The 115343-nt window shown below is 62.4% G+C and carries 103 protein-coding genes, 2 tRNA genes, 6 pseudogenes and 1 other annotated feature (2 of these 112 running past the window's edge); of the genes and pseudogenes, 33 read left to right on the top strand and 78 right to left on the bottom strand.

The window, feature by feature from the left end:
• Together tkt and ACLGGT_RS19785 are read left to right on the top strand one after the other, a co-directional pair.
• On the top strand, positions 1-1903 hold the 3' portion of the coding sequence (gene tkt / locus ACLGGT_RS19780; protein WP_422000690.1) for a transketolase. Its footprint begins 113 nt before the window's first position; 1903 of the gene's 2016 nt are visible here — the last part of the coding sequence; its start codon lies off the left edge, out of view; the stop codon is at positions 1901-1903.
• 317 nt (positions 1904-2220) lie between these two features.
• Positions 2221-3474 (top strand): DNA polymerase IV, encoded by a 1254-nt coding sequence (locus ACLGGT_RS19785; protein WP_437197331.1) that lies wholly within the window; start codon positions 2221-2223, stop codon positions 3472-3474.
• A 219-nt stretch (positions 3475-3693) separates the two neighbouring features.
• Here the strand turns inward: ACLGGT_RS19785 and ACLGGT_RS19790 are convergent, their stop codons facing one another.
• Entirely contained in the window at positions 3694-4557 is an 864-nt protein-coding gene (locus ACLGGT_RS19790) for an N-formylglutamate amidohydrolase (RefSeq protein ID WP_437197332.1), read from the bottom strand.
• A gap of 144 nt (positions 4558-4701) precedes the next feature.
• On the opposite strand from ACLGGT_RS19790, the gene ACLGGT_RS19795 reads away from it, so the two are divergent.
• Together ACLGGT_RS19795 and ykgO are read left to right on the top strand one after the other, a co-directional pair.
• Positions 4702-4776: transfer RNA gene (locus ACLGGT_RS19795), tRNA-Val, on the top strand.
• 77 nt (positions 4777-4853) lie between these two features.
• Complete coding sequence (gene ykgO, locus ACLGGT_RS19800; RefSeq protein WP_008282420.1) at positions 4854-4979, top strand: type B 50S ribosomal protein L36; 126 nt, start codon at positions 4854-4856, stop codon at positions 4977-4979.
• A 334-nt stretch (positions 4980-5313) separates the two neighbouring features.
• Here the strand turns inward: ykgO and dapD are convergent, their stop codons facing one another.
• The 9 genes from dapD to ACLGGT_RS19845 form a co-directional block, all read right to left on the bottom strand.
• Positions 5314-6141, bottom strand: coding sequence for a 2,3,4,5-tetrahydropyridine-2,6-dicarboxylate N-succinyltransferase (gene dapD / locus ACLGGT_RS19805; RefSeq protein WP_008282421.1), 828 nt, complete (start codon positions 6139-6141; stop codon positions 5314-5316).
• Positions 6142-6262: 121 nt separating this feature from the next.
• Positions 6263-7246, bottom strand: coding sequence for a DUF6976 family protein (locus tag ACLGGT_RS19810; protein WP_219434643.1), 984 nt, complete (start codon positions 7244-7246; stop codon positions 6263-6265).
• 20 nt (positions 7247-7266) lie between these two features.
• Positions 7267-7470 (bottom strand): hypothetical protein, encoded by a 204-nt coding sequence (locus ACLGGT_RS19815; protein ID WP_008282423.1) that lies wholly within the window; start codon positions 7468-7470, stop codon positions 7267-7269.
• A 151-nt stretch (positions 7471-7621) separates the two neighbouring features.
• Complete coding sequence (locus ACLGGT_RS19820) at positions 7622-7948, bottom strand: DUF3775 domain-containing protein (protein ID WP_008282424.1); 327 nt, start codon at positions 7946-7948, stop codon at positions 7622-7624.
• Positions 7949-8016: 68 nt separating this feature from the next.
• Entirely contained in the window at positions 8017-8751 is a 735-nt protein-coding gene (locus ACLGGT_RS19825; protein WP_008282425.1) for an SDR family NAD(P)-dependent oxidoreductase, read from the bottom strand.
• Positions 8748-9308: a DUF3833 family protein gene (locus ACLGGT_RS19830; RefSeq protein ID WP_081506486.1), complete on the bottom strand. Its 561-nt coding sequence runs from the start codon at positions 9306-9308 to the stop codon at positions 8748-8750. The genes ACLGGT_RS19825 and ACLGGT_RS19830 overlap by 4 nt, the downstream gene beginning before the upstream one ends.
• 4 nt (positions 9309-9312) lie before the next feature.
• On the bottom strand, positions 9313-10554 hold the full coding sequence (locus ACLGGT_RS19835; RefSeq protein ID WP_437197333.1) for an MFS transporter: 1242 nt from the start codon (positions 10552-10554) through the stop codon (positions 9313-9315).
• Positions 10551-11306, bottom strand: a complete 756-nt coding sequence (locus tag ACLGGT_RS19840; protein WP_437197334.1) for a DUF1365 domain-containing protein — start codon at positions 11304-11306, stop codon at positions 10551-10553. The genes ACLGGT_RS19835 and ACLGGT_RS19840 overlap by 4 nt, the downstream gene beginning before the upstream one ends.
• Complete coding sequence (locus ACLGGT_RS19845) at positions 11303-12601, bottom strand: NAD(P)/FAD-dependent oxidoreductase (RefSeq protein ID WP_437197335.1); 1299 nt, start codon at positions 12599-12601, stop codon at positions 11303-11305. The genes ACLGGT_RS19840 and ACLGGT_RS19845 overlap by 4 nt, the downstream gene beginning before the upstream one ends.
• Positions 12602-12805: 204 nt before the next feature.
• Here ACLGGT_RS19845 and ACLGGT_RS19850 point away from each other — a divergent pair, with 204 nt between their 5' ends.
• Positions 12806-13399 carry a sigma-70 family RNA polymerase sigma factor gene (locus tag ACLGGT_RS19850; RefSeq protein WP_198133606.1) on the top strand — a complete coding sequence of 198 codons (594 nt, stop codon included), beginning with the start codon at positions 12806-12808 and terminating at the stop codon, positions 13397-13399.
• Positions 13400-13409: 10 nt separating this feature from the next.
• Positions 13410-14060 (top strand): ChrR family anti-sigma-E factor, encoded by a 651-nt coding sequence (locus tag ACLGGT_RS19855; protein WP_151979001.1) that lies wholly within the window; start codon positions 13410-13412, stop codon positions 14058-14060.
• A 91-nt stretch (positions 14061-14151) separates the two neighbouring features.
• On the opposite strand, the pseudogene ACLGGT_RS19860 reads toward ACLGGT_RS19855, so the two are convergent.
• Positions 14152-15361: pseudogene (locus ACLGGT_RS19860) on the bottom strand (bifunctional alpha/beta hydrolase/OsmC family protein).
• A gap of 191 nt (positions 15362-15552) precedes the next feature.
• Between ACLGGT_RS19860 and ACLGGT_RS19865 the strand changes: the two are divergent.
• Positions 15553-16287 (top strand): GGDEF domain-containing protein, encoded by a 735-nt coding sequence (locus ACLGGT_RS19865; protein WP_437197336.1) that lies wholly within the window; start codon positions 15553-15555, stop codon positions 16285-16287.
• Positions 16288-16367: 80 nt separating this feature from the next.
• Positions 16368-16586 carry a hypothetical protein gene (locus ACLGGT_RS19870; protein WP_081506491.1) on the top strand — a complete coding sequence of 73 codons (219 nt, stop codon included), beginning with the start codon at positions 16368-16370 and terminating at the stop codon, positions 16584-16586.
• On the opposite strand, the gene dddP is transcribed toward ACLGGT_RS19870, so the two are convergent.
• Both dddP and hemE read right to left on the bottom strand, forming a co-directional pair.
• Complete coding sequence (gene dddP / locus ACLGGT_RS19875; RefSeq protein ID WP_437197337.1) at positions 16583-17926, bottom strand: dimethylsulfonioproprionate lyase DddP; 1344 nt, start codon at positions 17924-17926, stop codon at positions 16583-16585. The genes ACLGGT_RS19870 and dddP overlap by 4 nt on opposite strands.
• A gap of 249 nt (positions 17927-18175) precedes the next feature.
• On the bottom strand, positions 18176-19210 hold the full coding sequence (gene hemE / locus ACLGGT_RS19880; protein ID WP_437197338.1) for a uroporphyrinogen decarboxylase: 1035 nt from the start codon (positions 19208-19210) through the stop codon (positions 18176-18178).
• A 94-nt stretch (positions 19211-19304) separates the two neighbouring features.
• Between hemE and hemC the strand changes: the two genes are divergently transcribed.
• The gene (hemC, locus tag ACLGGT_RS19885; protein WP_437197339.1) at positions 19305-20252 is read left to right on the top strand and encodes a hydroxymethylbilane synthase; all 948 of its coding nucleotides are present in this window, start codon (positions 19305-19307) and stop codon (positions 20250-20252) included.
• Position 20253: 1 nt separating this feature from the next.
• Here the strand turns inward: hemC and ACLGGT_RS19890 are convergent, their stop codons facing one another.
• The gene (locus tag ACLGGT_RS19890) at positions 20254-21681 is read right to left on the bottom strand and encodes an FAD-binding oxidoreductase (protein WP_081508544.1); all 1428 of its coding nucleotides are present in this window, start codon (positions 21679-21681) and stop codon (positions 20254-20256) included.
• 103 nt (positions 21682-21784) lie between these two features.
• Between ACLGGT_RS19890 and ACLGGT_RS19895 the strand changes: the two genes are divergently transcribed.
• Together ACLGGT_RS19895 and ACLGGT_RS19900 are read left to right on the top strand one after the other, a co-directional pair.
• A tRNA-Met gene (locus ACLGGT_RS19895) sits at positions 21785-21861 on the top strand.
• A 108-nt stretch (positions 21862-21969) separates the two neighbouring features.
• Positions 21970-22575, top strand: a complete 606-nt coding sequence (locus ACLGGT_RS19900) for a DUF1989 domain-containing protein (RefSeq protein ID WP_008282486.1) — start codon at positions 21970-21972, stop codon at positions 22573-22575.
• 52 nt (positions 22576-22627) lie between these two features.
• Here ACLGGT_RS19900 and ACLGGT_RS19905 read toward each other — a convergent pair whose 3' ends face one another.
• From ACLGGT_RS19905 to ACLGGT_RS19920, 4 genes and pseudogenes are all read right to left on the bottom strand, one after another.
• On the bottom strand, positions 22628-23482 hold the full coding sequence (locus tag ACLGGT_RS19905; RefSeq protein WP_081506495.1) for a universal stress protein: 855 nt from the start codon (positions 23480-23482) through the stop codon (positions 22628-22630).
• A 14-nt stretch (positions 23483-23496) separates the two neighbouring features.
• Complete coding sequence (locus ACLGGT_RS19910) at positions 23497-24987, bottom strand: SulP family inorganic anion transporter (RefSeq protein ID WP_437197340.1); 1491 nt, start codon at positions 24985-24987, stop codon at positions 23497-23499.
• Positions 24988-25048: 61 nt separating this feature from the next.
• Positions 25049-25107, bottom strand: a sequence feature (sul1 is cis-regulatory element that is thought to sense ions involved in sulfur or methionine metabolism; They are found in Alphaproteobacteria).
• 90 nt (positions 25108-25197) lie between these two features.
• Positions 25198-27710: pseudogene (locus ACLGGT_RS19915) on the bottom strand (cation:proton antiporter).
• A gap of 92 nt (positions 27711-27802) precedes the next feature.
• Positions 27803-28768 carry a calcium/sodium antiporter gene (locus tag ACLGGT_RS19920; RefSeq protein ID WP_081506497.1) on the bottom strand — a complete coding sequence of 322 codons (966 nt, stop codon included), beginning with the start codon at positions 28766-28768 and terminating at the stop codon, positions 27803-27805.
• Positions 28769-28969: 201 nt separating this feature from the next.
• On the opposite strand from ACLGGT_RS19920, the pseudogene ACLGGT_RS19925 reads away from it, so the two are divergent.
• Positions 28970-29589 (top strand): annotated as a pseudogene (locus tag ACLGGT_RS19925) (exopolysaccharide biosynthesis protein).
• Between the two features lie 20 nt (positions 29590-29609).
• Here the strand turns inward: ACLGGT_RS19925 and hypE are convergent.
• The 24 genes and pseudogenes from hypE to hemA form a co-directional block, all read right to left on the bottom strand.
• A pseudogene (hypE, locus tag ACLGGT_RS19930) lies at positions 29610-30631 on the bottom strand (hydrogenase expression/formation protein HypE).
• A gap of 57 nt (positions 30632-30688) precedes the next feature.
• Positions 30689-31831 (bottom strand): hydrogenase formation protein HypD, encoded by a 1143-nt coding sequence (gene hypD, locus ACLGGT_RS19935; protein ID WP_008282494.1) that lies wholly within the window; start codon positions 31829-31831, stop codon positions 30689-30691.
• Entirely contained in the window at positions 31828-32118 is a 291-nt protein-coding gene (gene hypC, locus ACLGGT_RS19940; protein WP_008282495.1) for a HypC/HybG/HupF family hydrogenase formation chaperone, read from the bottom strand. Before hypC ends, hypD begins: the two co-directional genes overlap by 4 nt.
• Before the next feature lie 3 nt (positions 32119-32121).
• Entirely contained in the window at positions 32122-33594 is a 1473-nt protein-coding gene (locus tag ACLGGT_RS19945; protein ID WP_151978987.1) for a sigma-54-dependent transcriptional regulator, read from the bottom strand.
• Positions 33595-33597: 3 nt separating this feature from the next.
• Positions 33598-34413 (bottom strand): hydrogenase nickel incorporation protein HypB, encoded by an 816-nt coding sequence (hypB, locus tag ACLGGT_RS19950; RefSeq protein WP_437197341.1) that lies wholly within the window; start codon positions 34411-34413, stop codon positions 33598-33600.
• Positions 34413-34754: a hydrogenase maturation nickel metallochaperone HypA gene (hypA, locus tag ACLGGT_RS19955; protein WP_437197342.1), complete on the bottom strand. Its 342-nt coding sequence runs from the start codon at positions 34752-34754 to the stop codon at positions 34413-34415. Before hypA ends, hypB begins: the two co-directional genes overlap by 1 nt.
• Positions 34747-35598 carry a hypothetical protein gene (locus ACLGGT_RS19960; RefSeq protein ID WP_437197343.1) on the bottom strand — a complete coding sequence of 284 codons (852 nt, stop codon included), beginning with the start codon at positions 35596-35598 and terminating at the stop codon, positions 34747-34749. The genes hypA and ACLGGT_RS19960 overlap by 8 nt, the downstream gene beginning before the upstream one ends.
• A gap of 4 nt (positions 35599-35602) precedes the next feature.
• Positions 35603-36388: a [NiFe]-hydrogenase assembly chaperone HybE gene (gene hybE, locus ACLGGT_RS19965; RefSeq protein ID WP_437197344.1), complete on the bottom strand. Its 786-nt coding sequence runs from the start codon at positions 36386-36388 to the stop codon at positions 35603-35605.
• On the bottom strand, positions 36385-37218 hold the full coding sequence (locus ACLGGT_RS19970) for a hydrogenase expression/formation protein (protein WP_437197345.1): 834 nt from the start codon (positions 37216-37218) through the stop codon (positions 36385-36387). Before ACLGGT_RS19970 ends, hybE begins: the two co-directional genes overlap by 4 nt.
• Positions 37219-37230: 12 nt before the next feature.
• On the bottom strand, positions 37231-37611 hold the full coding sequence (locus tag ACLGGT_RS19975) for a hydrogenase accessory protein (protein ID WP_081506506.1): 381 nt from the start codon (positions 37609-37611) through the stop codon (positions 37231-37233).
• Positions 37612-37624: 13 nt separating this feature from the next.
• Complete coding sequence (locus ACLGGT_RS19980; RefSeq protein WP_437197346.1) at positions 37625-37945, bottom strand: HypC/HybG/HupF family hydrogenase formation chaperone; 321 nt, start codon at positions 37943-37945, stop codon at positions 37625-37627.
• Between the two features lie 3 nt (positions 37946-37948).
• Positions 37949-38557 (bottom strand): HyaD/HybD family hydrogenase maturation endopeptidase, encoded by a 609-nt coding sequence (locus ACLGGT_RS19985; protein ID WP_081506508.1) that lies wholly within the window; start codon positions 38555-38557, stop codon positions 37949-37951.
• 245 nt (positions 38558-38802) lie between these two features.
• Positions 38803-39540, bottom strand: coding sequence for a Ni/Fe-hydrogenase, b-type cytochrome subunit (gene cybH / locus ACLGGT_RS19990; protein ID WP_008282506.1), 738 nt, complete (start codon positions 39538-39540; stop codon positions 38803-38805).
• Positions 39541-39552: 12 nt separating this feature from the next.
• Positions 39553-39744, bottom strand: coding sequence for a hypothetical protein (locus tag ACLGGT_RS19995; RefSeq protein WP_437197347.1), 192 nt, complete (start codon positions 39742-39744; stop codon positions 39553-39555).
• A 19-nt stretch (positions 39745-39763) separates the two neighbouring features.
• The gene (locus ACLGGT_RS20000; protein WP_437197348.1) at positions 39764-41554 is read right to left on the bottom strand and encodes a nickel-dependent hydrogenase large subunit; all 1791 of its coding nucleotides are present in this window, start codon (positions 41552-41554) and stop codon (positions 39764-39766) included.
• Positions 41555-41557: 3 nt separating this feature from the next.
• A complete protein-coding gene (locus tag ACLGGT_RS20005; RefSeq protein ID WP_008282510.1) occupies positions 41558-42664 on the bottom strand; it encodes a hydrogenase small subunit in 1107 nt (368 codons plus the stop codon).
• Positions 42665-42874: 210 nt separating this feature from the next.
• Entirely contained in the window at positions 42875-45088 is a 2214-nt protein-coding gene (gene hypF, locus ACLGGT_RS20010) for a carbamoyltransferase HypF (RefSeq protein WP_437197349.1), read from the bottom strand.
• An 81-nt stretch (positions 45089-45169) separates the two neighbouring features.
• A complete protein-coding gene (locus tag ACLGGT_RS20015; protein ID WP_437197350.1) occupies positions 45170-46600 on the bottom strand; it encodes a nickel-dependent hydrogenase large subunit in 1431 nt (476 codons plus the stop codon).
• Entirely contained in the window at positions 46597-47589 is a 993-nt protein-coding gene (locus ACLGGT_RS20020; protein WP_437197351.1) for a HupU protein, read from the bottom strand. Before ACLGGT_RS20020 ends, ACLGGT_RS20015 begins: the two co-directional genes overlap by 4 nt.
• On the bottom strand, positions 47586-48899 hold the full coding sequence (locus ACLGGT_RS20025; protein WP_008282515.1) for a sensor histidine kinase: 1314 nt from the start codon (positions 48897-48899) through the stop codon (positions 47586-47588). The genes ACLGGT_RS20020 and ACLGGT_RS20025 overlap by 4 nt, the downstream gene beginning before the upstream one ends.
• Before the next feature lie 124 nt (positions 48900-49023).
• Positions 49024-50298 carry a phosphopyruvate hydratase gene (gene eno / locus ACLGGT_RS20030; RefSeq protein WP_081506514.1) on the bottom strand — a complete coding sequence of 425 codons (1275 nt, stop codon included), beginning with the start codon at positions 50296-50298 and terminating at the stop codon, positions 49024-49026.
• Positions 50299-50388: 90 nt separating this feature from the next.
• On the bottom strand, positions 50389-51516 hold the full coding sequence (gene ispG, locus ACLGGT_RS20035) for a flavodoxin-dependent (E)-4-hydroxy-3-methylbut-2-enyl-diphosphate synthase (protein WP_437197352.1): 1128 nt from the start codon (positions 51514-51516) through the stop codon (positions 50389-50391).
• Between the two features lie 78 nt (positions 51517-51594).
• On the bottom strand, positions 51595-52833 hold the full coding sequence (locus ACLGGT_RS20040; RefSeq protein ID WP_437197353.1) for a helix-turn-helix domain-containing protein: 1239 nt from the start codon (positions 52831-52833) through the stop codon (positions 51595-51597).
• A gap of 114 nt (positions 52834-52947) precedes the next feature.
• Positions 52948-54177 (bottom strand): 5-aminolevulinate synthase, encoded by a 1230-nt coding sequence (hemA, locus tag ACLGGT_RS20045; RefSeq protein ID WP_437197354.1) that lies wholly within the window; start codon positions 54175-54177, stop codon positions 52948-52950.
• A gap of 231 nt (positions 54178-54408) precedes the next feature.
• On the opposite strand from hemA, the gene ACLGGT_RS20050 reads away from it, so the two are divergent.
• On the top strand, positions 54409-55797 hold the full coding sequence (locus ACLGGT_RS20050; RefSeq protein ID WP_437197355.1) for a M20/M25/M40 family metallo-hydrolase: 1389 nt from the start codon (positions 54409-54411) through the stop codon (positions 55795-55797).
• Positions 55798-56036: 239 nt separating this feature from the next.
• Here ACLGGT_RS20050 and ACLGGT_RS20055 read toward each other — a convergent pair whose 3' ends face one another.
• The 3 genes from ACLGGT_RS20055 to ACLGGT_RS20065 all read right to left on the bottom strand — a co-directional run bounded on the left by ACLGGT_RS20055 (position 56037) and on the right by ACLGGT_RS20065 (position 58507).
• On the bottom strand, positions 56037-57236 hold the full coding sequence (locus ACLGGT_RS20055; protein ID WP_437197356.1) for a DegT/DnrJ/EryC1/StrS family aminotransferase: 1200 nt from the start codon (positions 57234-57236) through the stop codon (positions 56037-56039).
• Between the two features lie 89 nt (positions 57237-57325).
• Positions 57326-57991 (bottom strand): HAD-IA family hydrolase, encoded by a 666-nt coding sequence (locus ACLGGT_RS20060; RefSeq protein ID WP_081506518.1) that lies wholly within the window; start codon positions 57989-57991, stop codon positions 57326-57328.
• 75 nt (positions 57992-58066) lie between these two features.
• Positions 58067-58507, bottom strand: a complete 441-nt coding sequence (locus tag ACLGGT_RS20065) for a hypothetical protein (protein ID WP_437197357.1) — start codon at positions 58505-58507, stop codon at positions 58067-58069.
• A gap of 85 nt (positions 58508-58592) precedes the next feature.
• Here ACLGGT_RS20065 and moaA point away from each other — a divergent pair, with 85 nt between their 5' ends.
• A complete protein-coding gene (moaA, locus tag ACLGGT_RS20070) occupies positions 58593-59600 on the top strand; it encodes a GTP 3',8-cyclase MoaA (protein WP_037298531.1) in 1008 nt (335 codons plus the stop codon).
• Between the two features lie 82 nt (positions 59601-59682).
• On the opposite strand, the gene ACLGGT_RS20075 is transcribed toward moaA, so the two are convergent.
• The gene (locus tag ACLGGT_RS20075; RefSeq protein ID WP_437197358.1) at positions 59683-60306 is read right to left on the bottom strand and encodes a DUF1223 domain-containing protein; all 624 of its coding nucleotides are present in this window, start codon (positions 60304-60306) and stop codon (positions 59683-59685) included.
• 325 nt (positions 60307-60631) lie between these two features.
• Here ACLGGT_RS20075 and acnA point away from each other — a divergent pair, with 325 nt between their 5' ends.
• Together acnA and ACLGGT_RS20085 are read left to right on the top strand one after the other, a co-directional pair.
• Positions 60632-63382 carry an aconitate hydratase AcnA gene (acnA, locus tag ACLGGT_RS20080; protein ID WP_037298535.1) on the top strand — a complete coding sequence of 917 codons (2751 nt, stop codon included), beginning with the start codon at positions 60632-60634 and terminating at the stop codon, positions 63380-63382.
• A 202-nt stretch (positions 63383-63584) separates the two neighbouring features.
• Complete coding sequence (locus ACLGGT_RS20085; protein ID WP_008282531.1) at positions 63585-63722, top strand: hypothetical protein; 138 nt, start codon at positions 63585-63587, stop codon at positions 63720-63722.
• A 78-nt stretch (positions 63723-63800) separates the two neighbouring features.
• Here ACLGGT_RS20085 and ACLGGT_RS20090 read toward each other — a convergent pair whose 3' ends face one another.
• From ACLGGT_RS20090 to yajC, 9 genes are read right to left on the bottom strand one after another with little or no spacing between them, the layout of a single operon-like run.
• Positions 63801-64334, bottom strand: a complete 534-nt coding sequence (locus ACLGGT_RS20090; protein ID WP_437197359.1) for a DsbE family thiol:disulfide interchange protein — start codon at positions 64332-64334, stop codon at positions 63801-63803.
• On the bottom strand, positions 64327-64485 hold the full coding sequence (gene ccmD / locus ACLGGT_RS20095; RefSeq protein WP_008282533.1) for a heme exporter protein CcmD: 159 nt from the start codon (positions 64483-64485) through the stop codon (positions 64327-64329). The genes ACLGGT_RS20090 and ccmD overlap by 8 nt, the downstream gene beginning before the upstream one ends.
• Positions 64482-65222, bottom strand: a complete 741-nt coding sequence (locus ACLGGT_RS20100) for a heme ABC transporter permease (protein WP_219434671.1) — start codon at positions 65220-65222, stop codon at positions 64482-64484. Before ACLGGT_RS20100 ends, ccmD begins: the two co-directional genes overlap by 4 nt.
• A 16-nt stretch (positions 65223-65238) precedes the next feature.
• Positions 65239-65895 carry a heme exporter protein CcmB gene (ccmB, locus tag ACLGGT_RS20105; RefSeq protein WP_422000619.1) on the bottom strand — a complete coding sequence of 219 codons (657 nt, stop codon included), beginning with the start codon at positions 65893-65895 and terminating at the stop codon, positions 65239-65241.
• Entirely contained in the window at positions 65892-66509 is a 618-nt protein-coding gene (gene ccmA, locus ACLGGT_RS20110) for a heme ABC exporter ATP-binding protein CcmA (protein WP_081506525.1), read from the bottom strand. The genes ccmB and ccmA overlap by 4 nt, the downstream gene beginning before the upstream one ends.
• Before the next feature lie 56 nt (positions 66510-66565).
• Positions 66566-66919 (bottom strand): Mth938-like domain-containing protein, encoded by a 354-nt coding sequence (locus ACLGGT_RS20115; protein ID WP_008282537.1) that lies wholly within the window; start codon positions 66917-66919, stop codon positions 66566-66568.
• 3 nt (positions 66920-66922) lie between these two features.
• Positions 66923-67684 (bottom strand): TSUP family transporter, encoded by a 762-nt coding sequence (locus ACLGGT_RS20120; RefSeq protein ID WP_437197360.1) that lies wholly within the window; start codon positions 67682-67684, stop codon positions 66923-66925.
• Entirely contained in the window at positions 67677-70313 is a 2637-nt protein-coding gene (secD, locus tag ACLGGT_RS20125; protein WP_437197361.1) for a protein translocase subunit SecD, read from the bottom strand. Before secD ends, ACLGGT_RS20120 begins: the two co-directional genes overlap by 8 nt.
• A gap of 41 nt (positions 70314-70354) precedes the next feature.
• A complete protein-coding gene (yajC, locus tag ACLGGT_RS20130; protein WP_008282540.1) occupies positions 70355-70636 on the bottom strand; it encodes a preprotein translocase subunit YajC in 282 nt (93 codons plus the stop codon).
• A 160-nt stretch (positions 70637-70796) separates the two neighbouring features.
• On the opposite strand from yajC, the gene serS reads away from it, so the two are divergent.
• Positions 70797-72089, top strand: a complete 1293-nt coding sequence (serS, locus tag ACLGGT_RS20135) for a serine--tRNA ligase (protein WP_008282541.1) — start codon at positions 70797-70799, stop codon at positions 72087-72089.
• A 417-nt stretch (positions 72090-72506) separates the two neighbouring features.
• Here serS and ACLGGT_RS20140 read toward each other — a convergent pair whose 3' ends face one another.
• The 7 genes from ACLGGT_RS20140 to ACLGGT_RS20170 all read right to left on the bottom strand — a co-directional run bounded on the left by ACLGGT_RS20140 (position 72507) and on the right by ACLGGT_RS20170 (position 79608).
• Positions 72507-73223: a glutathione S-transferase family protein gene (locus ACLGGT_RS20140; protein WP_437197362.1), complete on the bottom strand. Its 717-nt coding sequence runs from the start codon at positions 73221-73223 to the stop codon at positions 72507-72509.
• A 25-nt stretch (positions 73224-73248) separates the two neighbouring features.
• Positions 73249-74136 (bottom strand): NAD(P)/FAD-dependent oxidoreductase, encoded by an 888-nt coding sequence (locus ACLGGT_RS20145; RefSeq protein ID WP_437197363.1) that lies wholly within the window; start codon positions 74134-74136, stop codon positions 73249-73251.
• A gap of 2 nt (positions 74137-74138) precedes the next feature.
• On the bottom strand, positions 74139-74582 hold the full coding sequence (locus ACLGGT_RS20150; RefSeq protein WP_081506530.1) for an RrF2 family transcriptional regulator: 444 nt from the start codon (positions 74580-74582) through the stop codon (positions 74139-74141).
• A 295-nt stretch (positions 74583-74877) separates the two neighbouring features.
• Positions 74878-75891 (bottom strand): fatty acid desaturase, encoded by a 1014-nt coding sequence (locus tag ACLGGT_RS20155; protein ID WP_437197364.1) that lies wholly within the window; start codon positions 75889-75891, stop codon positions 74878-74880.
• 109 nt (positions 75892-76000) lie between these two features.
• Positions 76001-77467, bottom strand: a complete 1467-nt coding sequence (der, locus tag ACLGGT_RS20160; protein WP_437197365.1) for a ribosome biogenesis GTPase Der — start codon at positions 77465-77467, stop codon at positions 76001-76003.
• A 49-nt stretch (positions 77468-77516) separates the two neighbouring features.
• Positions 77517-78845, bottom strand: a complete 1329-nt coding sequence (locus tag ACLGGT_RS20165; protein WP_008282547.1) for a PQQ-like beta-propeller repeat protein — start codon at positions 78843-78845, stop codon at positions 77517-77519.
• Positions 78846-78918: 73 nt separating this feature from the next.
• Positions 78919-79608 (bottom strand): hypothetical protein, encoded by a 690-nt coding sequence (locus ACLGGT_RS20170; protein WP_008282548.1) that lies wholly within the window; start codon positions 79606-79608, stop codon positions 78919-78921.
• 221 nt (positions 79609-79829) lie between these two features.
• On the opposite strand from ACLGGT_RS20170, the gene ACLGGT_RS20175 reads away from it, so the two are divergent.
• From ACLGGT_RS20175 to ACLGGT_RS20185, 3 genes are all read left to right on the top strand, one after another.
• Complete coding sequence (locus ACLGGT_RS20175) at positions 79830-81047, top strand: efflux RND transporter periplasmic adaptor subunit (RefSeq protein WP_008282549.1); 1218 nt, start codon at positions 79830-79832, stop codon at positions 81045-81047.
• Positions 81044-84817, top strand: coding sequence for an efflux RND transporter permease subunit (locus ACLGGT_RS20180; RefSeq protein ID WP_437197366.1), 3774 nt, complete (start codon positions 81044-81046; stop codon positions 84815-84817). Before ACLGGT_RS20175 ends, ACLGGT_RS20180 begins: the two co-directional genes overlap by 4 nt.
• Before the next feature lie 208 nt (positions 84818-85025).
• Positions 85026-85199, top strand: a complete 174-nt coding sequence (locus ACLGGT_RS20185) for a VPEID-CTERM sorting domain-containing protein (RefSeq protein WP_232279244.1) — start codon at positions 85026-85028, stop codon at positions 85197-85199.
• A gap of 9 nt (positions 85200-85208) precedes the next feature.
• Here ACLGGT_RS20185 and xrtE read toward each other — a convergent pair.
• The 6 genes and pseudogenes from xrtE to fdhF form a co-directional block, all read right to left on the bottom strand.
• Positions 85209-86812, bottom strand: a pseudogene (gene xrtE, locus ACLGGT_RS20190) (exosortase E/protease, VPEID-CTERM system).
• Between the two features lie 66 nt (positions 86813-86878).
• Positions 86879-87544: an alpha/beta hydrolase gene (locus ACLGGT_RS20195; protein ID WP_008282552.1), complete on the bottom strand. Its 666-nt coding sequence runs from the start codon at positions 87542-87544 to the stop codon at positions 86879-86881.
• Complete coding sequence (locus ACLGGT_RS20200; protein ID WP_008282553.1) at positions 87541-88170, bottom strand: DNA-3-methyladenine glycosylase family protein; 630 nt, start codon at positions 88168-88170, stop codon at positions 87541-87543. The genes ACLGGT_RS20195 and ACLGGT_RS20200 overlap by 4 nt, the downstream gene beginning before the upstream one ends.
• Positions 88167-88895, bottom strand: coding sequence for a cobalt-precorrin-6A reductase (locus ACLGGT_RS20205; RefSeq protein WP_437197367.1), 729 nt, complete (start codon positions 88893-88895; stop codon positions 88167-88169). The genes ACLGGT_RS20200 and ACLGGT_RS20205 overlap by 4 nt, the downstream gene beginning before the upstream one ends.
• A complete protein-coding gene (locus ACLGGT_RS20210; protein WP_437197368.1) occupies positions 88892-89941 on the bottom strand; it encodes a cobalt-precorrin-5B (C(1))-methyltransferase in 1050 nt (349 codons plus the stop codon). The genes ACLGGT_RS20205 and ACLGGT_RS20210 overlap by 4 nt, the downstream gene beginning before the upstream one ends.
• Positions 89942-90052: 111 nt before the next feature.
• Positions 90053-92827 carry a formate dehydrogenase subunit alpha gene (gene fdhF / locus ACLGGT_RS20215; protein WP_437197369.1) on the bottom strand — a complete coding sequence of 925 codons (2775 nt, stop codon included), beginning with the start codon at positions 92825-92827 and terminating at the stop codon, positions 90053-90055.
• 232 nt (positions 92828-93059) lie between these two features.
• On the opposite strand from fdhF, the gene ACLGGT_RS20220 reads away from it, so the two are divergent.
• Genes ACLGGT_RS20220 through ACLGGT_RS20240 form a run of 5 tightly spaced genes read left to right on the top strand, consistent with a single transcriptional unit; the run spans position 93060 to position 96814 of the window.
• A complete protein-coding gene (locus ACLGGT_RS20220) occupies positions 93060-93710 on the top strand; it encodes a histidine phosphatase family protein (protein ID WP_437197370.1) in 651 nt (216 codons plus the stop codon).
• Positions 93711-93729: 19 nt separating this feature from the next.
• Positions 93730-94344 carry a glutathione S-transferase family protein gene (locus ACLGGT_RS20225; RefSeq protein WP_008282558.1) on the top strand — a complete coding sequence of 205 codons (615 nt, stop codon included), beginning with the start codon at positions 93730-93732 and terminating at the stop codon, positions 94342-94344.
• Between the two features lie 9 nt (positions 94345-94353).
• The gene (locus ACLGGT_RS20230; RefSeq protein ID WP_437197371.1) at positions 94354-95409 is read left to right on the top strand and encodes a saccharopine dehydrogenase; all 1056 of its coding nucleotides are present in this window, start codon (positions 94354-94356) and stop codon (positions 95407-95409) included.
• Complete coding sequence (locus ACLGGT_RS20235) at positions 95410-95658, top strand: SemiSWEET family sugar transporter (protein WP_081506541.1); 249 nt, start codon at positions 95410-95412, stop codon at positions 95656-95658. It begins immediately after the preceding gene.
• Between the two features lie 13 nt (positions 95659-95671).
• Positions 95672-96814, top strand: a complete 1143-nt coding sequence (locus tag ACLGGT_RS20240; RefSeq protein ID WP_437197372.1) for a saccharopine dehydrogenase family protein — start codon at positions 95672-95674, stop codon at positions 96812-96814.
• A gap of 99 nt (positions 96815-96913) precedes the next feature.
• Here the strand turns inward: ACLGGT_RS20240 and ACLGGT_RS20245 are convergent, their stop codons facing one another.
• Positions 96914-99253 (bottom strand): ATP-dependent helicase, encoded by a 2340-nt coding sequence (locus tag ACLGGT_RS20245; RefSeq protein WP_437197373.1) that lies wholly within the window; start codon positions 99251-99253, stop codon positions 96914-96916.
• A 100-nt stretch (positions 99254-99353) separates the two neighbouring features.
• Here ACLGGT_RS20245 and ACLGGT_RS20250 point away from each other — a divergent pair, with 100 nt between their 5' ends.
• The 8 genes and pseudogenes from ACLGGT_RS20250 to ACLGGT_RS20285 all read left to right on the top strand — a co-directional run.
• Complete coding sequence (locus tag ACLGGT_RS20250; RefSeq protein WP_437197374.1) at positions 99354-100502, top strand: alpha-hydroxy acid oxidase; 1149 nt, start codon at positions 99354-99356, stop codon at positions 100500-100502.
• A gap of 152 nt (positions 100503-100654) precedes the next feature.
• Positions 100655-104095 (top strand): pyruvate carboxylase, encoded by a 3441-nt coding sequence (gene pyc / locus ACLGGT_RS20255; protein ID WP_437197375.1) that lies wholly within the window; start codon positions 100655-100657, stop codon positions 104093-104095.
• A 120-nt stretch (positions 104096-104215) separates the two neighbouring features.
• Positions 104216-105016 carry a phosphodiesterase gene (locus ACLGGT_RS20260; protein ID WP_437197376.1) on the top strand — a complete coding sequence of 267 codons (801 nt, stop codon included), beginning with the start codon at positions 104216-104218 and terminating at the stop codon, positions 105014-105016.
• Between the two features lie 15 nt (positions 105017-105031).
• Positions 105032-105421, top strand: a complete 390-nt coding sequence (locus ACLGGT_RS20265; protein WP_219434686.1) for an MAPEG family protein — start codon at positions 105032-105034, stop codon at positions 105419-105421.
• A 142-nt stretch (positions 105422-105563) separates the two neighbouring features.
• Positions 105564-105857: a ribbon-helix-helix domain-containing protein gene (locus ACLGGT_RS20270; RefSeq protein WP_198133611.1), complete on the top strand. Its 294-nt coding sequence runs from the start codon at positions 105564-105566 to the stop codon at positions 105855-105857.
• A gap of 89 nt (positions 105858-105946) precedes the next feature.
• A complete protein-coding gene (locus tag ACLGGT_RS20275; protein ID WP_422000581.1) occupies positions 105947-106342 on the top strand; it encodes a VOC family protein in 396 nt (131 codons plus the stop codon).
• 56 nt (positions 106343-106398) lie between these two features.
• A complete protein-coding gene (locus tag ACLGGT_RS20280; protein ID WP_081506547.1) occupies positions 106399-106923 on the top strand; it encodes a Twin-arginine translocation pathway signal in 525 nt (174 codons plus the stop codon).
• Positions 106924-106950: 27 nt separating this feature from the next.
• A pseudogene (locus ACLGGT_RS20285) lies at positions 106951-107178 on the top strand (GMC family oxidoreductase); the annotation flags it as partial.
• Between the two features lie 118 nt (positions 107179-107296).
• Here the strand turns inward: ACLGGT_RS20285 and ACLGGT_RS20290 are convergent.
• From ACLGGT_RS20290 to ACLGGT_RS20330, 9 genes are all read right to left on the bottom strand, one after another.
• Entirely contained in the window at positions 107297-108406 is a 1110-nt protein-coding gene (locus ACLGGT_RS20290; RefSeq protein WP_437196638.1) for an ABC transporter ATP-binding protein, read from the bottom strand.
• A complete protein-coding gene (locus tag ACLGGT_RS20295; protein ID WP_437196637.1) occupies positions 108403-108585 on the bottom strand; it encodes a hypothetical protein in 183 nt (60 codons plus the stop codon). The genes ACLGGT_RS20290 and ACLGGT_RS20295 overlap by 4 nt, the downstream gene beginning before the upstream one ends.
• The gene (locus tag ACLGGT_RS20300; protein ID WP_437196636.1) at positions 108554-108772 is read right to left on the bottom strand and encodes a Com family DNA-binding transcriptional regulator; all 219 of its coding nucleotides are present in this window, start codon (positions 108770-108772) and stop codon (positions 108554-108556) included. The genes ACLGGT_RS20295 and ACLGGT_RS20300 overlap by 32 nt, the downstream gene beginning before the upstream one ends.
• Positions 108773-108902: 130 nt before the next feature.
• The gene (locus ACLGGT_RS20305; RefSeq protein WP_437196635.1) at positions 108903-109265 is read right to left on the bottom strand and encodes a hypothetical protein; all 363 of its coding nucleotides are present in this window, start codon (positions 109263-109265) and stop codon (positions 108903-108905) included.
• Entirely contained in the window at positions 109255-109572 is a 318-nt protein-coding gene (locus ACLGGT_RS20310; protein ID WP_081507111.1) for a hypothetical protein, read from the bottom strand. The genes ACLGGT_RS20305 and ACLGGT_RS20310 overlap by 11 nt, the downstream gene beginning before the upstream one ends.
• A 12-nt stretch (positions 109573-109584) precedes the next feature.
• Positions 109585-110703: a pyocin knob domain-containing protein gene (locus ACLGGT_RS20315; RefSeq protein ID WP_437196634.1), complete on the bottom strand. Its 1119-nt coding sequence runs from the start codon at positions 110701-110703 to the stop codon at positions 109585-109587.
• A 3-nt stretch (positions 110704-110706) separates the two neighbouring features.
• Positions 110707-110898: a tail fiber assembly protein gene (locus ACLGGT_RS20320; RefSeq protein WP_437196632.1), complete on the bottom strand. Its 192-nt coding sequence runs from the start codon at positions 110896-110898 to the stop codon at positions 110707-110709.
• On the bottom strand, positions 110898-115184 hold the full coding sequence (locus tag ACLGGT_RS20325) for a hypothetical protein (protein WP_437196630.1): 4287 nt from the start codon (positions 115182-115184) through the stop codon (positions 110898-110900). The genes ACLGGT_RS20320 and ACLGGT_RS20325 overlap by 1 nt, the downstream gene beginning before the upstream one ends.
• A protein-coding gene (locus ACLGGT_RS20330; RefSeq protein WP_437196628.1) for a DUF6950 family protein crosses the window boundary here: on the bottom strand, positions 115181-115343 show its end. 239 nt of this gene lie beyond the right edge of the window; only the last 163 of its 402 coding nucleotides appear in the window; the start codon falls outside the window, past its right edge — the gene reads right to left on this strand; the stop codon is at positions 115181-115183. The genes ACLGGT_RS20325 and ACLGGT_RS20330 overlap by 4 nt, the downstream gene beginning before the upstream one ends.

Genomic DNA, 115343 nt, shown 5'->3' on the forward strand with positions numbered 1-115343 from the left:
GCCGATGGGCATGGCCGATGTCGCAACCGTGCTCTATGAAAAGCACCTGAAATTCGACCCCACCAATCCCAATTGGCCCGACCGTGACCGCTTTATCCTCTCGGCGGGGCATGGCTCGATGTTGCTCTATTCCTTGCTGCATCTGACCGGCTATGCCGATATGACGCTCGATGAAATCCGCAATTTCCGCCAATGGGGGGCCAAAACCGCAGGCCATCCCGAATATGGCCACGCCACCGGCATCGAGACCACGACCGGCCCGCTCGGTCAGGGCATTTCCAACGCCGTGGGCTTTGCCATGGCCGAAGAAATGCTGCGCGCCCGCTTTGGCGCGAAGCTGATGGATCATTATACCTATGTCATCGCCGGTGACGGCTGCCTCATGGAGGGTGTCAGCCAAGAGGCCATCGGCCTTGCCGGTCGGCACCAGCTGTCGCGCCTCATCGTGCTGTGGGACAACAACAACATCACCATCGACGGCACCGTCGATCTTGCCGACCGCACCGATCAGGTCGCGCGCTTCCGCGCCTCCGGCTGGCATGTGCTGGAAATCGACGGGCATGACCCGGCGGCGATTGACGCAGCCTTGACCGAGGCCAAGACCACCGCAGAGCCTACGATGATCGCCTGCAAAACCCATATCGCCCTTGGTCACGCCGCGCAAGACACCTCCAAGGGGCATGGCGCGCTGACCAACCCAGACCAGCTTGCCGCCGCCAAAGAGGCCTATGGCTGGCCCTATGGCCCGTTTGAGATCCCCGCTGATGTCAAATCCGCATGGGAGGCCATCGGCCACCGTGGGGCCACCACCTATGCCGCATGGGCCAAGCGTCTGGCAGACACCTCGCCCGCGCGTCAGGCCGAGATTGCGCGCATTTTCAACCGCGACATGCCGGTGAAACTGGGCGCGCGCATCCGCGCCCTGAAAAAGCAGATCAGCGCCGAGGCCCCCAAGGTGGCCACCCGTCAATCCTCCGAAATGGTGCTTGAGGTCGTGAACCCGATCCTTCAGGAAACCGTCGGCGGCTCTGCCGATCTCTCTGGCTCCAACAACACCCGCTCGGGCGATATGTCCGTGTTCGACGTGGACAACCGCAAGGGCCGCTACATCCACTGGGGCATCCGCGAACATGGCATGGCCGCCGCGATGAACGGCATGGCGCTGCATGGCGGCATCCGCCCCTATGGCGGCACCTTCATGTGCTTTACCGATTACGCCCGCCCCGCCATGCGTCTGGCCGCGCTGATGAAAATCCCGACCGTGTTCGTCATGACCCATGACAGCATCGGTCTGGGCGAGGATGGCCCGACCCACCAGCCCGTTGAGCATCTGGCGATCAGCCGCGCCACCCCCAACACCTGGGTCTTCCGCCCCTGCGATACGGTCGAGACCGCCGAAGCGTGGGAATTGGCGCTCACCTCCAAGGAAACGCCCTCGGTTCTCTCGCTCACCCGCCAAGGCCTGCCGACCCTGCGCCGCGAGCATAAGGCCAAGAACCTGACCGCCCAAGGCGCCTATGTGCTGGCCGATGCAACGGGCAAGCGTCAGGCGATCCTGATGGCCACCGGCTCCGAGGTCGAGATTGCCATGAAGGCGCGCGACCTCTTGGAAGCCGAGGGTATCGGCACGCGCGTGGTCTCCATGCCCTGCTGGGAACTCTTCGAGGAACAAGACGACAGCTATCGCCGCCGCGTCCTGCCCGCAGGCCCGGTGCGCGTCGCCATCGAGGCCGCGATCCGCTTTGGCTGGGACCGCTGGCTCTACGGCGAGCGCGGCCGCCGCGAAAAGGGCGGCTTTGTCGGCATGCATGATTTCGGGGCATCCGCCCCTGCCCCCACACTCTACAAGGAATTCGGCATCACGCCCGAGGCCGTGGCGGACAAGGTCAAATCCCTGCTCTGAGCCGAGGGGATCGAACCCAACGACGAAGCCCGGATGCCCAGCATCCGGGCTTTCTCTTTTGGCAACGAGATACAGCGCTGTCCCTGAGCCCCGCGCGGAACAAGGCGCGGCACGCGCCGCCGCGCGGATCGCTGGGCCGTCCCGCGGCCTAGCGATTTTGAGCGGGGGCGCTATGCTGTGGGGGCACACGGACTTGGCGAGATAAAGTGGCGACCATGCCGTTGCTTCGCTAGTCCCCGGCCCAGCGCCCCGCGCACCTCTTCCACCACATCCCCCAACTTGCGCGCCCCCGCGCACAGCCCCTACACTCGCGCATCATGCCCAGCCTCTGCCGCGATTGCCTGACCCGATTCGACACCGCCCGCCGCTGCCCCGCTTGCGGCAGCCCCCGCATCGTGGCCCATCCCGAGCTTTTCGACCTCTCCATCGCCCATATGGATTGCGATGCCTTCTACGCCTCCGTCGAAAAACGCGACAACCCGGATCTTGTCGACAAGCCGCTCATCATCGGCGGCGGACGGCGCGGCGTGGTCTCGACCGCGTGCTATATCGCCCGCATCAAGGGCGTGCGCTCTGCCATGCCGATGTTTCAGGCGCTCAAACTCTGCCCCGAGGCGGTGGTGATCAAACCCCGCATGCAGGTCTATGCCGAGGTCTCGCGCGCCATCCGCGCCATGATGCTCGATCTCACCCCCGCCGTGGAACCGCTCTCGCTTGACGAGGCGTTTCTCGATCTCACCGGCACCGCGCAATTGCATGGCGCACCGCCCGCCGTCGTGCTGGCCCAGCTTATCAAACGGATGCGCGACGAGTTGGGCCTGACCGGTTCCATCGGCCTCAGCCATAACAAGTTTCTGGCCAAAATCGCCTCGGACCTCGACAAACCGCATGGCTTTGCCGTGATCGGCGCAGGCGAGACCGCCGATTTCCTGCGTGACCGCCCCGTCAGCCTGATCTGGGGCGTGGGCCAATCAACCCTCAAGGCGCTGAATGACGCAGGCATCCGCAGCTTTGCCGATCTCCTGCGATGGGACCGCCGCGATCTGCACGCACGCTTTGGCTCGATGGGCGACCGGCTCTGGCATCTGGCGCGCGGGCAAGACCGCCGCCGCGTCTCGGCCAATGCGCCGGTCAAATCCATCTCGAACGAGACAACCTTTTATGAGGACACGCGCGACCGCGACCTGCTTGATGGCCATATCTGGCGGCTGGCGGAAAAGGTGGCCGACCGCGCCAAGGCCCGCGCCCTCGCGGGCCGCGTCGTCACGCTGAAACTCAAGCGGGCCGATCACACGCTCCTCACCCGCCGCCATGCCCTGCGTGACGCCACCCAGCTTGCCGATACACTCTACCGCACCGCACGCGCGCTGATGGATCAGGTGCCCGACGGGGCCGCCTATCGGCTCATCGGCGTCGGGCTGTCAGACCTCGTGGAAGAGACCGCCGCCGACCGCTCCGGCGACTTACTCGATCCCCAAGCCACCCGCCGCGCCGGGGCCGAACGCGCCACCGATGCCATCCGCGCCAAATTCGGCCCAGATGCAATCGTCAAAGGGCGGGCGTTGCGATAGGCGGCAGGTGCCGATGCTTGCGATACGCGCATTAGCCGCGCTGTCGCTGGGCCGGGGACTAGCGAAACACCATCCGTGGCTGCCACTTAATGCCAGCCAAGTCCGTAAGACTTAACAGTGTTTCGCTTGCTCTCAAAATCGCTAGGCCGCCGGACGGCCCAGCGATCCGCGCGGCGGGCTTCGCCCTTGATTCCGCGCGGGACCAAAGGTGCCTGCCCCCTACTCCGCCGCCAAGGGCCGCGCCTCTGCGCGCCCGATCTCGGCGATCTCGCGGATCACGCCCGACAGCAGCGTCCGGAACGCTTCGAAATTGCCATTGGGCCGAATAAGCCGCTCATTCATATAAAGCGCGCGGTCAATCTCTACCTGCACCGCATGCCGCCCGCGCGCAGGGCGACCATAGGCCTGCGTGATATAGGCCCCGGCAAAAGGCGTGTTGCGCGTCACCACCAGACCCGCGCGGGCAAAGGCCGCTTCGATCCGCTCGACCACCGCGCCATCCGCCGCCGCCCCGAACCGATCCCCCAAAACGATCTCGGGCCGCCGCACGCCCCGCCGCGCCACCGCGTCCATCGCCTCATGCGGCATCGAATGACAATCAATCAGGATCGACTGCCCGAACATCAGATGCGCTTGATCCAACTGCCCTTGCAGCGCCGTGTGATAGGGCCGCCAATAGCTCTCGATCCGGTGCTCGGCCTCGGCAATGCTCAGCTTGCCCGCATAGATCGCCTGCCCATTCGCCACCACACGTGGAATGACCCCAAGACCAGAGGCCACACGCGGATTATGCCCCTGCCGCGCCACGCCCTCGATCAACGCCGGGTCCAATTCATCAGCGCTGCGGTTCAGATCGACATAGGCACGCGGTGCCCCCGCCTTGATCAAAGGTGCCCCATAGAGCGGGGCGCTGTCGAACAACTGATCGACAAAAGCATCCTCGGACGAGCGCACCGAATGCTCATTCAGCGTGGTGCGCCGCAGGAAGGTCCAGGGGTAATCCCGCCCACTATGGGGCGAGGCGAACACCACCGCCGTGGTGCGCCGTTCGGGATGCGTGAGGTGATAAGCGACCTTGGGCATTGATGTTCCTCTCTCAGGCGATAATAGACTGAAATTGAGCTTCTAAAAGCCCTTGATCCCCTCTCCGACTCCTTTTATAGACCACCGAACCGGCGCGGATTTCCGCGCCCCTCTTTTTGGGGCAGGCGATCGGCTGGCATTCATGGGCGATTAGCTCAGTGGTAGAGCACTTCGTTGACATCGAAGGGGTCACAAGTTCGAACCTTGTATCGCCCACCATGAATTCACTGTCCCGCCCACCGGGACGCCCGCAACCCCAGGCGCTGGCCCGCGCCGCGACAACCGAGGAGACGACCATGAAGGTTCGTAATTCGCTCCGCTCGCTCAAGAACCGGCATCGGGATTGCCGCGTCGTGCGCCGCAAAGGCCGCGTCTACGTGATCAACAAGACCCAGCCGCGTTTCAAAGCCCGTCAGGGCTGAGCCGCGATCAGCCCTAAGGCTGAAGGATCAAAACCCCGCCCAACCGGCGGGGTTTTTCTTTGGGGGATGGCTCTTTGCCTAGCTTGCCTCGCGAAACAAGCCGCGCGGTGCCCGTCCGCCGGGTGGGCGCAGCAACAGACGTGATTGGCACTTTATGCCTGAGAAGTCTTTCGCGTTTTCAATGAGATGGGCCGTTGCAAAAGCGCCCGCCCGAGGGGGCGGGTCATGCCAGAGGCATGCCTTCGGCATGACCGCTGCGCGGCGGTGCCTGCGGCACCTTGATTCCGCGCAAGGAATATTTGGCGCAGAGGACACGCCCCTTGCGCCTGCCCTCTCAATCCCTGAGCAACTCGTTGATTCCCGTCTTGGAGCGCGTCTGCGCGTCCACCCGCTTGACGATCACGGCACAGTATAGGTTGATGCCGTTCTTCGACGGCATGCTTCCTGCGACCACCACCGAATAGGGCGGCACTTCGCCATACATGACCTCGCCGGTCTCGCGGTCGACGATCTTGGTGGATTTCCCGATGAAAACCCCCATCCCCAGAACCGAACCCTCGCGCACGATACAGCCCTCGACCACCTCGGACCGCGCACCGATAAAGCAATTGTCCTCGATGATCGTCGGCCCCGCCTGCATCGGCTCCAATACGCCGCCAATGCCAACACCGCCGGAAAGATGGACGTTCTTACCAATCTGCGCGCAAGATCCCACCGTGGCCCAGGTATCCACCATCGTGCCACTGTCCACATAGGCCCCAAGATTGACAAAGGACGGCATCAAAACGACGCCCGGCGCGATATAGGCCGATTTGCGCACAACACAGTTGGGCACGGCCCGAAACCCGGCCTCACGCCACTCGGCATCGCCCCAGCCCTTGAACTTGCTGTCCACCTTGTCCCACCAGCCCGCGCCCTGCGGCCCGCCAGCGTGGATTTCCATATCCTTGATGCGGAACCCCAATAGCACCGCCTTCTTGGCCCATTGGTTCACATGCCATTGGCCATCCGCCTGCCGCTCCGCCACCCGCAAGCTGCCGCTATCAAGCGCTGCCAGCGTGGCCTCGATCGCCTCGCGGGTCTCTCCGCCTGTTGCAGAGGTGATCGTGTCGCGCGCCTCCCAGGCGGCTTCGATTGCGGATTCTAGGGCTGCGTTTGACATGGGGCCTCCGGTTGCAATTGTCCCTCGCGGCTATAGCCAAATGCGCGCGCGCATACAATGCAAGAGACCCGCCCCGTCGTGCCATGGTCGGGGCGGCCCCAAGGCCACCCCTAGCGCCGCCTCAGGCGGCAAGATCCAGCTTGACCAGCGTCTGGTTCAACAGAACATAAGCAATCTCGCCAAAGGTCACCGGCCCGGTAAAGCCCGCCGTCAGCTTGCCCTCCATATCACCGTAAACGTAGTTGAGAATGCAGTTGCACGAATAGCTGCCCTCACCTGCGGACCCGACCTGCGTGGCAAAGGTCTTGGCATAATCCTCTTGCGCGGCCGCCAGACGATATTCCACACCCGGAAAGACCGGCGCGTAAAAGGCCACTTCGCCCGCATCCGGATCAACCGACTGGAACGACACATTGATCAGCGCGCCCGCATAATTGGCCACCAGCGGCAATTTGGTGTCGATACCCTTGTCCGTGACATAGCGGGCAAACCCAATCTCTTGGCCGTTCACGATGGCTTTATGCGCCGAAAATCCCGCCTCAGGAAACGAGAACACAAGCTCGGCATCGTCGCCTTGCTTAAAGATATTCACGATATCAAGGCTCGGTCGCATCCCCTCAGGCACGGAAACATGCAAAAGAACGGCCCCGTCCTCGTGCTTGGCACCCTGCGCGCCGTCAAAAACAGAGGGCGTCACTTTACCAATTTCGTCCAGATGCACTCCACTGATCCAGCCCAACAGCGGCTGATCAAACAGATCGGCATAGCCTGCACCATCCTCGGCGAACCGGGCATGCGCCTCGGAAAACGCCGGAATGATCACCAGAGTAACGCCACCGGCCTCATAGCCTTGCGCCAAGTTGGCAAGATCCGCCGTGGCCAGATACCGTGCAGTGGCGTGGCTTCCCTCTGGAAAGGTGGTGCAGAACAGGTGCTCACGATCCACCTTGCCCCCGGTTTCCGTCATGAAATAGACGGTGCTGCCGCCGATCCAATTGCCCTTGGGCAAAGTGCTCAACAACTCTGGCGCACCGGCAATCGACATGACCGCTCCGGCCTCGATCCGTTCTGCCGCCTCTTGGGGGGTTAGAAATTCGTTCTTCATGGGGTTTCCTTCGCAATAGGTCAGAGTTTTGCCAGCTCAGCGGCGGCATCAGAATTTTTGGCGACAAACGCACGCAATTCTGCAACGAGACCGCTTAGCTTTGCGGGCTCTGTGCGCGCCTGCACACGAAGACGATTCAAAACAATGCGGGTGGCCAGCGATGCGGCAGCCAGGTCCGTGGTCCCTTTTATGGCCCGGGTCAGGTCAGTTTCCGAAAGTATCACTGAGTGCCCTCCTTATCCGATGATCGACACAGGAGAGCGCTGCAAAAACTGCGCCAAATTGCACGGCGCACAGGTCGTCAGGGCCGCAATTCACCCCCAACAAAGGACAGCGTGGCAGATCTTAGACCACCACGCGCAAGGGCAGGATCACTCAACCGCCCCGGATCAATTCATCCTCATCATCCGATGCCGACAGGCCCAGCGCATCCAGCCCGTTTTCCAGATGATCCGACAAATGCGGCGTCCCAAGCAGGTAATCAGCACAGGGCGTGGTTGCCTCTTCATAGGCGGTGCGCTTGGCCTCAGCCAATTCCTCGGCCTCGAAACTGCCGCGCCCGATCCACATGACCGCCACCAGACTTGCCTGTTCTTCTTCGCTCAGCCGGTCGATAAACGCACGCAACTCGCCCTCGGCGCGCTCCAATTCGCGCGCCATCAGCACCACCTGCGCAATCTTGTGTACCGTGATGTCCAGCATTTTCCCGCCCTCCTGTCGCACCTATCCTACCACAGGAATGACGGTCACACAGCCACCCGTCCTTGATCTTACGCAAACAGACGGTAATAGGCCCAATCCGGCAAAAACCGTGACAAACGAAAGAGATAGCTGAACAACCGTGGAAAATGCCGCTGAAATGCCGCCTCATCACACATCAATTCGAACATCTCTTGCGCCGCCGCCTCGGGCGTCATGATAAAGGGCATGCGAAAGGCGTTCTTATCCGTCAACCGCGTCTTGATGAAACCGGGATTGGCCAGTTGCACCCGCACCCCCGTCCGCCACAGATCAGCGCGCATCGATTCCGCCAAGGACATGACCCCCGCCTTGGACGCGGCATAGCCAATCGCCCCCGGCAAGCCACGAAACCCGGAAAGCGAGCCGGTCAGCACCACATGGCCCGCGTCCCGCGCCACCATATCGGGCAAGACCGCGCCAATCACCCGCACCGCACCGGTGAAATTCACATCCGCCATGGCAACCGCTTCCTCGGGCTTCCACTCGGTCGCGGGCATCGGCCAATAGACCCCGGCCAGCCACACCAACCCGTCAACCGGCCCCACCGCGCGCGCCGCCTCTGCCACGCTGGCACTGTCGCTCACATCGACCGGCACCGCACTGGCCCGCCCCGGCAGGCTGGCAACAACCTCCTGCAACCGCTCGGCACTCCGGGCTGACACGATCACCTCTGCCCCGGCAGCGCTGATCTTCTGCGCCAGTGCCGCACCCAGACCCTCGCTCGCGCCCACCAGCCAATAGCGTTTGCCGCGCCAATCCATCATGCCTCGACCCGCCGCATCACCGCCACCAATTCCGCCACCTTGATCCCGAACTTACGGAATTGGCTGCGATTGACCACCACGCCGTTAGGGGCAAGATACATCCAGTCGGTGACGCTCAGCACATGGCCGCCCGCTTCTTTAGGCAGGCGGATGCGATAGCAAAGCCGCGCCGCAGCCCCCATCTGTTGCCCCGTTCCGGTGCCCACCAAATCGTCGGCCTCGGCCCGGATTGATCCGTCATTGCCCAACTCAAGCTGCCATTCGCGGTCCTGTGCATTGCCGCTGTCATACTCGAAATGCTCCCGCATCACGCCGCGATTGCCCTGCCAACTGGCCTCGAAATCGCCAGTAAACCGCGACGCAACCCGCCCCAGAGGTCCGTAAATCACCCCCTCGCATTTGATCGCACCGTTCAGATGCTCGCGCAGATCGAATTGCGGCCCTTGGCCTGCGTAATCCTGCGGCACCTGCGCGCCAAAGCCCGCAAACCGCTCCTTGAGCAGCACAAGCACCAGCATCGCGACCGCCCCCAACAGGGTCCATCCCAAAGCGTCCATCAGATCAGCTCCTTTCCTCAATCGGTGTTCGGGCCAAGAGCGCAATGGCCAAAAGTTTCAAGACACAGGGCACAGCCCCGTAAAGTAAGCTCAGCAAAGTCAGCGCCGCCGCATCATTATTCTGCCCGGCAGCAAAGCCGCCCGCCTCGAGCAGCGGCAACAGCGCCACTGCCGCCAGCGCCAGCGTGAATTTCGACACGAACGACCAGAGGCCAAACCCCTCCGCCGCCCCCGGCGACACCTGCGCCATCCGCCGTGCGAACAGCGCCGGCAAAAGCGTCATATCCGCCCCCATCGCCGCGCCAGAGGCAACGCAGATCAGTCCAAAGGCCCAAAGATCGCCCGCCCCCAGCAGAATCGCCCCGGCAAAGGCAGCAATCGACAGCATCATTCCCGCCAAGAGCATTCGCTTGGCCCCAAACCGCTCGGCCAAGGCGCCCCAAACCGGGGCCGCCGCCGCCGCCGACAGGAAAAAGAGCAACAGAAATGCCCCCTCCCATCCTGGTGCCTGCAACCGGCTCTCCACGAAAAACAAAAACAGCGTCGAACTCACAGCCACAGGGGCTGCGTTGACCATCGCCACCATCAGCAACCGCCGCGCCACGGCATCCCGCAGCACCGGGCCAAAGCCGGTTCCCGGCACCCCTCCGCGATCCTGCCATTGCCCGACCATCGCCAACGCCGCCAGCCCCGACAAAATCGCAAAGCTAAGGGCAAAGCCGCCAAACCCGCCCAACACCACCGGTGCCACCGCCGCCGCGCATATCCCCAACAAAGCGCCGGTTTCCCGCCACCGCGCCAGCCGCAAATGCCCCTGCCCCGGCAAGGCCGCTGCCGTCGCCACACCCTGCGCGTAAAAGCAAATGGTCAGATAGCTAAAGGCCGAAAACACCAGCACCAGCATCGCCGCAAACCACCAAAGCGGCGCGATGGGCGGCACCACGGCAAATAGCCCCAGCATCGCCGCCGCCATCACCGCCACCGCAATCCAAATGCTCACCGCACGATGCGCGCGCAACCGCTCGGCCAAACGCCCCAGCGCCGGATCCTGCACCACATCAATCAGCCGCAGCGCAAACAGCACCGCCCCCAAAGCCCCGAGCGATACGCCATATTCATCCACATAGAATTTCGGCGCATGGATATAGAGCGGCAATCCCGCCGCCGCCAAAAGCGCCCCAAAGAGAGCATAACCCGGAAGGCGCGGCGCTGCCTGCGCCACGCTCCCCGCCAGAACCGCGTTCATCGGCTCACCTCATCGGCGGGCGGCACCGGACGGCTCTGAAACCGCGCCCCTTTCCACCAAAGCTTGAGCGCTTGCCAATGGATCAGGCCCAGCACCCGCCGCGATCCAAAGGGACGCCGCAGCATGGCACGCACCAGCCCGCCCGTGGTCAGCGGCTTGCGCGCCCCCACCAGCGTGGCAATCACCCCGCCATGGCCGCCGCTGAAATCAATCCAGATCCCAACCCGATCCTCCCGCAGATCAAAGCGGAATTCATAACCGCCCTCGATCCTCAGAAAGGGCGAAACATAGAAAATCTTGCGCGCACGGATACGGTCCTCTGCGGTGATCGGCCCCATATCATCGCGATGACACAGATAGGAATGGCGATCGCCATAGGTATTCGTCACCTCGGCAATGATGACCGGCACTTGACCCGCCGCATCCCGGCAAATCCAGAAACTCACCGGGTTGAACACATGCCCCAACATACGCGGCTGCGCCAAAAGCTCGATCCGCGCGGGCGGCGCAATCTGCCGCTCGGCCAGCACCGCGCGCACCCACGCCGCCCCACGCCCCTGTCCCGGCACGCCGCCATGGTCCTTGTCCCAGACCGAGGCCAACCCGCCCCGATTGCGCCCAAAAAGACGCGGCGCGTTCACCTCTGCCTCGGCATCCAACAGCACATAATCAATCCCATAGCGAAAGGCGTTTTCAATCCCGCCCTTGCGCCCATGCCAGGTGTGGCCCGCGATATGATCGACCCGGCTCACGCCGCCGCCACGGCCTGCGGCAGCGACGCACAGAGCGCCTCAGCCACTTCCAACCCGCTCGACAGCCCATCTTCATGAAACCCGTGTCGCATCCACGCACCGCAAAACCATGTATTCCGCCGCCCGTTGCCCGCCCGAACCCGGGATTGCGCCGCGACCGCCTCCAGATCATAGACCGGATGGCGCAGCGTCACCTGATCATAGATCAAGTCGTCCCGAATGGGCCGTGTAGTGTTCAGCGTCACGAAATGCGGATCATTCTCGGGGATCGGTTGCAGGCTGTTCATCCAGTAGGTCAGATCAATCTGCCCCACCCGCTTCACTTTTGCCTCGGTGTAATTCCACGACGACCAGACCGCCCGCCGACGCGGCATCACGCTGGTGTCGGCATGCAGCACGATGTCATTGGGCTGATAGGCAATCGCCCCCAGATCACCGCGCTCGATCTCATCCGCATCCGACAAGAGCCGCAGCGCGTCATCGCTGTGCGCGGCAATGACCACCTCGTCGAACCGCTCCCACGCGCCGCCCTCGGCACGGACCTCAACGCCCTCGGCCAGACGCCGAATACCCGCCACCGGCGCACCCAACCGGATCTCGGCCCCTTTTGCGCGCAGCGATTGTTCCAACCGGCGCACATAGGCCACCGATCCGCCAACAACCGTATACCATTGATGTTGCTCACTATATCCAAGCAACCCATGCTGCTTGAAGAATGTCACCAGCGCCTGCGCCGGAAATTGCAACACCTGCTCTACCGGCATCGACCAGATCGCCCCGGAAAATGGCGTCAGGTAATAGTCGCGAAACGCCCGGCCCAGCTTCATCTTGTCAATCAGACCGGCCATCGTCAAACCCGGCTCGCTGCACGCCTCCAGCGCCCCGGCATTGAACCGGAAAATATCACGCAACATCATCCAATGCGCCGGGTTCGCCAGATTGCGCCGCTGCGCAAAATACGCCCCCGATCCTTGCAGACCATATTCCAACGCGCCCCCCCGGAAGGACGCGCCAAAGCTCATCGTGCTCGGCGTCACGGCCACATCCAACCGCTCAAAAAGCGCGCTTAGATGCGGATAGGTCGCATAGTTGAACACGATAAAGCCGGTATCAACTGGCTGATCTCCGCGCTGTCCCGCCAGGATCGTTCGCGCATGCCCCCCCAAACGGGGCTCTGCCTCAAACAGCACCACCTGGTGCCTGTCCGCCAGACGCTCTGCCGCCCCCATTCCCGATATGCCTGCGCCGATCACGGCAATTGTCTTGCGCGCGGTTGCGCTGGTCTCGAAGGGCATTGGGCGTGTCACCTGTCATTTTCTTATTACAATCCTGTTTACGGACCGGCACCGCAAACGGATTAGATTGTTTTTGTCTGCCCTTCGCGTTTTTTTCGCGCGCCCGGTGATCCACCATGACCTGCGTCGCGTAACTCGTCTATGTTGAATGATGCCACCCTCCTCTGTGACCCAGCCCCCTCGCCGGTGCCTGTCGCCCGTGCTATGAGGCGCGTGACAACGGGCAAACGGGCGGGACCGGCACAGGTGACTACGGCACGAGAGACTGAGAATACCGATTGGGTGGCCTGTATCGCGGCCATTCGCGATCACGGGGACGAGGCGGCATTTGCCCGGCTTTTTGCCCATTTCGCCCCAAGGGTGAAGGCGTTTCTGATGCGCTCCGGCGCAGATGCGACGCTGGCCGAGGAATGCACCCAAGAGGTCATGTCGACCCTCTGGCAAAAGGCGCATCTCTTCGATCCGACCCGCGCCTCTGCCGCAACTTGGATTTTCACCATCGCGCGCAATCGCAAAATTGATGCGCTGCGCAAGCAAAGACGACCCGAACCCGAGGATTTGCCTTGGGGCCAAGACCCAGAACCCGATCAGGCCGACGTGCTCGCCCTGCAACAGGAAAGCGACCAACTGGGGCGCGCGATTGCCGCCCTGCCCGCGAAACAAAGGGAATTGATCGAAAAGGCTTATTTTGGCGATCTCAGCCATTCCGAGATTGCCGCCGATACCGGCCTGCCGCTTGGAACGATCAAATCTCGCATCAGACTGGCGCTCGATCGACTGCGCCACGCAATGAAGTAAAGTGTATGCCATGACCAGAAATCAGATCACCCACCACCTGACCGACGCCCTCCTGATGGCCTATTCGGCAGGCAGCCTGCCCGAGGCGTTCAATCTCACGGTGGCCACCCATCTGTCGATGTGCGACGAGTGTCGTGCGCGCGCGGCGGCCTTTGATGCCGTTGGCGGCGCGATGATTGAAGAGACGCAAACAGCCGAGATGGCGCAGGATAGTCTTGCCGCGACAATGGCGCTCATCCGCGCCGGCAAGCCGCAGCGCGAGGCACCAGCCCAGCGCACAGGGATTTTTCCCGCGCCGCTACGCGATTACGTCGGCGGCGATCTGGCTGCGGTCCGCTGGCGGCCTGTCGGCATGGGTGTGAAACAGGCGATCCTGCCCACCTCTCGCGCGGCAACCGCCCGGCTGCTCTATATCCCCGCAGGTGCGGCCGTGCCCGACCACGGGCATCGCGGCACCGAACTGACACTGGTGCTGCAAGGGGCGTTCTGCGATCAGGTCGCGCGCTTCGGCCCCGGTGACATCGAGGTCGCCAATGAGGATCTCGATCACACCCCTGTCGCCGAAATTGGCGCTGACTGCATCTGCTTGGCCGCCACCGACGCGCCCCTGCGCTTCCGCGCCCTGATGCCGCGCATCGCACAACCGTTCCTGCGGATTTGACCCTGCGCCTGTCGCCCCTCCCCGTTCCTATCGGGCGCGGGGCCACAGGTGACAGGCCAGACCATCTCGCCCACACCGACGGGCGCGCGTCTCAGCCGATCTCAACCACCCGCGTCTCAACGCGCGATGACTTTTCCAGCGTGCGATGCACCGGGCATTTATCCGCGATCTCGCGCAGCTTCTCGCGTTGCGCCGCACTCAGATCCCCTTCCAGCCGGATCACCCGCGTAAAGACATCCACCTTGGCCTCGCCCCGCGCATCCGCATCCTGCGCATGCACCTTGTCATGGCAGACATCGACACTCACATGATCCAGCGGCCAGCCCTTGCGCCGCGCATACATCCGGATCGTCATCGAGGTACAAGACCCAAGCCCCGCCGCCAGAAACCCATAAGGCGACATGCCCCGATCCGTGCCGCCATAGGCCACCGGCTCATCGGCCAGCACATGATGCGCGGGGCCTGCGTTGACATCCTGCAAGAACCCGTCTGCATCTGCTTCACTCACCCGCACCACGCCTTCGGGGGCTCCGGGCGGCGGCGCAGGCACGCGCATATCCAGATAGCGCGGCACCCAGGCAGCAATCACATCCGCCGCATATTCGGCATCCCCCGCGCGGGAAATCAGATGATCCGCCCCATCCAGCGTGACAAAACTCTTGGGATGCTTCGCCGCCCGGAAAATCTCTGACGCATTTTCGATCCCCACGACCGCATCCCGTGGCGCGTGCAACACCAACAGTGCCTTGCGTAGTCCCGTGATCTTCGGGCCAAGCACCTCGGCCCGCACATCCTCGACAAAGCCGCGCCCAATGCGAATACCGCGCCCGCCCAGCCGCACCCTCAGCCTCGATCCGCTCCAAGGCATCCCCGAAATTCTGCGTCACATGGCCCGGATCATAGGGCGCGCCAATCGTCACAACCGCCCGCGCGCTCTTGATCCGCCCCGCAGCGGCCAGAACCGCCGCACCGCCCAGACTGTGCCCGATCAGCACATTCACCGCCATGCCGCGCTCTGCCAAGGCCTCTGCCGCCCGCTCCAGATCCACAACATTCGACGTAAAAGACGTGTTCTCGAACTCGCCCCCCGAATGCCCCAGACCCGTGAAATCAAACCGCAACACCGCGATTCCCGCCCCCGCCAGCCGTGCCGCAATCCGCCGCGCGGCCGGGATATCCTTGGAACAGGTGAAACAATGCGCAAAAAGCGCCGTCGCCAGATGTGGCCCTTCCGGCAGGTCAAGCCGCGCCACAAGATCATGGCCTGCATGGCCGGGAAACGTCAGGCGTTCGGTGGGCATCTCACATCCTCTGCGTGCTACCTCGCCAGACTATGTACCCCAACTACGGATCGCCACCCCGCCACGTCCAATGTCACGCGAAGGTGAGACATTGTGGTATTTGCCTAAAACCCGGCCTATTCCGCCGCCCGCCCCCAACCCTTCCTTAACCGGCGCGCGCGATCCTCCGATGCACAGAGGAGGGTGGGACCATGCGCAGGCAGATCGAATCGGCGGGCGATGTGCGGCGCTTCGCAGCGCTGATCTGCCTTGGCGTGCTGATTGTCGACACTCTGCTGCGGGATCTTGCCCTGCTTCCCGGCGCGCTCACGGCCGTGATGATCGCAGCCCCCCTCGCCTATGCCATGGGCCAGCGTCTCCGGGCAAATCAGCGGCACGCGCAGGCTCTCGAACATGCGCTGCACCACGATTCCCTCACCGGCGTACGAAGCCGCGCCAGCCTGCGTGCCGGCGTGCCGGGCGACACCGCGCGCCCCTGCGCCGTGATCGTGGCCGATATCGACCATTTCAAACGCTTCAATGATTGCCACGGTCATGTGGCGGGCGATCTCGCCCTGCGCCACTTTGCGCAGCTTCTGCGGGAAAATTGCCGCGCGGGCGATCTAGTGGCACGCTTGGGCGGCGAAGAATTCGTGATCCTGATGCCAATGACCAACCCGGCCAATGCCCTGCGCGCCGCCAATCGCATGGCCCGCCGCATTCGGCAGGGCCCGGTCTTTCTCCACACCGGCCCGCAGACCCTAACCGCCAGCTTCGGCGTCGCGGCCCTCCTATTGGGCGACACGCTCGACGCGGGCCTGCAACGGGCCGACCGCGCCCTCTACCGCGCCAAAGGCGCCGGGCGCGATCGCGCCTGCCTCCACGACCCGGCGCTTGACGCAGGCCCCGGACAGACCGGGGCTATCCAAATCCATCACAATACGTGATTTAATATCACTCATAAATTCGTTTTAAGAATTCATGCGACGCAATTACCTTCGGGCCATCCAACCAAAAGGATCGGACCATGCCCCAAGATCTCTGCCACAGCGCCAAAGCTCCAGCCCGCTCCCCGCAAGCCCCCGCGCTTGCCCCCATCGTGACCCTGCTGCTTGCCGCCTTGGTCGTCGCCGCTCTGGCCCCCGCGCCACCAGCCGAACACACCACGGCCCAGCCCCCCATACCCGAGGACTGGCACGGCAATGTCATGCGCTCGCATTGGACAGGCGCGGGACAGCCGCGTTAAGCGGCCCCCATCAATGCCGCATCGAACGGATAGCGCGTCAGGTTCTCATAACCAGTCTCGGTGATGAGAACCTGATCCTCCAGCTTGATCGAGAAATCATTGCCCGCCTCGCCCACCAACGCCTCGACACAAAGCACCATACCCGGCTCCAGCGCGTAATCGAACGCACCCGCCACCGCCTTATCGGCATAGGCAACCAGCGGCCACTCATCGCACAGACCCACGCCATGCATCATGCAGCCGTATTTCTGCGCCTGATACTTCTCCTCCAGCCGGTGACAGCCCGCGATCAATTCGGGGATCGTCACACCGGGGCGCAGCAGCGCCATATTCGCCTGAATATGCTCATGCGCATGCTGCATGGCGGCCACCATATCGGGGCGCGGGCGCGCATCGCCGATCCACCAGGTCCGGCTGATATCGACACAAATGCCGTAACTGCCTATCAGATCGGTATCAAAGGCCACGATCTCGTTATTCTGCACAATGCGCGGCCCACATTCCTGAAACCACGGATTCGTGCGCGGCCCACTCGCCAACAGGCGCGTCTCGATCCACTCACCGCCGCGCCGGATATTCTCGGCATGCAGCACCGCCCAGATGTCATCCTCGCTGACCCCGCCCCCCGGCACCGCACGGCGGGCAAACCGCTCCATCTCCGCTACCGCCGCCTCGCAGGCATGGCTCGCACAGCGCATGGCCTTGATCTCATCCGGTCCCTTGATGGCACGGGTCTTTTCCGTGACCTCCTCTCCTTCCATGATCGTCAGCCCCTGCGCCTCCAAGGCGCGCAGCCCGTGCAGCATCACCTTATCCACCGCCAGCCGCCGGTTGCCGGGGCAATGTTCCGCCAACAGCGCCGCCACATCGCGGGCAAAGACATCAGCGGCCACATCCACCTTGTCGCCCCGGTCGAAATAGAACAGATCCGCCCCCGACCGCGCCTCGCGCACCAGCGGATTGAACCGCGACAGAAACGGCGAATTCTTATAATCCCAGATCACCATATAGCCATCGGCACAGAGCAGCACGGCACGAAACGGGTTATGCGTATTCCACAGCTGCATATTGGTGCTGTCGGTCGCATAGCGGATATTGAGCGGATCGAACATCAACAGGCCCGCATAGTCCCGCGCTCCAATCGCCGCCGTCAGACGCTCCCATCGAAACTGCCGCATTGCCGGCAGGTCCGGCAGTTCCAGCCCCGCCGCCGCCCACTCGCCGTATGCCAGCTGTGTGGGGCCAATCTCCACCCGGTCGGCGTCATTGGGCGTGCCATCGCCCAGCGTCAGGCCACGGCTTGGATCGATCTTGCGGGTATCGCGGTAATGTCTGTTCATCGGCAGGTCCTCCGATCCTCAGACTGTGACCGGTCCCCCGCCTTGGCGCGCTCAGCGGCGACATCGCCGATGGTCGCATTTGGTGCGGGAACCGGGTGGTCGGTGGGTTATCGGCATGGCGTGCTCCTCTGCGGCCTCATGCACCCACCCTGCCGGGCAAAGGTTAACATCAGGTTCGCGCGCCGGAAAAAACCGGCGCGCCGCCCGCGAGCTTACAAAATCGCCGTGCAAACCTTACGTTTTGTAAGGTCAGCCGCCCCGCACCGTGTCGATCATCAGCTGCACATTGTCGGGGTTCGCATCGGGCGTGATGCCATGACCAAGGTTGAAAATATGCGGCCCCTTGGCAAAAGCATCGACAATGGCACGGGTCTCACGCACCAGCGCCTCCCCCCCCGTAACCATATGGGAAGACTTGAGATTCCCCTGAACGCAGCCGTCTTTTTGCACATTCTCCGCCGCCCATTGGGCGCTCACCGAATCATCCACCGCAACACAATCGGCCCCGGTTTTCGCGTGGAGTCCCCGATAGTTATCGCCCGCTTCCCGTGGGAAGGCGATGATCGGAATCCCCGGATGCCGCGCTTTCAACTCGGAGATGATCCGCTTGGCCGGTGCGACCGCATAGTTTTCGAAATCATCACCTTTCAGCGACCCGGCCCAACTATCAAAGAGCTTGATCACCTCAGCCCCAGCCTCGATCTGGGCCGAGAGATATTCAATCGTGCCTTCGGTCAACCGCTCGATGATCCCTTCAAAAACCTCTTTGTTTTCAGCCTTCAGCGCATGGGCAGGCCCCTGATCCGGGGTGCCGCGCCCGGCGATCATATAGGTCGCCACCGTCCACGGCGCGCCCGCGAATCCGATCAGCGTCGTTTCCTTCGGCAAGGCCCCGGCAAGGTTGCGCACAGTCTGATACACAGGATTTAATGTTTCGTGAATTTCCTCCACGGGCTTCAGTTTTTCCAATCCCGCCCGATCCGTAATCGTCGAGAGCCGCGGCCCTTCCCCCGTCACGAACCACAAATCCGCCCCAAGCGCCTGTGGCAAAAGCAGAATATCAGCAAACAGAATCGCTGCATCAAACCCGTATCTGCGGATCGGCTGCAATGTAACTTCGGTCGCCAAGTCACTGTTATAACACAAGGAAAGGAAATCGCCCGCCTCTTCCCGTGTCGCCCGATATTCCGGCAAATAGCGTCCCGCCTGCCGCATCATCCAAATCGGTGGTGTGGGCAGGGTTTCCCCTGCGAGGGCTCTCAGAATGGTCTTTTGCGCGGGCATCTTATCCTCCGTTTTGCCTGTGGTCGCCTTGACACTTCCAGATGTCAAGCGTCAGGCGCTTGCCACGTCGCTTTGTCACGTCTAAACCTGCGCCATGACACGTGATTTGCCCACCCCGTCCCACCCGCTCAAGATCGGCACCCGCGGATCGCCCTTGGCGCTTGCGCAGGCCTTCGAGACGCGCGCGCGTCTTGGCGCAGCCTTTGACCTGCCGGAAGAAGCCTTTGAAATCGTTGTTATAAAAACAACGGGCGATCAGATCATCGACCGCCCCTTGAAGGAGATCGGCGGCAAAGGGCTGTTCACCCGAGAGATTGAACAGGCGATGCTGACCGGCGACATCGACATCGCCGTCCACTCGATGAAGGACATGCCCGTCCTGCAACCCGAAGGCCTCTTGCTCGACACCTACCTTCCCCGAGAGGACGTGCGCGATGCATTTGTGTCGCCCACCGTGGCCTCTTTGGCCGATTTGCCTGCAGGCTCCCTCGTCGGTACCTCGTCCTTGCGGCGCAAAGCCCAAGTTTTGGTCGCCTACCCGCATCTCGAGGTCGTCGAATTTCGCGGTAACGTGCAGACAAGATTGAAGAAATTAGAGGATGGTGTGGCTGCCTGCACCTTCCTTGCCATGGCGGGGCTCAACCGTCTTGGCCGCTCCGAGGTCGCCACCTGCGCCATCGACGCCGACGTGATGTTGCCCGCTGTGGCCCAGGGAGCCATCGGCATCGAACGCCGCGCCGATGATACCCGCGCCGCCGAAATGTTGGCCGCCATTCACCACAAAGAAACCGGCCAACGCCTTGTTTCTGAACGGGCTTTTCTTGCTGCCCTTGATGGTTCTTGCGAGACGCCGATTGCCGGTCTGGCAGAACTCAACGGCACCACCCTGCGCCTGCGCGGCGAAATCCTGCGCCCCGATGGCAGCGAGAGCCTGACAGACGATCAATCCGCCCCGATCGAGGATGGGGCCGAACTTGGCCGCGCCATGGCCGCGAAATTGCTTGCGCAGGCTGGTCCGGGATTTTTTGATTGGCGCACCTAACCTATTGATCTGGAATTAGCTTTCCGGGATTCATAATCCCGTTTGGATCCACCGCCGCCTTGATTGCGCGCATCATCGCAAGGGCGGCGGGGTCTTTGTGCTCCGCCATTGCGGGCAGTTTCGACAGGCCAATGCCATGTTCCGCCGAGAAACTGCCGCCAAGGGCGATCACTTCGCGCTCCACCGCCTCTTGCACCGCCCGGCAGAGCGCCGGATCCTCCCGCGAGGGCCAGCCGACATAGTGCAGATTGCCATCCCCCAGATGCGCCACGCCAGTGTTTTCTATATTGGGATCAAGGGCTTTGCTCACACTCTCAATGCGCGCGATCAACTCTTCCATCCGGTCCGTTGCAACAGCGATGTCATTCTCGACCACCGGTTTGCGCACCCGCAAGATCTGCGCCGAGGCCTCGCGCCGGGCCCAGATTTCCGCCCGCTGCGCCTCGCTCTGCGCTACGACCGCGTCGAGAATCAGCCCTTCGTCGTAAAACCCCGCCAGAACCGCCTCGAGATGCGCGCAAATTGGCACAGCCCCTGCGGCATCCGGTGTCACATCCCGCGGCGCCCGCGCACCTAACTCGACCAAGACATTGACATCATGGGCTTTTTCAAATGGCGGTCGCATCTGTGGAAACCGCTGCAACAGCGCCGCCAAAAACGACCGCGGCATATATTCAAACGCCTCCACCGCACCGCCTGTCTCATCTTGCAACCGATTGAGCAGCCGCAACGCCACCCCAACCGATGGCACCGCCACCATTGCCGTCGCATAGGCCTTGGGGCGCGGAAAAAGTTTCAGCACCGCCGCCGTGATAATTCCAAGCGTGCCTTCGGCCCCGATCATCAGATGGCGCAGGTCATAGCCCGAATTGTTCTTGTGGAGCGCACTCATCAAATTCATCACATCGCCAGTGGGCGTGACCACTTCCAGTCCCAAACACAAATCGCGTGTAGTGCCATAGCGCAGCACATTCGAGCCGCCCGCATTGGTCGAGAGCACGCCGCCCACCATCGCCGATCCGCGCGCCCCGAAACTCAGCGGAAAAATCAGGTCTTGCTCTGCCGCCGCCGCGTGCAACGTCGCAAGGATCACCCCGGCCTCCACCACCGCCACGCGCGCCTCTGCACGGATCTCGCGGATGGCCGACATCCGGTCCAACGACAGCATCAGCGCGCTGTCTGCCACCGTTCCTTTGACAAGGTTGGTATTGCCAGACACCGGTACAATCGGCACGCGCCGCGCATTGGCCAGCCGTACCACTGCCGCAACCTCGCCCGTCGTGGCAGGCCGCACCACCGCCAGAGGGCTCCACTGGGTCAGCCCCGGCCAATCCTGCGACCACCGCGCGGCCTCTGCGCCGGTTGCCACATACGCCGGGCCAACAATCGCGGTGATCTCGTTCAGAATTGCGGGGTTACTACCTGTCATGGCAAGGATCATGAAACAAAGACCGCCCCTCTACAAGTGCGCCAATCCCGGCATTTTCGCCCTTGACGCTTGGCGCGGGCTGTCTTACCTAGCCGCACGGTTTGGCGGAGTAGCTCAGTTGGTTAGAGCAGCGGAATCATAATCCGCGTGTCGGGGGTTCGAGTCCCTCCTCCGCTACCATTATCCCCCACAAGCGCTATGCACGATCGCAAAAACGCCGCGCGATTTGGTCTTGGCATCGAACCGCAAGCTGCTAGCCTGCGCCAGGTTCAAACGAAAGGCGCAGGCATGCCCCCACCCCTCAACACCATTCCCGCCCGCCGCGGCAAGGCCACGCGCCTGAACGCCGGAGAGGCCATTCGCATCATCAACACCCATGGCGCGCAAGTGGTGGATACCTGGGCCTTCAGCGCCGATGACATGGGCGAATTCATGTCGATGGAGCATATTCGCCCCACCCTTGGCCGCATCTTTCCGACAGCGGGCGATGCGCTTGTAACGAACCGCCGCCGTCCGATCCTGATGTTCGAAGAAGACAGCTCTCCGGGCCGCCACGATACCTTGATTGCCGCCTGCGATGATTACCGCTACGGCCTATTGGGCTGCACCGACTATCACGACAATTGCACCGACAACCTGCACGCCGCCCTGCGCCAACTGGGCCTCAGCAGCCCCGAAACCCCCAGTCCTCTGAATCTCTGGATGAACATCCCCGTCGATGCAGCGGGGCACACCTCTTGGGGCACACCGCTCAGCAAGCCGGGTGATCACGTGGTGCTGCGCGCGGTGATGGATTGCGTCGTGGCCATGTCAGCCTGCCCACAGGACATCCTGCCGATCAACGGGGCCGCCTGCGTGCCGACCGAGGCGCATTTCGAGATCGTGGGACGATAACGGAATAGGGGCATCGAGCTAAGCAGTTACGCCTGCCTCGGCCCCCGATGCCTTACCGCAGCAACACAACCGGCACCTTGCACGACCGAACCATCTCGGTCGTGGTCGAGCCGATGATCAGGCTGCGGATGCGACTGTGGCCATAGGCACCCATCACCACCATATCGAAACCGGCCTCGTCCACCAGCTTGCCAAGCGCGCTCTCCGGCTGACCGGTCACAACATCGGTCTCCGCCTGAATGCCCGCCGCCGCCAACAGCGCGCGGGCATCCTCCAGCCCCTTCTTGGCCTCAGGCGTGGCCGTGCCCACCGTCACCACATGTACCCTCAACCCGACAAAAAGCGGGCTGCGCGCGATGTGATCCACCGCTTTCATCGCAGAGGTGCCACCATCATAGGCCAGCAACACCTTCTCGATGGGTCGAAACGCACGCGCCGCGACAAACACCGGCTTGTGACAGGCGCGCACGATCCGCTCTAGGTTCGATCCCAGATGCCCCTTGGCGAAATCCGCCGCCTCGCCCCGCTTGCCGATCAGGATGACGCGCGCCTCATGTTCGACCTCGGCGACAGTCTCGACAATATCGCCATGACGCAGCCGCGTGGTGATCTCCGTCACGCCCGCCGCCTCCAGCAGGGCGCGCGCATCCTCCAAAATGGCCCGCCCCCGGTGGGCCACCAACTTGGCCCGCTGCGAATCCAGCGCCGCCAACTCCTCTAACAGGGCCGTGCGCGCACCCAGACGGATCGACCCCGAGAGGTCAGAGGTCTCGGCCCCCTCGCGTCGCCCAAGCACATGCAACACCTCCACCGGCGCCCCCGTGCGCTGTGCAATCCAGGCCGCATGGTCACAGACCGAGGCTGAATACATCGAGCCATCCACCAAAGCGATGATCTTGTCTGCCATGTCTCTATCCTTCCTCAATGTGCCATCAGCTTGTCGATGGCCCCCGGCTTGTCATGCTCGGCCAGCCTGTCCACGAGGGTCTCAGAGGCCGTATTCATACCCCGGATTTCCACCTCGGCCCCATCCCGACGGAATTTCAGCACCGCCATATCCAGCGCCTGAACCGACGAAATATCCCAGATATGTGCCGCGCTCACATCAATCACGACCCTCTCCAACGCCTCACGGAAATCAAATGCATTCATGAAATCCTCAACCGAGCCATAGAATAACTGCCCCTCGACCCGGTAGATCCGTTCGCGCCCATCCTTGGAAATCTCAGAGGTCACACGGAACAGTTGCGCAATCTTGGCCGCAAAGAAGATGCCCGACAAGAGCGCCCCCACCAGCACGCCAATCGCGAGGTTATGGGTATAGACCACCGTCACAACGGTGGCGATCATCACCACCGAGGACGAGCGCGGATGCTCGCGCAAGTTCTTGATCGACGACCACGAAAACGTGCCCACCGATACCATGATCATGATTGCGACCAAGGCCGGCATCGGAATGAGACTGACAAGATCACCCAAGCCCACCACAAGGATCAGCAGAAACAGCCCCGCGACAAAGCTCGACAGCCGCCCACGCCCACCAGATTTGACGTTGATGATGGATTGGCCGATCATCGCGCATCCCGCCATCCCACCGATAAAGCCGGTGGCGGTATTGGCAATGCCCTGCCCCACCATCTCTTGGCTGCGGTTGGATTTCGTATCGGTCAGATCATCGACGATGTTTTGCGTCATCAGGCTTTCCAGCAGGCCCACAACCGCCACCGCCACTGAATAAGGCAGGATGATCATCAGGGTCTCAAGGCTAAGCGGGATGTCCGGGATCAAGAACACCGGCAGCGTATCGGGCAGCGCGCCCATATCCCCCACCGTGCGCACATCAAGGCCAAGGGTCAGGGTCAGCGCCGTCAACACGATGATCGTCACCAGCGGCGACGGCACCGCCTTGGTTACAAGCGGGAAAAGATAGATAATCCCCAGCCCCGCCGCCACCAGAACATAGGTGATCCACGTCACCGACCTTGGGTCAAGTTCCGGCAATTGCGCCATAAAGATCAGAATGGCCAGCGCATTGACGAAGCCGGTCATCACCGATTTCGACACATAGCGCATCACGAACCCCAGCCGCAGCACCCCCATTCCGATCTGGATAAGCCCCGCCAGAACCGTTGCCGCCAGCAGATATTCCAGCCCGTGATCGCGCACCAACGTCACCATCAGCACCGCCGTCGCCGCCGTGGCCGCCGAAATCATACCAGGCCGCCCACCCGTGATCGCCGTGATCACCGCAATCGAGAAACTCGCATAAAGCCCAACTTTGGGGTCCACGCCTGCGATGATCGAAAAGGCAATCGCTTCGGGGATCAGCGCCAGCGCCACCACCAGACCAGACAGCAAATCGCCCCGGATATTGCCAAACCATTGTGCCCGATAGGCATCTATTGAAATCATGTAAAATCCGTCCCTGATCCGGCCAGCCATAACCGGCCCGACGACGCGCTTGAGAGCTTTAGATGATCCGGCGGATAGGCGGCCGGAAGAGCCATCCGGGGATTGCACCCGAAATCCATGCGATTAGGTCGCGGATTTAACCGACGCAGGCTCGAATGCCAAGCCATTTCCGCCGCAATGCAGCAAGTCGCACCGGCGCGTGCCGCAGCCTTATGCGTCGATCAGCGCGGGAATGGTGAACGCATCTGTCTTGACCCCGCGCGCCTTGGCGCTTTGACGCACCGCCTCTTGCAACCCCGCGCTGCGTTTCAGCAACCGCCGAAACCGCACCTCATCCAGCACCAGCAGGGTTGAGGACGAAATCGCCGTGACCGCGGTGCGGCGCGGTTTCTGCATCAGGATGGCCATCTGTCCAAACATCTCGCCCCGGCCCAAACGCCATGTCTGCCCCGCAACCGCCAGTTCTACTGCACCCGAAGCGATAAAGAACACGCGCCGTGCGGGCGAATCTTTGCGCAGGATCACATCGCCCTCGTTGACATACCGCGTCCGCAACGCGCGCGTCAGCTGCCGCAAACTGCGTTCATCAAGATCGGCAAACAGCGGAAATTGCCGGACCAACTCGGCCTTTTGCACCGCCACATCAAGCTTGGGGCGCTGCTCCTCACGCAACCGGCGCGTGGCGATGTCCTGCATCAGCGACACATGCAATTCCGCCCCGATCAGCCCATCCTCGCGCAACATCCCGTATTCGCGCTCTTCCAGCCGCAGCGCGGTGCGCCGGATGAACCGCCGCTCCAATTCCTCGGCATAACCGGGATATTGCAGCCGCAATCCCTCAAGCGCGGTTTCCACCGCCTCCTGCCGCCGTGTCAGCAACTCGTGCAACAGGTCCGCCACCCGCTTGCCATGAATGCGCCGAATGCGCCCATCAATAAACCCGTTCAGGTCGCGCAGGATCAGACGCTGCGACAACAGCACCTCGAACCGGTCCGCCGTCATCAAGGCAAGGGGCCGCGAAATCCGCAGCCGGTTATTCAGCAGCACCGCAAAGCGAAACGCGCGCCCATACCGCAAACTGCGCCGCGCTGCGCGCTGATAGCCGGTCCGCCCACCCGAGCGCGCAGCCTCAATCAGCCGGTCGGCTTCGGTCAGGATCTGCTCCGACAGCCGAGCCGAAATCGCCTGTTCGCGAAACCGCGCCAGAATGGTATCGCGCTCCGCCCCCGCCAAGGCGATCAGCCCCAGCGTGATGCGGTCGCGGTCCTGTATCTCGGCCCCCTCCTCTGCGGTCTCCACCGCCCGGTCCAGCCGTTCGGCAAAGCGCTTGGCCTCCGAACGCACGGTTTCGCGCGTCAGCTCATAATTCTCGGCGGTGCGCGCCACATCCGCGCGCACGGTCTGAAGCGCCACGGCAATGACCTGATTGCTCAGCGCCTGATCCAGCGGCGTAAGCCGGTCCAGCCCCAGCCGCCCGATCACCCATCTCAAGGTCGTGCCCTGCACCAACAGCGTGAAAAGGGTAAAGCCGGTGGCCAAAATACCCACCAACCGTTTGACCTCGACCGGCACCCTAAAACTCTCGGTCACAGCAAGGGCGAGCGCCAGCGTCACCGCCCCGCGCAATCCCCCCAGAGAATCGCGACGCGATAGGGCCGTTCCACCACCGGCGACAGCTTGAGCAGGCTCAACACTGGCATAAGGCCAAAGAGGATCACCGCCCGCGCCGCCACCGCCGCGGCAATGACCACGATGATCAGAAAAAAATCCCCCGCCCGCACTTCTTCCAGAAGACGCGGTATCAAGAGCGCCGCGAGAATAAAGATAAGCGCCCCTGCCCAATGCGCCAGCAAATCCCAGACCTCGCGCAGGTTGGTCCAGATAAGCGGCGGCAATCGCGCCGGACCCGTAAGGTTAAGCGTGAGACCCGCCGCCACAACGGCGATCACACCTGACGCCCCTATGCTCAGTTCCGCGCCGATATAGGCTAGATACGGCAACGCCACCGAGACCGAGATCACCGCAAGCTCATAGCGCGCCATCAGCGCCATAAGCCAGACAGCAATGCGCGCCGTGAGCCAGCCCACCACAGCGCCCCCCGCAATCAGCACCGGAAACTGCGCCAAGGCGTCCTGAAAGCTTGGGTCAGGCACCCCCAACATCACAAACGCCATGAAAAGACCGAAAAGCGCAATGGCCGCCGCGTCATTCAAGAGGCTTTCGCCCTCGATGATCCGCGACAAACGGCGTGGCGCGGAAATCGAGCGGAAAATGCCCACCACCGCCGACGGGTCGGTCGTGCTGACAATCGCGCCAATCAGCAGGCACGCCACCAGCGGCAGCGCACTCGCATAGGCCAACGCATAGCCTACCGCCAGCGTCGCCACCACCACCGCCACCACCGCCAGCACCAGAATGGGCACCCAATCATCCATCATCCGTCGCGGGTTGACCCCGAGCGTGACTTGAAAAAGCAGCGTGGGTAGAAACACATAAAGAAACACATTCGACCGGATCGGCAGGCCCAGAATGGCCTCGGCCACCGGGTTGAGCGCATCGGTCAACTCGGTGCGCAGGAAAAAGATCGCCCCGACCCCGATCAGCATCCCCAGACAGGCGAGGATCACGCTATAGGGCAGCCGCAGGCGCGCAGCCAAAGGGTCAGCCGCGGCGATTACCAGAAAGAGCGACGCAATGATCGTCGTGACAAGAACAATATCCATATCCCTGAAATAGCTGGAATTTCAGGAATTGGGAATCGAAGCTTGTCGGGGCTAGGGCAGGTTTTTGCCGGATCGCGCCGCCCCTGTGCCGATCACGCCACCATGCCACCCGTGAAAAGCATAACCATATAGGCCGCATAAAGCCCCAGCATCACCAAACCCCAACCCCGGCCAATCCTGCGCGTGGCAAAAAGCAGCGCAAGCAGCAAAAGCGCCACGCCAAGCATAACCGGCGTGTCGACATCACGAAACCGCGCACTGACTTCAATAGGCTGGATCACCACGGTCACGCCCAGAATGGCCAGAATGTTAAAGATGTTCGAGCCGATCACATTGCCCAGCACCACATCGGATTGCCGCCGGATCGCGGCGACGATGGCGGTGGCCAGTTCCGGCAAAGACGTGCCAATCGCCACCAGCGACAGGCCGATCACCGCATCCGGCACGCCATAGACGCGCGCGATGTTCACGGCCCCCTCAACCAGCAGGTCCGCACCGAACACCAGCGCCACGATACCGCCCAAAGCCAATAGCGGCGGCACCCAGCGACGCGCGGCAACGCCCCCAGCGAACGCCTCCGCCTCATGCTGAAAGGTCTGCGCGCTGCGGTCGCGCCGCTCCAACCAATAGCTGGCGACCAGATAGCCCACCAAAACCAGCAGCATGGCGATGCCTTCCATCCGGCTGATCACCGCACCCTGCACCAGCGCAAAGGCGACAAGGCTGACCAAGGTCGCCACCAACGCCTCGCGCACCGCTGTCCGCGCCCAGCCCATGACCGGCGCGATCACCGCCGCCAAACCAAAGATGAGCAGTATATTGGCGATGTTCGATCCCACCACATTGCCCAAGGCAATTTCCGACGCCCCATCCAGAGCAGCTTTGACCGACACCAGCAATTCGGGCGTCGAGGTGCCAAAGCCCACGATCACCAATCCGATCAACAGCTTGGAAACGCCCATCCGCTCAGCGATTGCCACCGCGCCCCGTACCAGCGCCTCACCGCCCACAAACAAAAGAACGAGGCCCGCGGCCACGAGAACGAGATCGTGCAACATCTGGAATCCTGACTTGCCTTGTTCATCCCGGCGCCTGCCCGGACACAACGTGGGGGCACCTAAGGGTCCACAGACCAAAAGAGAAGGGGTGGCGCAAAATTTCGATGTTTATTCGTCATCATTCGCGACTAGACAGAGAGCAGCGATTGAATTCGGCCGCGCGGCATCCGATATGTCGCCCGGAACTGTGAGAGGCGCAGAATGACAGGCAAAAAAGCCAAGCGGAAACGACCCTCGCTGTCGCTTCCGATCCTGCGAACCTCGCGCGCCCAGCATCGCGCCGGAACCCTGACCTTGGGCACGCTCCTTACCGCCTTGGGCGAAACCTCTTTTGGTTGGGCTATTGTAGTGTTTTCGCTGGTGACACTCCTGCCCCTGCCCCCGGCACAACGCTTTTGACGGCTTTGCCTTTGCTGGTTACATCCGGCCAGATGGCTTTGGGGTATCCGCATGTCCGCCTGCCCGCGCGGCTTGCGGGGTTGCGCATCGACCAAGACCGCTTGCGTCGCGGCGTGCTGCGCCTACGCCCTGTAACGCGGCGGCTAGAGCGTATCCTAAGGCCGCGCTACATCACGCTTTTTGCGCGCCGCAACGAGCGTCCGCTCGGTCTTGTGCTCTTCGTGATCGCCTTCGCGCTCTTCTTGCCAGTGCCGCTCAGCGGCTGGTTCCCGGCGGTCTCGCTCTTCACCGTGGGCGTGGGCATTGTCGAACGTGACGGGCTCGTGACCTTCGTCGGCCTCATACTTGGGGCTCTCTCGGTCCTGCTGACTGTCGCCATCATTCTGTCTCTCGCAGCAGGGGCTGACGCGCTCCTGCACTAAGCGCGCAAACGCCCCCTATCTCAGCAGATCCGCGGCAATTGCTCGCCCACCAGCATGTCAACAATCCGCGCACCGCCAAAAAGCGTGCGCATCGTGACCTGACCGGCACGCCCCGACAACACCCGCCCAATCGCCACCGCGCCGGCACCTTCGGGGCGCGCGCGCATCGCAGTCAGCGCCGCCTCAGCTTCCGCCTCAGGCACCACCAAAACCATCCGCCCCTCATTCGCCAGGTAGAGCGGTTCAAGCCCAAGGATCTCGCAAATCCCCCGGACTTCTGGTCGCAACGGCAATACCGCCTCGTCAATCTCAATCGCCAGCCCCGCCGCCGCCGCCATCTCATTGAGCACCGAGGCCACACCGCCCCGCGTCGCATCGCGCGCCGCACGTGTGCCCGGTGCCGCCGCCAGCACCGCCTCCATCAGATGCCCCAATCCCTGACAATCCGACACCAGATCCACCGACAGCGCCATATCCCCCGCGCCGCCAAAATCGCCGCGCCGTGATCGCCCAGCACGCCATTGACCAGCACCACATCGCCCACCCGGATATGCCCGGCCTGCAAATTCCGCCCCGGCGGGATCACCCCAACACCCGCAGTGGTTACAAAAAGCTTGTCCGCCATGCCGCGCCCCACCACCTTGGTGTCCCCGGTCACAATCCGCACCCCTGCCGCCTCTGCCTCCGCCTGCATCGAACCCACGATCCGCCGCAAGAGCGCCACTTCGGTTCCCTCTTCGATGATGAACGCCGCCGACAGCCAGAGTGGCCGCGCGCCCCCTACCACCAGATCATTGACCGTGCCACAGACCGCAATCGTGCCGATATCGCCCCCCGGAAACTCGACCGGATCGACGACGAAACTGTCGGTGGTGAACGCCAGCCGCGCCCCCGGCTCTTGCAAGGCAGCATCCATCAGCCGCGCCTGATCCTCCATCATCTCGGGCGCAAAAACCGATGTGAACACCTCTTCGATCAGATCCCGCATCGCCGTGCCGCCGCCGCCATGGGCCAGCGTGACCCGCGTATCCCTCAAACTCATGCTGTCATCTTTCCAAAAATACTCAGGAAGAGCACCAAAGGCGCAGGGGCAGCGCCCCTATCCCGCCCGCTCCACAGCCCGCGCACCGCCATACTGATAATAGGCGGCACAGGCCCCTTCCGAGCTGACCATCAGCGCGCCAAGCGGCATCTCTGGCGTGCAGCCGCGCCCAAACTGTGGGCACTCCACCGGCTTGATCCGCCCCGTCATCACCGCCCCGCAAGCGCAGCCCTCGGGCTCTGGCACAGTGCGGCGCTCGGCCCCATAGCCCACGCCAAATTTCACCTCTGCGTCATAGGCAGCATAGGCCGGGCGGATGCGCAGCCCGCTTGCGTCAATCTCGCCCAAGCCCCGCCACTCGAACGAGGGGCGCGGCTCGTAGACATCGGCAATCGCCGCAAGGCTTACCGGGTTGCCATGTTCCGGCACCACACGGGCATATTGGTTTTCCACCTCCGCCCGCCCGTCGCGGATCTGTTCCAGCACCATCAGCACCGATTGCAGCAGGTCCAGTGGCTCGAACCCCGCCACCACGATGGGCTTGCCATAGTCGCGGGCAATGAAATCATAAGGATGGATGCCGATCACCATCGACACATGCCCCGGCCCCACAAACCCATCCAGCCGCATATACGGGTCATCGAGCAGCGCCTTGATGGGGGGTGGCACGGTGATATGATTGCAAAACACACTGAAATTCGCCAACCCCTCACGCGCCGCCGCTTGGATCGACAGCGCCGTTGACGGCGTCGTGGTCTCAAACCCCAGACCAAAGAAAACAACCTCGCGCTCGGGGTTGCGCCGCGCAATTTCCAGCGCATCCAGCGGCGAATAGACCATGCGGATATCCGCCCCCTCGGCCTTGGCCTGAAGCAGGCTCTTGGCGCTACCCGGCACGCGCATCGCATCGCCAAAGGTGGTAAAGATCACGCGCGGATCTTCGGCCAGTTCCACACATTCATCCACCCGCGCCATCGGCAGCACACAGACCGGACAGCCGGGGCCATGGATGAAATCCAAACCCTCCGGCACCAACTTGTCGAGGCCGTAGCGAAAGATCGCATGGGTATGCCCGCCACAAACCTCCATGATGCGCGTGGGGTTTTCCGCGGTCGCGCCAATCTCATCCGTCACAGCGGCAATCCGCGCCAAAAGCGCCTGCGCCGCCTTGGGGTCGCGGAATTCATCTGCGTATTTCATACCTGCCCCTCCAGTGCCGCATCGCCCGCCGCCATGGCCTCCAGCGTTTCCTGCGCTTCGCCCAAGCCTCGCAACGCCTCCAGCGTCTTGGCCGCCTCGTCGGCGTCAATCACCGCCATGGCAAAGCCCACATGGATCAGCGCCCATTGCCCCACAAGATCGTCAAGCGGCCCCTGCGCAATACAGGCCACATTGACCGCGCGCCGCACACCCGAGACCTCGGCCATGGCCATCATGCGGGCGGCATCGGTAACGGCAATGATCTGACCGGGTATTCCCAGACACATGGCTCACTCCTCCTCTGATTGGGGCACTTTGCCCGGTTCCTCGATGCCATAACGCTCGATCTTGGCGCGCAGGCCCACTCGGCTCAGATCCAGTTCCTGCGCCGCGCGGCTCTTGTTCCATTTCAGCCGCGTCAGGGTCTCGCGCAGAATGCGCGCCTCGACCTCGTCCACCCGGTCTTTCAGCGTGCCGCGCCCTGTCAACACCGCCCCCAAGGCCAGATCAGGCTGCGTGCCGGGCGCCGCCTGCAGGATATGCCGCGAGATCAGTTCTGGCCCCAGCACGCTATCTTGCGAAAAGATCAACATGCGCGTGACCTCGTTTTCCAACTCGCGCAGGTTTCCGGGCCAGTCATAGCCCGCCAGAAACCGGGTCGCATCCTCTGACAGACCATGCACCGGCTTGCCATGCGCCGCCGCCGCGTCAAACAACAGCGTTTGCGCCAAAAGCCCGATATCGCCCCGCCGCTCGCGCAGCGGCGGCATCTCCAGCACCGCCCGCGCCAGGGCATAATACAGATCCGCGCGAAATCGCCCCTCGGCCACCGCGATACGCAAATCGCAGTCTGCGCCCCCCAGCAGCCGCAGATCAACACGGCTCACCTCATGGCTGCCCGCCGGGCGAAACGCCCCGTCCCGCGCCACCCGCAACAGCGCCAGTTGCATCCTCGGGCTCAGCCCCGCCAGACCATTAAGGAACAGCGTGCCCCGATCCGCCTTTTGCACCAGCCCCACCTTGCCGGTCTGAAGCCCCGCAATCGCACCCCGCCTTGCGCCGAACAGCTCCAACTCGAGAATATCGTCCTCAACCCCGGTGCAGTCGATTTCCTGAAACGGTCGGTCCGCGCGCAACGACCCATAGTGCATCGCCCGCGCCAGAGCCGCCTTGCCGGTGCCCGCCTCGCCGGTGATCAACACCGGCACATCGAAACTCGCGTATTGCCGCGCCTGCGCGATCACGGCGTTGAGCGGCGAATTGGGTGCGCGCAGCACCTTTTCAAATCCCAGCCCCTCGCGCAGCGCCCGACGCTGCTGCCCAAGCTTGCTTTCGACAGTGCGCGCCAGATACCGCATTTCCAGCGACATCCGCTCATGCTCGCGGCTCAGACGAAAAAGGTCGGCGGCATTCTTGGCGGTCATCAACAGGTGATCGGGATGCCAAGGCTTGGTGACAAACTGATAAATCCCCGCCTCATTGATCGCCGCGATCATGTCATTGGTTTCGGTGAACCCGGTGATGATAATGCGCACCGTTTCAGGCCAGCGGTCGCGCATGTCGGTCAGAAACGTCACACCCGAGCGTCCGGGCATGCGCTGATCGCAGAAAATCACCTGCACGTCATGCTCGGCCATCAACCGCGCCGCCTCGTCCGCGTCCGAGGCCGTCAGACAATCAAACTCATCCTCCAACGCCATCCGCATGGCATTCAGGGAATGCGCCTCGTCATCGACCAGCAGAAGGGTGGGCAGGGTCGTCATCCCTCACTCCGCCGCCGCGCGGGCCGCTTTGCGCGCCAGCGCGCCTTGCAACCAGCCCAGCCAGCTTTGCATCCCCTCGCCCGTGCGCGCCGAGATGCGGATCACCTCCAGCCCCGGATTGACGCGGCGCAGATTGGCCTCATAGAGATCGAGATCGACATCGCAATAGGGGGCAAGATCAACCTTGTTCAGCAAGGCCAGCCGTGAGGCGGTGAACATATCGGGATATTTCAACGGCTTGTCCTCGCCCTCGGTCACACTCAGGATTGCCACCTTGCAATCCTCGCCCAGATCGAACGCAGCGGGGCAAACCAGATTGCCGACATTCTCGATAAAAAGCAGCGAGGCGGGCGCAAGATCCAGATGCTCCATCGCATGCCCCACCATATGCCCATCCAGATGACAGCCCTTGCCCGTATTGACCTGCACGGCCTGCGCCCCGGTGGCACGAATGCGGTCGGCATCATTGGCGGTCTGCTGATCGCCCTCGATCACCGCCAAGGGCTGCGCGCCCAAGGCCTCGATCGTCTTGCACAAAACGGTGGTCTTGCCCGATCCCGGTGACGACACAAGATTGATCGCAAAGGCCCCTAATGCTGCCAGCCGCGCCCGGTTGGCGGCGGCATAACGGTCATTCTTGGCCAGAATATCGGTCTCGATTTCGATCAGCCGCGCCTGAGACATCCCCGCCACCTCAACCCCCGCCGGACCATGGCCGAAATGCAAATCGCCGTGGCCATGATGATGGGGGGCATGGTGGTGATGATCATGCCCCTGCCCTTCGACCGTTCCCGTTCCACATCCGCAAACCGTGCACATCAGATCACCTCCATATCCTTGATCCGCATTTCTTCCCCCGCCACCGGCATCAGCCGCCCGCCGCCACAGTCCGGACAGGGCGACAGCCGCTCGGCAATCTCGACCTCGGTCATGCAGTCGTAGCACAGCGCCCGACCGACCAAGTCGACCATCTCGAGCCGCGCCCCCTCGGCCACGCTGCCGCGCATCACCACATCAAAGGCAAATTCCAGCGCCGGTTTCTCGACACAGGCAAAGCGCCCGATTTCGACCCGCAGCACCTTGACCTGTGCAAAGGCATGCACCCGCGCCTGATCCTCGATCACCCGGCGCATGCCCTCAACCAACGACATCTCATGCATCTGCGCCCCCCTCCAGCGTGACCGGCGAGCACGGATCAAGCAGATCGACCAATAGCCCCGCCTCAGCATGCTTGGCCCGCGGCAGGCTGGCAAGCGCCTGCGCCATGGGTCCGCCACACGCCATCAGGTGATCGGTGGGCGTCACCCGCTCAAGATGCCAAACCCGGCCCGCCCGAACCTCGGCCCGCACCGCATAAAGCCCGCGCGCGGCGGGCACCACCGCCACCCCGTCCGGGGTAAGCTGCGGTATGGGCAAATCGCCCCGCAACGCCGCTTGCAGATCGAGCGCCCGCGCCACAACGCGCCAGAGCGGCCCCCGCCCATAGTGCGCCTCGACATGGCGCATCACCGGATGCACCAGATGCCGCGCGGCGATAGAGTTTTCTTGCGCGCTCAGGGTGAAAATGCTCTCGGGGGTTACCACGGGCATAACGCCACAAACCCCCTCGCCCGGCCCGAACCGCCCCGCCACCGCCCGCAACAGCGGCCCAATCCCGACATCTCCCCCCATATACCGCGCAAACCCGTCCGCATCGCCCGGAAAGTCACCGCCCAGCACCTCCCGGCCCACCTGTGCAGGCAGGCCCAGCCGCACCGGCCAGACCACGCTCAGCTTCAGCGCATGTTCGCGCGCAATCTCAGCCGCAAGCGCGCCGCTCTCACCCCTCTCCAACCCCAAGGCCATCCGCAGCCCGAGTGTCTGCGCCACACGGCAGAGGTTGAAAAGCCGCGGCAGCAATTCGGCCACCGCCTCCACCTCACGCCCCTCGACCAGACGCGCCAGCGGCAGGGGCGGTGCAGGCACCGCGCGCAAGCCACTCACGTTCCGGTCAAGGTCCAGCATCGCCTCAACCCTCGCCTGCCAAACCGCCGGAAATCACCTGCCGCCGGGTCGGGGCCTCCGATAGAACCTCTGGCAACGTCGGCACGTCTAACAGCGCCAATTCCGCCTCGCGCGCAGCGCGGATATCGACGGCGCGGTCGGTCTCGGCACGATGCTCGTCCTGAAAGAGCGCCACCATCACCGCCCGTGCCACATCAACCGCCTGCGCTTGGCTGCGAAACTCGCCCATCGGGGAAAACAGCGAACAGGCCTTATAGCCCCCCACCATCTCGCGCACATTGTGGATGAATTCATACTCGCCCGAGGCAAATCCGATCACCTCTTTGGTCCCCGGCACAAGGGTCGACCAATCCTCACCCTCGCCCGCAAGCACCACAAGGTTCATGAACCACGGGCTGATCAAAACCCCGATTGGCCGCCCCTCATGCACGAGAAACCCCACCGCTTGCACATGCAAAAGCTTGTTCACAATCGGCACATCGCGCATTTTGCCATGCCAGACTTCGGTGAAATCCGTGACCAGCGCATGGGTCTTGGCCCCGATCATCGCCGCCTCTGCAATGGCCCCGCTGCCGGGGTCCTCGCCCACCAGAAATTGCTCTTTGGGCGCATCGCAATTGGGGCATTTCCAATCCTCGGGCAGCGCCATGAACGGCGTGCCGGGGTCAATCTGCCGGGTGTCGTCGCCCTCAGCCGGATCATAGGGCGTCCAGCAAATCTTGCATTCCATGATCGCCTGCGGGCTGATCTTGTCATTGGCCCCCAGATACGACCCCTCAAAGCCGCTCATCGGATCGCCTCCAACACTTCACCAATGCGCCCGCCGCTGTCGTCCAAATCCTCAGGCGCGGCCAAGGCCACCTCGGGCATGGCCGTCACCTCGAACGTATCGAGAATAAGCACATCCATCGAGTTGTAGAACCGCACCCGCCAGACATGCGGCAAGGCGGTCGCAGTGATCCGGCAATTGCCATAGCCACGCGACAGAATATCGACAGAGCCTTGGCCAAGCTGCGCCTCCAACCACTCCAGATCTGCCTCGGTATGCGGCAAAAGCGTGAGGTTGATCACATGCGCCTCTGCCCCCGGCACGAAATGCGCCGATTTATCCTGCAACTCAATCAACAGCGGCGGCGCATTCACCACCTGTGCGCTGCGCGGCACCTCTCGCATGGCCCGACGCGGGGCAAAGGCGCGGCTCAGCGCCTGTGCCGGCACCGGCCCAACCTCGATGGCATCCACTCCCGCGCCTTTCAGCCCCCAAACCCCGGCAAAAACGCTTTCCTGCACCGCAATCGCTGGAATGTCGTGGATCTTGATCGCCACCTCGCCCGCGCCCATCGTCTCGGCGACAAGCGCACGATTGGCGGCGTCCAACCCCGACAGATCAAACCGCCGGTTCACCCCATCCCGCCCGCAGGCCGTCGCCGCACGGGCAATCCCGCCCAAAAGGTCTAGGGCAGGCATCAGGCGGTCGTCCACCTCGACCTCGGGCAGATGCGGGGAATAGGCGCGCATGTCCTGCGGCATCGGCAGATATTCCAGCGCCGCGCCCTCCTCGCCCAAGGGCTGTGATCCGGGGCCAAAACCGGTGGGGGGCAGGTGAAAATTGCTGACCATATCGTGCCCTCCTCAGGCGGCGTTGCTGCGGGTCAGGATCTGCGTGATCCGGGCCATGTATTCATCCCAATCGCGCACCTTGGGCAGCGCGCCGATCACCGCGCCCGCGCGGTAGAAAATCAGGCTGGGCGTTTTCAGCACGCGGGTCGCCTCGCGCAGTTCCGTCTCAATCGCATCGCCCACCACGGCGCAATCAAACCGCCCCTGAAAGGCCATGCGCAATTCGGGCAGGATCACCGCCACATCGGCGCTCTCCAGATTGCGCGCGGGATCACCGGGGATGAACAAGGCATGCACCCCCTCACCCATGGTAAAGGCGGTCAGATCGTCCGCCGTATTCAAATAGGGCCAGCCCAGTTCGGCGCTCAGCCGGTCAATCAACGGATGTGTCATGGCCTTCCCTCTCTCATGCGGTTGTCTTGCCCGCAGCGCGGGCGGTTTCCAGATGCGGCGGCAAGGCAGGCGCGCGCGCCTCCAGATCGGCAAAGGCATCGCCCACACCGCCCCCCGCCATGATGGATTTGAGCGCGCGCACGGCGGCGGCGATCTTGACCGCCTCGCCCGCATCCAATACCTCGCGCGCGGCACCCAGATGGGTCAGAACCCATGTGCCGGGGGCGACCGCGCCCGTCAGCGTCAGATCAATCAACGTCTCGTCATCGCCATCCGTGGCGCACGCGGCGATCCCATTGACCGACAGAACCTGCATGGGAATCCCCACACACATGGCTCAGCCCTCACCGGGAAAGAACCGCGCATCGCCAACGCGACAGGCGACATCGGCACTCGGACGGCCCGTCTCATAGGCGTCCTGCCGGATCGACGGATCCGCAAGATAGGTGGCATCGCTCATACCGGGGCGCATCTCAACGCCCCAGTCGCGCAACCGCGCCAGCGCCACCTCAATCGCCGGATCAATCTGCGCCGCCACAACGGCCCGCAGCCCGCCGCCGTAATCCTCCAGCTCTTCAGGCTGACAGCCGATCAGCAACAGGTGGTCCGGGCAATAGCCCATCAGTTGCGCCGTCGCGATCACATCCTGAAATCCGGTCTGATGCAGGCTCATCTTTTTCGCGCCCATAAAGGCGGGCACGGCCTCGTCCTCGACAATCTTCATCGTGCCGGGCACCAGCCCATAATCGACCGCATCAAACACGATCAGCCGGTCAGCGGCCTCCATGAACGGCAAAAGGTATAGCCCCTGCGTGCCACCATCCAGCACCGTCACCCCCGGCCCAAACGACCAGCGCGCCGCCAGCCGCTCGACACAGCGCACACCAAACCCCTCATCCGCCCAGAGCACGTTTCCGATGCCCAGTATCAGCACGCTCGGTTGCATGTCCCCTCCTCCATGCCGCAGCCTTATCTCTGGCCCTAGAATGGCCACCTTGGCATGCCGGTGAACACCAAAAACCGATTTACGCACCCTGCTAAAAAGTGAATTAAAAACAGATGATTAGCGCTCTGGATCGCAACAATATGCAAAGCTACTTTTCACATTCACATCAATTCGGAAACCAATCAACCAAATAAAAAAGCGGGCCGAACGCCCGCTTTTCTGCACTCTCGTCCCAGAAAAACCCCTCAGTCCGGCAGATCATCCTTAAAGGTCCGCGTGCCCGAGATCATCGTCGAGACGATGGATTGACGGCTCATGATATCCTCTCGGATCGCCACATAGATATGCACGATCATGAAAATCACGATCCACCACATGCCAAGATGATGATAGGTATGCACGATATGCGGGTTGTTGCCAAAAAGCGTGAACACCCAACCAAAGAGCGCATAAAGCCCGCTTTCTTTGCCCAACCCTTCGGAATAAAGCGCAAGGCCCGTGACGATCATGAAACTCACCCCCAGGGTGATGAAACAGAACATCGCCAATTGCGCCAGCGGGTTGTGGCCCACGTATTTCTTGGGGGCACGTTCCAGAAACAGATACCAACGCACCTCAAAAAACACCTCGCGCCACCAGGACCCTCGCCAGATCGGCACATAGAATAGCTGCCGCGCATGGTGATTGCCAAAGATCGCCCAATACATCCGCCCCAGAAATCCTACCGTCAGAATCCACCCGGCTGCGAAATGCGCGAACCGGATGTAGCCAAAGACAAACTGATGCGTGGCCTCGGCAATCTGCATCGACGGCGGCGGCGAGCCGATGAAATAGCCCGTCACGCACAGGATCAGGATCGCGGCCGCATTGATCCAATGCCACAGGCGCACCGGCACCTCATAGACATAGACGCTTGTCTGTCGGCTGACCGTGGCAAGATCGCTCTCATCCACGTCTTGCAGCCCGCTTTCGGTCGTGCTCATGGCATGGCCCCCTCAATCCCGGTTGCGCGCAGCGCGCCAGACCGCCAGCCCGCCCAGAAACGCCGCCAACAGGATCAGCCCCGGCGCGTGCACAGGTGCTGCCAACCAATGCGACACCCCCTCCTGCGGCAGGTTCAGATCATGCCCCGGATGCGCCAGTGCCGCGCCAGCCCCAGCCAGATACATCGTAATCGCGTATTTCATTGCCCTCTCCTCCCTTGGCTTAACGGACCTTGACGGTGGTCAACTCGGCACCCTCTTCCGACATCACATGCGTCGAACAGGCCAGACACGGATCGAAACTGTGCAGTGTGCGCAGGATTTCGACCGGCTCGTCGGGGCGCTCCATCGGCGTGTTCATCAGGCTTGCCTCGAACGCCCCGATATTGCCCGCCGTATCACGGGGCGAACCGTTCCAGGTGGTCGGGACCACGCATTGATAATTCTCGATGCGGCCATCCTTGATCTTGATCCAATGGCCCAGCGCGCCGCGCGGTGCCTCGGTCATGCCCACGCCCTTGGCCTCTTTGGGCCATGTGCTTGGGTCCCATTTCGCAATATTTGCAGTGCTTTCATCGCCGTTCTTGATGTTCTGCACCAGCTTGTCGAAGAAATGCTTTTGCAGCCGCCCGCAATATTCGCTTTCCAGCGCCCGCGCCGCCGTCCGCCCAAGGGTCGAGAAGATCGCATCAAACGGCACATCGAGCGCCCGCAACAGGCCATCCACCTGATTGCGGATATCCTCATGCCCCTGCGCATAGCCCACGACATAGCGCGCCAGCGGCCCCACCTCCATCGCGTGCCCCTTCCAGCGCGGGGCCTTGATCCAGCTATATTTCGCCGCCTCGTCAATCTCTAGGATATTGGTGCGCGTGCCCTTGGCATTGGGGCCAAGCTCGTAATTGGCCTCGGTTTCGCCATCCCACGGATGCAGCCCCTTGCCCGCCTCCCCATAGCGATACCAGCTATGATCGACGAACTCCTGAATCTGGTCAGGATCGCGCACATCAACCTCATGCACCTCGTTGAGATTGCCATTGATAATGGCGCCGCGCGGCAAATGCAGGTTGGCGGGCGAGAAATCATTGGGGTTCTCGGGGAAGTCCCCATAGGCCATGACCGATTTTCCCGATAGCCCACCGCCATGCAGCCAGCCTTTATAAAAGCCACCAATGGCAATGACATCCGGCAAATACACGTTGCGATTGAACTCGTTGCACAGATCAATGATCGAGCTGACCAAATTCAGCCGCTCCATATTGATCGCCCCTACCGCCCCGGTGGAATGCACGTTGATCGGGCAGGGCACGCCGCCCACCAGCCAGTTGGGATGCGGGTTCTTGCCGCCAAAGATGGTGTGAACCTTGACGATCTCCTTTTGCAGATCGAGCGCCTCAAGGTAATGCGTCGTCGCCATCAAATCCGCCTCAGGCGGCAAGAGATAGGCGGGATTGTCCCAATAGCCGTTCTTGAACAGGCCAAGCTGCCCGCTCTCGACAAATTTCTTGAGCCGGTTCTGCACATCGCGGAAATATCCCGGCGAAGACAGCGGATGCGACGGGCTCACCGCCTGCTGCAATTCGCTCGTCGCCTTGGGATCGGCGCGCAACGCATTGATCGGGTTCACCCAATCCAGCGCATGCAGGTGATAGAAATGCACGACATGGTCATGAATTTCCAGGTTCAACTGCATGATATTACGGATCGAATTGGCATTGTCGGGGATCGTGATACCCAACGCATCCTCAACCGCGCGCACCGATGTCAGCGCATGCGTGCCGGTACACACCCCGCAAATCCGCTCGGTAAAGGCCCAGGCGTCGCGCGGATCGCGGCCCTTCAAAATCACCTCCAAGCCCCGCCACATGGTGCCGGTCGAGACCGCGTTGCGGATCACACCCTGCTCGTCCACATTCACTTCGCAGCGCATATGCCCTTCGATCCGCGTCACCGGGTCCACCACGATGCGGCGGCCTGTCGTGTCGAGGTCAAAGCCGTTTGGGGTCACAGTCATGGCTCATGCCTCCTCTTTGCTGGATTGCTTGCTGGGTTCGGTCTGGGTCTTTTTCTGCGCGGCCTTCAGCGCGGAAACGGCGGCATGAACCGCCACAGCGCCGCCCACCACACCGGCGGCGGCTATCCCCACCTTGTCGGCATTGGCCTCAACCCCGAACTGCGTCAGGTCCGTCACCCGGTCATAGAAACTGCCCTGATCCCAGAACCCATCCTCGGAACAGCCGATACAGCCATGGCCCGATTGAATGGGAAAACTCACGCCCTCATTCCAGCGCACGGTGGAACAAGCGTTATAGGTGGTCGGCCCCTTGCACCCCATCTTATAGAGGCAATAGCCCTTGCGCGCGTTCTCGTCGTCCCAAGCCTCAACGAATTGGCCCGCATCAAAATGCGGCCGACGATAGCACTTGTCATGGATACGCTGACCGTAAAACATCGCCGGCCGCCCCTGCCGATCCAATTCCGGCAGACGGTCAAAGGTCAGCATATAGGTGATGACCCCGGTCATCACTTCGGCAATCGGCGGGCATCCCGGCACCTTGATGATCGGCTTGTCCGTGATCACCTTATGCACGGGCGTGGCCTGCGTCGGATTGGGCTTGGCCGCCTGCACACAGCCATAAGACGCACAAGCGCCCCAGCTTATGATCGCCTTGGCATCCTTGGCCGCATGGCGCAGCTTTTCCACAAAGGGCTTGCCCCCGGTGATACAGAACATCCCGTCCTCGTTCAGCGGCGGATTGCCCTCGACCGCCAGAATATACTGGCCCTTGTATTTCTGGATCGTCTCTTCAAATGCCGCCTCAGCGGCATGCCCCGCCGCCGCCATCAGCGTGTCGTCGTAATCAAGGCTGATCATTGACAGCACCACATCCTTGGCCAGCGGATGCGCCGAGCGGATGAAACTCTCTGAACAACAGGTGCATTCCAACCCATGCACCCAGATCACCGGCGTGCGCGGCTTGGTCTCCATCGCATGGGCAATGCGTGGCACCATGGCCGGGCTCAGCCCCAAAGCAGCAGCGGTCAAAGAGCAGTATTTCATGAAACTGCGCCGGGTGATCCCCTGCCTGCGCATCACATCATAGAAGGTTTCGATCTGGCTCACGGCTGGTCCTCCCTCAGTCTTCCCCTTGGGATGCACGCGTATACATCCCCTCAAGGATCATCAGAACAAGGCGCGCGCCCCCTGTCCAAGAAAAGACACCTCTGCCGCCACGATAATAAATTGAAATGAAATCATGGCCTTGTCAGCGTTTTGCGCACAGGCGTCGCGTCTCCACCGGCCAGTCTCTAACCGCCCTGCCGCCCCCGCCGGTCAGCCGCTTACCGCCCGTGCCGCCGCAACCACCGCCTGCCCCAGCGCCAGACCGCCATCATTGGCAGGCGTGCGGCGATGGATCAGCACCGGCACATCCCCCAACGCCGCAAGGGTTAAGTCCAACAAGGGCGCATTCTGAAAACACCCGCCCGAAAGCGCCACAGCGTCCGCCTCCCCCGCCTCGACCAGCGCCCGCGCGCGGGCTGCAAATCCCCGCGCCAGCCCAGCCTGAAACCGCCCCGCCATCACCTCGGGCGCAACCCCCGCCGCACGGTCCTGCGCCCAAGCCTGCCACAGCGGGGCAGTCTCGATCACGCCCTCAACGCCCCCCAGCGGATAGGCCCCCACATCGCCCAAGACCGCCCGCGCCTCGAGCCCCATCGCGGCCTCGCCCTCATAGGTTTGCGCGCCTTCAAATCCCAAAACCGCCGCAAACGCATCAAAAAGCCGGCCCGCCGAAGAGGTCAGCGGCGCATTGACCCCGGCCCATATCGCCTGCCGCAGCACCGCCAAGGGCCGCGTGCCAAACAGCTCATCGGCCAGATGCCCCAACCCCGCCGCATCCAGCTGCGCCAGCGCAACGCGCCATGGCTCGCGGCTTGCCCGGTCGCCGCCAGGCATCGCGACCGGGGTCAACCAGCCGCGCCGCTCAAACCCCAGATAATCGCCGAGCAATACCTCACCGCCCCAAATCGTGCCATCGGGCCCCAATCCCACCCCGTCCAGCACGATCCCCGCCACCCGGCCCGCCGCCAAGGGCCAACCATTTTCGGCCATGCAGGCCGCCATATGCGCGTGATGATGCTGAACTTCGATCACCGGCACGCCTCGCGCATGGGCCGCCTGCGTCGCACGGTATCCGGGGTGCGGATCGCAGGCCACGATCTCAGGCCGATGATCGAACAGCGCCGCATAATCGGCCTCCGCCGCCAGAAACGCCTCCCATGTCAGCGCCTCATCCAACTCGCCCAGATGATGCCCCAAGAGCGCCTGACCGCTTTTCACCAAACAGAGCGCGGCCTTCATCTGCCCGCCATAGGCCAGGACCTGCGGCGCGCCCTCAAACCCCACAGGAAGGGGCAGCGTGCCCGGCACCCGCCCCCGCGCGCGGCGCAAGACCATCGGCGGATGCGCGCGCTCCACGCTGTCATCCAGCCGCCGGGCAATCACGCGGTCATGAATCAAAAACGCATCCACGAACCCGCCCAGCTTTTCGCGGGCCTCCTCATTGCCAATCACCTGCGGCTCACCCGACAGATTGCCCGAGGTCATCACCAAAGGCCCGCCAAATTCCGCGATCAACAGATGATGCAACGGCGTATAGGGCAGCATCCAACCCAGCACCGCCTGCCCCGGCGCCACCGCCTCGGGCAAGACCTCCGCCCTCTTGCGCAACAAAACAATCGGGGCCGCAGGGTCGCGCAAAAGCGCCGTCTCCTCCTCTGACACGGCACAGACCGCCCGGATCATCGCCAGCGTTCCCATCAACGCAAAGGGCTTGCCGGGCCGCCGCTTGCGCGCCCGCAACCGCGCCACGGCTTCGCCGCTCCCTGCATCACAGGCCAGATGAAACCCGCCCAGCCCCTTGACCGCAATACTCCCCCCCGCCCGCAGCACCGCCACAGCCCCCGCAACGGCATCGCCACCCCCCGGCTCCAGCCAAACCCTTGGGCCACATTCAGGACAGGCCACGGGCTGCGCATGAAACCGCCGGTCGGCGGGGTCTTCATATTCGGCGCGACAGGCGTCGCACATCGGAAACGCCGCCATCGTGGTGCGCGCCCGATCATAGGGCAGCCCCTGCAATAGGGTGAAACGCGGCCCGCAATGGGTGCAATTGGTAAAGGCATAGCCCTGCCTGCGTCCCGGCGCGAAAACCTCCGCCACACAGTCGGGACACGTCGCCGCATCGGGGGTCACCCGCGTTTCGGCCCCCACGCCCCGGCTTGGCGCAATCTCGAACCCGTCGGGCAGATCGAACACCGCCACCTCGTGCAAAACCGCATCGACCCGCGCCAAAACCGGCGCGCGCGCGGGAATAGCCGCCACGAATGCCGTCAGACCTTCGCCCGCCGCCTCGATCAACACCCCCTCAGGATCGTTGAACACGCGGCCACGCAGCCCCATTTGCCGCGCCAACTGCCAGATATAGGGGCGAAATCCCACCCCTTGCACCTGCCCCCGCACCCGGATACGCCAGCCTTCATCCATAGCCCGGCCTTTCATCTGGCCTCAAATACCTCGGGGGGGTCGCGCCATCGGCGCGACGGGGGCAGCGCCCCCACGCCCCGCTCAATGCACCGTGCAAACCATGCAGGGATCAAAACTGCGCACAATATGCTGCACGGCAATCGGCGTCTCCTCGCCCGGCTGCACCTCTGCGCCGACCAGCGCCGCCTCAAGCGGCCCCGGCACGCCACCCGCATCGCGCGGGCTGAAATTCCACGTGGTCGGCGCGATGATCTGCCAGGAAGCAATGCGCCCCTTTTCAATCCGGCACCAATGGCCCAGCGCGCCGCGCGCCGCCTCAACCAAACCTTCCCCCACCCCGTCACGCGGCGGGGCCCAGTCGGCCATGAACCTTGCTGCAGGATCAATCCCGGCCAGCCTCTCCTCCATCACCACCTGCGTGCGCGCAATCTCCAACAGCCGCCCCACGATCCGCGCCCGCACCCCGCCCTCGCTCACCATGGCCCGCGCCAAAGGATGCCCATCCACCACTTGCCGCGCCAGCGCGCCAGTCTCATAGCCCAAGCCCCCCAGTCGCGGGGCCTTGCACCAGCTATAGCCGGGATCACGCATCGCCTCGTCGGGCACGGTCTGCCCCGCCTCCGGATGCACCGCCTCACCCAGCATCCAGGCATGGCTCAGATCCTCGGTGATCTGCGCGGTCTCCAGAACCCCAAGCGCGCTCCCAGCCCAGACGCCGCGCGCAAAAACCGGCCCTTCACCACTCGGATAGGCGCCATAAGACAGATAGCGCCCAGATCCCTGCCCCATCCCCGCCAAATCTAGGTCGGCGGCAATCTCCAAGAAAAGCGCCACATCCCCAGTGTCCCACGCCTCCAGCGCAGCGACACTCTCCAAGGCGATGAACGCCTCCAGCGGCGCGCCGAACATCTCGGCTTCCAGATAGGCGCGAAAGGCCCGCAAACTGGCCTGCATCCGCAGCTTGTCGCGCAGGGAGGGCGCGCGCGTGACCCCTCCAGGCTGAATGGCCAGCGTATGCGGCCACTTGCCCCCCAAAAGGCCCACGATATGCAAAAGCCGCGCCCGCGCCTCCAGCGCCCCATGCAGCGCCGAGCCTTGCATCGCCGTGAACCGCGCCACGGTGCGGGCATGCCAACGCCGCCCCGCATAAACGCTGCGCGCGAAATCGGGCATGAAGAACAGGTTGAAATGCGTCATGTGATCGGCCTGATTCTCGACCATATGCAAAAGCGCCGCCACCTTCTCGCCCTCAGGGGCCGGCACCACGCCCGCCGCCTGCGCCAAGGCCCGTGCCGCCGCCGCCGATTGGCTGATGGAACAGATCCCGCAAATGCGCGGCGTGATGGTCAGCGCATCCATTGCCCCCTTGCCCAACAGCATCCGCTCGAACCCGCGAAACATCGGCGAATTCACCTGCGCAGACCGCACCCGGCCCTCGGCCACATCCAGCCGGATTTCCAGATCCCCCTCGACCCGGTTGAACGGGCCAACCAAAAGCTGCGTGTCGCTCATGGCTTGGGTTTCTTGAGGCTGGGGGGCACGGTGATCCGGTCGGCCACCGCATTGCGCGCGATGCGCGGCGGGGTCGCAGCCTTCGACAGGCTCGCCAGTGCCATGAACCAGGCTTTTGGCATGTCAGACGGCAGGCCCACCGGAATCCCTGCGAATTTCGGCGTCTCGGCAAAGCCGTGGCCCGGCTCCTCGAATTCCGGCGCGGTGCAGTTGATGCACGGATAGCCCGCCCGCGTGCAACTGCCCTCTCCATTCCAGCCGCGAATATTGCAATCCCCCACCGCCTGTGTGCCGACACAGCCCAGATGCTCCATCATGCAGCCCATTTCCGACAGATGCGTCGCACTGGCCTTGTATTCATAAAACTCATTCTTGGGACAGGCATGATGCACAAGGTGATCCGCATAGAAACGCGGCCGCCCATAACCATCAAGCATCTCTGCCCGCATCTCGCCCGCTGCCAGCATCAAAAGCGTCTCTGTCACCCAATCCGGATGGGTGGGGCAGCCCGCCACATTGATCACCGGCAGGCCCGAGCGTGACCGAAACTCCGCCGCCAGCGCGCCGCCCACATGCGCCCCGTCATATTGCACGCCCACCGCATCGGCGGGATTCTCACCCGCCGACGTGACGCCGCCATAGGTGGCACAGGTGCCCACCGCCACCACATGCCCCGCGCGCGGTGCCAGATCCAGCAGCCAGTCCAGCATCGACCGCCCGGTGCCTGCCAGCATATGAAACCGCCCAGTGCCATTGGGCCCCCGCAGAATAGACCCCTCAACGCAGAGAATATCGAGCGTTTGACGCTCCTCGCGAATATCCTCCAACATGCGCCGCACCGGCGCGCCGGTGGCCTCGCTCAGTGTCGGATGCCACAGAAATTCCAATCCCGCCCCCGCCAGCAAAGCCAGCACATTGGGATCCTCGGCACAGAGAAGCGACATAGTGCAGCCGCCACAGCCCCCCGATTGCAACCAAAGAATATTCATGCCGCCCCTCCTCGTGGCAGGCTCAGGCGGAAACAGGCCCCCGGCCCGGCCCGCTCGACCAGTTCCAACGTGCCGCCATGTTCCTCGACAATCTTATGCGAGATTGACAGGCCAAGCCCCGTGCCCTTGCCCACCTCCTTGGTGGTATAGAACGGATCGAAAATCGCCTGCGCATCCGCCGCCGCAATCCCCGGCCCCGTGTCGGATATCTCAAGCACCGCGCGTCCCCCCTCGTCACGCAGGTCAAGCCGCAACGCGGGTGCCTCCATCCCTTCCATCGCATCCACCGCGTTTTGCACGAGGTTCATCAACACCTGCTGGATATGCCCCGGTCGCCCCCGCACCATGCAGGGCGCCTGCCCCTCATAGCTGATCCGCAGATCGGATTTGCTGCCGCGCTCAATCCAGTTGACGGCGATGCGCGCTGTCTCGAGCAGATCGAAATCGGTCATTTCGCCCGCCCCATCCGCCGACAGCCGGCGCAAATCCTCGACAATATCGCGGACCCGCTCGGCCCCGTCGCGCGCGCCCTGCACCACATGCGCAAGGTTCTTAAGATTGCGATCCAGCTTCAACGCCTCGCGCAGCGCCACCAATTCTTCGCGGCTCGCCCCCGCCTGAACCCGCTCGAAATAGGTCTCGAACTGCGACAGGTACTTCTCCAGCGTATGCGTATTGGCATAGACGAAACTGATCGGGTTGTTCAGCTCATGCGCCACCCCGGCCAGCAGCCGCCCCAGAGAGGCCATCTTTTCATTGCGCACCAACTGACCTTGGGTCTGTTTCAGCGCCTCATGGCTGCGCTCAAGCTCTGCATAGGCCCGCTTGAGCGCCCCCAGTGGCCGCCCCGTCAGCACAACGCCCGTGCTTTTGCGGCGGCGGTCAAGCTGCGGCGCGATGCTGAATTCCACCGGCTCCAAACCATCGGGCGTGATCAGATCCGCGCTTTGGGTATGGGTGCGGCGCAGGGCGACCGTTTCGGCCACCGCGGCACTCAATCCCCCGGTATCGGCCTCGGCCACAAAGTCGCGCAAGGGCCGCCCCACCAGATCGGCCACCTCGATCCCCACAAGGTTGCAAAATGACGCGCTGGCATCGGCAATCGCGCCATGCTTGTCAGCCACCACCAGATAATCACTGATCGACACCATGATCGAGGACAGGAAATGCCGCAGATTGGTCAGCTCCGCATTGCGGCTCTCCAACTGCTCCTGATAATCCACCAGCTCCGCATAGGTCCGGTCCATGGCGCGCAAGACATCAACCCAGGTCTGGTCGCCCAAATCCTTGCGCAGATCATCGATTCCCATGCCAGACCACCCTCCGGGCCAAGACGCCTCAGCGCGCCTTGACCAAGCCTAAAACCAATCCGGGAAAAACAAAAGCGCCACGCAGAGGGGAACGGAATTTTACAATCCGCCCCCCCGCGCGCGCTTATTTCAGGATCGAACGCCCGGCATAGATCGCCGTCTCGCCCAGCATTTCCTCAATCCGGATCAGCTGGTTGTATTTCGCCAGCCGGTCCGACCGCGCCAGACTGCCAGTCTTGATCTGCCCGCAATTGGTGGCCACAGCCAGATCGGCGATGGTGGCATCCTCGGTTTCGCCCGACCGATGCGACATCACATTGGTCATGCGCGCGCGATGCGCCATATCGACTGCTTGCAACGTCTCGGTCAGCGTGCCGATCTGGTTCACCTTGACCAGCATCGAATTACCGCACCCGCGCTCGATCCCCATGGCCAGACGTGCGGGATTGGTGACAAAAAGATCATCGCCCACCAACTGCACCTTGTCGCCCAGCGCCTCGGTCAGCGCGCGCCAGCCTTCCCAATCGTCCTCGGCCATGCCGTCTTCGATGGAAATGATCGGGTAATCCGCGACCAGCGCTTGCAGATATGCAACATTTTCAGCGCTACTCAGGCTCAAACCTTCGCCAGAAATTTCATATTTGCCACCTTTGTAGTATTCCGTCGCGGCGCAATCGAGACCAAGGTAAATCTCCTCACCGGGGCGGTAACCCGCCTTCTCAATCGACTTGAGAATGAAATCCAGCGCATCGCGCGTCGAGGATAGGTTGGGCGCAAAGCCGCCCTCATCGCCCACACCCGTCGCCAGACCCGCCGCCGACAACTCTTTCTTCAGCGTGTGAAACACCTCCGACCCCATGCGCACGGCATCGCGGATATTCTCCGCCGCTACCGGCAGGATCATGAATTCCTGAATGTCGATCGGATTGTCGGCATGCTCGCCGCCGTTGATGATATTCATCATCGGCACTGGCAGCACCCGCGCCGAGGTGCCCCCCACATAGCGATATAGGGGTTGGCCGGAAAAATCCGCCGCCGCCTTGGCACAGGCAAGGCTCACGCCCAGAATTGCATTGGCCCCCAGACGCGCCTTGTTGGGCGTGCCGTCCAACTCGATCATCGCCATATCGAGCGAAACCTGCTCGGTCGCATCCATACCCGCCAGCGCCTCGGCGATCTCACCGTTGACGGCGGCCACGGCCTCCAGCACGCCCTTGCCCATATAGCGGGCCTTGTCACCATCGCGCCGCTCGACCGCCTCATGCGCGCCTGTCGACGCCCCCGAGGGCACCGCCGCGCGGCCCATGGTGCCATCCTCCAGCGTCACATCGACCTCAACCGTCGGATTGCCCCGACTGTCCAGAATTTCGCGGGCGTGAATGTCGATGATACTGCTCATGGGCGGGGAATCCTTTGCTGGAATTGGCTCGCGCCTGCCTTAGCAAGTTTTCCACGCTTTGCAAACGCAGCAGAGCCGCAAACCCCGCCCCTACTCCGCCGCCTGCGCCGCTGTCTCTGCGTCAATCTCTGCGGCCCGCCGCTCGACCTGTTCGACAATGTGGTCGATCATCTGGGCATTATCCATCCGGTGGCTCTGCTTGCCCGCCAGATAGACCATGCCATTGCCCGCCCCGCCGCCGGTAAAGCCGACATCGGTCATCAGCGCCTCACCGGGGCCATTAACCACGCAACCGATGATGCTCAGGCTCATCGGCGTCTTGATATGCTCCAGCCGCTTTTCCAGCGCCTCGACCGTCTTGATCACGTCAAACCCCTGCCGCGCGCAGGACGGGCAAGAGATGATATTCACCCCCCGATGCCGCAGCCCCAGCGATTTCAGGATTTCATAGCCAACCTTGACCTCTTCCACTGGATCAGCGCTCAGGCTCACCCGGATCGTATCGCCGATCCCCATCCACAACAGGTTGCCCAGACCAATCGCGCTCTTGATCGTGCCCGACATGAGGCCGCCCGCCTCGGTGATGCCGAGGTGAATGGGCGCGTCCGTGGCCTCGGCCAGTTGCTGATAGGCGGCGGCGGCCATGAACACATCCGACGCTTTCACACTGATCTTGAACTCGTGGAAATCATTGTCTTGCAGAATACGGATATGCTCCAACCCGCTCTCGACCATCGCATCGGGGCACGGCTCGCCATATTTATCCAAAAGGTGCTTTTCCAGCGACCCGGCATTCACGCCAATCCGCATCGAACAGCCATGATCCCGTGCGGCCGCGATCACTTCGCGCACGCGGCGCGCATCGCCGATATTGCCCGGATTGATCCGCAGGCACGCGGCCCCCGCCTCGGCTGCCTCAATGCCGCGCCGATAGTGGAAATGGATATCCGCCACAATCGGCACCGGGCTTTCGCGCACGATATCTTTCAGCGCCTTCGCCGATGCCTCATCCGGCACCGAGACCCGGACAATATCCGCCCCTGCATCGGCGGCCGCCTGCACCTGTGCCACCGTGCCCGCCACATCGGTGGTCAGCGTGTTGGTCATCGTCTGCACGGTGATCGGCGCATCGCCCCCAACAGGGACATCGCCCACCATGATCTGACGGGATTTGCGGCGGTAGATATTGCGCCACGGGCGGATATGATTGAGCGACATCGCGTCGGGCCCCGTTCGTCTAAAGGTGACTTTCCCACACGATAAACCGTGCCGGGGTCAGGGGCAATCGCGTGTCGCTTATTGCTGCGGAACAGCCTCAGGCGCGATCTGCGCCTCGGCCACATACCGCATCAAATCCTGATCTGCTGTGATATCGGCCAAGGCATAGCGCCCGGTCAGCCCCTCTGCCGTCAGCGCCAACCCCGAAGTGACAGCCCCTCGTGTGCCCGCAGGCCCATAGTGCTGACCGTTCACGGCGAAATAAATCGCCCCCGATTCGCCCACGCGCAGCGTCGGCGGCTCTTCCGTCGCAGGCACCGGGTAGGTATCACCCGCGTTCAGAATACCCTCAAAGATCACGCTGCCATCAGCGGCACGCACCCTCACCCAGGCCGGGCGCACCGCAACCACCTGCACCTCTGCCAAATTTCCGGCCACCACCTGAGGCCGGTTCGGGCCGGGCGCGTCAAAGTCTTGTGCCTCGCGCAGGGCCAGCGCAATGCCACTGTCGCGATCCGCCTCCGGGGCGACCGGGCTCAGCGTGCCCACTTCGCGCGGATCAAGCGTGGAAATCGGCGCATCCCGCGCCACCATAACCGGCACATCCAGCGCCTTGGGCCGGTACAACCGGCTCAACCGTTCATCGCGCGGCGGCTGAAACACGCCCGACGCGGCCTCCTCGCCCTTAGGCAGATCATCGGCAATCACCGCAGCCCCGCTCAACGGGTCAAGATCGGCCAAGACAACCGGCGTATTCTCTACCGGCGCAAGCTGCACCTGCTGCACCTGCCGCAATACGCTCCACCCGCCATACCCAATCGCCCCGATCAGCACGACCAGCACCAGCGCCGATCCAATCGCCCCCGGCTCGATCCGCGACAGGAAACTCTCAGAGGCGGGCAGGAATGGCGTATTGGGCGACACCAACGGATCTTGCAGCGCCGCTTTGCGCTGCTTGACAGGGCCAGCCTTGCGGATCGAAGACGCCTCTGCCGACATCCCATGGGCAATCGAAAAACCGGATTCGTCGCAAAACACCTTGAACGCCTGATCTGGGTCCATACCCAGATAGCGCGCATAGGACCGGACATAGCCGGGAATGAAACCGGGGGTGTCAAAGGCAGACGGATCGCAATTTTCAATCGCGGCCACGTAATTGGCCTTGATCCGCAGCTCGCGTTCCACATCCAGCAGGGATTTTCCAAGCGTCGCGCGCTCACCGCGCATCAAATCGCCAAGGCGCAATTCAAAAGCGTCAAAGCCTCGGGCTTCAACCTCTTCTACTTCGGCCTTCCGCGAAAATCGCCGCCCGATCATGCGCCCCTGCCTCTCGAGTGTCTTGCCCAGCTGCCCAAATGTCCCGATTCGAGCTCTGAACTTTTCTTTCTCAGACCGTAACACAAGGCAAGGTATAATGCACGTGCAGAGAGGTTAGCCCGCCAATTCGGCGCGATTCAGCGCACAGTGGCTCCAGAGCTCATCCATGGCGCGCACCAGCGCATCCATCTCTTTGGGGCCATGCACCGGCGAGGGTGTGAACCTCAGCCGTTCGGTGCCGCGCGGCACGGTCGGGAAATTGATCGGCTGCACATAGATGCCATAGCCCTCGAGCAGCATGTCGCTCAATTTCTTGGTATGCACCGGATCGCCCACGATCACCGGCACGATATGGCTGCCATGATCAATCATCGGCAGGCCCATCGCCTTGAGCCGCGTCTTGAGGATTTTCGCCTGAGTTTGATGCTGCTCCCGGAGCGCCGCGCCCTCCGCCGTCTTCAGAAATGCAACCGAGGCACTGGCCCCCGCCGCCAATGCCGGTGCCAGCGAGGTCGAGAAAATGAAGCCCGGCGCATAGGACCGAACCGCGTCGCACATCTTGGCGCTTGCCGCGATATAGCCGCCCATCACCCCATAGGCCTTGGCCAAGGTGCCGTTGATGATATCCAGCCGATGCATCAGCCGGTCCCGCTCGCAAATCCCCGCCCCGCGCGCGCCATACATGCCCACCGCATGCACCTCGTCGATATAGGTCAGCGCGCCAAACTCATCCGCAAGATCGCAAATCGCTTCAATCGGGCCAAAATCGCCATCCATCGAATAGACGCTCTCAAAGGCAATCAGCTTGGGTGCGGCGGGATCATCCGCCGCCATCAGCTCGCGCAGATGTGCGACGTCATTATGCCGGAAAATCCGCTTGGCCCCGCCATTGCGGCGCACGCCTTCGATCATGCTGGCATGATTCAGCGCATCGGAATAAATGATCAGCCCCGGAAAGAGCTTGGGCAGCGTGCTCAACGTCGCGTCATTGGCGATATAGGCAGAGGTAAAAAGCAGCGCCGCTTCCTTGCCATGCAGATCGGCCAATTCCGCCTCAAGCCGCTTGTGATAGACCGTCGTGCCGGAAATATTGCGCGTGCCGCCAGATCCTGCGCCCGTGGCGTCAATCGCCTCATGCATCGCGCTCAGGACAACCGGATGCTGCCCCATGCCCAGATAATCGTTGCCACACCACACAGTGATCGGCTGCTCGGCCCCATCGGGCTTGCGCCACACCGCATGCGGAAAATTGCCCTTCGTCCGCTCGATGTCGATAAAGGTGCGATAGCGACCTTCCTGATGCAAACGGTCGATCGCCTGATCCAGCTTGGCTTCGTAATCCACTGGCGTTTCCTTCCTGATCGTCACCGGCAAACGGGGCCAGCCGTCCTTCGGGTCTTGGGCGGCGAACCGGGCCACCTATTCAATATTTGGAATGGATATAAAATACATTCCCCTCACGCAACAGGTTACAAATTGACGCTGCCCCCCACTTTGACTTGGGTCAAGTGACTGGACAGTGCCACGCGGCCTGATACCCTCATTCTCAATCATACTCAAACCCAAAGGCCCGCCATGTCGCTTTCCGCCGTTCTCTCTCGCATCGACGACCAATTGCCCGCCGCTCTCGACCGGCTGACCGGGCTCTTGCGAATCCCCTCCATCTCGACCGATCCGGCCTATGCGGGCGATTGCGAAGCCGCCGCAGATTGGCTTGTGTCAGACCTGCAAAGCCTTGGGGTGAAAGCAGAAAAACGTGCCACACCGGGCCGCCCCATGGTCGTGGGCCATATTGACGGGCCTGCGGATGGCTCTGGACCGCACCTGCTTTTTTACGGGCATTACGACGTACAGCCGGTTGATCCTCTGGCACTCTGGCACACTGATCCCTTCGCCCCCGAACTTCAGGACACGCCGCATGGCAAAGTGATCCGCGCACGCGGCGCCTCCGACGACAAGGGCCAATTGATGACCTTTGTCGAGGCCTGCCGCGCCTACAAGGACGTGACCGGCGCGCTCCCCTGCCGCATCACCTTCTTTTTCGAGGGCGAAGAGGAATCAGGCTCGCCCTCGCTCATCCCCTTCATGCGCGACAATGCCGCAGAGCTTTCCGCCGACTTGGCCCTGATCTGCGACACCTCCATGGTCGCCCCCGGCGTGCCCTCCATCGCCTCGCAACTGCGCGGCATGCTCAAGGATGAATTCACCATCACCGGCCCGCGAATCGACCTGCATTCCGGTCACTACGGCGGTCCTGCCCTCAACCCCCTGCGCGAAATCTCGCGCCTTATCGCGTCTTTCCACGATGACACGGGTCGCGTCGCCGTCGAAGGCTTCTACGAGGGCGTCCATGAGGTGCCCGCAGACCTGCTGCGCCAATGGGAAAGCTGCGGCTTTGACGAACACGAATATCTCTCTTCCGTTGGCATGACCCGTGCCCATGGCGAGGCGGGTTATTCCGCCCTCGTCCAGCAATGGGCGCGGCCCACGCTGGAAATCAACGGGCTTTGGGGGGGCTATCAGGGTGCCGGCACAAAAACCGTGATCCCCTCCGAGGCGCATTGCAAACTGACCTGCCGCCTTGTCGGCGATATGGACCCCGACAGCCTGCGCCAAAAGGTCCGCAAACATGTCGAAGACCGCCTCTCGCCCGATGCCAAGATCACCTGGAATCAGGATCTCGACGGCTCGCCCGCCGCCGTGATGAACATCAGCCGCCCCGAGTTCGAAGCCGCCCGTCAGGCCCTTTCAGACGAATGGGCGCGCGAAGCAGTCTTTACCGGCATGGGCGGCTCGATCCCCATCGCGGGCTTTTTCAAAGAGGTGCTCGGCCTTGACGCCATGCTCATCGGCTTTGCCCAGGAAGATGACGCCATTCACTCCCCCAACGAAAAATACAACGTCCAGAGCTTTCACAAAGGCATCCGAAGCTGGGCGCGGGTGCTCGACGCGCTGGCCAGGTGACACGCGTGGCCAGAAAGGGACAATAATCTGCGTTGAGGAGACGCGCGATCTCTGGGCCGGGGACTAGCGAAGCAACAGAACTGGATGCCACTTTATGTCAGCAAAGTCCGAGTGACGTCTCAGTGAGGCGCTACACATCAAAATCGCTAGGCCGCGGGACGGCCCAGCGATCGCGCGGCGGCGCGTGCCGCGCCTTGTTCCGCGCGGGGGCACCCTGACTGTCCGCTCTAGGCCGCCCCCTAAACGCCCTGCGCCTGATACACCGCGCCCACCTCTGCCCGGATGATCCGCGCAATCTGCGCGCAATCCTCTAGGCTAAAGGTCAGCGGCAGCCGCATATCGACAATCCCGCGCAAGATCCGGTCGCTCGCAGGCATCGGCGATGACGGCGCATAGCGCCAACTGTCATAGCGGCTGGTAAAGCCCACCGGCTCCGCCCCACCAAACCACTTAAGCTCGACCCCGCGCGCCAGACACCGCTTCAACACATCCGCAATCCGGCCCCCGTCCCAGTCCAGCAACAGGAACTGAATGGACGATCCCACATAGCGCTCTGCCTCGGCGCGCTCGACCACTGTCAACCCCGGCGTGCCGCGCAATCCCTCCTCGACAACGCGGTACCGCGCGTTCCATTTTTCACATTGCGCATCCAGCGCCCGCAACTGTGGCCGCAAAATCGCCGCGCGCAGATGATCCATCCGCCCCGACACATTGGGCGTGTCATATTTGACCTGCTCGAACACCTCTGCCGGCGGCACCGTGCCATGCCGCCCATAGAGCATGTAAGACCCCGACAGCATCACCGCCCGCGCCATCACCATCTCGTCATCGGTGATCAGAAACCCGCCCTCGCCGGAATTCATATGCTTGTAGGTCTGGGTGGAATAGCATCCGATCTTGCCCCAACGCCCCGAAGGGATACCGCGCCACGCCGCCCCCATCGTATGCGCGCAATCCTCGACCACCGTCACCCCGGCAGCGTCACAAATCGCCATCAGCGCATCCATATCCGCCAGATGCCCGCGCATATGGCTCAGCATCAGGACCTTTGCCTGATCCACCTTGGCCGCCAGATCCTCCAGATCAATCGTCAACGCCTCGGTGACACCCACGAACACCGGCACCGCCCCCACGCTGGCAATCGAACCGGGCACAGGCGCAAGCGTAAAGGCATTGGTCAGCACCTTATCCCCCGGCCCCACACCCAAGGCCCGCAGCGCCGTGGCCATCGCATAGCCGCCTGACGTCACCGCCAGCGCATAGCGCGCCCCCGTATACTCCGCGAATTCCCGCTCGAGAGAGGCCACCGCCCCCGCCTCCTCGCCCACGAGGTTATACCGATGCAACCGGCCCGAGCGCAGCACATCGAGCGCCGCCGCGATCCCCTCTTCGGGGATCGGCTCCTGTTGCGTGAAATTGCCTGTGAATCTCTCTGTCATGCTCTTGTTTTGGGGCGCGTCTGGCCTTGCGTCAATGGTTTTGCAGGCCAGCCCCCCTTCCTTCAGAAAACCCGAAACCGCCCTGCGGCTCAGCCGATAAGACGCCGCACCACGCCCGGCAATTCGTCATAATGCCCGATCACCGCCTCAGGCTTCAAGGCCGCCACCGTGCCCCCACCGGGGCCAAACCCCACAAGCACCGACGGCACGCCCGCCGCCCGCGCCGTATCGTGATCCGTCACCGTATCGCCCACCATCAGCGCACGAACCGGATCACCGCCCGCCCGCCGCACGGTCTCGCGCAGATGTTCCGGATCGGGCTTGCGCACCGCCAGCGTATCCGCCCCGGTCAACGCCTGAAACGCTCCAAGCACGCCCAACCGCTCCAACAGAATTCGCGCCAGACGTTCCGGCTTGTTCGTGCAAATGGCCACGCGGTAGCCGTCTTCGCTCAACTGCGCCACAGCCTCCATCGCGCCGGGATATAGCACCGTATGCACATCAATCGCCTCGGCATAGGCCTCCAGCAGCACCGGGTAATACCGGTCAATCGTGGCCTCATCCTCGGCGCGGCCCAGCCGCTCCATCCCCAGCCGCAACATCGCCCGCCCGCCGCGCAGCGCAACGCCCGAATCGGTGTCCGCCCGCAACAGATCACCCGCGCCCATATCGCGAAAACAGGCATTTGCCGCCGCCAGCAAATCGCCGCTGGTATCCGCCAGCGTCCCATCCAGATCGAAAACCACCGTGCGCATGCCCTGCCCTCTTACCGCCTCTCGCCAGCGGATAGAGCGCCCCTGCCCGAAACACAAAGGAAAAGACGCGCAGCCCTAGTCTGCCAGCCGGTAAACCTGCAGTTCCGGCAACGCCGTCAGGGGTGCCCCAACGGCCCGAAACCCCGCCAGCGACAATCGGCTGCCCGACCCCGGCACCGCGTCAAGCGGAATAAGGTCGACCGCCACCGACTGCCCGGTCACGGCATAATCCACCCGCCCCCGCGCGGGCGCATCCACAAGCGGCGTCTTCAGCCAAAGCCCCGGCTCAGCCGGTGATCCAAGCGACGCCACAGTGGGTCCCAGCGCCCCGGCCCGTGCCGTGGCAGCCTCGACGCGCGCCGCCTTGCGCTCGGCGGGCGTTGTCACGTCCAAATCGTCCGGCGTCATCGGTGCCACTACCTCGGGCGCGGGCTCTGCGCGCGGCGCGAACACCCGCTCCACCTGCGCACAGCCCGCCATGCCCAAAACACCCAAGATCATGATCAAATATCTCATTTGTCCACCCTACCCCCCGAAACTTGCCCCTTCAACGGCCAACTTGTCCCTTGCCCCGCCGCGCCCCCCCGCCTAGATTTACGCCATGACAGCACCTCTGATAGACCCGTTCCAGCGCGCCATCTCTTACCTGCGTGTCTCCGTGACAGACCGCTGCGATTTCCGCTGCGTCTATTGCATGTCTGAAAACATGACCTTCCTGCCCAAGCGCGAATTGCTCACGCTCGAGGAACTCGACCGCCTCTGTTCGACCTTCATCCGCATGGGCGTCGAAAAACTGCGCATTACCGGCGGCGAACCGCTGGTGCGCAAAGGCATCATGACGTTTTTCGACGCCATGACCCGTCATTTAGAGGACGGCACCCTCAAGGAACTGACCCTCACCACCAACGGCAGCCAGATGGAACGCTTCGCCGCCGATCTCTATGCGGCCGGCGTGCGCCGGGTGAACATCTCGCTCGATACGCTCGATGATCAGAAATTCGCCGATATCACCCGCTGGGGCCGCTTGGCGCAGGTGATCAAAGGTATCGACGCCGCCCAAAACGCCGGGCTGCGCGTCAAGATCAACACTGTGGCGCTCAAAGGGTTCAACGAAGACGAATTGTTTACCCTTACCGAATGGTGCGCATCGCGCGACATGGACCTCACCTTTATCGAGGTCATGCCAATGGGCGATATCGGCAACGAGGACCGCTTGGGCCAGTATTGGAAACTCTCCGATCTGCGCGCCCGCCTGCGCGACCGCTTCACCCTCACCGAATTGACCGAGCGCAGCGGCGGCCCCGCCCGCTACGTGCGCCTTGAGGAAACAGGCCAGAAAATCGGCTTCATCACGCCACTCACCCATAACTTCTGCGAAAGCTGCAACCGCGTGCGCCTCACCTGCACCGGCGAGCTCTACATGTGCCTCGGCCAAGAGGATATGGCAGACCTGCGCGCGCCCCTGCGCAACAACCCCGGCCATGACGCTATGCTCGAAGACGCCATTCGCGCCGCCATCACGCGCAAACCCAAAGGCCACGATTTCGACTACTCGCGCCAGACCGTCGATGGCCGCGTCTCGCGCCACATGAGCCATACAGGCGGCTAAGCCTGCGCGCGTCACGCCCGCCCGCGGCTGTCATCCTTCCAAAAATACGCGAAATCACTGGCCTGCTTGAAAAACAGTGCCCTCAGTGCAAATAGGCCACGGCCTCGATCGTGCCGAAATCGACATATTGCAACAGCACAATCGCCTTATCCTCGCGCGCCAAAGCCACATCCAGATCAAGCGGCTTGCGACTGTCCCAGACCGCAACCTGCGTTATATCCGTGACGATATTGGCATAGGTGATGGTCTTGCCAGCATTCTCGCCACGGGCAATCTTCACCGTTTGCTCGGGAACATAACGCACCAGTTGCACCATCAATGGCGTCCTGCGCGCAGGCTCGGCCCGCGCCTTGATCCGCACCTTGCCTGCGTCCCGCACCACCTCGACGGCGATGCCGCTTTGCTCCCGCGCGCGGTGCTGCGCGATCAGGGCCTCAACATCCCCGAACCGCGTGCCCACCACGTGATCCGCCCCGTTGATGATCATTTGCGGCGTATACACCATCGTGCGGCCGCTCGCCTGCGCATACCCACGCTGCCGGTTGCTGTTATGAGGACTGCCAAAACTGTCCTCCCAGCCGATGTAATCCCAGTAATCGACATGCAGCGACAGAGCGATCACATCATCGCGCGTCACAAGGTCAAGAAAATAGGCATCCGCAGGCGGGCAAGAGGAACAGCCCTGCGACGTGAAAAGCTCTACCACAACAGGATGGTCACCGGCACTTGCCTGCACCGCCCACAGGGATAAAATCCCCCCAATACGCTCGCCGCCACGTGTCGCATATCGTGTCTTCCCACTCGGTGTGCTTGTTTGCCCGCGGATCATACCACATCCGCGCCCAATGGAACCTAGGCCTCGTGGATCGCAATAACCAATCAAGGTTTCGAGAGTCCAAAGTGATTTCCTGAAATATTGATCAATTGTGTGCAATAGTATACAAATATTCTCGCGCCCCTCTTGATCGGACGTTTCAAATCGGTCAGAAGCAAAAGCAAGTGATCCAGCCTCGACCATGAAAGGACGGCCCATGCCCATCAGCGTCGGACAAGACAGCGCCAAGACCCGCAAGACCCTCACCATCGGCGACCAGTCGGTCGCCTATTACTCGATCGCCGCCGCCGAAGAGGCCGGTCTTGGCGATTTCTCGCGCCTTCCCGCTGCCCTCAAGGTGGTGCTGGAAAACATGCTGCGCTTCGAGGATGGCAAAACCGTCTCGCTTGACGATATTCGCGCCTTTTCAGAATGGGCGGCCAATGGCGGCACCGCCAACCGCGAACTGGCCTACCGCCCGGCGCGCGTGTTGATGCAGGATTTCACCGGCGTTCCGGCGGTGGTGGATCTTGCCGCCATGCGTGACGGGATCGTGGCCTTGGGCGGCGATGCCCAACAGATCAACCCGCTCAATCCCGTCGATCTCGTCATCGACCACTCGGTGATGATCGACGAATTCGGCAATCCCCGCGCCTTCCAGATGAACGTGGACCGCGAATATGAGCGCAACATGGAGCGCTACCAGTTCCTGAAATGGGGCCAGGGTGCCTTCAACAATTTCCGTGTCGTGCCGCCGGGCACCGGCATCTGCCACCAGGTCAACCTCGAATATCTCGCCCAAACCGTCTGGACCGACACCGACCAGAACGGCGAGACTGTGGCCTATCCCGATACGCTGGTGGGCACCGACAGCCACACCACCATGGTCAACGGCATGGCCGTGCTGGGCTGGGGCGTCGGCGGGATCGAGGCCGAGGCCGCGATGCTGGGTCAACCGATTTCCATGCTCATCCCCGAAGTCGTGGGTTTTGAACTCACAGGCCGCATGGTCGAGGGCACGACCGGCACCGATCTCGTGCTCAAAGTCGTGGAACTCCTCCGCAAAAAAGGCGTGGTCGGCAAATTCGTCGAATTCTACGGTGCCGGTCTCGATCACCTGCCGCTGGCGGATCGCGCCACCATCGCCAATATGGCCCCCGAATATGGCGCCACCTGCGGCTTCTTCCCGATTGACGACGAGACGCTTCGCTACCTGCGCAACACCGGCCGCGATGAGGCCCGCGTGCAATTGGTCGAGGCCTATGCCAAGCAAAACGGCTTCTGGCGCGGCTCCGATTACGCACCGGTCTATACCGACACGCTGCATCTCGACATGGGCACCATCGTGCCCGCCATCTCGGGCCCGAAACGCCCGCAGGATTACGTCACCCTCGACAAATCCGCCACCTCCTTCCTTGACGTCGTGTCGCAATACCGCGGCAAGGATGCCAGCCCCGCCGCCGCCGACATGGCCGCCGAGGGACCGGCCACCGCTGTCGCCGCCGACCCGCGCAAATCGGTCAAGGTCAAGGGCGAAGACTATAGCATCCGGGATGGCTCGGTCGTGATCGCCTCGATCACCTCCTGCACCAACACCTCCAACCCTTACGTGATGATCGGCGCGGGCCTTGTCGCCCGCAAGGCGCGCGCGCTTGGCCTCAACCGCAAGCCATGGGTCAAAACCTCGCTCGCCCCCGGCTCGCAGGTGGTCTCCGCTTATCTCGAGGCCGCAGGTCTTCAAGAGGATCTCGATGCCGTGGGCTTCAACCTCGTGGGCTATGGCTGCACCACCTGCATCGGCAACTCGGGCCCCCTGCAAAAGGAAATCTCCGAGGCCATCGCCGAAGGTGATCTGATGGCCACCTCCGTCCTTTCGGGCAACCGCAACTTCGAGGGGCGCATTTCCCCCGATGTGCGCGCCAATTACCTCGCCTCCCCGCCGCTCGTCGTGGCCTATGCCATCGCGGGCGATATGAATATCGACCTCACCACCGAGCCCTTGGGCACCGACAAGGATGGCAATCCGGTCTACCTCAAGGACATCTGGCCCAGCCAAAAAGAGATTGCCGAACTGGTCGAACGCACAGTAACGCGCGAGGCGTTCTTGTCGAAATATGCCGATGTCTTCAAAGGCGACGAGATGTGGCAATCGGTCGAAACCTCCGAAGGCGAGACCTATGACTGGCCCGCGCAATCGACCTATGTGCAAAACCCGCCCTATTTCAAAGGCATGGCCAAGGAACCGGGCACCATCTCCAACATCTCCGGCGCGCGCGTTCTGGCGCTCCTGGGGGATATGGTCACAACCGATCACATCTCTCCCGCAGGCTCCTTCAAGGAAACCACGCCCGCTGGCAAATACCTGACAGAGCGTCAGGTGCCCGTGCGCGAGTTCAACTCCTACGGCTCGCGGCGCGGCAACCACGAGGTGATGATGCGCGGCACCTTCGCCAATATCCGCATCCGCAACGAGATGCTCGATGGGGTCGAGGGCGGCTATACCCAGGGACCGGACGGCGCGCAGACCTCGATCTTTGACGCCTCCATGGCCTATCAGGACGCGGGCACGCCGCTTGTGATCTTTGGCGGCGAACAATATGGCGCGGGCTCTTCGCGCGACTGGGCGGCCAAGGGCACGGCGCTTCTGGGCGTCAAGGCGGTGATCGCCGAGAGTTTTGAGCGTATCCACCGCTCCAACCTCGTCGGAATGGGCGTGATCCCGTTCGAGTTCACAGGCGACGACACGCGCAAGACGCTGGGCCTCACCGGCGCAGAAACCGTGGCCATCTCGGGTCTTGATACGATCAAACCACTGGCCGAGGTGCCCTGCACCATCACCTATGCCGATGGCACGACCAAGGTGATCACGCTCAAATGCCGGATCGATACCGCGATCGAGATCGAATATATCGAACACGGCGGCGTGCTGCATTACGTGCTGCGCAACCTCGCCAAATCCGCGGCCTGACAAACCCCGCGGCTTCATCAACAGGGCGGCCCCTCATCCGGGCCGCCTTTTTCATATCTTGCGCAGGGTTCCGCCACCCTTGCCCAATTTCCGGCCATTCGCCGCCGATGCGCTGCTCCTGCTGTCATTCTGCGGTGATTCCCCTTTTTTCGTGATCGCCACGCCCCAATCTTGAGGGCAGAAGATTGAGAAAGGGTAAATCATGCGCACCACCGCACTCATCCTCGCCCAGGCCGGGCTGATCAGCTTGCTCGCCGTTTACGGTGCCTATGGCGACAACCCAGCAAAGCCCACCTGCCCGCAGCACGCGACCACGCAGGATTGCGCAGCCCCGAAATGACGCGCGCAGCCAGACCTTACAAAATCAGCTTACAAACCTTACAAAATGTAAGGTCGCGCGCGCCGGGGCCAATAGCGCCTAGCGCGCGGCATCGATCGCAGGAAGGATCGTGCTCTGCATCACCCGCTCGGTGATCGGCCCGGCAAAGCGCAGCACGATATTGCCATTGCCATCAATCACATAGGTTTCAGGCACGCCGTAAACGCCCCAGTCAAGCGCCATCCGCCCCGTCGCATCCGCGCCCATCGCGGCATAGGGGTTTCCAAGTTCTTTTAGGAAATTCAAGGCGTTATCAGCCTTATCTTTGTAATTCACCCCATAGATCGTGATGCCATCCTTGGCCAGCTTCTCCAGATTGGGATGCTCCACGCGACAGGGCGCACACCAGCTCGCCCAATAATTTACAAGCGTCACAGTTCCATCGCGCAAGTCACTGTCACCAAATGTTTTTCCGTCGCCAAGCGGTGTCACCGCCACCACCGGCGCCGGCTTACCAGCCAGTGCCGAAGGCAGCTCATTGGGGTTATCCCGTTGCAACCCAACAAAGGCCAACCCGGCGAACCCGGCAAAGATCACCAGCGGCAAAACCATCATCGGAGAAAGCTTAGCCATTGGATTTCACCTTAGTTTCAACTTCTTGTAGCTCTTTCTTCACACGATTAGACCGCCGCACACTGAGCACGATCAAAACCGCGATAAGCGCAATCGTCACCGCGTAAGACGATAAAACCGCCTCCGCATATTTCCCCAGATCCGGCATCATGCCCCCATCCTCTCGCGCGCCAAAAGCGCCCGCATCCGCCGCGCGCGGATCTCGGTGCGCGTGCGCATCAAAACCAAAGCTATGAAAAGAAACACAAATCCCGCCATGCAGACCAGCAGCGGATACCAGAATACATCCGCCACATTCTCTTCCTTATCGAGGCTGAGCGAGGCACCCTGATGCAAGCCTTGGTTCCAGAAATTCACCGCATAGCGGCTGAGCAACGCGAAGACCGATCCGACAAGGCATAAAATGCTGGTCAGATCCGCTGCCGTATCGTCATTCTCGATGGCTTCCCACAGGGCTATGTATCCGAGATAAAACAGAAAAAGGATAAGAAAGCTGGTTAGCCTCGGGTCCCAGGCCCACCAGGTGCCCCACATCGGTTGTCCCCAGATGGCCCCCGTCACCAGTGCGATCACGGTCATCACCATTCCCACAGGTGCCGCTGCCCGTGCCGCCAGCGCGCTCACATGATGCCGCCGCACGATCCAAATAAGCGATGTGATCAGCATCATCAGCCAGGCATTGATCGCCATCAGCGCGCTAGGCACATGTAAATAAATGATTTTCACCGTCGATCCTTGGCGGTAGTCCTCAGGCGTAAAGAAAAAGCCCCAGACCAGCCCCCCCACCAACGTCACCGCCGCCAGCCCCGCGAACCACGGCAAAAACCGGTCGGTGGTCTGGATGAATTTCTTGGGATTGGCATATTCCCAGAGTGCGTTCAGGTTCATCGCATGTCCTGTGTCATCAACGTAGGTTCACCCTCAATACCGCAGCCGAGGCGAAAGGCAAAAGCGCGATGGTGCCGCAGGTAATCCCCGCCAACATCAACAGCGGCGTGGTCACGTCAAACCCCTCTGCGCCACGTCGCGCCACCTCTGCGCCGAAAATCAATGTAGGTACATAAAGCGGCAGCACAAGCAGGCTCAGCAACAGCCCCCCACGCTTAAGCCCGACCGTCAACGCCGCCCCAAAAGTGCCAATGACGCTAAGCGCAGGTGTTCCCAATAAAAGTGATACTATCAACCACTTATAGCCCGATTCTGAGAGATTGAGCAGCAGCCCCAGCACCGGTGCCGCCGCCACCAAAGGCAGGCCCGTGGTTAGCCAATGCGCCAACGCCTTGACGCTGACAATCCCCTCCATCGGCAAGGGCGAGGTGGCCAGAAGGTCAAGACTACCATCCTCCCAATCCAGTGCCAGAATGCGATCCAGCGACAGCAAACACGCCAGCAACGCACCCAGCCACAGGATACCGGGGGCAATCACCGTAAGGAGCGCGCTTTGCGGCCCCACCCCAAAGGGCACCAGAACCACGACAATCAGGAAAAATGACAAACCCAGACCAAAGCCACCACCGGCACGCATCGCCAGCCGAATATCACGAAACAGGAGGGCGATCACAGAAATGCCCCATCAAAATCATTGTCCATCAACGGCTTGGCTTTGTATTTTCCAACATCAAGCACCTGCGCCTCACTCAACCCAATGTCGATATGCGTCGCCATAAGCGCCATGCCCCCCGTCGCCAGATGCCCGCGCACGGCATGGGCAAACATCGCGACCGCCTCAGTATCCAATGACACGGTCGGCTCATCCAGCACCCAGATCGCCCGCCCTGTTACCAAAAGCCGCGCCAACCCCAAGCGCCGCTTCTGCCCAGCCGACAGCGCCCCCGCCAGCCGGGCCGAGAGCGCGGTCAGCCTGAATGCCTCAATAGCCTGGGAATAGTCTTTTCGACCAAAGGCTTCCGCCCAAAACTTCAGGTTCTCCGCAACCGTCAGAGTGGCCTTGATCCCATCGGCATGCCCGGCATAGACAAGGCTTTCGGGGGGCACGTCGATCCGGCCTGAAACCGGCGGCTGCAAGCCCGCGATCGTCCGCAAGAGCGTGGTCTTGCCGATGCCATTCGGACCGCGCACCACAAGCGCCTGACCGGGGGATAGCGTGAAACGCACCCCTTCCAGCACGGGTATCCCGCCGCGCGCAATGGTCAGATCAGAGACTTGCAGCATCATGCGCTGTGCTTAACCCAATGCGAGACCTTGGAAAAGCACCATCAGCGCGCGGATCGTCACACCGGTTGCAACGCAACGGCCACCCGGCGCCCTTCGGACAAAAGCACGTTATAGGTCCGGCAAGCAGCGGGCGAATTCATGGTCTCAACACCCAACCCCACCGCCTCAAGATCATCTCTCAACCCTTTGGGAATATGCGATATCTCTGCGCCAGTGCCGATAAAGACCACATCGACCTCCGTCGCAAGCGCCATCAGTGCCGCGGTGTCTTCATAACCGCCCCAGGTGCGCGCCCCAGTCGGTGTGACAAGGATCGCGCCCTCCATAACCTGTCCGGCAACCCGAAAGAATCCCGGCCCATAGCCATCAATCGGCGTCGCCCCGCTAAAACTGATTTCCGTCATGCGCATGGCTTACCCCTCCTTGCCCCAGATCGGCAGCCCGCTCACCACCGCAAGACCGATCACTGCATAAGCCGCCCAACGATAAAGCCGCTCGTGACGCGGGTCAAAGAGCGATTGCCCAATCAATGAGGAAATGAAATACGGCACCGCAAGTAACAGCGCCAAAAGGAAAATCTGCCCATTGATCGCCCCGCGTAAAAGGAGGTTGGCCACGATCACCACATCCAGCGCAGCCAGAAACAGGATCGTATTCGCGCGCACCGATTGCGCCGCCGACTGCCCCGCGAGGTAGAACAGGATTACCACCGGGCCGGTCAACCCTGTCAGCCCTCCAATCACGCCGGCCACAGCCCCAATCGCGAGCAGCATGGGGCGGCCCACCTGTCCCGAGAACCGCCACCCGGTGATCAGCGCCGCCAATGTGATTGCGCCCACAGCGGCCACCACCCACCGGATGCTGACCGGGTCAAGCCGCCCCATCAGCCACAGACCAATCGGCACGGTCACAAGCGCCGCAAGCGCCAAGATACCCACTTCGCGCCGGTCCGCCTGCGACCACGCGCGCGGCAACAGTGCCGAAGTGCTGGCAATTCCCGTCAGCGTGATCACCCCGACGATGATCTCTGGCCGCAGAAAAATCCCCGCCACGGGCACGAAAATCAACGCCGTTCCAAAGCCGGTAAAGCCCCGCACGATCCCTGCCAGCCCAATCGCCAGCAATAGCCAGACCAGGCCGGGCGTCGCCCAGACCGCGCTGATTGCCTCAGGCATCTATATTGGCGAATTGCGTGCCCGCATTGGCATCCGGCTTAGACCAGTCGCGTTTGATACCCAGCCACATCAGCACCGTACTGGCCACAAAGATCGACGAATAGGTGCCGACGATCACGCCCCAGATCATGGCAAAGACAAAGCCCCGGATCACGTCACCCCCCAAGACATACAAGGCCAAAAGCGCCAGCAACGTGGTCAGTGACGTTACCATCGTGCGGCTCAGCGTCTCGTTGATTGACAGGTTCAGCACCTCTCGCAGCGGCCTTTGCTTGTATTTGCGCAGGTTCTCGCGGACCCGGTCAAACACCACCACCGTATCGTTAAGCGAATAGCCGACAAGCGTCAGAAGGGCCGCGATGATCGCGAGATCGAATTGGATTTGCAGTTCCGAAAACACACCGATGGTTAGCGCCACGTCATGCACCAACGCAATCACCGCCCCGACCGCGAATTGCCACTCGAACCGCATCCAGATGTAAACCAGCACCGCCCCGATGGCGAGTGCGACGGCAAGCACCGCCGTCTTGATCAACTCGCCCGATACTTTGGGGCCAACGCTCTCCACGGATGTGAACTGGATATCCGGCACAGCCTGCTGCAAGGCCGCCTCGACCGCCGCGATCGTTTCGGGGGTGACACTCTCGGTCTCGTCCTGCGCCTGAATCCGGAGCATTGCCACGTTCTCTTCCGGGCCAAAGGTTGGATCGAACACCTCTGTGATGCTTACATCGCCCAGCCCCAGATCGTTGGTCGCAGCGCGATAGGCCCCGATATCAACAGGTTCTGCGCTGAGCGTCCGGATCGTGGTGCCACCCTTGAAATCAATCCCGAAATTCAGCCCTTGCACGGCAAAAGAGCCAAACGCCACAAGGATCATCACCCCGGAAATCCCCAACCACAGCTTCCACCGGCTAAAGAAATCCCAAGAGGTGATTTCCGGGACGAGCCGGAAACCGCGCCCGACCAACACCGTTTTTGGCCGCTTGCGCTCAAACCACATCACTGTGATCAATCGCGTCACAAACAGAGCGGTAAAGACCGAAGTCACAATCCCCAGCCCCAGCGTTATGGCAAAGCCACGCACCGGACCAGACCCCATGACATAGAGGATCAGCGCCGTCATGAAGGTGGTGATGTTGGCGTCGACAATCGCGCTCATCGCCTTCTCATAGCCCAATTCAATGGCCCGCGCCGCGCCCTTGGCCGATTTCATCTCTTCTCGGATACGCTCAAACACCAGCACATTGGCGTCCACCGCCATCCCGATGGTCAGCACGATCCCGGCGATCCCCGGCAAGGTCAGCGTAGACCCGATTAGGCTGAGCAAGCCGAAAATCAGACCAACGTTCACAATCAGCGCAATATTCGCAAAGATGCCGAAAATGCCGTAACTCACGATCATGTAAACGAGCACAAGCGCAAAGGCCACAAGACAGGCCAGCTTGCCCGCCTCGATACTATCGGCCCCAAGCTCCGGCCCGACCGTCCGCTCTTCCAGAAACTCAAGCCCCGCCGGAAGCGCACCCGCACGCAACAGCACGGCCAGTTGCGTGCTGTCCTCAACATTGAAGTTGCCGGTGATGATGCCCGACCCGCCGGCAATATGGCTTTGGATCACCGGCGCGCTGATCACCTCGCCATCAAGCACGATAGCAAAGGGATTGCCGATATTCTCAGCCGTGTAATCGCCGAATTTGCGGGCACCCGTGGGATTGAACCGGAACGACACCGCCGGGCGACCGTTCTGGTCGAAATCTGGCTGTGCATCGACCAATTCCTCGCCCGTCACAACGGGCGCGCGCTCCAGAATGTAGTAAACGCCCGCCTCGTCCAGTGACGGCAGCACCTCGTTACCTGCGCCCGCGGGCGCATCAGCGCTCGCGGCACGGCTGATCACCGGCTGGAAGGTCAGTTGGGCCGTGGTCCCGATCAGCGCCTTCAACTCGGCTGCGCTGCCAATCCCCGGCACCTGAATCAGGATACGGTCAGCGCCCTGGCGCTGGATGGTCGGCTCGCGCGTGCCCACCTCGTCGATCCGACGGCGAATGATTTCCAGCGATTGCCGCACGGTGCGATCATCGGTCGCGCGCTGCTCGGCCTCGCTCAGCCGGATGATGATATCCGCACCGTCCGTTGTCACCTCGATATCGCTGCCACCCACGCCAGTCAGCACATCGGTAACAGGCCGCGCCAGCCCACGCACCAGCGCCGCGGCCTCTGTGGCCATTTCGGGCCGCTCGACAAGGCGCACCCGCAATTCGGGCGCATCGGTCTGCTGCAGCCGGATGGGCCCCACGCTGTCACGCTCTTCACGCAACAGATCGCGCACCTCGGGCCACATCCCCTCAACCCGCGCCTGATAGACATCTTCGACCTTGACCTCGGCCAAAAGATGCGCGCCCCCGCGCAGATCAAGCCCCAGATTGACAAGGCTTGAGGGCATCCAATCGGGCCAAAGCGCCAGATCATCGGCCACCGAGGCCGGATCAGCCCCCGCCTCAACGGCGACGACGGCGTCATTATGCCGCTCGACCTTTCCGTAAAACCCATTGGGCAGGGCGAGCATCAGACCAAGGGCCACCGTCCCCCAGATACAGAGGCGTTTCCACAGGTCGATTTGCAGCATGTTCCTGCCCTTTCAGAGGTTTTTCGCAGGGGAGCGGGGGCTTAGCCCTCGGCAGGCTCAGTCTTGGACAGAACCTGTGCGATGGTGGCGCGCACCACACGCACCTTGATGCCCTCAGCAAGTTCCACCTCGATCTCGCTGTCATCCTTGACCTTGGAAACCTTGCCGATCAGGCCGCCTTGCGTCACCACCTGATCGCCGCGGCGCAGTGCGCCGATCATGGCCTTATGCTCTTTGAGCTTCTTCTGTTGCGGGCGGATCAACAGGAAATACATGATCGCAAAGATCAGAATGAGCGGGATGAACTGGCTAAAGGCTTCCATCGGGTATCCTCTTTTTGTGACGCGGACAGCGGGCCGCGAATTGCCGGGGAACCTAGGCGCGGGGCCGGGTATTTGCAAGGCGCGAAAGCATGGCGCAAGCCCGGTTTCTGGTGCATAACGCCGCCCAAGCGATTCACCGACAGCTTTGAGGACCAGCGCCATGCACGATATCCGCGCCATCCGCGAGACCCCCGATGCCTTTGACGCCGCCCTCGCACGGCGGGGTCTGGCTCCGGTCTCGCCCCAGATTCTGGCCCTCGACGAGGCGCGTCGCACCCGCATCCACGCGGCCGAGAGCGCACAGGCCGACCAGAACCGCGCGAGCAAAGAGGCAGGCGCCGCCAAAGGGCGCGGTGACGAGGCAGAATTCGAACGTCTGCGCACTCTGGTCTCGGCCAAAAAGGAAGAAATGGCCGCCATGCAGGCCGAGGCCAAGGCGCTTGATACCCAGCTCACCGACCTCCTGATGGCCCTGCCCAACCTGCCCTTTGACGATGTGCCCGATGGCACGGACGAGAGCGGCAATGTCGAGTTGCGCCGTTGGGGGACGCCCGCAAGTTTCGATTTCACCCCGAAAGAGCATTACGACATCACCGGCGTGCAACCGGGCATGGATTTTGAGACAGCTGCGAAACTCTCTGGCGCGCGCTTTGTCGTCCTGTCGGGCAGCATCGCCCGCCTGCACCGCGCCTTGGCCCAATTCATGCTCGACACCCATATCGAGGAAAATGGCCTCCAAGAAACCTGGACGCCCGTTCTGGTGCGCCCCGAAATGATGCTGGGCACCGGGCAATTGCCGAAATTCGGCGAAGACAGCTATGAGACCACCAATGGCTGGTGGCTCGTTCCTACGGCTGAGGTGACGCTGACCAATATCGTGCATGGCGAGACGGTCGATGCCGCCACCCTGCCGCGCCGCTACGTGGCCCACACCCAATGCTTCCGCTCCGAGGCCGGCAGCGCGGGGCGCGACACCGCCGGCATGCTGCGCCAGCACCAGTTCGAAAAGGTCGAAATGGTCTCGATCACCCACCCCGACGAAAGCCGCGCCGAGTTGGACCGGATGACCGCCTGCGCTCAAAGTATCCTTGAACGGCTTGGCCTGCCGTATCGCACCATCGTGCTCTGCACCGGCGACATGGGCTTCGGCGCGCGCCGCACCCATGACATCGAGGTTTGGCTACCGGGGCAGAACACCTACCGCGAAATCTCGTCCGTCTCGGTCTGCGGCGACTTTCAAGCGCGCCGCATGAACGCCCGCTTCAAACCACAAGGCGGCGGCAAACCCGAATTCCTGCACACGCTCAACGGCTCGGGCCTCGCCGTGGGCCGCTGCCTGATCGCGGTGCTGGAAAACGGCCAGCAGGCCGACGGCTCCGTCCGCATCCCCGACGCGCTCCACCCCTACCTGCGCGGCAAGACGATCCTCAACGCCGATGGGAGTCTTGGGTAAAGCAGCTTACCTCTGATCGCGTTCACATCGCCCCGGGCCTGACCCGCGGCCTCCCCCTCCCGCTTGGGCGAGGTCCCGGATCAAGTCCGGGACGGGTGCGGTTTCAATCGGGCGCAACCTGCCCTACGCAGGGCTTCCCGCTCACCTTTGACACCTCGCGGGGGCAAACGTCGAGCGGTCAGTCACTCTTGAGCCAAAGGCCAAGCCCGTCCAACCAAGGCCCGACCTTCGAGCCCGAGCGCACGAAAGTCTACAGAGCGGACAAAGAGAGCTTTCGCTGCCGCTTCGCTGATGACTGCTTCAGGAGCATACCAAGCAGCCATCGTTCTTGACACGTCTGGCAAAGGTGGCGACGAAACCACCCAACTTGGCCTCTAACGACTATCTCGAAGCAGCGGTCTCCATACCGGATCAGAATCAGCCCACCAGAGCAGCATTCCACCCAACATCATCGAGTGACCAATCGAAACCATGATCCGGAAGACCATGAGCAACCGCTAGAAAACCCTTTGGGCAAGGGGGGCAAATGGCACTTGGTCTTTGCCGGAAGAACTCGTACCAAGCGCGCAGTTTTTCGAGCCTCTCGGGCAAGTGAACACCGTAGACGTCCGCTGCAAATTGCAGGGTCGCCATCGCGATACAGTCTGCAATGGTGTTCTCAGAGCCAGTTAGGAAGGGTCCTTGATTTTCAGTCAGTACGAGATCGAGGCGTTCCAGCTGCTTCAGATAGGCCGCCGCTGCAAAACGCGCTGTAGCTGGATGCTGCTCCTCCATGCCGGCGAAGACCGGACTGCCCTTATGGGCCCATACCCCAAGCTGAAGCGCTGCCTCATCTGCGATGCTCATTGCTTCCCGCGTTCGGGCCTTCGCGGCGGGTGACCACCCGATCATGTTCGGCTGCGGATACCGATCCTCCAGATATTCCAAGATTGCGATCGAAGATCGGATCTTGTGACCATCTTCGGTTTGCAACACTGGCACTGTTCCGAACGAACTCACTGCCCTCAGGCGGCCGAGACTTTCCGGGTCCATCGCATCAAAGGCAATCCGGTCTATATCGGTGATCCCTTTTTCGGAGAGGTAGATTCCGATGCGACGTGGGAAGAGCGCCCAGTTCAGTTCGTAAAGCTTCATGGAGTTTCCTTCCAATAGTTTGATCTCAGCGCGAGGGCCAAACAAGTGATCTGTGAATTTGTGCGCCGGCAGTTGCGCCATCGGCCACGGCAAGCGACACCGAGTGCGGGGCGCGTGCGACATCACCGCACGCAAATACGCCACGGATAGATGTCTCTTTCTCATCGGACGTCCGCAGCTGAGACCCCATGGGCGTTTCTATCAATGCGCAGCCCATGGTTTCGGCCACCGCACTGGCCGGCGAACAGATGGGCGCCGTGAACAAACCGGCAAAGTCCACGCGGCGACCGTCGGTCAGAAAAACTTCGGCCTTGCCCTCGATCCGATCGATTGGCGTTTCCTCCATGGTAGCACCGCGGCGATGAAGATCGGTACGGGTTTCATCGTCGAGTGGCATCAGGGCGTTGGTCAGGAATGTGACCTTGCCCCACTCCGTCAGCAACTGCGCCTGATGCACGGACATGGGCCCGGTTGCAATCACGCCGATATGGCCCTGATCCAGCTCGTAGCCATGGCAATAGGGGCAGTGAAACACCGAACGCCCCCACCGCTCTGCCAGTCCAGGCACCGAGGGCAGTCCATCCGTCACACCGGTGGCGAACAGCAGGCGACGCGTTTCGAAGCGCTCGCCAGTGGTGAGGGTCACTTGGAACGCGTCGTTCTCTCCAGCAGCGCTGGCAACCTCGCCCTCTTTCCAGGTCAGGGTCGGATACGCCTCGAGCTGGGTTCGGGCAATGCCGGCCAGTTCGGCCGGATCGACACCATCCTGTCCCAGAAAGCCATAGGAGTGGCTGGCTGACCGGTTGCGTCGCATCCCGGCGTCGATGATCAGCACTGACCTGCGCGCACGCAGAAGCTGCAGGGCGGCTGCCATTCCTGCATAGCCACCCCCGACTAAGATAACATCCTGCATTTTCATTCTTTCTGTTTAAGCGTTTCCGCGTGGCGACGTTTGAAGTCGGCAGCCAGATCGGCAAGTGTGACATGAGCGAAACGCTCAAGCAGCAACGCTTCGGCTTCTTCAAACGTGTGTTCCAGTGCGGCGTTGACCGACTGCTCCACCAGGCAGAAGGGGTTCTCTGTCCGATTGCCAATCGCGAAAATGGCTGGTTCTCCAAGTGCCTTGTGCAACTGGTGCAAGGTCACGACCTCAAGATCGGCGGTGATGCGCCATCCCCCAGCGTGGCCCCGAGCGGACGAAACGATCCCTGCTTCACGCAGAAATGCCATGGTGCGCCGGACGACAACAGGATTGGTGCCCATGCACTGCGAGATGGCTTCCGAAGTCATGGGCCCTTCGTGCTCTGCCATGTGCAGAAGCGCGTGAAGGACGGAGGAAAGGCGGCTATCTCTTTTCATGTAACAATATATGTTACGATTTGTGCAGTGTGTCAAGTTATAGGGCGATCATTCCAAGAATGCCTCTTTTCACCAATGAACCAGCGACCGCTTCCATAGCCGCCCCCCTAATCCCTTTCAGACCCGCCAGTTACCGAACCTTTCGGAAGGGCTGCCGAGAGCCGCCATTCGCTGCTCAGCAGAATATCGACACGACGGGCTCTTTCCAAACCTTCGCCCACACACAGCAAGAATGTCCGATTACGGTTTTAGCTCAACGGTATAACGTGAAAGTCAAACAACCTGCCAACTCCCCCTACTCCGCCGCCACCATGCGCGTCGTCTCAGCCTTCGGAAACGGCACCAGCCGCCCCGCGTCCTCATCCCAGAGCTTCAACCGGAAACTGCGGATCGCCTCGGGCCAGCGGATCACGTCATGCGCGCGCAACGCCTCCGGCAACGCCCTCTGACAGCGCCGCAGGTTATAGGACGGAATACCGGGGTTGTAGTGATGCAGGTCGTGATAGGCGATATTGCCCGTCCCCAGATCCCACAGCCACCCCAGATCAAGCGAGCTTGACCCCACAAGCGTCGCCTTGCGGAAATCGAGCGATGGCTTGCGATCCCAATAGGTCTCTTCGAAATTATGCTGGAGATACACCAGAAACACCCCGATCACCCCCGCCAGCACAGCGCTCACGCCCCAGACCGCTAGGCCCACGCCCCCCAGCATGGCCCAGATCAGCGCCAGATAACCCGCCAGCATCAGGTTATGTGCGATCACGCCCCATACCCCCACCACTCGCGTATTGCGCGGCCAGCGATAGGCGATGAAATAAGCGTAAATGCCTCCCAGTGACAGCATCACCACCGGATTGCGATAGAGCCGATACCACAGCCGTCTGTGCCATGGTGCTGCCTGCCATTCCGACAGCGTCATCGTATAAACCTCGGTCGTCTCGCGGTGATCGAGATTGCCCAGATAGGCGTGATGCTGGTTGTGATTGTATTGCATGACCCGGTAGGGCGTCAGCGAAAACACCGATAGGGCATAGCCCACCACGTCATTCAATCCTTTGCGCCGAAAAAGCGCGGCATGCCCGCAATCGTGTTGCAACACGTAAAGCCGCACCGAAGCAAAGGCGAGCACGCCAACCATCGCCACCGCGCCAGCCCACTGCCCCGCCTCTGCCAAAGCCGCACCCAGGATCAGCGCGCCGCCATAAACCACAAGAGTGCCCGCAAACGACAGCGCGCCACGACCATCGCTCTTGGTGGTATAGGGTCTGAGAAAGGCGCGAAGCGCCGCCTGATCGGGGGTCTCGGTCATGTCAGCCTCCATGCCACAGAGGGGTAACACTCTTTGGCCTCAGAGATTTGACCTCGCCCCGCACGAATGCAAGAGGGGCTGCACAGGAATTTGCACGCCCCTGCCCGGCTCAGTCGCTTGATCGCCCCGTCAAATGCTTGCGCAGGCTCGACGGCCCGGCCTTTTTCTTGCTCTTGTAAGGGTTACGATCCGCCTGACTGCGGAAATAAAGGCGGATAGGCGTGCCCGGCATGTCAAAATCTGCCCGCAACCCATTCACCAGATAGCGCGAATAGCTCTCGGGCAATTTGTCGGGATGGCTGCACATCACCACGAATCCCGGTGGCCGCGTCTTGGCCTGCGTCATGTAGCGCAGTTTGACCCGACGGCCGCCCGGCGCGGGCGGCGGGTGCTGCTCCAACATGCCGATCAGCCAACGGTTCAGTTGCGCCGTGGTCACGCGCCGGTTCCAGACCTCATGCGCCTTGGCCACCGCATCGCGCAGGCGGTCCAGCCCCTTGCCGGTCTTGGCCGAGACCGTGACCAGAGGCGCGCCGCGCAATTGCGGCAAAAGCCGCTCAAATGCCTCGCGCAACTCTCTGATCTTGTCGCTCTTGTCGGGCTCCATGTCCCATTTGTTGATCGCCACCACCACCGCGCGCCCTTCGCGCTCAGCCAGATCGGCGATCCGCAAATCCTGTTGTTCAAAGGGAATCGCCGCATCAAGCAGAACCACGACCACTTCGGCAAATTTCACCGCCCGCAGCCCGTCCGACACCGACAGCTTTTCCAGCTTGTCCTGCACCTTGGCCTTCTTGCGCATGCCTGCCGTGTCGAAAATCCGCACCGGCATCCCGTCCCAGTCGATCCGCAGCGAAATCGCATCGCGCGTGATCCCGGCCTCAGGCCCGGTCAAGAGCCGCTCTTCCCCAAGGATCTTGTTGATCAGCGTCGATTTCCCGGCATTGGGCCGCCCCACCACCGCCACCTGCATCGGACGGGCCTCGGTCGGCTTGCGATAGCTGATATCCTCGTCGTCCTCGATATCCTCGTCGAGCGAGACATCCACCTCTGGCGCTTCCGCCGCCGCGCGCGCCTCAAAGGCATCAGCCAGTGGCATCAGCTGGGAATAGAGGTCGTTCAACCCCTCGCCATGCTCTGCCGACATGCGAATAGGCTCGCCCAGACCCAGCCCCCAGGCCTCGATCACGCCCGCATCCGCCGCCGATCCTTCGGCCTTGTTGGCGGCAAGGATCACATGCGCCGAACGCTTGCGGAGAATCTCGGCAAGGCTTTCGTCGGTGGGCGTGACCCCGGTGCGCGCGTCGATCACAAAGAGGCAAATATCCGCCATGTCGACTGCGCGCTCTGTCAGCTTGCGCATCCTGCCCTGAAGGCTCTCGTCGGTGGCATCTTCCAGACCTGCCGTGTCGATCACCGTAAAGCGCAGATCGCCCAACCGCGCGGCCCCTTCGCGCAGGTCTCGGGTAACGCCGGGCTGGTTGTCAACCAACGCAAGGCGCTTGCCCACCAGACGGTTGAAGAGCGTCGATTTGCCAACATTGGGACGGCCCACGATGGCTACGGAAAAGGTCATGTCTCAGGCTCCGATACGGATCAAGTCGCCCTGATACAGGATCGCACGATCAACGGAAAGCCAGCAATTGACCCTTTTTCGACACGACATAAAGCGTATTGCCCGCAACCACCGGGTTGGACGTGGCACCACCGGGCAAATCCCGCGCGCCCGTCATCTGCCCCGAGGCCGGATCAAAGAACCGCAATTGCCCGTCGCCCGAGGCCAGGATCAGCTGACCACCGGCCAGAATGGGGCCAAAATGGCCCACGATTTCGGCCTGCCGCTTGGGCTTGCGATCCGCAAAGAGCGGCAATTCATGCCCCCAGATGCGCGTCCCGTCCTCGGTGGCAAGCCGCACCAATTCGTTGCGATCCGTGACCATGAACAGCGAGTCCCCGGCCGGCCAAACCGGGTTAAGCGGGCCTTCTTCGGCAGTCCAGAGGCGGTTGCCGCTGCCAAGGCTTAGCGCAACGGTGCGCCCCGAATGGCTGCCGGTATAGAGGCGGTCACCGACGACCACCGGATCGCCGGTGATGTCATCCACCCGCGCACTCGCTACGCCCAAACGCTCGCCCGCAACCTGCGCATCCCAGAGGCGCAGACCACCCCGGCGGAATGCGCCCTGCAATTCCCCTGCACCAAAGGCAAAGACCACGTATTTGTCGGTGATGGCCGGGGCAGGTCCGCCCAAGACGTTGTGAATATCCGGCGTGCCGCTCAACTGCCAGGCAATCCGCCCGGTGTCCGTCTCAATCGCCCAGGCCACATCATCGCCCGCAACCACATAGACCAGCCCGTCAAAGACCGCCGGTGTGCCGGTGCCGGGCGATCCCAACGCCTGTTGCCAGATCACGCCGCCTGTCGCAGGGTCAACCGCCGTGAGCAGGCCAAACCCGGACGAGACAAAGAGCTTGCCATCGCCATAGGCCAAGCCGCCACCGCTGGCATTGTCAGACCTGTCATTGGCCGGCGTAAGGTCGCGCGTCCAGAGCAATTGCCCTGTGGTCGAGACAGCCGCCACCGTCGCCTCGGCATCCAGTGTAAAGATACGCCCTTCGGCCACTACCGGGTCAGCGGTGATCCGCACCCGCCGCCCGTCACCTGCGCCGATATTGACCGACCACGCCAGTTGCGGTGCACGCGACAGCGCGGGATGGGCCGTGCGCGTTGCAGGCGTTCCGATGCGCTGGCGCCAGTCCGCATTGACTGTCGCCGCTGGCAGCGAAACGGGCAGAACTTGGTTTGTTGGTGTCACACTTGCCTGAGCGCGCGCAGTCTCGCTCTGGAGAACCTCGCGAATTCCCTCGCGCTCACCGCTCAGAATCTGTGTCTTCTTGGTGCAGGCCGTCAGCGCAAGGACTGCAATCAGCCCAAGGATCAATCCGTTCGGTTTCACTGCTCTTGCCCTCACTCTTCGCCTTTTGCCGTCCTGCCGGCCCGCATGAGCCTGTCGCCCGACGCGGCCCCTGTCATTCACCTAGCGACTCGGCCCCTGTGACAGGCTCCGGCAGGTCGGGCATATCTTCGCCCAAGGCCACAATCACTTGTGTCACGCGCCTACGCAAGCCCATCGTCGCCTCCGCGTCGCTGGCAATCGCGCCAAGACGCTCCAAAGCCGCATCCCGGTTGCCCGTTTCCAGATCAATCAGCGCCAATTGTTCCTCGGCCAAGAGGCGCAAAACCCCGCCGCTCAGCGCCAATCCGTTCAAGCGCCCGCGCCGTGCTTCGGCATCCAGCCCCGAACCCGGAAGCATCACCGCCTTGAGCGTTGCAATATTGCGATAGACGGCATCCACATCCGACCGGTCTGCCAGCGCCAGCAACCGCGCCGCCGCTGCCTCGGGGGTGTCGGCCGCTTCTTCCGCCGCCGCGAGCAAGGCAATCACCGATCCCGCTTGGGCCCCCGGCGCCTCGATTGCATCCAGTGCTGCGGCGCGGGCGCTGCGGTCTTCGGTCGCCAGGGCCGCAAGCACCGCATCGCCCAACGCTTGGGCGGCGGCCTGATCCTGCGCCTTGCGCCATTCGTTCCACGCGGCACCGCCCACCAACATCAGGATCGCCAGAACCGCGATCCAGCCATATCGGCGCATCAACGCGAATAGCCTGTCGCGGCGCACCTCTTCAGTGACTTCATCGATGAAAGTGTCGGTGTTGCTCACGCCGCGCCCCCTTTGAATTTCGCCCCTCTTACCCCGAAGCCCTGCCCCTGCCAAGGGGCACCGCGCCCGCGACGCAAGGGCGTGCTTGCAGCAGGCATTGGAAAAGATTAATCTGAACCGGTTGGTTTAGCGTAAGCCAATGATGTTGCGTCAAGGGCATGTCCCGCAAGGCAGGCCCAAGCCCGGCCCAACGCCACGCCTCATGGCCCGAAGGTAGATAAATGCGGTTGCTTCCTGTTCTCATCGCCCTCGTGGTCTCTGTCCTTGTCTATGTTCTTGTCTTTGAGCATGACAGATTTCTTCCAGCCCCCGCCACTCAGCCGCAAACCGAAACCACATCACCAGAAACCGCCCCCCAAACGACGCAGATCATGCGCGTCGTGGCCCTGCGTTCACAAGCGCGTGAGGTCGACAGCGCCGTCGTGGTGCGCGGCAGATCCGAGGCTGACCGCATCGTCGAATTGCGCGCCGAAACCTCGGGCCTTGTCATCAACGACCCGCTGCGCAAAGGGCATATGGTGACCCAAGGCGATATCCTTTGCCGCCTTGACCCCGCCGCGCGCAACGCCGCTCTGGCCGAGGCCCAAGCCCGGCTGAGCGAATCCCAAACCCGCATCCCCGAGGCCGAGGCCCGCGCCAACGAGGCCCGCGCCCAACTCGAAGAGGCTGAAATCAATGCCAACGCCGCCGAAAACCTTGTCGAAAGCGGCTTTGCCTCACAAACCCGCGTCGCTGCAACACGCGCCGCGGTCAGCTCGGCGCAAGCAGCGGTGCAGTCGGCCACCTCTGGCCTAGAGGCCGCGCGCGCCGGGATTGAATCCGCCCGCGCCGCCGTCGCCGCCGCCGAAACCGAGATCGCCCGCCTCGCCATCGTCGCGCCCTTCGACGGCGTGCTCGACACCGACACCGCGGAAATCGGCAGCCTTTTGCAACCCGGCGCGCTCTGCGCCACGGTGCTGCAACTCGACCCGATCACCATGGTCGGCTTTGTTTCGGAATTGCAGGTGGCCCGCGTGGAAATGAATGCCCCTGCAACAATTCGCATGGCCTCAGGCCGTAGGGTCGAGGGGCGCGTGACCTTCGTTGCCCGCTCCGCCGATGACGTCACCCGCACCTTTCGCGTTGAAGTGACCGTGCCCAATCCGGACCTCTCGCTGCGCGACGGGGAAACCGCCGAAATCCTGATCGGTGCCGCAGGCAAACGCGCGCATCTCCTGCCGCAATCCGCGCTCACTCTTGATGACGAGGGGGCCTTGGGCCTGCGCATCGTCAACCCCGAAAGCCTTGCCCAATTCGTCCCGGTCGAGCTCTTGCGCGATACACCCTCCGGTGTCTGGCTCACCGGACTGCCAGATAGCGCCGATGTGATCGTGATCGGACAGGATTTCGTGACCGATGGCGTGCCCGTTGACCCGGTGTTTCAGGAGTTGGGCCAATGACCGGAATCGTCGATTGGGCCGCCACCCGCGCCCGGATGGTTTTGGCCTTCATCGTGCTCTCGGTCCTTGCAGGCACGCTGGCCTATGTCGGCTTGCCCAAAGAGGGCGAGCCTGACATCGAGGTGCCCGCCCTCTTCATCTCGGTCCCCTTCCCCGGCATCTCCGCCGAGGATAGCGAAAAACTGCTCGTCAAAGTGATGGAGACCGAGCTGAGCGATCTGGACGGTCTGAAGAAAATGACCGGCACCGCTGCTGAAAACTATGGCGGCGTGGCGCTCGAATTCGAATTCGGCTGGGACAAGACCAAGACCCTCGCCGATGTGCGCGACGCGATGGACACCGCCGAGGCCGATTTCCCCGACGGCGCTGAAAAATACACCCTCAACGAGGTGAATTTCAGCGAATTCCCGATCATCATCGTCAACCTCTCCGGCCCGGTGCCGGAACGCACCATGTCGCGCCTTGCCAATGACCTGCAAGACACGCTCGAAGGGCTGGAACCTGTGCTCGAGGCTGGGATCGCGGGCAATCGCGAAGAGATGCTCGAGGTTATCATCGACCCGCTCCGCCTTGAGGCATATAACGTCACGGCGCTGGATCTGATCAACGTGGTGCAGAACAACAACCAATTGATCGCAGCCGGTGAAGTCGACACAAGCCAAGGCACTTTCGCGGTCAAAATCCCTTCGTCCTTCGAAGACACCAGCGATTTCTACAACCTTCCGGTCAAGACCAATGGCGACCGCATCGTGCGGCTTGGCGATCTGGCCACCATAAACCTCACCTTCGAGGATCGGCTAGGCACCGCGCGGTTCAATGGCGAGACCACCGTCGCGCTCCAAGTGGTCAAGCGCAAAGGTTTCAACATCATCGAGACCGCAGACCTCGTGCGCGCCGCTGTCGCCGAGGCGGAAAAGACATGGCCCGAGGATTTACAGGTCGCAGTCAGCGTTGGCACCTCCAACGACCAATCCAGCACGGTCGCCTCGATGGTCAGCCAGCTTGAGGGCTCGGTTCTGACCGCCATTGCCTTGGTTATGATCGTCACACTGGCGGCCTTGGGCATCCGTCCTGCGCTGCTGGTGGGCTTTGCGATACCAACCTCCTTTCTGCTCTGCTTTGCCCTTCTCGCCGTCATGGGCGTCGCGGTCTCGAATATCGTGATGTTCGGTCTCATCCTTGCGGTTGGCATGCTTGTGGATGGTGCCATCGTCGTGGTGGAATATGCAGACAAGCGGATTGCCGATGGCGAAGGCCCGATGCACGCCTATGTGGGGGCCGCCAAGCGGATGTTCTGGCCCGTGGTCAGTTCAACCGCGACCACGCTCTGTGCTTTTCTGCCGATGCTCTTCTGGCCCGGTATTCCGGGGCAATTCATGGGCATGCTGCCCGTTACACTGATTTTCGTGCTCTCTGCATCGCTCTTGGTGGCGCTCGTCTATCTGCCCGTGCTGGGCGGCGTGACCGGGCGGCTGGAACGCTGGTTCAACGCCCGCACAGATCAGATTGCGGGCGGTTTCTGGCTCTGGCATGTGCTGCTCTTGCCGCTGGCAATCGGTGCGGCGCTTCTGGCCGGCCAATTGGCCCCCACCCTGCTGAACGAAGTGCGCGCGCAATTTTCAGCCATGGACGGCACGCAAATCCTTGGCTCAGTCATACCCGTGTTGACCACGGTCTTTGGCCTCTTGCTTGGCGTGTCACTTCTTGCGGCGGTAGGGCTGTCGGGGGTGGTCGCCACGCTTCTGGCGCTTTTGGCCATCCCGCGCCGCTTTGGCAAACTCCTGCACGTCGCGCGGCAACGCTGGCTGCCCCCGCGCCGCGAACGGGTCCGGGGCGGCTATCACCGCTCGGCCTTTGGCTGGGTGATCCACGCCATCGCGGGCAATCCGGTGATGCCTCTGGTGGCCTTTGGCGCGATTTTTGTGCTCGTGGGCTCTGTGCTCATGTTCTACATCAACAACAACAATGGCACCGAATTCTTTGTCGATAGCGAACCCGAGCAAGGCATCGTCTATGTGCGCGGGCGCGGCAATCTCTCGATTGATCAAAAGGATCAGTTGGTCCAGCAGGTCGAGGATATCATCCGCGCCCATCCGGGCATCCAGACCGCCTTTGCCTTTGCCGGGGATGGCGGGCTTGATACCAACACCGGTGGCGCACAGCCCCCACGCGACACGATCGGTCAGATACAATTCGAAACCATCGCCTGGGAGGATCGCCCCCAGACGCACGAGACATGGTTCACCATTCCCCTGATCAACCTTGCCGTATCGCGCGACGTGGTGGCCGCAGACTTTGACGGCGATGCGGTGATTGCGGAACTGAGCGCCGAACTGGAGCAAATTCCCGGCATCAAGTTTGAGGTTCTTGCCCAATCCCGTGGCCCCGCTTCGGCCAAGCCGGTGCACCTGCGCCTCAAAAGCGACAATTGGGACGATCTCATCGCCTTTACCGAAGTGGCGCGACAGAAATTCGACGAGACCGAAGGCCTGCGCCAGATCGAAGATACCTTGCCCCTGCCCGGCATTGATTGGCAGATTGACGTTGATGTCGAAAAGGCCGGGCGTTTTGGCGCCGACGTGGCAACCGTTGGGGCGATGGTGCAGCTTGTGACACGCGGTATCCTGCTCGACACGATGCGCGTGGACAGCAGCGACGAAGAAATCGAGATCCGCGTCCGCCTGCCCGACCAGGACCGCGTGCTCTCAACCCTCGACAGCCTCAAGGTGCGCACCGATGACGGACTGGTTCCACTTTCGAATTTCGTCAGCCGCAAACCGGTCAAACAGCTGGCCCAGATCGACCGTGTCGATCAGACCCGCTTTTTCGACATCAAGGCGGCAGTTGAGGACGGTTTATTTCGTAAGGAATCGGCCACAGATGTTACAGATCGTAAGGTGCCCATCACCGCAAACGAGCGCATCGCGCTCCTGACTGAGTGGCTCGATTCCGGCGTTCTGCCCCCCGGAATCAGCTATGAATGGACCGGCGACGCCGAGGATGAGGCCGAATCCGGCGCGTTCCTGCAAAAGGCCTTCGCCGGGGCGCTTGGCCTGATGTTCATCATCCTCTTGGCGCAATTCAACAGTGTTTACAACGCAGTGCTGGTGCTTTTGGCGGTCGTGCTCTCAACAACCGGCGTGCTGATCGGGATGCTGGTGATGGATCAGCCGTTTTCGATCATCATGACGGGCACCGGCATCGTGGCCCTCGCGGGGATCGTGGTGAACAACAACATTGTTTTGATTGATACTTATCAGGAATACGCCCGCTACATGCCCCAGATCGAAGCCATCACCCGCACCGCGCAGGATCGCATCCGGCCCGTTCTTTTGACCACGATCACCACCATGGCGGGCCTCGCGCCGATGATGTTCGGGCTAAGCCTTGACTTTGTGAATGGTGGCTATGCCTTTGATAGTCCAACAGCTTTGTGGTGGAAGCAGCTTGCCACCGCCGTGGTTTTCGGCCTCGGAATCGCAACCGTGCTGACGCTGGTCTTTACCCCCGCGATGTTGGCGCTGCGGGTGTGGCTGGGCACCTACGCGCTCTGGGGCGCGCGCCTCTTGGCCAAGCTTTCGATGGGTCACTCTAGCCGCGCCGCTCAGGATTGGGCCCTCGCCCACACCGCAAACCGCCTCGCACACGCTGAAATTGTCTGGCCCGACGAAAATCAAACCGCGCCCGCAGACCCAACTCAACCTGCTGAAAAAAATACAAAAACACCGGATTCCATAGGCCAAGATTCGCCTCTCCGCGCGGCAGAGTGATTCTGTTGAAGATGTGAGTTCGCCCCTGTATCCCGCAGGAAGATTGCCCGATGTTTCAGCATCTCAGCCTCTAATCCGGAAACAAAGCGCCCTGTAGACCCGGTTCGTTTCCAAATATATGACTCGACCGGCACGAAGCTTGAAATGTGTCCGAAATCTGGCATATCTAAGGTCAGAATTTGAACGCATGGTAATACGGAGACGACTGATGTTTGATTGGTTCTGGAGTGGCTGGTATGGTGGAACCACGTCGAGCGGTGGCTCGACATCGACGTCCTCCGTGCCGGAAATGGACGCTGCAAGTGGCACATTGGCCATCGCAGTCGTTCTCGCGGCCCTTGTCCTTGCTTGGGAAATCAAACGCCGTCGCGCGCGGAACTGACCTCTACCGTCAGATCAGCGCCCAATCCCCCTCCAAAGGGCGACGGCTGCGATAACAGCATTGGCAACAGCATGGGCGGCCATGGCATCAGCCAGCCGCCCATTGCGCATGTAAACCAGAGAAAAGACGACACCAGCCAGCCCCGCCTCGATCCATCGGCCATGGACAAGCGCAAAAAGGCTGGCGGAAACACCAATCGCGATGATCTGGCTTGAAACAGTGCCCCGGTCCAGACGCGCTTGGACATAACCCCGAAAAAATAGCTCTTCGATCACCGGCACAAGCGCCACGGTGCCAAGGATGCGCACGCTGGCCCAAAGGGCAAAAGCGCCGGCCCCAAGCGACATGAGCGCGTCAGAGGTTGGCTCTGACGCGGGCGCGGTTGCGATCCAAACCACCCCAACCGCGATGCCTGCGACCACCGAGAGCATCGAGGGCCAAGCTAAATGCTGCCACAGAGTGGCGCGCACCCACCAAAGCGCAGCCAGCATCATGCCGGCCTGCACCGGATAAGCGAGGGCAGGTTCGCTCCAAAAGGCCTGTGCGATCAATCCCGACAAGGCAAAGACGATAAAGGGCAGGATGCGGCCAGCCACATCATCCTGAGCCAGCGGGGCCACGCTGCGCACCTGTGGCACCACCACCGCCTGAAGCGCATAGCCACTGCGCCCGACAACAACCAAAACGCCGATCGACAGGGCTGTGAACATCAACCAACCGGCAAAGCTGTGAAACCCGTTGACCGCCAGTTCCGGCGAGACATGCACACCGATCAGGATCAACCCCGTGATCCGCACCGCGTTGAACAGCCAGCTTACCAACAGCGCAAGGGGCCAAATCACGAGGCCAAAGCGGCGCAAGCGCAATTCGTCACGGAAAAGCACCCCGTAAAGGGCAAGAAAGGCAGTGATCAACACCAGCCCTTCGATCCCCGAACAACTATCGGCCACCATAACCTGAAACTCTGGCGTGCCGATCACATAGGTCGCGGGATCAACGACCACCTCCTCGACAAAGAGGCGCAGCAAGAGAAAGACCGCAATGAATGTCACATCCGTGACAGCCTGCACGCTCCAGAGTGGCCCCGCCAAAACCACAGCCCCCGGAAGAGCGGCGGCAAAAACCACCATCGCCAAAAGGGACAGACTGCGCCCCTGTAACCAACTCAACCATGCCGCGGGCCGCATCAGCCACAGCAGACCACCCAAGGCCGCCATCAGCGCGCCCAAGGCCGCCAGAGGGAAAACAGACTGAAATTCTGCGCTGAGCGCGTCAGGCGCGATCACGATCAGCGGCGTGAGCATGGCCAGAATGCCAAGGCCATGTATCAGGGCCCATCTTAACCCGCCCGGCGCACGGCTTGCCGCCATGCCGAAATCGGCGCGCGCGACGGGGCGCGCCCAGAGGTATATCCCAACCAACGACCCCGCACAAAGCAGCCAAAGCGCCACAAACCGCAATCCGCGACAGGCAGCTTCGATCCCGGTGGCGCGACATTCTAGGTCGCTCAACACCTGATACCCAAGCACAAGCACCACCATCTCGGCGACAAACAGTCCGCCAAGGGATAGAGCCCGCCCATGCGGGGTAAGTTTGCCAGTGTCCTCACTCATCCGTCTTGCGCTAACTCAAGAGCGCCGCCGCAATATGGCAAGCCTGAGGCGATTTGTGGAAAACCGTCAGAGGCCAAGTTTGTCGCGCATAAAGGCCAGGGCCACTGACAGCCCGTCAGGGGCAATTCCGTGGCCCGTACCCTTCATGATATGGGCATAGACATCCTGCCAGCCTGCCCCCTGCAAGGCCTCCGCCGCCTGCGGCAGCGACTGTACCGTCACCACCTCATCGGCATCGCCATGCACCAGCAGAACGGGCGGGCGGCTCTGCGTCTCATCTTCCAACAAGTCCGGCGAAAGAAGCCGCCCGGAAAAGGCCACGACGCCAGCCAGTGCTTCTTCGCGCCGGGGTGCCACATGCAACGCCATCATTGACCCTTGGGAAAAGCCAAAGAGCACCACCTGTTCAGGCAAAAGATCCTCATCCACCATCAGCGCATCAAGAAAGGCATTCAAATCCGCCGAGGCCGTCATCAAGCCCCGGTGCGCTTCTTCCTCGCTTGATCCGTCGATCCACGGGATAGGAAACCATTGCAGACCAAAGGGCATCCCCGGAATGCTCTCCGGCGCATCGGGCGCGACAAAGAGCGTATCTGGCAAGTGTTCCGCCAACGGGTCTGCCAGCCCCAGCAAATCCGCGCCATTGGCCCCGTATCCATGCAGAAAGACGACAGCCGAACGTGTCTCACCCGAAAGAGGCGCCTTGCGGCCTGCTTGCAATACCCGTGTCATCTGATCCCTTCCCTGTCCTTGGCCACCCGGTAATAGGCCCACAAAAGTCGCGCCGCAACGGCGCGCCATGGCGACCAGTCCTCGGCCATTTGCCGCAGCGCCCGTTCCTTGGGCCTTTCCGGCAGGTCGTAGAGCAGCCGCACCGCCTCTTGCAAGGCCAGATCACCGGGCGCAAATACGTCTGCACGCCCCAAGCTGAACATCGCATAGATTTCCGCCGTCCAGACACCGATACCAGACACTTGCGTGAGCGTGGCAATCACCTCAGACGTCGGAGCGCTGCGCAAGGCGGCATAATCGATCCCCGCCTCGGCAAGCGCGCGGGCATAGCGCGCCTTTTGGCGGCTGAGGCCTACGGCACGCAGATCGTCATCCGTGACCGCGACGATGCGCTGAGGTTCGGTGAAGCCGGCCTGTTCCAGTCTTGACCAAATCGCATTGGCCGAAGCAACGCTGACCTGTTGGCTGACAATCGCACTGAGTAGCCGCGCAAATCCGTCCGGGTTCCGCCGCAACGGCAGCGGCCCCGTCAGCGCATAGGCATGATGCAGGCGGGGGCAGAGGGCGGCCAAATGCGCTGCCCCTTCTTGAACGTCCGCGTCGCACTCGATGATCCGGCCCGTCATATGTTGCGCACCCACTCCATTGCCGCCGCCACCGTCGCCACGCGCGGGGCCTTTGGCTGTGGCGGTCGCGCGATCATCGCCACGGGCAGGTTCAGCGCCCGCGCAGCCGCCAGCTTGCTCTCGGACGCGGCCCCCCCCGCATTCTTGACCACCAGCCAGTCGAAACCTAGCCGGGTGAAAAGCGCGATCTCCTCCGCCACGGAAAACGGTGGGCGACCAACAAGATAGGTGCCATTTGCCATCGGAAAGGGTGCCTCGGGTGGATCGACCACGCGACAAATCAGCCGCCGCCCGTCGAGATTGGCAAAGCGTGTCACGCCCTGCCGCCCGGTGGCAAGGAAAACCGTCGCCCCCTCGGGAATATGCGCCACCGCCTCTTCCTCTGCGGCGATAATGGTCCAGCGGTCACCGGCCGCAGGCACCCATTCCGGCCGCAAAAGCTGGCAATATGGTACGGCTTTGTCAGCGCAGAGCCGTGCCGTACGCTCGGATATCCGGCTGGCAAAAGGATGCGTTGCATCAAGAACTGCGGTGATCCCGGCCTCGGTGAGGTAGCGCAAAAAACCGTCCTCGCCGCCAAACCCACCTATTCGCGTGGGCAGGCCCATGGCGCGCGGCGCACGCGTGGCCCCGGCAAGCGAGGCAATGGCAGGACGCCCATCGGCAACCAAAAGTCGTGCCACCTGCTGCGCCTCTCCCGTGCCCGCCAGCAGCAAGAGCGTCATGCCGCCCCCGCCCGTGCCAGCACCACACCGGCCCGGTCGATCACAACCGTATCAACCGCAACGCCTTCGGGCAGCATTGACAGCACCTTCAACCGGCTTTCCTGTGCCACCCATTCTGCCAAGACTTCCCCAGCAACGTCATAGGCTTGCAACGCCGTGTTCATGTATTTCAGATCCGGTATGGCAAGCGCGTCGGCGAGGCCTGCGAAATCCACTTGGCTGCGGCCTGAATGCAAATCGCGCGCGCCCTGCGCCAGCTTGATCATCTTGCCGATACCGCCCCCCACCGTCAGGCGCGGCAGCGGATGCCGGGCGAGATATTTGAGCATCCCACCCGCAAAGTCCCCCATATCCAACATCGCGTGATCCGGAAGGTCATAAAGGCTCTGCACCACCTGCTCGCTTGTGGCGCCGGTGCAGCCTGCCACATGATCCAGCCCCGCCTCGCGCGCCACGTCAATGCCACGATGGATCGAGGCGATCCAAGCGGCGCAGGAAAACGGGCGCACGATCCCTGTTGTGCCCAGAATCGACAACCCGCCTTTTATGCCCAGCCTCGAGTTCCAAGTCTTTTGCGCAAGCGCAGCCCCCCCAGGTACCGACACCGTGATTTCGATATCCGGGCTTTCAGAGAGCCGCTCGGCCATGTCTTCAACGGTCTCTCGCATCATCTGACGTGGCACGGGGTTGATTGCAGGCTCACCCGGCGGGATGGGCAGCCCCGGCATGGTGACACGCCCCACGCCCTCGCCTGCGCGAAACACCACGCCCCCTTCTGAGCGGGCCACCCGCGCGATGATCATCGCCCCATGTGTGACATCCGGATCATCGCCCGCGTCCTTGATCACCCCAGCCTCGGCCCACCCCTCGCCGCTGGCATGATGGGCAATGACGAATTCGGGCGTCTCACCCCTTGGCAAGGTGATGCAGACACGCGGCACGGCCCCTTCGCCCCATAGCAAGCTGAGCGCCGCCCGTGTCGCGGCGGTTGCGCAAGCGCCCGTGGTCCAGCCACGGCGCAGGGGGGTATCGGGTTTGCGGGTCATATCCAGTCAGGACTATAGGCGCGCCACAGCCAGAGGCCAAATGCCAAATGCCAAATCTAACGGTCGGACCCTGTGCGCGCCCCGCAAAACCTGCGGGGCGCGTGCGCGGCCTCACTCTGCCGCGATATTCGCTGCCTCGACCTTGACTGCCGAGAATTTGAACTCTGGGATCTTGCCATAGGGATCGACCGCAGGATTTGTCAGGATGTTCGCCGCCGCTTCGACATAGGCAAAGGGCAGGAACACCATATCAGGGGCCACTGCGCGATCTGCCCGCGCCATGATCCGGATTGAACCACGCTTGGTGCTCAGCCGCACCATGCCGCCCGGCTCTACGCCCAGCTTGCGCAGGGTCGCAGGATGCATCGAACAATTGGCCTCCGGCTCTACCGCATCAAGCACGCTGGCGCGGCGGGTCATCGACCCTGTGTGCCAATGCTCAAGCTGCCGACCGGTTGTCAGGATCATCGGATACTCGGCATCGGGCACATCGTCGGGCGGAATTATTGCCGCCGGGGTGAATTTCGCGCGTCCCTCAGGCCGCGGGAAACCGTCGCCGAACACGACCGACTCACCCGGCTGATCAGGCCCTTTGCAAGGATAGGTCACAGCGCCTTCGCGCTCCAACCGCTCCCAGGTGATATTGTCGAGCGAGCGCATGTTGACCTTCATCTCGGCGAAGACATCTGCCGGGCTGTCATAAGACCAGTCAAGCCCGATCCGATTGGCCAGCTCAACCGTGATCGCCCAATCCTCGCGCGCCTCACCCGGTGGGGTAACGGCGGGTCGGCCCATCTGCACCTGACGGTTGGTATTGGTCACGGTCCCCGATTTCTCGTAGAACGCGCTCGCGGGTAGGATCACATCGGCATAGTTGGCTGTTTCCGTGATGAAAATGTCCTGCACCACCAGATGCTCGAGCTTGGCCAAAGCATCGCGGGCGTGTTCGACATCAGGATCAGACATCGCCGGGTTTTCACCCAGAATATACATGCCCTTGATCTTGTCGTCATGAACCGCGTCCATGATCTCGGTCACGGTCAGGCCCTTCTGGTTCGAGAAGTCCCCCGATTGCCAGACTTCGGTAAAGGCGCGACGCACGCCGTCGTCGGTCACGGTCTGATAGTCGGGCAGGAACATCGGCACGAGGCCCGCGTCGGACGCCCCTTGCACGTTGTTCTGGCCACGCAGCGGGTGCAGTCCCGTGCCGGGGCGGCCCACATGGCCGCACATCAAGGCCAGAGAAATCAGGCAGCGCGAATTGTCAGTGCCGTGGATATGCTGGCTGACGCCCATCCCCCAAAAGATCATACCGGCCTTGGCCGTGGCGAAATCCCGCGCCACAGCGCGCAGGGTCTCGGCGGGAACACCGCAAATACCCTCCATCTTTTCGGGCGGGAATTGCGCCAGATGCTTTTTCTCGGCTTCCCAGTTCTCGGTGAAGGCCGCGATGTATTGCTGGTCGTAGAGCCCCTCTTCCACAATCACATGCATGATCGCATTCAGCATCGAGACATCTGCGCCGGGGCGGAATTGCAACATATGCGTGGCAAAACGCTTCATCCCCTGCCCGCGCGGGTCCATCACGATCAGCTTGCCACCACGCTTGGTGAACTGCTTGAAATAGGTCGCGGCAACGGGATGGTTTTCGAGCGGGTTGGCCCCGATGATAATCGCCACATCAGCGTTTTCAATCTGGTTGAAGGTCGCCGTCACGGCACCAGAGCCGACATTCTCGATCAGCGCCGCCACAGACGACGCATGGCAGAGCCGCGTGCAGTGATCCACATTGTTGTGACCAAATCCCTGACGGATGAATTTCTGGAAGAGATAGGCTTCTTCATTGGTGCATTTCGCGCTGCCAAATCCTGCAACACTGGTGCCGCCATGGGTGTCCTTAAGCCCCTTGAGTGCGCCTGCTGCAAGATCAAGCGCCTCGTCCCAAGACGCTTCACGGAACACTTCCTGCCAATTGCCGGGATCGACATTCAGCCCCTTTGCCGGCGCATCATCGCGGCGGATGAGCGGCTTGGTCAGGCGATGCGGATGGTGGATATAGTCAAAGCCGAACCGCCCCTTGACGCACAGACGCCCCTCGTTGGCAGGCCCGTTGATGCCCTCAACATATTTGACCTTGCCATTCTTGACCTTGAGCGAAACCTGACACCCCACGCCACAGAACGGGCAGATGCTCTTGACCTCTTCATCGAAATCGGCGCTGTCGCCCTGCTGTACGTCATCAAGCACGGTTGCAGGCATCAGGGCCCCGGTCGGGCAGGCCTGCACGCATTCGCCGCAGGCCACACAGGTCGAATCGCCCATCGGATCCGCAAGATCGAACACCGGATAGGCGTCATGCCCACGCCCGGCCATGCCGATCACGTCATTCACCTGAACCTCGCGGCACGCCCGCACGCAGAGACCACATTGAATACAGGCGTCGAGATTGACGCGCATCGCGATGTGGCTGTCATCGAGCAGCGGAATGCGGTCGCGCTCCAGCTTGGGAAAGCGGCTATGGGTCACGGCATTGGCTTCGGCCATATCCCAGAGGTGGCTTGAGCGGTCATGCGACTGCGCCTGCTCGGGCTGATCGGCCAAGAGCATCTCAACAACCAATTTGCGCGCCGATTCTGCACGGGCGGAGTTGGTTGTCACAACCATGCCCGCCTTGGCCTCGCGGATGCACGAGGCGACAAGCGTACGCTCACCTTGGACCTCGACCATACAGGCGCGGCAATTGCCATCGGGGCGATAGCCTGGGGCAGGCTTGTGGCAGAGGTGCGGAATTTTCAGACCACGACCATTGGCGACTTCCCAGATCGTCTGACCAGCCTCTACCTCGACCTCGCGGCCATCCAATACGAGTGTGATCTTGTCGGTCATCAGCGTGCCTCCCTGCTTTGGGACTTTTTAAAGCATGCAGCAGCATGCCAGAGGCCGTCAATCCCGACACCTCACCCCACATTTGCGCCACGAATGGCAAAGAGCCACGGCAGAGGTCTTAAATCGACAGCACCGTCACGCCTGTCAGCGATGGGATGGAATATTTCACGCGCTCCCTTTAACCCCGCCGCAACCGGCGCTAACGTCGCGCGGAATTCGGGGGAGGGAAACCTTGGCAGAGCTTATTCTGGTGCGGCACGGGCAGGCCAACAGCCATGCGACCGATGAGGCAGGCTATGACCGGCTATCGCCTCTGGGCGTGCAGCAGGCCGAATGGCTGGGCGCACATCTGGAGCGGACGAATCCGCATTTTGACCATGTGATCACCGGAACGCTCAACCGTCAGATCGGCACCGCCCGCGCCATGGGCTATAAGATCACCGAACAAGACCCGCGTCTTGACGAGTTAAGCTATTTCGCCCTCGCCCGCGCCATCGAGGCACAGCACGGCATTCCGGCCCCTGCGGACGCTACCGAATTCGCCCGCTACCTGCCTCAGGTGATCGAACACTGGGCGCGCGGCGATCTGGAGGATGTACCTGAAACCTTTGCGCATTTTACCAACCGGATCACCGACTTGATCGACGACATCTGCCAGCAGCATGGGCGTGTTCTGATCGTAACCTCAGGCGGCGTGATCGGCATGGTCATGCGGCATGTGCTCGGGCTGGATATTCCGGGCATGGCCAAAGTCATGTTGCAAGTGAGGAACAGCTCGCTCCACCGGCTGGAGCATGTGCATGATATGCTGATGCTGGGCACGTTCAACGCAACGCCGCATCTCGACACTCCCGATCGGGCGCATGCCCGCACCTTTATCTGACAGCAAGAGGAACCGCGCCATGAAGTTATACTATGCCAAAGGCACCATCTCGATTGCGGTGGCCATCGCGCTGCACGAGGCGGGTCTGGATTTTGAACCGATGCGCCTTGATTTCCGGGCGGGGGAACAAACCGGCGCCGCATATCTTGCGATCAATCCCAAGGGGCGTGTCCCGACTCTCGTTACCGACACCAGTATCCTGACCGAAACCGGTGCAATCCTCGATTTCATTGCGGACACCACACCCCAAGCAGGTTTGCGCCCCACAGACCCCTTGAAGGCTGCCAAAATGCGCGAGGCCATGTATTACATCGCCTCCACCATGCATGTGAACCACGCGCACAAAATGCGCGGGCACCGATGGGCCGATCAGCAAAGCTCTTTCGACGACATGAAGGCCAAATCGGTACAGACCATGACCGACAGCGCTGATTACGTCGAAAATCATATCCTGACCGGCCCCTTTGTGCTGGGAGAAACACTCTCTCTTGCCGATGCCTATCTCTTTGTCGCCTGCAACTGGCTGGAAGGCGACGGGGTGGATGTGGCCAAGTTCCCCAAAATCGCAGCCTTCGTGCAGGCAATGCGCGCGCGCCCATCTGTAGAACGGGTGATCGCGGATAACATGATCTGAGAGGCTGAGATGACACATCTGTGGGTAAGGGCCGAACAGCGGCCCAATGAGGAACGCGTGGGGCTGACGCCCGAGGGCGCGGCGCAACTGATCGCCAAAGGCATCCACGTCACAGTGGAAGAAAGCCAAAACCGCGCCATCCCAATCGACGGCTACCGCGCCGCCGGCTGCGAAATCGCCCCGGAAAACGCATGGCCCTCGGCACCGCAGGACGCAATCATCTTTGGCCTCAAGGAGTTGCCCGAGGATGGCACCCCCCTGCCGCATCGCCACATCATGTTCGGCCATGCCTTCAAGGGGCAACATGCCGGACGGCGACTCTTGCAGCGGTTTCAGGCTGGGGGCGGCACGCTTTACGATCTGGAGTATCTGGTCGATGTGACCGGCCGCCGCGTTGCTGCCTTTGGCTATTGGGCAGGCTATGCCGGGGCAGCGGTATCGCTCATGGCATGGGCGGCACAACAGGGCGGCGGCCTCTGCCCGACCGTCGATACCTATCCGGGGCGCGACGCACTTTTGGCCGATCTTGGCGCGCGGCTTGAGGCTTCGGGTGCCACACGCCCCCGCGCCATTGTCATCGGGGCCTTGGGCCGCGTGGGCACAGGGGCGGCGGATCTCTGCGAAGCGATGGATGTGCCCGTCACCCGTTGGGACATGGCCGAGACCGCATCGGGTGGGCCGTTTCCCGAAATCCTAACGCATGACATCTTCCTCAACTGCATCTTTGCCCGCCCCGGCACGCCGGTTTTCGTGCCTAGATCCGCCTTGGCCGCGCCGCGCCACCTGACCGTGATCGGCGATGTCGCCTGCGACCCTGACAGTGACTATAACCCGGTGCCAGTCTATGATGCGGCAACCACTTGGGCCGCGCCCGTACTGCGCGTGCACGATGTTCCGCCGCTCGATGTCATGGCCATAGACAACCTGCCCTCGCTCTTGCCGGTGGAATCCTCTCAGGACTATGCGGGACAGCTGCTAACCTCCCTGCTGACGCTCGACACGCCAGATCAAGGCGTCTGGGGGCGCGCGGCAGAGACCTTTCACACCCATATGAAAGCGCTCTGAATGGCCCCCTATGTCGGATATCTGGCCGCCTTTCTGGGCACGATCTGCTGGATTCCACAGGCGGTCAAGGCTTGGGCCACGCGCGACACATCCGGCCTGTCGCTGCCCTCGAACCTGCTGTTTTTGACCACCGTTTCCCTCTGGCTGGTCTATGGGGTGATGATCGGCGACTGGCCGCTCATCCTTGCGAATATCTGCGCCGTGGTCGCGATGCTCAGCATCGTCGCGGCAAAACTCCGCTTTAAATGAAGGAGAGAACGACATGACAATCCACTGGTGCGGCACCGGCCTATCGGCCATCCCCGGCCTACGGCGGCTGATCGAGGCAGGGCGTGATGTGACGGTGTGGAACCGCTCGACCGACAAGGCGCGGGCAATGGTCGGCGATCTCACCGACACGATCCACGCATTTGACATGGACGCATTGGCCAAGGTGCTCAATCCCGGTGACGTTGTGGTGTCAATGCTGCCGGGCGACTGGCACGTGCCGCTGGCCGAACTTTGCCTTGAGAGGGGCGCGCATTTCGTTTCGTCCTCATACATCGCACCAGAGATGCGCGCCCTCGATCAGGCTGCGCGCGACAAGGGGCTGTGCTTTGTCAACGAAATCGGTCTCGACCCCGGCATCGACCACCTCATGGCGCATCATCTGGTGGCCGACTATCGCGCCTCCAAGGCCTATGACGCGGGCAATGATCTCAGCTTTACCTCCTATTGCGGCGGCGTGCCAAAACAGCCCAACCCGTTCCGCTACAAATTCAGTTGGTCGCCCTTGGGCGTGCTCAAGGCGCTGCGTTCGCCCTCGCGGTCAATCCGGAATTTCTCGGAACTTCGGGTGGCGCGGCCTTGGGATGCCATTTCCAGCTATGACGCCCCCTTGCCAACCCCCGAAACCTTTGAGGTTTACCCCAACCGGGACTCGATCCCCTTCATCGCGGATTACCGCTTTGATCCAGACTGGCGGATCAAGGATTTCGTGCGTGGCACGCTGCGGCTCAATGGCTGGTCAGAGGCATGGAAGCCTATTTTCGCGGATATCGAGACCTTGGAAGGCACCGCAGGCGATAGCCGCCTCAAAGAGATGTCGGATCAGTTCTGGCAAGAGAACGCCTATGAGGAGGGCGAGCCGGATCGTGTCGTGCTCTGCGTGGATCTCAGGGCCGAAAACGCCGGGAAACCCGTCTGGCACAAGAGCTATGTGATGGATGCCTGGGGCGACGCGCGCGGCACGGCGATGGCGCGGCTGGTGTCAATCCCGGTTTCTCTGGCGGTCGACTCGGTGCTGACGCGCGAGATTGCGGCAGGCGTCAGCGCAGCCCCGCATGATCCGAAACTGGTTGCGCGCTACTTGGGCGAGGTCAACCAATTGGCGCAACATCTGACGGTCGTCGATCACCTCAGCTAGGCGTTTCGGCGCTAGGTCGTACAGGAGTATTTGCACCAAGAAGAAGCCAAGCCAGGTTTCTTCTTGGCAAAAATACTCAAATACGCCGCGATCCTCCGGCTAGAACGGAACGTCATCCGCGCCCGTGATGAAACGGGCAACAACCTTTTTGGTGCCCGCCTTCTCAAACGCGATTTCGAGCTTGTCGCCCTCGATGGCGATAATTGCGCCATAGCCGAACTTTTGATGAAAGACGCGCTCGCCCACTGTGTGCGCGCTCATCGCCTGCAGGTCGATCACGCTGTGGCGCGCTTCACTGGGTTGGCTCAGGGGCCGCTCCGCGCCCCGCGCCTGAAGCCGTCGCCAACCGGGGCTATTGTAAACATTGGCTTCGGCGGCGCGGCTCTCGATGCCTGAACTGGCCGCCGCCCCATAGCCCCCGCCATAAAGGCCAGGAGGGGTCAGCACATCAACATGAGCCTCAGGCAATTCGTCAATGAAGCGTGACGGCATCTGGCTCTGCCACTGGCCATAGACCCGGCGATTGCCCGCGAATGAAATCGTACAGACCTCTTCGGCACGGGTGATGCCGACATAGGCCAGCCGCCGCTCCTCTTCCAATCCCCGCACGCCGCTTTCGTCCATCGAGCGTTGCGAGGGGAAAAGCCCATCTTCCCATCCCGGCAGGAACACGGCCGGAAACTCGAGCCCTTTGGCCGCGTGCAGCGTCATCAGCGTGACCTTCTCGCCCTCTTCACCCGCCTCATTGTCCATGATGAGGCTCACGTGTTCCAAAAACCCTTGCAGGTTCTCGAACCCTTCGAGGGCCTTGACCAGTTCCTTGAGGTTTTCAAGCCGCCCCGGTGCCTCGGGCGTCTTGTCGTTTTGCCACATGCCAGTATAGCCGCTCTCGTCGAGGATCATCTCCGCCAGTTCGACATGGCTGATATCGGCATCGCCCACCATCCGGCCCCAACGGCCAAGCCCGTCGATCAAAAGGAGCAGCTCGCCCGCCGCCTTGCCGGTGATCCCCTTGTCGTCAAGCAAAAGGCGCGCGCCTTCGACCAATGGCACACCATGCTGGCGCGCGGTCATCTGGATTTTCTGCTGCGCCTTGTCACCCAACCCGCGCTTGGGCGTGTTGACGATCCGCTCAAAGGCCAAATCATCCGCAGGCGAGACCACAAGGCGGAAATAGGCCATGGCATCGCGAATTTCCAAACGCTCGTAAAAGCGCGGGCCGCCGATCACGCGGTAAGGCAGACCGATGGTCAGAAACCGATCCTCGAAGGCGCGCATCTGGTGGCTGGCCCGCACGAGGATTGCCATTGCATCGAGCGAATAGGGCCGCATGCCCCGCGTGCCGCGTTGCATCGCGTCAATTTCTTCGCCAATCCAGCGCGCCTCTTCCTCGCCATCCCAATGGCCGATCAGGCGGAGCTTTTCTCCCTCTTGAGCCTCGGTCCACAACTCTTTGCCAAGCCGGTCGCGATTTCCCGCGATCACACCAGAAGCAGCGGCGAGAATATGCGGCGTCGAGCGGTAATTCTGTTCAAGCCGGATCACCGCCGCGCCGGGAAAATCCTTTTCGAACCGCAGGATATTGCCCACTTCGGCCCCGCGCCAGCCATAGATCGACTGATCGTCATCGCCCACGCAGCAGATGTTCTTGTGCCCCCCAGCCAAAAGCCGCAGCCAGAGATATTGCGCGACGTTGGTATCCTGATACTCGTCCACGAGGATATAGCGGAACCAGCGTTGGTATTGCCTGAGCACGTCATCGTGGCGCTGGAATATTGTCACAACATGCAGCAGCAGATCGCCAAAATCGACCGCATTCAATTCCTTCAGTCGCGCTTGATACTGATGGTAGAGCGCCGGACCCTTGCCATCATAGGCGCTGCCCTCTGACGCGGGCAGATTGTCAGGCGTCCAAGCGCGGTTTTTCCACTGGTCGATGATTCCCGCCAGCATCCGCGCGGGCCAGCGTTTGTCGTCGATGCCAGACGCCTGCACCAGTTGTTTGAGTAGGCGCAGTTGATCGTCGGTATCAAGAATGGTGAAATTCGATTTCAGATCAACCAGTTCGGCATGCCGACGCAAAAGTTTGACGCAGATCGAATGAAAGGTGCCCAGCCACGGCATCCCCTCTGCCGGCTGACCCAAAAGGCGGCCCACACGCTCTTTCATCTCGCGCGCGGCCTTGTTGGTAAAGGTCACAGCCAAGATATCGCCGGACCCCGCACGCCCGGTGTTCATCAGATGCACGATGCGCGTGGTCAGCGCCTTGGTCTTGCCCGTGCCCGCGCCAGCCAGCATCAGCACCGGACCATCCAGCGTTTCCGCCGCGCGGCGCTGTTCGGGGTTGAGATCATCAAGATAGGGCGCGGGCCGCGCCGCAATGGCACGGGCCGAGAGGCTGGCCCCCTCAAAAGCGTCGGATTCGTCAAATCTGTTCATGCCCCCGACAATAGCGCGGAGGCGGCGAGAGATAAAGAGATGTTCGGGGATTGTTCCGCCCCCATCTGGCCTCTGGACAAGCCCCTGAAAACCCGCGCAAATGCGCGCCATGAACCTGCATGCAACCTATCCCGCCCTGTCTGATCTGCGCGCCCGAGCCGCGCGGCGCATTCCGCATTTCGTCTGGGAATACCTTGACAGTGCCACAGGGACCGAGGCGACCAAGGGGCGCAATCGCCTGATGCTCGATCAGGTGCGGCTCAGCCCGTCGATCCTGCATGGTGAGTTCACACCCGATATCTCGGCCACCCTCTTGGGACAGACCCACGCTTTGCCGGTGGGCATCGCGCCCGTGGGCATGTCGGGCCTCATCTGGCCCGATGCCGAGCGCCTCTTGGCGCGGGCGGCCACGCAGGTAGGCATTCCCTATGGCCTGTCGACTGTGGCCAGCCAAAAACCAGAGGACATCGGGCCACATCTGAACGGCAATGGCTGGTTCCAGATGTATCCGCCGCGCGATACCGGCATTCGCACCGACATGCTCAACCGCGCCCGCAATGCCGGGTTCACGGTGCTGGTGCTGACCGTCGATGTGCCCGTGGGCAGCCGCCGCGAGCGGCAAGTGCGCTCGGGCCTGACACAGCCGCCCAAGCTGACCCCGCGCCTGATGGCGCAGGTTGCCCGCTGCCCGGCTTGGGCGCTTGGCACCGCGCGGCTCGGCATGCCGCGCATGCGTCTGATTGACGATTACGCAGGCCAGACCAAGGGCCTGCCATCGAACAAACACGCCGGTTACTTGCTGCGCACCTCGCCCGACTGGGATTATCTGCGATGGCTGCGCGACGCATGGGACAGTCCTTTGGTGGTCAAAGGTGTGCTGCGCGGGGATGATGCAGCGATGCTTGAGAAAGAGGGCGCAGACGCAATCTGGATTTCGAACCACGCAGGCCGTCAGTTCGACGCCGCCCCCGCCACCATCGAGGCCCTGCCAGAGGTGCGCGCGGCAACCAACCTGCCGGTGATCATGGATGGTGGCATCGAGGGCGGGCTTGATGTGCTGCGTGCCATCGCCCTTGGCGCGGATTTCGTGATGATGGGGCGCGGCTGGCACTATGCGCTTGGCGCGCTTGGAGACAGTGGCCCGGCGCATCTGGCGGATATTCTGGCCGAGGATTTGCGCGCCAATATGGGCCAGTTGGGCACACGCACGCTTTGGGACGTACGGTCGCGCCTGATCCCTAACGGGTAGGGTGGACCACCCGTCGGGACAGGAAATTTCCCTTGCCGGGGAATACCCAGTTTGCCGGATTGCACAAACCTTTCACAAATCTTACAAGGATGCAGCGCTGCAATGCGGCATGGAATGCCGCGCCGCCAGAACTGATAAACCGGGGGACAGGCATGGCCGACTTCAAGAAGATTCTCATCGCCAACCGGGGCGAAATCGCCATCCGCATCATGCGGGCCGCCAATGAAATGGGCAAGAAAACCGTCGCTGTCTTTGCAGAAGAGGACAAGCTCGGGCTTCACCGGTTCAAGGCGGATGAGGCGTATCGCATCGGTGAGGGTATGGGGCCAGTTCAGGCCTATCTGTCCATCGAAGAGATCATCCGCGTGGCCAAGCTGTCGGGCGCGGATGCCATCCATCCCGGTTACGGCCTCTTGTCCGAAAACCCGGCCTTTGTTGATGCCTGCGACGCGGCGGGCATCACGTTTATCGGTCCGCGCGCGGAAACCATGCGCGCCCTTGGCGACAAGGCAAGCGCGCGCCGTGTGGCCATGGAGGCAGGCGTTCCCGTGATCCCGGCAACCGAAGTGCTGGGCGACGACATCAAGGCCATCCGCAAAGAGGCCAAGGCAATTGGCTATCCCTTGATGCTCAAGGCGTCTTGGGGCGGCGGCGGGCGCGGCATGCGACCAATCGAGGATGAAAGCGAGCTTGAGGATAAGGTTCGTGAAGGGCGGCGCGAGGCCGAGGCGGCCTTTGGCAATGGCGAGGGCTATCTCGAAAAGATGATCCTGCGCGCGCGCCACGTCGAGGTGCAGATCCTGGGCGACAAGCACGGCAATATGTACCACTTGTTCGAGCGGGACTGTTCGGTGCAGCGCCGCAATCAAAAGGTGGTGGAACGCGCCCCCGCCCCCTACCTGTCCGAGACACAGCGCGAGGAAATCTGTCAGCTTGGCTACAAGATTTGCAAGCATGTGAATTACGAATGCGCGGGCACTGTCGAATTCCTGATGGATATGGACACCGGCAAATTCTATTTCATCGAGGTCAATCCGCGCGTTCAGGTCGAACATACCGTGACCGAGGCCGTGACCGGCATCGACATCGTGCAGGCGCAGATCAAGATTGCCGAAGGCAAGAGCCTGATGGAGGCCACCGGCAAGGCCAGCCAGTATGACATCACCCTGCATGGCCACGCGCTCCAGACCCGGATCACCACCGAGGACCCGCTGAACAACTTCATTCCCGATTATGGCCGGATCACGGCCTATCGCTCGGCCACCGGCATGGGCATTCGTCTGGATGGTGGCACCGCCTATGCGGGCGGTGTGATCACGCGCTATTATGACAGCCTTCTGACCAAGGTCACGGCTTGGGCACCTACCCCCGAACAGGCGATTGCCCGGATGGACCGCGCCCTGCGCGAATTCCGTATTCGCGGTGTCAGCACGAACATTGCCTTTGTCGAGAACCTGCTCAAGCACCCGACCTTCCTCAACAATACCTATACAACCAAATTCATCGACACGACGCCAGAACTGTTCAAATTCGCCAAGCGGCGGGATCGTGGTACGCGCGTTCTAAGCTATATCGCCGACATCACGGTCAACGGGCATCCCGAGGTCGAGGGGCGCACGCGCCCCCCTGCAGATCTCAAACTGCCACGCGCGCCACGCCCCGCCAACTCCGAGATCAAGGATGGGCCAAAGCAGATCCTTGAACGCGAGGGCGCGCAGGCCGTGGCGGATTGGATGGCCGCGCAAAAGCAGCTGTTGATCACCGACACCACGATGCGCGACAGCCATCAATCGCTTTTGGCTACGCGCATGCGGTCGATCGACATGATCGGCATTGCGCCCAATTACGCCCACGATCTCCCTGGCCTCTTCTCGGTCGAGTGCTGGGGCGGTGCGACCTTTGACGTGGCTTACCGTTTCCTTGACGAATGCCCATGGCAGCGCTTGCGCGACATTCGCGCAAGAATGCCCAACCTGCTGACGCAGATGCTGCTGCGCGGCTCGAACGGGGTAGGCTATACCAACTATCCCGACAATGTGGTCGCGGCCTTTGTCAAACAGGCGGCCGAAAGCGGCGTTGATATTTTCCGCGTGTTCGACCCGCTGAACTGGGCCGAGAATATGCGCGTCTCCATGGACGCCGTGCTCGACTCGGGCAAGGTGCTGGAGGCGGCGATCTGCTACACGGGCGATATGCTCGATCCGGCACGCTCCAAATATGATCTGAAATATTACCTCTCGATGGCCAAAGAGTTGAAAGAGGCGGGAACGCATATCCTGTGTATCAAGGATATGGGCGGATTGATGAAACCGGCCACGGCGAGCGCGCTTTTCAAGGCGCTCAAAGAAGAGGTTGGGTTGCCGCTGCACTTCCACACCCATGACACCGCAGGCATTGCCGGGGCCACGATCCTCGCGGCCTCCGAGGCCGGGGTGGATGCCGTCGATTGCGCAATGGATTCGCTCTCTGGCAATACCAGCCAAGCCACGATCGGCACCGTTGTCGAGGCGCTGCGCCACACGCCGCGCGACACCGGGCTCGACATTGGGGCGATCCGGCAAATCTCGAACTACTGGGAATCGGTGCGCAACCACTACGCTGCGTTTGAAAGCGGGATGCAATCGCCCACCTCTGAGGTCTATCTTCACGAAATGCCCGGCGGACAGTTCACCAACCTCAAGGCGCAGGCGCGCTCGATGGGGATGGAAGACCGCTGGCATGACATCGCGCGCACCTATGCCGATGTGAACCAGATGTTCGGCGATGTGATCAAGGTGACGCCGATTGCCAAGACAGTGGGCGATCTGGCGTTGATGATGGTGAGCCAAGGCCTGACCTGCGAAGACGTGCTCGACCCCGCGACCGAGGTCAGCTTTCCCGACTCGGTCATCACACTTATGAAGGGCTATGTGGGACAGGCCCCCGGCGGCTTCCCCCCCGCCATCGTCAAAAAGGTGCTCAAGGGCGAAGAGCCGATCACCGTGCGCCCCGGCACGCTCTTGCCGCCCGAAGATCTGGACGCGCGGTTTGCCGAACTGACAGAGCGTTTCGGCAAAAAGATCGACAACGAGGATCTGATGGGCAGCCTGATGTATCCCAAGGTTTTCGCCGATTACATGGAACGTCACGCGCAATTCGGCCCCGTCCGTACCCTGCCTACGCGCACCTTCTTTTACGGGATGGAGACAGGCGAGGAAATCACCGCCGAAATCGACCCCGGCAAGACGCTCGAAATCCGGCTGGTCGCGGTAAGCGAAACGCAAGAGGATGGCGAGGCGCGCGTGTTCTTTGAACTGAACGGCCAGCCGCGCACCGTGCGCGTGCCCGACCGGCGGATCAAGAGCACGGTCGCAGCCCGACCCAAGGCAGAACTGGGCAACGCCAACCACATCGGCGCGCCGATGCCGGGTGCTGTTGCGACCGTTGCGGTCAAGGCCGGGCAAAAGATCAAAGCGGGCGACCTTTTGTTGACCATTGAGGCGATGAAGATGGAAACCGGCCTGCATGCGGAACGCGATGCGACCGTCAAGGCGGTTCATGTCCAGCCCGGCAGCCAGATCGACGCCAAGGATCTGCTGGTCGAATTGGAGTGACGCGCCCCGTCACCTTCGGGCTTGTCCCGAGGGTGACGGCTATTCCCAAAACAGATAGCCCTTTTGCACCGCAATCATTTCGGCCATGCTGCGCGGCATAGCCCAATGACAGGCCGCGCCATGCACAAGATCCTCGTTTTCACCGATATTCACATCGTCGCCCAAGGCCAGACGATCATCGGCCTTGATCCCTTTGCGCGTTTCACCCAAGGGCTTGCGCATGCGTTGACGCGACACCCGGATGCCGCCCGCATCGTGCTCTGCGGTGATCTGACCCACCGCGCCGCGCCCGAGGAATACGCCCGCCTGCGCGAGGCATTGGCCGGCTGCCCCCTGCCCGTCAGCCTGATGCTGGGCAATCACGACCGCCGCGCCGCTTTTCTAACCGCCTTTCCCGAGACGACGCAGATGGACAGCGGGCATATCCAGCACACCGCCGACATCGGTGCATATCGGCTGATCTGTCTCGACACGTTGGATGAAGCGGCGCCAGACCTGCACTCGGGCTGGCTCTGCCCCGCGCGGCTTGACTGGCTGGAGCAACGTTTAACCGAGGCGGGCCCGCGCCCGGTCATCGTCTTCACCCATCACCCGCCCATCGACACGGGCTTTGCCGGGATGGATGCCATCGGCTTACGCAACCGCGACGAGCTGATTGCGCGCCTTTCGGCGGCGGACAACGTGGTACAGATCATGTCAGGCCACATTCACCGCACAGTGCAGGGGTCGGCAGGCGGCATCCCCACCGCCATCCTCAAGAGCCCCTGCCACCAGATGCCCATGAGCCTTGACGCCCAAGATACGAGCCTCTCGATTGACGAGCCGGGCGCCTATGGCCTCTTGCTGCTGACCGAGACGGGCGTCATCGTGCACACCGAGGATTTCACCCTGCCCGCCAACCTGTCCGCAACTTATTCCTGACCGAACGGTATCCGAATGACCCTTACAATCACCTCTCTCTACGCGGGCCTTATCGGCCTGCTTTTTGTGCTGCTCAGCGTGTTAGTGATCACCGCACGGTTCAAAACAAATGTTTCCATCGGCGATGGCGGCAAGGAATTGTTGGTCCGCCGTATCCGGGTGCAGGCAAATTGCGCGGAATACGCGCCGCTCGGCCTGATCCTTTTGGCCCTGACCGAGGTTCAGGGCGCGCCGGGGTGGGTCGTGCATGTTCTGGGGCTGATGCTTCTCTTGGGGCGGATGCTGCATGCTGCTGGCTTTGGCCGCACACCGGAAATCATGCCGATGCGCAGCGCCGGAATGGTGCTGACCTTTGCCATGCTGATCCTGAGCGCGCTGGCCAATATCGGCCACGCGCTGCTCTGACACTATCCAGACGATCAGCTCTGCGGGCTGGGGCGGCGCAGAAGGCTTCCCCTGCTGGTAAAAATCGTCCATCATTCTAAAACGTACTGAGATCCGCGCCGCGAGCGTCCCTGCCGCGACCCGGATGAGGGAGGACCTGATGATGTGCCGAATTTTTGCCGGACAAGACCCCGACCGTTATGCCCTGATAACGCGCCGCATGCGCCTGAATGGACAAAGCACAAGCATCCGCTTGGAAAAATCCTTCTGGGGCATCCTAGATGAAATCGCCGAAAGCGAAGGCCTGACGACGCCCGGATTTGTCTCGAAATTGCATGCCGAAGTGCTGGAACTGCACGGTGAGCCTGCGAATTTCACCTCGCTCCTACGCTGCACTTGCCTCGTCCACCGCGAGAACCCGCTGGAAGGCGAAGCGCGGCAGATGGCGGCTGAATAAGACAAAATTCGGCGTAGTATCCCCATACTACCTACCCTCCCCCTGCTTTGGTAACTTTTCCAGACCAAATACAGTATTCGGAGGGCATGATGGCCAAAGCCATTCACAGCATGATTCGCGTTCTCGACGAGGCGCGGTCGGTCGATTTCTATTCCCGGGCCTTTGGCCTAAGTGTTGCCGACCGGCTGGATTTCGAGAAATTCACCCTCGTCTACATGTCGAATGACGAAAGCCCATTCGAGGTGGAACTGACCATCAACAAAGGCCGGACAGAGCCCTACGACCGCGGCGATGGCTATGGCCATCTGGCTGTTCTGGTCGAGGACCTCGCCGCAGAGCATGCACGTTTCGAGGCCGAAGGGTTCAACCCCCGCAAGATGGTGGAATTCGCCCCCGACGGAAAACTTGTGGGCAAGTTCTTCTTTGTCGCCGATCCTGACGGCTATGAAATTGAAGTTTTGGAACGCGGCGGGCGTTTCAAATGACAACAGGCGCGCGTCCTCACGGGGGCGCGCGCATTCATCATATGGGAGGAGAACCAATGACTGAGACCAAACCCCGCAAGGGGCTTAACCGGCGCGAATTGCTGTCGCGCTCGATCGCGGCGGGCGCAAGCTTTGTCGTGGGCGCTGGCTTTGTCGCTAGCACAGACGCAGCCTGGGCACTCGAAACACAGGCGCTCAAGCCCGAGACAATGGCAACCCTCATCCAGATGGCACGCGACATCTACCCGCATGACCATCTCGCCGATGAATACTATGCCATCGCGGTCAAAGGCTATGACACGGCCGAGGCCGCCGACGCCATTGAGGCTGGCATCGCGGGCCTCAACGCGGTGGCACAGGGCAAAGGCCACGCCGATTACCTGAGCATCGGCTGGGAGCGCGACCGCGTCGACATTCTGCGCAGCGTTGAGGACAGCGCGTTCTTTCAACAGATCCGGGGAGGGCTGGTGACAGGCTTGTATAATCAAAAGGCGGTTTGGCCGCTCTTTGGCTATGAGGGCGAGTCCTTCAGCCAAGGCGGTTACATCAACCGCGGCTTTGACGACATCAACTGGCTTTAGGCCATAGCCATCTAGGGAGGAAAGACTATGGCTGCACCTTTTGATTTTAACGACGACTCTGTGATCGTCGTCATCGGCACTGGCGCGGGCGGCGGTGTGCTGTCCAACGAACTGGCGCAACGCGGCGTGTCCGTTGTGGCGCTTGAGGCGGGCGGGCGCTATCTGCCCGAGGATTACATCAACGACGAATGGGAAAGTTTCGGCCAACTGGCATGGCTTGACCCCCGCACGACGTCGGGCGACTGGCGCGTGGCTGTAGCGTGACGGCGAAGTTTGCAGTGAATTACACTGAAGTTTACAGCAACGCGTTTTTAGCGGGCGGCCCTGCGCCGCGCGTTTAAAGGGGGCATTTAACGCCCCCTTCACCTACCCCTCACTCCACATATCGAAACCCCTGCACCGCCCGGAAATGGCCGCCGTAGCCGGTCCCGGCGGGCTTCAGGCCGCGACGCGCCCGGGCGGCGGCGAGGGTCTTCATGCTGCGTTCCTTGGACTGGGCGTAGAGGATGGCCGAGACCTGCGCCCAGAGGGGATCGCGGCGGAGCGCTGCAGCGAGGCCGGGGTGCGAGGTGTGAAACAGCATCGGCATTGGCTTGTCATAGCGGTTCACGCCGCGCCGCCAGAGGGCGCAGACCTCGTTGAGAAAGCGCAGGCCCAGCCCCGCGCCCTGCCACTCGGGCATGACGACGAGGCGACAGGCGCGGCCCTCGACCAGCCCCGGCCGGGTCGAGACGGCGAGATGCGCCACGGGTGCGCCGTCGACGAAACCGACGTAGTAATTGGCCGCGATCATGCGGGGCAGCTTCAGGTAGTGATGCGGCTCAAAGGCGGGCCAGGAGGAGCCGTCTGTCTGGTGAATGTCCATGGCAATGCGCGGTGCCCGTCGAAGACGCCTCCAGCGGAACTCGGCCCGGCGGGTGTCGATCACCCAATCGGGCTGCAACCAGGACACCACGTCCTCGTGGCAGGTGACGGCGACGAACTGGCCTTTGCCGCGCCGCCACGCCTTGGCAAAGGCGGCGGCCCCGATCTGGGCCACGCGCCGGTCGATGGTCGAGGTGAATTCGTCGAGGATGGCAAAGCTCGGCCGCTCGGCCAGAATGCGCGCGAGCTCAGCCCGGAACTGCTCGCCGGTGGACAGGTGAGGATACGGGCGGAGCCAGCTCGGGACGGTGCCAAGGCCCACGGCTGAGAGGGCGGCCGCGACAGCGTCGAATTCCCCCTCGGGATCAATCGCGTCGATTAGAGCGCTCTCGGGCCAGGGGCGCGGATCAAGCTGCGCCCCAAAGGCCGCGCGGGCGAGCGAGGATTTGCCAGTGCCAGAGGGGCCGACGATGAGGCCGATCTGCCACGGGCGGGCCAAGAGATCGGCCTCGACCTCGATGCGGAAATCCGCGTCGCCCTCGACGTTGAAGAGGCTCGCGACCCGGGCCGCGCGATAGGTGTCGGGGATCGGGCTGGCGTGATGAATGGCGAGCTTCATGTCACCACCACGCGGCATTTGAAGCCTTGGCGGCGCAACCGGCCAAAGGCGTCGACTTGGGCGGCCTCGTCCTCGAGCAGGACGATCACGCCATATTGCCGCCGGTAGCGGGTGCCCTTGGGCAGGCCCGGCGCACCGGGCGGCGGCTCAGGTTTCGGGAGGGTGGACGATCTTGCCAAGTTTGGCTCCTTCTCTCTGCGCATCGCGCTTTGGGGGAAGGGCTCTTGGCCTCGGTGTGTTCATGGCCCGGCATCTTGGGCACTTGATCGAGATGCCGGATATCCGCGCGCCTCTCTCGTATTTAAATAGCAAACGGCCGCATGCGCAGCAACGCAGTTCTAGACCTTCCAAATCGAATCGCCTCATAGTCCCGCCGCCCCTTTGGGCAGGGAGCGGCCATGAGGTTATGCCTGGTCGGCGGGGTTACTGTTTGGCGACTGGCCCCGCGTCCCCGGGCGTGCCCTCCGGCACGCTCGGGGCCTCCTGTGGTTTTGGATCAGAAGCGCGCGGCAAGGTCCGCGACGCCCACAGGCACCTCTGGCCAGACCGGATCGTCGCCTGTCTCGATCGCGCGGCGGCACTCGGCCTGCATGGCGGCGACCCATGCTTTCCAACTTTGCGCCAGTTCCAGATCGCCCTCGATCAGGCCGGACGCAGCCAGAGCATCGGCGCGGGGCACACCGTCCAGCACAGCGGCCATGAACACGATCCCAGCTTGAGCGATGTTCATCTGCGTGGTCTCGGAGCCGACGGCAAGGATGCGCGCGCGGCAGTCGGTCTTGATCGCGGTGGCGCGCGCCAGAGCGGCGGCTTGGGCCTTGGCCTCGGCGGTGACGGCTTGGGCGAAATCAATCTGCATCGGGGATCTCCAACTCATAGGGCGGCAGGGCCACGGGGCCGTTGCCCGTAAGGGTGAGGGGTGCGGGAAAGAGCGTTTCTTGCGGCGCGTTGGCCCCGTGCGGCAGGACGAGCGTGAGGCGCAGCGTGCCGCCCACACGCTCGACCGGGCCTGCGAACCAGTCGCTTGCGATGGCCTCGGGTGGCAGGGTCGCGCCCTCGGGCAGTGGCGAGAAATCGAACACCTCGCCATTGAGAGTGAGGGTGTCGCCAGCGCGGCTTAGCATAAGGGGCGTGTCGCGGCGGGTGGGGGATAGGGTAATCTGCATTGTATGTCTCCTTTAGAACCAGCGGCCGCGGGCAACGAGATGGACAGAGATGGAGCCAGCGCCGCCACTGCTCAGGTCTCGTATGCCCCAAATCGCGGATGTCGTGTTTATTGTCCCGTATCCAGAGTTGAAACGGTGACCAAGACCGCTGCCGCTAGCTACCCATTGCGCAGTCGCCACGCATTCCGGCGTTGCTGCAAAGGCAGCGGGAAATGTCCACGTTCCAGATTCAGAAGTGCCGAAAATCGTGGTGGTCGTTATACGATGATCGCAAATCTGTGTGCCATCCGCGAACCGCACGTAATCTCCGTTTGCATTGCTGCCGCGCTCGATCACGGCCCCTGTCGGCACGCCGCCCGATTGGCTCACGGTGCCTAGGATACGGCCTTGGTGAAAGACCTCCACCCACGGGGACCAACCAGATAAGCCACGCGTCCGCGTGAACTCACGCACGTCCGATGCGAGGGCGTTTGGGGCAAAGGACACAAATTTTTGTGTGGTGTTCGAGGCCTGCCGAGACGCAACAGTCAGCGACCCAGCCGACGAAATGGGATAATTGTTCCCGGTCGTGTTGCCTCCCGTCGGGTTATAGTAAAACCCGGACGCCAGAATGTTGTCGAGATTGTCCCCAGACCCCAAAGTGATCGCTGGCCCCAATCCAAAGGCCCCGACCGCCATCAACCGTCCCACCGTGGCGTCAGAAGGCGAGGATTGTTCAATCGCCGTCCTTGCCAAGAGCGCGCGTGCGGCTGGGGTCAGGTCTGCCAGAGCCATCGCGCCCACGCCGGTGAAGTAAGGCATCTTGTTCGTGGCACCGGGCAATCCGGCAAGGCTGATGAGGTTGCCGGAGCCGAGTGCTCCGACAATCTGGTTGAGCGCCACGAGCGACCGCTCGCCCGCGTCGATCAAGCGGATCGAGTAGTTGGCCGAGGATTGCCCCGTCCCCGGCCACGCGCGGGCCAGCGTGATCGACGTGGCGCTGTTGACCGAGGCAATCTCGACCGTGAGGCCCGCCGCGCGGAAATCATCGCCGGGCAAGATGCCGCCCGCGATCCAGTTGGTACCCACGCCCGTGACAGTCGTGCTGCCGTTGCTGACGGAGATCGTCCCGGTGTTATAAGTGGTTGTCATGCGTCACTCCTGTTGATCCGGCCGCAGAGGCCAGTTGATTTGGGCGGGGTCAGTCACCCCCTCGGTCACGTCGCGAAGCGCCCGGCGGTAGGCGGCCCAAGCCTCCCGCGTTTCCGGCCCAAGCGGGGCGTCAGGCATCTGCGTCCAATCTGACGCGGCCAGCAGTTGGTTTCGGATCCGGCGAATGTCGTCCATCACACTAGCCCCGCGATTGATTTCTCTTCGGCCCACATCTCTGTGCCGGTGTTGATCGTGACCGCAGCGATGCCCGCGCCGTTGGTTGCAACCCGCGCTTCGAGCGTGTAGGTCGTGCTGGCCGCGTCCGACGTGGTGCGCTGCTTGATCCCGAAAAACTCCTGCACCATTTCTCCGGGGCGCACATCGCGCTTAAGGGGCGGCACGCCTGACATCAGCACGCCGTTGCGCAGAACGCGGTATTCAAGAACATTGCCCGCCGCTGCTGCACTACCCTCGATCTGCATCCGGCAAAAAAGGATCAGGTTTTTATCGGCCTGGCGGTTCTTGTGATTTGCAACATGGGTCAGGACCGTGCTGTAAGAGGTGCCCAAGCCGCCGCTGTCGGTCGAGCGCCTCGTATTGCTGATACTGCCCACGGCGTCTAGCCCAATGATTTCCTCAGTCACCGTCAGCCGCCCGACAACAGCCTCTTCGGATAAAATCTTGTTCGCCAGAAAATCGCCCGTCACCTCGACGTCGCCGTCAAGGCGCAGATAGTCGCCGGACCAGCGACCCGTGATCTTTGTCCCTTCAACGGTTCCATCGCTGACGCTGACCGCCTCGAACACGCCCGCCTCATTCAGCCGGATCACGTAACCCGCCGAAATCCCGTCCGCCGTCGCCTCGGCAAAGGCGGTGGCCTCGGCCAGCGCAGCAAAATCGGCGTATCTGGCGCTGACAATCTGGCTCACCGCCGCCACCGCCTGCTCCGCGGTCACGTACGCGCCCTCGACGTTTGAAACCCGCGCGAACAGCCCGGTTTCGGGCGTATCGAGGGCGCTCTCAACCGTAGAGGTGCGCGTGGCGACGGAAGCCAGAGCGCCGCCAATATCTGTGACCTCGGCGGTTAGCACGTCCAGAGCATTTGCCGTCGCCAGCCCCGGAATGGCCGCCTGCACCAAAGTGACAGCCGCCGCGACGATGCGGATTTGATCCTCGGTCAGGTCTATCCGAGAGTTGAGGTCTTGGGCCGCCTGCGCCACCACCTCGCGCGCCGCAATCCCGTCAAGGATCGCGCGTGCGGCCCCTTCGACGGACTGCGCGCCCGTGAGCTTGAGCCGGGAGCGCACGGCGCGGGTGGCGTTGGATTGCGCCCGCTCGCCGCCTTCAAGCTGTTCGGTGCGCACAGACAGTGTGTCCACGGCATCGCCCACCAGATTGAGGCCGGTTTCGAGGTCGGCGATCTCGCCGGTCAGCGCCGTGGCCGCGTCGGTCAGCGTGGCGACGCCTGCTTCGGTCTCGGTGACGCGGGCGTTGGTCTCGGTCAGTGCATCCGCCGTGCCCGTGGCAAGCCCCTCTAGATCGGTAAGTTCGGAGCCGAGCGCCGTGATATCCTCGGCCAGTGCTAACCCCTGCGCGATGCGGGCAGATCGTTCGGCGGTCAGGTCGGCGCTTGACGCGCCCGGCGCAGGGCGACCGATGGCCAACCAGTCAATCTCGGCGCCTGCGGGCAGGTCCAGCCGCACGCGGTCCACGGTGCCAGACCACGCCAGATCGACCGTGAGGAGTGCCACGTCCTCCGCCCATTCCGGCTCGGCCACGTCGACGCGGCGCACGGCGTCAAACGCCTGCCCAGTTGCGGCCCACCAGAATTGCGCCGCCCATGTTGGCGCGCCGCTGCGTCGCAACCGGGCGCGCAGCTGTCGATAGGTCTGAGTGGGGATAGCGAGGCCAGCGGGCGATACCGCACCGCTGCCCGAGGCGGGCGCAAGCCAGCCGTCAGAGGTGACGCTTGGGGCGGCGGTGACGCCGGTCCACCCTTCCGCGTCTGCATCCCAATACCAGACTGCGGCGGCGTCGAACTGTGTGACCGTGCCCACGGAGAGGAGCGCGATCTGATTGGCCAGCGCGTCATCGCCGTCGATCCGCGCCTGGTCGACGGTCTGGGCAAGGGCTGCGGTATCGGCGGTCGTGGTCTGAAGCGTCTGGACTGACTGCGCGATCTGCGCCTGCCCGTCGGCCAGCACGGTGAGCGCCGCCGAGGCCTCGGCCCGTGCGCCCTCGATCTCCGCCACCAGTGCGGTGCGCACCTCGTCGCGCGCCAGAAAGTCCCGCGCGGTGGCCTCAAGCGCCAGTTGCGCCGAGGATTTGATACGGTCCCGCGCCGCGCGAACGCCCCCTGCGACGGAAAGCACGTCCCCGGCGCGCGCCTGCGCCTCTGTCAGCAGCGCGCCGTCGAGCCGCGCCACATGCGGCACCTCCGGCACGTCGGCCACGCCAATGGGGGCGATCACCTGCTCGATGCGGTCGAAAAGATCGGCGACGCTCGGCGGAATACCATCCTCGCCCAGGCGCGATTGGGTCAGGGCAAAGGCCGCGTCAAACTGGTCGCGCAACGTATCGCTGAGGTCGGCCGCCGCGATGCGCACGTCATCCGTGGTCACCCAAATCCAAGCCGACCATGTCCCCCGGCGATTGTCGGACAGCGCCTTGGCACGCACGCGCAGGTTGGTGAGGGGCGGCACCGGCTGGATGGTCGCAAGGCCCCGCTCGACATCGAGCACAGTGACGCTCCAGACCTCCTCTTCGGTCTCGCGCTTTTGGCATTCGATGGCGATGCCCTTGATGGTCTCGGCGATACCCGAGGCGTCCCAGAAGACGTCGACGACGGCATGGGCACGGGTGCCTTCTGCATTCGTGACAGTGCGCGCGGCGGCATCAAAGAGCGGTAGGCCTGCGTCGCTCGGCACCGCGCGGGGCGGGATCGAGCTGCGGTCGGGGATCTCGAGCGCCGCATCGATCTCGAAATCCTCCGGATCGCGTTCGCGCAGCGAGGCCACGACGGTCAGGCGGTGCAGATCGAGCACGATCTCGGTGACTTCAAAGAGCTTGTCCGCATAGTCGTTCCACGCGCTTGTCACCGAGACGGTGTTGAGCGGGCGCAGCCCGGCATAATCGGGCGGCAGCGGCCAAGCATGCCGCCGCCAGCGGCGATGATCCTCGAGCGCGGATTTGGCCAGCTGGTTCCCCTGCGCGGCATTGAAGACGGCGGGCAGGTCCATCTCGAAGTTGCGCACAATGCCGTCTTCGGCTTGCCATGCGGGGTTGCTGATCTGTTCGAGCGGCACGCCATTCCAGAGCGCGCCGGGCGAGACGTATTTGGCGGTGACGCGGTTGAAGATCTCCAGCAGTTCGGGAAACGGGTCCTTGGTCGCGGCGTCGGTCACCAACAGATCGTCGTCGGTAATGGTGGCCACGGGCATATCGGGGACGTCGACCTGAATATAAAAGAAGCCCCCGAACTCGGCGATCTGCCCGTTGCAGGCGGCGAGCAGCTCGTCGATCACCTCGCCGGGCGTATCCTCGGCGAATTTGATCTCATAGCCCGCCTCGTATTTCCGGCGACCGTCCACGTCCACGTCGCAGGCATTCATTGCGGGCACCCAGTTCCAGCCGGGCAGGTCTTCGGCCTCGGCCTCGCCGCCCCAAACGGATCCGTCATAAAGATCAACGCCGCGCAGGATGCCGTAGATCTGGACCACCGGGTTGCGCGTGGGCTCCCAGGTGGCGGGATCCTCCCAGCGTTGCGGCCCGGTGCCTCCGGCGGTGCTGTCGCGGCGCAGGTCGTAATAGGGCACGCCGTATTCTTCGTAGCGTTGCTCCGGCGCGCCATTGGGCCAGACCTTTGAGCTCACTTCCATCGTGAGAATGGCATAAGGAATGCCCCGCCCGACATGGGCTTCGGTCCAGGGCGTTTCCGGATCCTCGGCATAGTTCGCAACAAGCGTCGGATCGGCGGCAGTTTGGGTGCCGTCGTAGACCCGGATCCAAGCGAAATCGGCGCCGAGATCGCGCTTGGCGATGAGCGGGAAGCCGTAGTCGGGATGCTCCTCATCACCAAGCTCGGAATAGACGCCGTCCACCATCACGCGGCTGAAGGCGGCACGGGGCAGGCCGCCCAGCTCGATCACGGTCTGGTAATACTTGTTATTGGGGCCGTGGCTGTTGTGATAGATCAGATGCCCCTTGGTGGCGTAGAAGCCGGAGATCGTCGTCTCGCTCTCCAACTCGCCGCGTGTGGTGGCGGTTACTTGCAGCCCGAATGCCGTGTTGCGCCCCCGCCGGGCGCGGCGCTGTTGCAGGATCGAGAGGCCGACCCCGGCAAAGAGGCGCAGGGCAAAAAGGGCAACGGCCTTGACCGTAATTCCGGCGAAAACTGTCGCCACCAGCGCCGCGACCGGCCCGGCCGAGGCCGGGGCGGTAGAGGTCAGCAGGAGCGCCGTGATCCATGCGAGCAGTCTCATGGGCGGTAAATCCTGACGGCGCGATCAAGCGGCACCGCGCCCAGGCCCCGCAGGGGGCGCAGCACATGGATATGCCCGCCGCCGACGATGCCCATAGCCTCCTCGCCCGCCTCGATCAGCACGGCGACATCGCCGGTCTGCGCCTGCATCCAGCCTGCG

The organism is Roseovarius sp. MS2 (genome assembly GCF_051447875.1).
GTDB lineage: Bacteria > Pseudomonadota > Alphaproteobacteria > Rhodobacterales > Rhodobacteraceae > Roseovarius > Roseovarius mucosus_A.

Coding starts and splice junctions, on each gene's coding strand:
- ACLGGT_RS19790 (WP_437197332.1), bottom strand. CDS start 4,557: ATGCCCAAGGTCGCTTATCACCTCACGCATCCCGAACGGCGCACCACG.
- moaA (WP_037298531.1), top strand. CDS start 58,593: ATGACAGCACCTCTGATAGACCCGTTCCAGCGCGCCATCTCTTACCTG.
- hybE (WP_437197344.1), bottom strand. CDS start 36,388: ATGAGCGGCTTTGAGGGGTCGTATCTGGGGGCCAATGACAAGATCAGC.
- ACLGGT_RS20120 (WP_437197360.1), bottom strand. CDS start 67,684: ATGCCTGAGGCAATCAGCGCGGTCTGGGCGACGCCCGGCCTGGTCTGG.
- ACLGGT_RS19850 (WP_198133606.1), top strand. CDS start 12,806: ATGAGGCGCGTGACAACGGGCAAACGGGCGGGACCGGCACAGGTGACT.
- pyc (WP_437197375.1), top strand. CDS start 100,655: ATGGCCGACTTCAAGAAGATTCTCATCGCCAACCGGGGCGAAATCGCC.
- ACLGGT_RS19870 (WP_081506491.1), top strand. CDS start 16,368: ATGCCCCAAGATCTCTGCCACAGCGCCAAAGCTCCAGCCCGCTCCCCG.
- ACLGGT_RS20225 (WP_008282558.1), top strand. CDS start 93,730: ATGAAGTTATACTATGCCAAAGGCACCATCTCGATTGCGGTGGCCATC.
- cybH (WP_008282506.1), bottom strand. CDS start 39,540: ATGAGCACGACCGAAAGCGGGCTGCAAGACGTGGATGAGAGCGATCTT.
- ACLGGT_RS20230 (WP_437197371.1), top strand. CDS start 94,354: ATGACACATCTGTGGGTAAGGGCCGAACAGCGGCCCAATGAGGAACGC.
- ACLGGT_RS19995 (WP_437197347.1), bottom strand. CDS start 39,744: ATGAAATACGCGATTACGATGTATCTGGCTGGGGCTGGCGCGGCACTG.
- ACLGGT_RS20180 (WP_437197366.1), top strand. CDS start 81,044: ATGACCGGAATCGTCGATTGGGCCGCCACCCGCGCCCGGATGGTTTTG.
- ACLGGT_RS20265 (WP_219434686.1), top strand. CDS start 105,032: ATGACCCTTACAATCACCTCTCTCTACGCGGGCCTTATCGGCCTGCTT.
- ACLGGT_RS19810 (WP_219434643.1), bottom strand. CDS start 7,246: ATGAAGAACGAATTTCTAACCCCCCAAGAGGCGGCAGAACGGATCGAG.
- acnA (WP_037298535.1), top strand. CDS start 60,632: ATGCCCATCAGCGTCGGACAAGACAGCGCCAAGACCCGCAAGACCCTC.
- yajC (WP_008282540.1), bottom strand. CDS start 70,636: ATGGAAGCCTTTAGCCAGTTCATCCCGCTCATTCTGATCTTTGCGATC.
- ACLGGT_RS20250 (WP_437197374.1), top strand. CDS start 99,354: ATGCGCGCCATGAACCTGCATGCAACCTATCCCGCCCTGTCTGATCTG.
- ACLGGT_RS20280 (WP_081506547.1), top strand. CDS start 106,399: ATGACTGAGACCAAACCCCGCAAGGGGCTTAACCGGCGCGAATTGCTG.
- serS (WP_008282541.1), top strand. CDS start 70,797: ATGCACGATATCCGCGCCATCCGCGAGACCCCCGATGCCTTTGACGCC.
- ACLGGT_RS20100 (WP_219434671.1), bottom strand. CDS start 65,222: ATGAACCTGAACGCACTCTGGGAATATGCCAATCCCAAGAAATTCATC.
- ccmD (WP_008282533.1), bottom strand. CDS start 64,485: ATGATGCCGGATCTGGGGAAATATGCGGAGGCGGTTTTATCGTCTTAC.
- ACLGGT_RS20245 (WP_437197373.1), bottom strand. CDS start 99,253: ATGAACAGATTTGACGAATCCGACGCTTTTGAGGGGGCCAGCCTCTCG.
- eno (WP_081506514.1), bottom strand. CDS start 50,298: ATGAGCAGTATCATCGACATTCACGCCCGCGAAATTCTGGACAGTCGG.
- ACLGGT_RS19865 (WP_437197336.1), top strand. CDS start 15,553: ATGCGCAGGCAGATCGAATCGGCGGGCGATGTGCGGCGCTTCGCAGCG.
- ACLGGT_RS20155 (WP_437197364.1), bottom strand. CDS start 75,891: ATGACCGAGACCCCCGATCAGGCGGCGCTTCGCGCCTTTCTCAGACCC.
- hypD (WP_008282494.1), bottom strand. CDS start 31,831: ATGAAATACGCAGATGAATTCCGCGACCCCAAGGCGGCGCAGGCGCTT.
- ACLGGT_RS20315 (WP_437196634.1), bottom strand. CDS start 110,703: ATGACAACCACTTATAACACCGGGACGATCTCCGTCAGCAACGGCAGC.
- ACLGGT_RS20310 (WP_081507111.1), bottom strand. CDS start 109,572: ATGCAGATTACCCTATCCCCCACCCGCCGCGACACGCCCCTTATGCTA.
- ACLGGT_RS19825 (WP_008282425.1), bottom strand. CDS start 8,751: ATGATGGATTGGCGCGGCAAACGCTATTGGCTGGTGGGCGCGAGCGAG.
- ACLGGT_RS19980 (WP_437197346.1), bottom strand. CDS start 37,945: ATGTGTGTGGGGATTCCCATGCAGGTTCTGTCGGTCAATGGGATCGCC.
- ACLGGT_RS20060 (WP_081506518.1), bottom strand. CDS start 57,991: ATGCGCACGGTGGTTTTCGATCTGGATGGGACGCTGGCGGATACCAGC.
- ACLGGT_RS19985 (WP_081506508.1), bottom strand. CDS start 38,557: ATGCAACCGAGCGTGCTGATACTGGGCATCGGAAACGTGCTCTGGGCG.
- ACLGGT_RS20260 (WP_437197376.1), top strand. CDS start 104,216: ATGCACAAGATCCTCGTTTTCACCGATATTCACATCGTCGCCCAAGGC.
- ACLGGT_RS20235 (WP_081506541.1), top strand. CDS start 95,410: ATGGCCCCCTATGTCGGATATCTGGCCGCCTTTCTGGGCACGATCTGC.
- ACLGGT_RS20305 (WP_437196635.1), bottom strand. CDS start 109,265: ATGCAGATTGATTTCGCCCAAGCCGTCACCGCCGAGGCCAAGGCCCAA.
- secD (WP_437197361.1), bottom strand. CDS start 70,313: ATGCTGCAAATCGACCTGTGGAAACGCCTCTGTATCTGGGGGACGGTG.
- ACLGGT_RS20240 (WP_437197372.1), top strand. CDS start 95,672: ATGACAATCCACTGGTGCGGCACCGGCCTATCGGCCATCCCCGGCCTA.
- ACLGGT_RS19845 (WP_437197335.1), bottom strand. CDS start 12,601: ATGCCCTTCGAGACCAGCGCAACCGCGCGCAAGACAATTGCCGTGATC.
- ACLGGT_RS20270 (WP_198133611.1), top strand. CDS start 105,564: ATGTGCCGAATTTTTGCCGGACAAGACCCCGACCGTTATGCCCTGATA.
- ACLGGT_RS19890 (WP_081508544.1), bottom strand. CDS start 21,681: ATGACAGGTAGTAACCCCGCAATTCTGAACGAGATCACCGCGATTGTT.
- ACLGGT_RS20085 (WP_008282531.1), top strand. CDS start 63,585: ATGCGCACCACCGCACTCATCCTCGCCCAGGCCGGGCTGATCAGCTTG.
- ACLGGT_RS20195 (WP_008282552.1), bottom strand. CDS start 87,544: ATGACACGGGTATTGCAAGCAGGCCGCAAGGCGCCTCTTTCGGGTGAG.
- ACLGGT_RS19970 (WP_437197345.1), bottom strand. CDS start 37,218: ATGGTCAGCAATTTTCACCTGCCCCCCACCGGTTTTGGCCCCGGATCA.
- hypB (WP_437197341.1), bottom strand. CDS start 34,413: ATGTGCACGGTTTGCGGATGTGGAACGGGAACGGTCGAAGGGCAGGGG.
- ACLGGT_RS20115 (WP_008282537.1), bottom strand. CDS start 66,919: ATGCGCATGACGGAAATCAGTTTTAGCGGGGCGACGCCGATTGATGGC.
- hemC (WP_437197339.1), top strand. CDS start 19,305: ATGACACGTGATTTGCCCACCCCGTCCCACCCGCTCAAGATCGGCACC.
- ACLGGT_RS19945 (WP_151978987.1), bottom strand. CDS start 33,594: ATGACGACCCTGCCCACCCTTCTGCTGGTCGATGACGAGGCGCATTCC.
- ACLGGT_RS19855 (WP_151979001.1), top strand. CDS start 13,410: ATGACCAGAAATCAGATCACCCACCACCTGACCGACGCCCTCCTGATG.
- ACLGGT_RS19975 (WP_081506506.1), bottom strand. CDS start 37,611: ATGACACATCCGTTGATTGACCGGCTGAGCGCCGAACTGGGCTGGCCC.
- ACLGGT_RS20200 (WP_008282553.1), bottom strand. CDS start 88,170: ATGACGGGCCGGATCATCGAGTGCGACGCGGACGTTCAAGAAGGGGCA.
- ACLGGT_RS20015 (WP_437197350.1), bottom strand. CDS start 46,600: ATGAGCGACACGCAGCTTTTGGTTGGCCCGTTCAACCGGGTCGAGGGG.
- dapD (WP_008282421.1), bottom strand. CDS start 6,141: ATGTCAAACGCAGCCCTAGAATCCGCAATCGAAGCCGCCTGGGAGGCG.
- ACLGGT_RS19900 (WP_008282486.1), top strand. CDS start 21,970: ATGCCCCCACCCCTCAACACCATTCCCGCCCGCCGCGGCAAGGCCACG.
- ACLGGT_RS20300 (WP_437196636.1), bottom strand. CDS start 108,772: ATGAGGCGATTCGATTTGGAAGGTCTAGAACTGCGTTGCTGCGCATGC.
- ACLGGT_RS20020 (WP_437197351.1), bottom strand. CDS start 47,589: ATGAATATTCTTTGGTTGCAATCGGGGGGCTGTGGCGGCTGCACTATG.
- ACLGGT_RS19835 (WP_437197333.1), bottom strand. CDS start 10,554: ATGAACGCGGTTCTGGCGGGGAGCGTGGCGCAGGCAGCGCCGCGCCTT.
- dddP (WP_437197337.1), bottom strand. CDS start 17,926: ATGAACAGACATTACCGCGATACCCGCAAGATCGATCCAAGCCGTGGC.
- ACLGGT_RS20210 (WP_437197368.1), bottom strand. CDS start 89,941: ATGACCCGCAAACCCGATACCCCCCTGCGCCGTGGCTGGACCACGGGC.
- ACLGGT_RS19920 (WP_081506497.1), bottom strand. CDS start 28,768: ATGTTGCACGATCTCGTTCTCGTGGCCGCGGGCCTCGTTCTTTTGTTT.
- ACLGGT_RS19905 (WP_081506495.1), bottom strand. CDS start 23,482: ATGGCAGACAAGATCATCGCTTTGGTGGATGGCTCGATGTATTCAGCC.
- ACLGGT_RS20320 (WP_437196632.1), bottom strand. CDS start 110,898: ATGGACGACATTCGCCGGATCCGAAACCAACTGCTGGCCGCGTCAGAT.
- ACLGGT_RS20090 (WP_437197359.1), bottom strand. CDS start 64,334: ATGGCTAAGCTTTCTCCGATGATGGTTTTGCCGCTGGTGATCTTTGCC.
- ACLGGT_RS20140 (WP_437197362.1), bottom strand. CDS start 73,223: ATGAAGCTTTACGAACTGAACTGGGCGCTCTTCCCACGTCGCATCGGA.
- ACLGGT_RS20050 (WP_437197355.1), top strand. CDS start 54,409: ATGTCGCTTTCCGCCGTTCTCTCTCGCATCGACGACCAATTGCCCGCC.
- fdhF (WP_437197369.1), bottom strand. CDS start 92,827: ATGACCGACAAGATCACACTCGTATTGGATGGCCGCGAGGTCGAGGTA.
- ACLGGT_RS19820 (WP_008282424.1), bottom strand. CDS start 7,948: ATGCTGGACATCACGGTACACAAGATTGCGCAGGTGGTGCTGATGGCG.
- hypC (WP_008282495.1), bottom strand. CDS start 32,118: ATGTGTCTGGGAATACCCGGTCAGATCATTGCCGTTACCGATGCCGCC.
- ccmA (WP_081506525.1), bottom strand. CDS start 66,509: ATGATGCTGCAAGTCTCTGATCTGACCATTGCGCGCGGCGGGATACCC.
- ACLGGT_RS19830 (WP_081506486.1), bottom strand. CDS start 9,308: ATGGACGCTTTGGGATGGACCCTGTTGGGGGCGGTCGCGATGCTGGTG.
- ACLGGT_RS20055 (WP_437197356.1), bottom strand. CDS start 57,236: ATGACAGAGAGATTCACAGGCAATTTCACGCAACAGGAGCCGATCCCC.
- hypA (WP_437197342.1), bottom strand. CDS start 34,754: ATGCATGAGATGTCGTTGGTTGAGGGCATGCGCCGGGTGATCGAGGAT.
- ykgO (WP_008282420.1), top strand. CDS start 4,854: ATGAAGGTTCGTAATTCGCTCCGCTCGCTCAAGAACCGGCATCGGGAT.
- ACLGGT_RS20065 (WP_437197357.1), bottom strand. CDS start 58,507: ATGAGATATTTGATCATGATCTTGGGTGTTTTGGGCATGGCGGGCTGT.
- ACLGGT_RS20040 (WP_437197353.1), bottom strand. CDS start 52,833: ATGATCGGGCGGCGATTTTCGCGGAAGGCCGAAGTAGAAGAGGTTGAA.
- ACLGGT_RS20185 (WP_232279244.1), top strand. CDS start 85,026: ATGTTTGATTGGTTCTGGAGTGGCTGGTATGGTGGAACCACGTCGAGC.
- ACLGGT_RS20145 (WP_437197363.1), bottom strand. CDS start 74,136: ATGCAGGATGTTATCTTAGTCGGGGGTGGCTATGCAGGAATGGCAGCC.
- hypF (WP_437197349.1), bottom strand. CDS start 45,088: ATGGATGAAGGCTGGCGTATCCGGGTGCGGGGGCAGGTGCAAGGGGTG.
- der (WP_437197365.1), bottom strand. CDS start 77,467: ATGACCTTTTCCGTAGCCATCGTGGGCCGTCCCAATGTTGGCAAATCG.
- ACLGGT_RS20150 (WP_081506530.1), bottom strand. CDS start 74,582: ATGAAAAGAGATAGCCGCCTTTCCTCCGTCCTTCACGCGCTTCTGCAC.
- ACLGGT_RS20025 (WP_008282515.1), bottom strand. CDS start 48,899: ATGGGAATCGATGATCTGCGCAAGGATTTGGGCGACCAGACCTGGGTT.
- ACLGGT_RS20175 (WP_008282549.1), top strand. CDS start 79,830: ATGCGGTTGCTTCCTGTTCTCATCGCCCTCGTGGTCTCTGTCCTTGTC.
- ACLGGT_RS19960 (WP_437197343.1), bottom strand. CDS start 35,598: ATGCTGGACCTTGACCGGAACGTGAGTGGCTTGCGCGCGGTGCCTGCA.
- ACLGGT_RS19785 (WP_437197331.1), top strand. CDS start 2,221: ATGCCCAGCCTCTGCCGCGATTGCCTGACCCGATTCGACACCGCCCGC.
- ACLGGT_RS19910 (WP_437197340.1), bottom strand. CDS start 24,987: ATGATTTCAATAGATGCCTATCGGGCACAATGGTTTGGCAATATCCGG.
- ACLGGT_RS20290 (WP_437196638.1), bottom strand. CDS start 108,406: ATGAAGCTCGCCATTCATCACGCCAGCCCGATCCCCGACACCTATCGC.
- ACLGGT_RS20000 (WP_437197348.1), bottom strand. CDS start 41,554: ATGACTGTGACCCCAAACGGCTTTGACCTCGACACGACAGGCCGCCGC.
- ACLGGT_RS20325 (WP_437196630.1), bottom strand. CDS start 115,184: ATGAGACTGCTCGCATGGATCACGGCGCTCCTGCTGACCTCTACCGCC.
- hemE (WP_437197338.1), bottom strand. CDS start 19,210: ATGCCCGCGCAAAAGACCATTCTGAGAGCCCTCGCAGGGGAAACCCTG.
- ACLGGT_RS20275 (WP_422000581.1), top strand. CDS start 105,947: ATGGCCAAAGCCATTCACAGCATGATTCGCGTTCTCGACGAGGCGCGG.
- ispG (WP_437197352.1), bottom strand. CDS start 51,516: ATGTCGCTCAATCATATCCGCCCGTGGCGCAATATCTACCGCCGCAAA.
- ACLGGT_RS20205 (WP_437197367.1), bottom strand. CDS start 88,895: ATGACGCTCTTGCTGCTGGCGGGCACGGGAGAGGCGCAGCAGGTGGCA.